The organism is Algorimicrobium algoritergicola (genome assembly GCF_008086165.1).
GTDB lineage: Bacteria > Bacteroidota > Bacteroidia > Flavobacteriales > Flavobacteriaceae > Algorimicrobium > Algorimicrobium algoritergicola.
On record NZ_VSKL01000005.1, the window covers coordinates 173,014 to 288,356 of the forward strand.

Consider the following 115,343-nt stretch of genomic DNA (forward strand, 5'->3'; position numbering starts at 1 on the left):
CAAATAATTTGCTGATATCCTTTTTTCTGGGCTAAACTGGTTGGATAAAACTGCGCTGCATAATTTCCAGCAGCTTTGGCAAAACCAACACCGCCATCCGCAGAACGACTATATTTCTCCGCAAAAAGTACACGAACTTTACTTGTGTAATATGCTTTTGCTGGTGAGCAAATTATCATAAAACGATAAGCTTGTGCAGGAGCAGCAGAAATAGCAGGCTCAAAAGCAAAAACAAATGGTCTAACATATAATGAATTTCCAACGCCTGGTTTAATCCATTCTTTATCCATATCCATTAAAGTGGTTAAACCTTTCATGAAGTATTCTTTTGGGAACTCTGGCATAGCTAATCGTGCTGCAGAGATATTTATCCGCTTGTGATTATCTTCTGGACGAAACAAAAAGGCATTTCCGTTATCATCTTTATAAGCTTTCATACCTTCAAAAACAGCTTGCCCATAATGAAACACACGAGCTGAAGGTTCAATTGTCATGGCTTGATAAGGAACTATTTTCGGTTGTTGCCAAGCACCATTTATAAAATCACAGTAGAACATGTGATCTGTGAACTTACGACCAAAATCGATATTATTAAAATCAACATCATTGATTTTTGTTTTTTCTATACGTACTATATCAATTTCGTTATATTTCTGATCCGTCATGTTTCTTAAAAGTTTGGTTTTGCGAAAGTACTCAATTTTGGGCTTATAAAAAACTTAAAATTTACTTAAAAAAAACGTATATTTGGCCTTGAAATTTTTAAAAATTCCGAATAATGAAGAATATAATTTTAGCACTATGCTTGATGTTTGTGGCATTTTCTTGTAAGAATAATGATAAATCTACAGAGATTGTTGAAACAGAAATTAACGAAGTAACTTATGTTTCTTTTGGAGATGTTATTGAAGCTGATAATACGTTAACGGCATCCGAAATTAGCGAAAAATACTTAAGCTTGAAACCTGGTGATACCCTTCAAACTAAAGTGAAAGCTAAAGTAAACAGTGTTTGCCAATCAAAAGGATGTTGGATGCGTTTAGATATAGAAAATGATCAAGAAGTGATGGTGAAATTTAAGGACTACGGTTTTTTTATGCCTAAAAATATTGCAGATAAGGAGGTTATTATAAATGGTAAAGCTTATGTAACTGAAGTTTCTGTTGATGAACAACGTCATTATGCGGAAGATGCAGGAAAAACGGAAGAAGAAATTGCTGCCATAACAGAAACTAAACGTACGTTATCTTTTGAAGCAGATGGTGTGTTGTTAATTGAAGAATAATGAAAACTTTTTTTAGCTGTTTAAGCCTACTTTTTTTAGTTGCTAGTTGCAATAATGCTGACGAAAAGGCAATCTCTGAAAAATCTAATAAACAGGAAATTGTTTATGATATGTATGAGCCGTCTGAAATGGCGAACCTCATGAATCAAATGTACGCTCATAATTTAGACGTTAAAAAATCTATAGTTTCAGGTGAAGATATTCAAGAATTCCCTTTAGATTTTTTGAAAATCCATACGGCCGAATTATCCGATTTTAAAAAACGCAATGACACGTTTGAGAGTTTTTCAAAATTATTTATTCAAGCCGAAAAAGAACTTTATAATCCGGAATCTGCTTTGTCAGAAACCGATAGGTTTAATAATGTGGTAAATCTTTGTATTTCTTGTCATCAAACCGAATGTACTGGGCCTATTCCACGTATTAAAAAACTACTCATTAAATAGTTTGAAACGCCATATTATAACCACTGCTGATGGTTCTAAAACCATCCAGATAGACGATTGGAATGAGCAATATCATTCTATACATGGTGCTATTCAAGAAGCGAATCATGTGTTTATCAAAACAGGTTTTGATGCTGTTATTTCTGAATTAAATTTGAATTCTTTATCTATATTAGAAATTGGTTTCGGTACAGGATTAAATGCCATTATTACCTTATTAAAGGCTGAAAAAGCACAGATCCATGTGGATTATGTTGGTGTTGAAGCTTATCCTGTTTTAACCGCTGAAATTAACCAATTAAACTACGCTGAACTTTTGGAAGGTAGTTTATCCGAAGTGCAGTTTAAATCCATTCATAATATTTCTTGGGAAATAAAATTACCTATTTCTGAATTTTTTCAATTAACAAAACAAGAAAAGAAGTTTCAAGATATTACCAATATCAATCAGTTTCATCTTATTTATTTTGATGCTTTTGGCGCACGTGTCCAACCTGAATTATGGACGGAACCTATTTTCGAGAAGATGTATAATGCGTTAAAACCAAATGGTGTTTTGGTTACTTATTCAGCAAAAGGCAGCGCACGTCGTGCCATGCAAGCTGTTGGATTTGTAGTTGAACGCTTACCAGGACCTCCCGGCAAACGTGAAATGTTAAGGGCTACAAAGCCAGAAACATTCAACGATACGAAGTGAGTTACATGTTTCCATTCAAAGCCAGAAACATTCAACGATACGAAGTGAGTTACATGTTTCCATTCAAAGCCAGAAACATTCAACGATACGAAGTGAGTTACATGTTTCCATACAAAGCCAGAAACATTCAACGATACGAAGTGAGTTACATGTTTCCAGTCAAAGTAGAACATTCAACGATACGAAGTGAGTTACATGTTTCCATTCAAAGCCAGAAACATTCAACGATACGAAGTGAGTTACATGTTCCATTGAAAGTAGAAACATTCAACGATACGAAGTGAGTTACATGTTTCCATTCAAATTGTTACATTACACTTTAATTTTCACTGATAAAGGCTTCTTTTTTTTGTTAGCGCATTCATAACTTCAACTTTTGAATATTACAAACTTAATCTTTCGTTAAATCTGTTAAACCTTCTTTAAAAGCAGTTATAATCAGTGCTCTTACACGTATCTTTATATAAAAATTGTACATGAAGGTATTAATTACAGGTGCTACTGGCTTAATTGGTAAGGCAATAGTTGAACAATGTTATAATCAAGATATCACAGTTCATTATTTAACAACTTCTAAAGAAAAAATTGAGCAACTAGATCATTATAAAGGATTTTATTGGAATCCTGAAAACAATGAAATTGATGTGGCTTGTTTGGAAGGCGTGGAAACCATTATTAATTTGGCAGGTTCTTCTATTGCTAATCGTTGGACAGCTGCTTATAAAAGTGTTATTATAAACAGTAGGTTGGATACACTTCAGTTAATAAAGGAAACATTAGCGCGTGAAAATCATACTGTAAAACACGTTATTTCAGCAAGTGCTATTGGCATTTATCGAGACTCATTAACCAACTATTACGATGAAGAAACGACTGAAATTTCCACTAGTTTTTTAGGACAAGTAGTCGAAAAGTGGGAAGCTATGACAGACACGTTTAACGAGCTTGATGTTTTAGTTTCTAAAGTTAGAATTGGTTTAGTTTTAGATGCCGAAGAAGGTGCATTGCCACAAATAGTGAAGCCCGTTAAATTTGGTGCTGGTACAGCTTTTGGAAGTGGTAATCAGTGGCAATCATGGATTCATATTAAGGATTTAGCAGGTGTTTTTGTATATGTATTAAACCATAAAATTGAAGGCGTTACAAATGGTGTAGCACCAAACCCAATTACAAATTCAGAACTCACAAAGGCGGTTGCTAGCGTTTTAAACAAACCGCTCTTTTTGCCAAATATTCCAAAAGTATTAATGAAATTGATTTTAGGAGATATGCACATATTATTATTTGAAAGTCAACGCGTAAGTAGTAAAAAAATAGAGGAGGAAGGGTATCAATTTGAATTTGTAAACATAAAACCAGCCTTGGAAAACTTATTAACGTAAAAGTCACGCATAAAAAAATCCGCTACAAATTTGTAGCGGATTTTTAAGGGTATTAACAAAAAACGAATTACGCTTTATTAGCAGTAATAGTTATTTGTAATTCCATATCATCATTGATGAATTTATCGCCTAAATCATCAAAGAAAGATTTTGAACCATATTTCACATTCCATTTAGAACGGTCAACAGTAAATGTTTCACTAGTAATAGTTATAGAATCATTGTTTTCTGTTACAGTTACAGGAATTGAAATGTTGTTTTCAGTATCTTTCATTTTAAGATTTCCTGATAACATCATTTTTCCATTTTCATTTGTAAAACCAGTTACTTCAAAAGCTGATGCTGGAAACGCTTCAACGTCAAAAAAGTCTGGGCTTTTTAAATGACCAGTTAATTTTCCGTGGTTTTCATCATCTTCAGGAAGATCTGTTACATAAAGTGAATTCATGTCAATTAAAAAGCTTCCGCTTTCAATAGCATCACCATTCATTGTAAATACACCACTTTCAACCTTAATGGTTCCTGTATGTGTTCCTGTTGGCTTAAAGCCTTTCCACATAATGTTAGAGGCTTCTGTGTTAACTAAGTATTTTGTAGAAACTTCAGTAACTTCAGTAGCTACTTCAGCTTCTGTAGTTTCAACTTCTTGTGCTTTATCTTTACAACTTGCAAACGTTACAACTAATGCTAATGTTAAGATTGTTAAAAAACGATTTTTCATTGTTTTAATATATTTTAGTGTTAAGCTGCAAAAATAGCTGTTTAAGATTTAAAAATGTTTAAAAAAATATTAAATTATTTTTAATGACATTTTGACATTTTAAGGATAATGGCAGTACTTTTGCCATCCATTTAACGTATTTTAAAAATAGAGATACACAATGAGCAAGAAAGATAAAAATAATACTACTGCAAATGAGCAAGTAGACGAGCAAATACTAGATAACAACGAAGAATCTTCTGAAGATACACGAACCGTTGAAGAGCAATTGAATGAATCTTTAGCTTTAGAGAAAGATAAATTTTTACGACTATTCGCTGAATTTGAAAATTATAAGAGACGAACTGCCAAAGAACGTAGTGAATTGTTTAAAACTGCAAGTCAAGACGTAGTTGTTGCATTGTTACCAATTTTGGATGATTTTGATCGTGCTTATAATGAAATATCTAAAACAAAAGAAAAAGATTTATTGAAAGGTGTGGAGCTCATTAAAAATAAGCTTAAAAACACACTAGAAAGTAAAGGTTTAGAGCTAATGGATTTGCGAGCTGGTGACGATTTCAACGCAGATAATCACGAAGCAATTACACAAATACCAGCACCTAACGACGCTTTAAAAGGTAAGATTATCGATGTTATTGAAAACGGGTATAAGTTGGGTGATAAAATAATAAGATTTCCAAAAGTAGTTATAGGACAATAATATGGCAAAACAAGATTATTACGAGGTTTTAGGAATTGATAAAAATGCGGATGCAGCTGGAGTTAAAAAGGCGTATCGTAAAATGGCATTGAAATATCATCCAGATAAGAATCCTGATAATAGCGAAGCAGAAACGAAGTTTAAAGAAGCAGCTGAAGCTTATGAAGTATTAAGTAATGCTGATAAAAAAGCACGTTATGACCAATTTGGTCACCAAGCCTTTGAAGGTAATGGTGGTTTTAATGGTGGTAATATGAATATGGATGACATATTCAGTCAGTTTGGCGATATATTCGGTGGTGCCTTTGGTGGTGGTGGCGGATTTTCGGGCTTCAGTGGTGGTGGCTTTGGAGGAGGCGGACAACGTCGTATTAAAGGAACCAACATGCGCATTCGCGTGAAATTAACACTGGAAGAAATTGCTAATGGTGTTGAGAAAAAGGTAAAAGTTAGACGTAAAGTTCAAGCGCCTGGAACGACGTATAAAACCTGTTCTACTTGTAATGGAGCTGGACAAGTTATGCGTGTTACCAATACTATTTTAGGTCGTATGCAAACGGCTACAACATGTACAACATGTGGTGGTGCAGGACAAATTATAGATAAAAAACCGAATGAAGCGGATGCACAAGGGATGCTTGTAAAGGAGGAAACGGTATCTATAAAAATTCCTGCAGGTGTGGTTGATGGTATGCAGCTAAAAGTTACTGGAAAAGGTAATGAAGCACCAGGAAATGGTATTTCGGGTGATTTATTAGTGGCAATTGAAGAAGAAACACATGCAACACTTCAACGTGAAGGAGATAATTTACATTATGATTTGTATGTGAGTTTGCCTGATGCCGTTTTAGGAACTTCAAAAGAAATTGATACCGTAACAGGAAAAGTGCGTATTAAAATTGATGCTGGAGTTCAATCTGGTAAAATTTTAAGACTTCGTGGTAAAGGTATTCCATCTATTAATGGTTATGGTAAAGGCGATTTATTAGTGCATGTTAATGTATGGACGCCTAAAACGTTAAGCAAGCAGCAAAAAGACTTTTTTGAATCTATGCGTGAAGACGAACATTTTGAACCGAAACCAGAAGTAGGTGACAAATCGTTTTTTGAAAAGGTAAAAGATATGTTTTCATAAAAAAAATATCAATGTAGTATAAATCCGCCTTTTGGGCGGATTTGTTGTTTATAGCCAAAGTTAATTACAGTCTTTCTTTAATTGTTTAAGAAAAATTACTATATTTGGTTTATTACTATAAATTATAGTAATAATTTTTCTTTTTCATAGCAATTTTTTCCCATCCTTAAGCGTAAGTTTTAGGATGGGTTTTGTTTTTAATGAACAAGCTCAATTTCTTTTTTATTAATTTCGGATGGCAGTATTACATTTAATATATTTACAATCATTTCAATTAAGTAACAATCACGTATGGGTAACTTATTAGAAGCGCACAACGTTTCTAAAAAATTTGGAGATTTTACAGCTTTAAACAATGTGTCTATTGCTGTGCCACAAGGGAGTATCTTCGGGCTTTTAGGGCCAAATGGCGCTGGAAAAACAACATTAATTAGGGTTATTAATCAAATAACCATGCCAGATTCAGGACACGTTATTTTAGATAATGAACCTTTACAAAATCATCATGTAAGAGATATTGGTTACCTGCCAGAAGAGCGCGGTCTTTACAAATCTATGAAAGTAGGTGAACAAGCTTTATACCTTGCGCAACTTAAAGGTTTAAGTAAAGCGGAAGCAAAAAAACGCTTGCATTATTGGTTTGATAGGTTAGATATTGGCGATTGGTGGAATAAAAAAATACAAGAGCTCTCCAAAGGAATGGCTCAAAAAGTACAATTTATTGTTACTGTTTTACACGAACCGAAATTGTTGATTTTTGATGAGCCGTTTTCGGGATTCGATCCAATCAATGCCATCGTTATTAAGGATGAAATTTTGAGACTTCGTGAAAATGGCGCTACGGTTATATTTTCCACACACCGTATGGAATCTGTCGAGGAGTTGTGTGATCATATTGCTTTAATTCATGAATCCAATAAAATTTTAGATGGTAAATTACATGATATTAAAAAGCAGTTTAAAACCAATACATTCGAAATTGGTATACGTGCTACTAATGAAGCAGCTTTAGATAAAGAGTTAACCGAAAAATTCACAGTAACGCCAACCAGTTTTAAAACACTTGGGAATGAGTTAAAACGGAATATCAAACTGTCCGAACAGCAATCACCTAATGATTTGTTGAGTTTTTTAACAAGTAGAGGTGAAGTTTCACATTTTGTGGAATTAATTCCAAGTGCTAATGATATTTTTATTCAAGCCGTAAAGAATAGTTAATTATGAACCATTTACCACTCATCATAAAACGCGAATACTTTACGAAAGTGAAGAATAAATCTTTTATAATCATGACGTTTTTAAGTCCAATGATTATGATAGGCTTGGTAGCCGTTGTAGCTTATTTAACACAACTAAATAACAATTCTGAACGCACCATTTCCATTTTAGACGAATCTGGTCAAATGGCACCAGTTTTTGAAAATACCAAAACCACAAAGTATGTCGTACTAGATCAATTGTCTTTAGATGAAGCTAAAACACTGACACAAGTTCAAGAAAACTATGGCTTGCTATATATTGGTAAGTTTGATAACATAAATTCCACGAATAATATTATAAAATTCTATTCAGAAGAATCACCTTCTATATCCGTAATCGGAGGATTAGAAAGCAAATTAGAAAAACAATTAACCGATTTAAAACTGGAAAGTCAAGGTGTTGATATTGAAAAAATTAAAACATCAAAAATTGATATCGCCATTGCTCAAGAAAGTTTTACAGGCGAAAAAACTTCAAAAATTGATAGTATTGTAAAGTTAATATTTGGTGGAGCAGCTGGCTACTTATTGTTTATGTTTATCATTATTTATGGTAACATGATTATGCGAAGTGTCATTGAAGAAAAAACAAGTCGGATTATAGAAATTATTATATCATCCGTTAAACCCATGCAGCTAATGCTTGGAAAAATTATTGGAACATCACTTGCTGGCGTTACACAATTTGTAATCTGGCTTATTTTAGGCGGAATATTATTAACCATTGTTTCCGCAATTTTTGGAATCGATTTAATGCAGGCATCGCCTTCAGGGCAATTATTAAGTCAAGCCGGAAACGAGTCAGGCATGCCAGATTTAGTACAAAGCGGATTTCAAGCCTTTTATAATTTACCGCTAACCAATTTAGTTATTGCGTTTTTAATGTTTTTTATTGGAGGCTATTTACTTTATAGTTCTCTATATGCTGCAATTGGTGCAGCTGTAGATAATGAAACAGACACACAGCAGTTTCTGTTTCCTATTTTAATGCCTTTAATTTTGGCTGTTTATATTGGTTTCTTCACCGTTATTGAAGATCCACATGGAACTATATCTACCATTTTTTCGTTTATACCATTTACATCACCGGTCGTTATGCTCATGCGGATCCCGTTTGGCGTTCCAATTTGGCAACAAATTGTGTCACTTCTTATTTTAATAGGTACTTTTATGTTCACGGTTTGGTTTGCTGCCAAAATTTACCGCGTAGGCATATTAATGTATGGGAAAAAGCCGAGTTATAAAGAAATTTTAAAATGGATTAAATACTAAATTAAACCATGCAAAATAAATTTGAAGATATTGAAGATGCAGTAACCGAAAGTGGTGCTTGGGAAACCTTTGTCGAGTTTTTAAATTTAGGGTTTCAATTCGGATCCGAAGCTAGTCCAATTAATATTTCGGTAGGTCTTCTGGTATTAATAATCATTATATACCTTTTAACAACTATTGTATTAAATTTTCTTCACCGATTGTATGCCAAGCGTCTACCTCAAGCAGATAAAGCTAAATTCAATACAGTCTTTTCATTTGCTAGATGGTTAATTTATTTGGTTGTAATTCTAGTTGTTTTCGATTCGGTAGGTGTTAATGTTACCGCAATTTTTGCGGCATCTGCAGCGTTATTGATAGGTGTTGGATTAGCATTGCAAACATTTTTCCAGGATATACTTTCTGGTGTATTTATTTTAGTTGATCAAAGTTTACATGTTGGAGATATTATTGAAATAGAAGGCAAAGTTGGACGTGTTGAAGAAATTAAACTGCGCACTACACGTGCCGTTACCATTGATAATAGAGTGTTAGTAATTCCAAATCATTTATATTTAACGAATAGCTTATATAACTGGACTCAAAATGACATTTCCACGCGCGAAAATATAACAGTAGGTGTCGCTTATGGTAGTGACACACAATTGGTAAAACGCCTATTGTTGGAAGCGGCTAATTCCCATCCAGAGGTTTTAGATGATACATCAACAGTTGTATTATTTACGGATTTTGGAGATAGTTCCTTGATTTTCAAGGTTGTTTTCACAGTCAGAGATAGTTTTAAATCGCAATTTCCTAAAAGTGATATTCGATTTGAAATAGATAGGTTATTTAGGGAAAACAATGTTTCCATTCCATTTCCACAAAGAGATATTCATATTATTGAAAAAAAGAGTAAATAGTTATGCCAAAAATATTAGTAATTGAAGATGAAGCAGCCATTAGGCGTGTACTTGTAAAAATCCTATCAGAAGAAAATGATACGTATCAAGTAGAAGAAGCTGAAGACGGTTTAGAAGGTTTAGAGAAAATTAAAAATGAAGATTATGATCTCGTTTTTTGCGATATTAAAATGCCAAAAATGGATGGTGTTGATGTATTGATAGCGGCAAAAAAAATAAAACCCGAAATCTCCATTGTCATGATTTCAGGTCATGGCGATTTAGACACAGCGGTTAATACAATGCGTTTGGGTGCCTTTGATTATATCTCCAAGCCACCAGATTTAAACCGTTTGTTGAATACGGTAAGAATAGCTTTGGACACCAAAGTATTGGTGGTTGAAAATAAAATGCTGAAAAAGAAAGTCAGCAAAAACTATGAAATGATTGGCGAAAGTGCTGCTATTTCTCATATTAAAGAAATGATTGAAAAGGTGGCGCAAACAGATGCACGTGTTTTAATTACAGGACCAAACGGAACAGGTAAAGAATTGGTAGCACATTGGTTGCATCAAAAGAGTGACCGTTCTAAAGGGAATTTAGTTGAAGTAAATTGTGCTGCTATTCCATCAGAGTTAATAGAAAGTGAGTTGTTTGGTCATGTAAAAGGTGCCTTTACAAGTGCTGTTAAAGATCGATCAGGGAAATTTGAAACCGCCAATGGAGGTACTATTTTTCTAGATGAAATTGGTGATATGAGTCTTTCTGCTCAAGCTAAAGTACTTCGTGCACTTCAAGAAAATAAAATTCAACGCGTTGGGAACGATAAAGATATTAAAGTAGATGTTCGTGTTATAGCAGCCACCAATAAGGATTTAAAAAAAGAAATAGCTGAAGGTCGTTTTCGTGAGGATTTATATCACAGATTAGCCGTTATTCTTATTCAAGTACCTTCATTAAATGATAGACGCGAAGATATTCCGTTACTAATCGATTATTTTTCTGAAAAAATATCCAATGAACACGGAACCGTTATAAAATCATTCTCTAGTAAAGCCATTAAGCAACTTCAGGAATATGATTGGACCGGAAACATTCGTGAGCTCCGCAACGTTGTAGAGCGTTTAATTATTCTTGGCGAAAAAGAAATTAGCGAAGATGATGTGAAAATGTTCGCTTCCAAATAATCTTAAAATGTCTGAATGTATTCAGGCATTTTTTTTGAAATGTATCCAAAATACAATCCCGCTATTACAACGTTTTATAATTATGTATATTTATAAATCAATTCTAATTCGAATACTATTCTATGAAATCAATTAAGCCAGAAGACTTTAAAGTACAAGCAACGGTAAACTTAAAAGAGATTCAAACAACCTTTGACTTAAAGGAAGATGAAGACAAAATTGAAGACGAATTACAAGATGTTTGTAAAAAACTCGCGAAAATACAAAACGCCATGTATGCACATGGAAAATATGCCGTACTAATTTGTATTCAAGGGATGGATACAGCAGGAAAAGACAGTCTGATACGGGAAGTTTTTAAGGAGCTTAATGCTAGAGGTGTTGTTGTGCATAGTTTTAAAACACCAACGGATTTGGAATTAAAACACGATTATTTATGGCGTCATTATATAGCATTACCAGCACGCGGTAAGTTTGGCGTTTTTAATAGAACGCATTATGAAAACGTATTGGTAACACGTGTGCATCCAGAATATATTTTAAATGAGCATTTACCAGATGTATTATCATTAAATGATGTTAATGATGAGTTTTGGGATAAACGCTTTGAGCAAATCAATAATTTTGAAAAGACAATTGCAGAAAATGGAACGATTATCTTTAAATTTTTCTTGAATATTTCAAAAGAAGAACAAAAAGATAGATTGTTACGGCGATTAGATAAGCCAAATAAAAATTGGAAATTTTCTCCTGGTGATTTGGAAGAGCGTAAACTGTGGAATCATTATCAAGACTGTTACCAAGATGCTATTTCTAGAACAACAAAACCGCATGCACCATGGTATGTGGTTCCTTCAGATGATAAACCAACCGCACGTTATATTGTGGCTAAAATTTTATTAGATACGCTGAAAAAATATGATGATATTCGCGAACCAGAATTGAATGATGACATCAAAGCCAATATAGACGACTACCGAAAGCAATTGGAAAACGAGTAATTTTAAGATTCCTTTTGGAAGTAAACTTTTAAATAAAACCTATTTTAGTTTTTTAACGACATTTATACTATTTATGAAACATGTACTGCCTATTTTATTTTTTCTATTAACCATTAATATAACAGCTCAAACAGATGAAGAAACGTTAAAAACCATTTACTCTACATCCTTAACTAATGGGAAAAGTTACGAGTGGCTTGATTATTTGTCCAACCAAATTGGTGGAAGGCTATCAGGTTCGTTGAATGCCGAAAAAGCAGTTGTTTATACCAAAGAAGAACTGGAAAAATTAGGTTTAGATAAAGTTTGGTTGCAACCCGTAATGGTGCCAAAATGGGTGAGAGGAATTAAAGAGTATGCCTTTATAGAGTCATCTTCTGGAATTACAACTACTGTAAATATTTGTGCGCTAGGTGGCTCTATTGCTACACCAATTGGTGGTGTCAAAGCAGCGGTTTTAGAAGTAAAAGGTATTGATGAATTAATAGCGTTAGGTAAAGACAAGGTGTCAGGGAAAATCATTTTTTTCAATAGACCTATGCAAGCCGATTTAATACAAACCTTTGAAGCCTATGGAGGTTGTGTAGATCAGCGATATGCTGGAGCTATGGAAGCAGGAAAACTTGGGGCTGTTGGTGTTATTGTGCGTTCCATGAATTTACGTCTGGACGATTTACCACATACTGGAAGTATGACCTATGGTAATTTACCAAACTCACAACGGATTCCGTCTGCAGCTATTAGTACAAATGATGCTGAAAAATTGAGTGGTATGTTAGCACTTGATAAAAACATTAAATTATTTTTCAATCAAACTTGTCAGCAATTACAAGACGTTCAGTCGCATAACGTGATTGGTGAAATTACGGGAAGTGAATTTCCAAATGAATACATTATTGTTGGAGGCCATTTAGATTCTTGGGATTTGGGTGATGGTTCTCATGATGATGGTGCAGGTTGCGTACAATCTATGGACGTGTTACGTTTATTAAAGGAAAGTGGTATTAAACCAAAACGTACCATTCGTGTGGTATTATTTATGAACGAAGAAAACGGTTTGCGTGGTGCTACAAAATATGCCGAAATAGCAAAACAGAAAGGTGAAAACCATATTTTTTCATTAGAAAGTGATGCAGGTGGATTTACACCTCGTGGTTTTCAATTTGATTGCGACGATGAAGTTTTTGCTAAAATAGAAAGCTGGAAGGCCTTATTTAAACCCTATTTAATTCATTATTTTGAAAAGGGTGGAAGTGGAGCAGATGTAGCGCCTTTAAAAACAGATACTAATGTTGTTGCAGGACTACGTCCAGATTCCCAACGCTATTTTGATCATCATCATGCAGCCAATGATGTTTTTGAACATGTAAATAAGCGTGAACTGGAATTAGGTGCGGCAACCATGACAAGCTTGGTATATTTAATTGATAAATATGGTATTTAGCCAATATCAAATCAAGAACAACTAAAAGATTAAAATCATGAAAAAAATACTACTTATAGGTTTTATAATTTCTGGGTTTATAGGATTCTGCCAACAGCCAGATCTATTGGCGAATACTTGGTATCTACAAAATGTTATTATTAATGGTGCCAATAATTCTGTTCCTGATAATGGTGAAATTGGTGATAATGGTGATGTTTATTTAAACTTTTTAACACCACCTTATGACTTCCAAACATTTGCTTGTAATGGACTAAGTGGTTCATTAAGTTTTAATGATGTTAATTCAAGTTTTATAGTTTCCGATTTGGGGCAAACGCTGGCTTCCTGTGCCATTTCTGCAAATAATGATTTTGAAGTCTTGTATTTTGGTTTATATTGGGATAATTATAGTAATCCTTTTACTTACAATATCACTTCGGAATCAAATATAAGTACACTAATTGTTACAGCCGTAAATGGAGATCAGGCCATCTATGGAAGTGCTAGACTTCATGTTGAGGCGTTTAAAATGACAGATATAAAAACATATCCTAATCCCGTAATTAACGAGCTCATTGTTGAAAAACAAAATACAACTGAAAGTTTGAATCTTCATGTTTTTAATATGAATGGTCAATTAATAATGTCACAATCAATTCATAGAAAACAAATGGCTATTAATGTCTCCAGTCTAAAATCGGGTGTATATTTTTTTGTTTTTGAAGACACACATTCTAGAAAAGAAATTAGAAAAATAATAAAATAGTAATGAAGCACTTATTAATGTTAAGTTTGGTACTAGTTTTTTCAAAATCTTACAGTCAGTCAGATTCTGAAAAATTACCCTATTATGAAATACCTAAAGCTTCAGAAACTTTTACGGCAGGAACCGTTGCCGCAAGAGCTATTGATGGATTAGGATTTCGATTTTATTGGGCAACTGAAGGTTTGCGAGAGGATGATTTGAATTTTCGCCCAAATGATGATGCACGTTCAACTTTGGAAACGATAGATCATATTTACGACTTGTCTAGAATGATAGCCAATTGCGCTTTAAAAAAAGATAATGCTAAAAAAGATACAGATAAACCCGAAGATTTTGAAGGTTTGCGAAAAGCCACACTTTTAAATTTACAATTAGCGTCAAACATTTTTAAAAAAACCGAAGATGTTGGTGAGTTTAAACTAATTTTTGAAAAATATGAAGTCGAATTTTGGACACTCATTCATGGTCCAATTGAAGATGCCGTTTGGCATTGCGGACAGGTTGCATTATTAAGAAGATCATCTGGAAACCCCTTTAATTCTAAAGTGAGTGTTTTTAGTGGAAGATTACAAGACTAATGGAAAAAGCATATTTACATCAAATTCATCCCGTTTTACCAGTTCAAAATCTTTTGGCTGCTTTATTTTTTTATGTACATAAACTCGGTTTTGAAATTGCGTTTGCAGACGATCCTAAAGTACCTACTTATGCAGGATTAAGACGAGGTGATGTAGAAATTCACTTGCGCTTTCAGAACACAACGAAACCATTACAAACTGCTATTAAACCCGATTTACGTATTGTAACGCAAAACATAGAAAGTTTATATATAGAGTTTGAAGCGAAAGAAATTTTAAAAGAGCAAATTCAGATAATCAATACCGATTGGGGAACTAAAGAATTTACCATTTATGATTTAGATAAAAATGCATTGACATTTTATAGTAATTTATAAGAGTAGAAATCTACTTGGGTATTATTTCTTAAATGCCTAAAAGCGCCTGCTATTTCATGTTTATATAAAGATATCTCGCTTTTACAAGCATAAACAAACCGTAGCAGGACATTCCAACAGCAACAATGGACAAAACAAATGCACCAAAATTTTGGTCTATAAACTGGAATGCATCGGTTAATTTGCTCATTTTTTCATTTCTGAAAGTCAGCCCTGTTCGAATCGTTAAAAAGGACATGATACCAAATATAATACCTCTTGCCGAATGACCAATAATCCCCAAATTGAGGAGTAATTTTTGAATTTCAGGTTTTATTTTTGAGGATTGTACATTTTTCTTAAATTGATTGGATAGTATAAAGTAAATTTCAAATAGTGCTTTACTACCAAAAATTAATCCAATGATTACCGCACTTATACTGCCAAATGATGAATTTAAAAGTTTGATAACAGATTCTTGCTGTGTGTCATAACCAGCTCCAAATAAAAGTTTAAGAGCTATAAAGCCTAGTGATCCATAAAATAATCCACCGGTAAAAAAACCAGCTCTTACAAATAAGGCATTTAATTTGGTTCCTAAATTCCGAGAATCTGTAAAGGTTTGGTAGAAACGCCAAAACGTATAGCTAAATAAACCAATCGCCACAGCAGCCAATAGCACTTTTGCAACAGGCTGTCCAGAAAGAAATCCAATTACCCCTTTGGTTCCCACTTCGCGACCGCCCAAATTGAAGGTTTTTAAAGCTGTTAAAACGCCAACAAGAATGTAAACGAATCCAATAGCGCTTAAACCAACGCGAGCAATGTTTTCTTTTTTAGTAGCCATAAATACGTGTACTTTTCTTTTTATAGAAATGTAAAGTAATTAAAATGATTTCAGAATAATTATCTGAACCCATATTAAATTGAACGCTTTTACGCGAATTGGACTATAATGTTGTAATACTAAACGTTGAAGTTTGGCAACATTTTGATTTAGCTATTTGTGCAATGCGCACAATTGATGTTGCTTGATATGGAGAAGGTTTTATCGGATGACCGCCTGAGAGGCAGGAAGGCGAGAATATTATTGGTTCATGGTTCATTTTAAATAGTGTTGTGCCTACCTGGCGGCAGGCCGGCTTTCGTTATTTTTCAATTTAATTTATTTACTGACTCTTTTTCTATACTATCTAAAATTGAATTTACTTGTTCCAACATCTGTCTTTGTCGTTTTAACCTATTAAGCTCGTCGATAGATTTCATAAACAAGTTCCCAAAGTAAGAATCATTTGCGAAGAAAGTTTCAGCGATATTAAGACTGTCAATTTTCCTCGATTTATACTTTAATCTTTTTCTAATTTTATTATCGGCTATTTTAAACACAAAAGAACTTGTTGCATTTTTTAGCTTTTCTAAAAATTGCATCGAAGATTCTTGGTCTTCAAAGCCAGATTCAAAGTCTGCAACAAACTGTGCTAACAAGCTTCTTAAGTTTTCATTTTGTATGAGGTCAACTTTTCCAGCACTTATCAACGAATTGTAAGCTCCTATAACTGGTTCTGCGCGATACCACGAAGTGCCCCACTAATAAGAAGGCTCAAAGCGTCTAAATGTGTATTAAAATAGTGCTGCTCTTTTTTATTTTGCCTTTCATAAATTTCTGCTAGAACTTTACTGTGGTTTATTACTTTGGATTGATATTTAATAGTTTTTTCAATTCTTTCTTAAGAGACTTTGAAATCGGCTTTTAACGCAATTAGAATCTTTGCTTCTTCGTTTCTAGATTTTCTATTTTCATTCCAATTATTAATAGAAAGCGCAATCAAAATACCAAGAACCACAAGAATTATTTCACCAATGGCATACTTTAGATATTTTGAGTTTTTTCCTGTTTCTAATGATGTATATCCTAATTTTTTGAACAATTTTATCATATCTATGTCTCTTCCTGTTATAATTTCCGTCCACAAAACATTTCGTAAAACTCAATCTAAATTTTCCTCTATATTCTGGAGATTATCATCAGGAATCCGATCTATCATTTTATTGTAAGGATCTATTCCTGCTTTTATGGGAAGTTTTGAAGTGATATAAGTAAACGTGGATTTTCCTGGTTTTACCCATACTTTTTCTATAACTAAAGGCGATTTTATTGTCATGCCTTGTGTGTTTTCAATATCAGTATCAAAAACCGCAATTTCAAGGAGGTTTGGTTTGTCTCCTGTAGCTAGTAGTTTACCATTACCATCAAAATATTTTTTTGAGCTTTCAACTTCCATGGTCACTTTGTATTTGTTTTCTGCAAGTTTTACATAAGTAGCTTCTGTAACTTTGTTGGAGTAGAGGGTAATCTTTTCAAAACTATCTTTTAAATAATATTGTAGTGAATCTGGAGTGACAGATTTCATATAATCATACCATTCTATTGTTGTAGTAAAAGGCGCTTCTGGTCTGAATCGTGCAGCTTCCGTATAGGCTTTAAAAGCGCTGTTTAACGTGTTTTCACCAATTAAATCTTGAAGTCCAAAAAGAATGAGACCTCCTTTTTGATACCAAACATAGGCTTGATTGTCATTATCTAAAAGTGTCTTTTCAAATTTACTTTCATTGGCTCTGCCTCTTAAATAGCGATCTAATTCATCTTTAAGAAATCGTTGCATGGCATCTGCTCCATATTCTTCTTTCATTACCATAAGTGCAGCATATTCTGCCATAGATTCTGAAATTTGATTTGCACCTCGGGTTGCCGATGGTGTAATTTGATGTCCCCACCATTGATGCGCCATCTCGTGTGAAGTAACAAAATAAAGGTAGTCTACATCATTCGGATCACTAAAATCACCAACCCAAGCGAAACTCTCTGAAAAAGGAACGGTATTAGGAAATGATTGTGCAAAACCTTGATATCTTGGAAACTCTAGAATACGCATTTGTCTATATTGGTAAGCTCCAAAATTTTCAGAAAAGTAATCCATTGAGTGTTTTACACTTTTTACAAATCGATCTATATTATACGTATGAGTTGGATGATGAAATATTTCAATATTTACTTTTTCGCCTGATTTCCCTGTCCAAACCTCTCTATGAACATCATATTCTGCAGAAGAAATATTATAGAAGAAATCTAATTCTCCTGACATTTTATAGTGGTAATATTTACGGCCATTTTCTTCCCATTCTTTTTGCAATTGGCCAGGCATTATTGCAATTTGATTAGGAGCTGTGCTTACAACACCTTCAAAAGTAATATAATCTGCATCATCATTAAAGAGTAAATTACGCGTTCCCCAAGGGTCTGTTTGTTCTGGTAGTTGATACTCTTTTATAGGTAAATCATACTTTTTACGGTCTTGGTCACTGGTTAATTCTCCTTGAGCACTATAACCAAATGTTGGGAAAAAATTGTTATTTAAAAACGTGCCATTATAAACAATATCAGATCCCGAACCTTCATTAGGGAATCCTTCATAATTAGCTGCAATCTCCAACTCTAACGTGATGGTGTCTTTAGGTTGTAACGGTTTTTCAAAAGCATAAATTTCGTAACCAAAATCATCAAAACGTTTACCCAATTTTGGTGATTTACCATCTAAAGTTAAGAGTTTTACTTCTTTCTTAAGCAGTCCTTCTGGTCCCCAATTAAGATGTAACGAATCTATTACTTCATCTGTTTTGTTAACCATTACATATTTAGTTCTAATTGTAGCAGCACGTTCTTCGGGTACTAAATCTGCAAAGACTTTTACATCAATAACTTTTGGTTGCGCAATTTTATCGTATTTACTTAATTGCTTTTCATATTCCGCAGATCCAATGGTTCCTTGTTCTACGGTTCGGTAGTTGTTTAACGTTTTGGTGTTGTAATTAATAAATGCACCCGAACCTATAAAAATAGCGAACAGAATAACAAAAGCTGAAATCGTTCTGATATTCAATCGTTCTTTAGCTACTTGCCAACGGGCTTTTCTACCGGAATCTGTTCCGCGTTTCCAAAAAAGATATCCAATAACTAATAATACACCTCCACAGGCCAACCAATAGGTTCTAAACCAGAATAACGCTTCGGCAAAATGCCCGAATCCATTCATATCAGAAACCGTATAACCAGGAGCATAGCTATATAAGTATAAATTATTGTTCACATCGCCTATGCTGTTTAGTCCAAAAAGCAATACCCAAAAAGCAATAGCAATAACGTGGCCTACGAATTTTTTGTTTACTAATGAGTGAACGAAAAAGGCTAATAATACGAAGATGATATATTTAGGAAATTCAATTAAATACAAGTCTGTAAAGTACTTATCAAATTCAAAATTAAAATACCCTTTCAGAATTTGATTTATAACACCACTAACTAAAATCATGTTGACTAAAACAAAACTGATCAAGACTAATGCTAAAAATTTAGAACCATATACTAAACGATTTGGTAATGGAAGGGATCCAAATATTTGATCGTAATTTACATTCCGTTCTCTATGCAATACTTCACCTGTCATAAATACAATAAGAATAAAAATGAGAATGACATAGGTAGCATTTTTCATTTCTAGCATATAATAGGTGAGTGGCAAGGAAGGTGTTCCATAAATAGGCGAACCAAACCATCCGTCGAAAAACAGAAATAACACAGCAGCAATTAATATGGCTATAAAAAACTTATCTCTAATAATATTTTTGAATTCCATTAAGGCTAACCCAAACAATAATTTAATATTTAAACCATTTGAGAAAACTTGTGAAACATTAGGGATTTTAGTTTGTGCAGTTGTTGCAAGCGTTTTATCTGCATGATCTTTTTTCTTTTTCGACGTATAGTTTTTATTTAAAAACTTCTGAAAATCAAAACGAAATAAGGTAAAAAGAAATACCAATACACCCAATCCAACCCAAATAATCCGATTCCAAATTAACATACCTGTAAACGGAACCGTTAAACTATTTTGTTCTTCGGGTGTCCAGTATTGAATCATATTTTGATACGCACCTAAACCAAAAGGATCCAATAAGCTTACTAAATCTTTATTTTCAATATCTTGAGTTAAAGTCAAAGTGATTAAATACGTAATAAAAAGGATGGCACCACCTGCATAAGCCAACATGACCTTTTTAGTTAAACCTACCAAAGCAAAGAAAATACAACCTGCAAAGAAAAAATTAGTCCAATACAAAAATAAGGTAGGTTGTATGTAATGCCAAAGGTTAAATGTGGTAAAGCGTTCTGGTTCCTCATAACCTGCTAAAGGACCTACAGCAAAACCTATAATTAATCCTAATTGTAATCCTAAACTTACCATGAATAACACGGACATTGAACCGAAAAAACGCCCTAATAAATAGCCTTTTTCACTAATTGGATATGAGAAATAGTAATTTTCTGTTTTGTGCTCTATATCTCTATAAACTGGAACACCCATTATGGCGCTAGAAAGCATAATACCAAAAATGCTAATGGTTGTTAACATGGTAGCAATAGCAACCGGCGAGTTTACAAAAACCTTTTCTGAAGCAGGACCATTTCCGCCAATGGCGACTATTAATCCAAATACCATTAGAATTCCAAAATATGCCCAAGTTGCTGGACGTTTTAATCTGTACTTAATTTCGAATATGAAAATTTCTTTAAACATAATTGAACGATTTTAAAATGAATTTATGAAACAATTAAACTAAAGTAGCATCCATACGCGATGTGATTTCAGCAAAATAAACATCTTCCAAATCTGCAGCAGTAGCTTGAAAAGAAGCATCGGGTTGGTTATCACTTAATACGTGAATTATGGTTTTTCCTGCTTTTAAATGTGTGGAAATAACTTGTAGATCAGATTGGTAGTTTGCCAATTCGCCTTTTTCTATCGCTTTTGTCCAAACCTTGTCTTTAATACCTTGAGTTAAATCATTTGGAATGCCTTTTACCACGACTTCGCCTAAACAAATTATAGCCATATTGTTACATAAATTCGAAATATCATCCACAATATGTGTCGATAAAATGACGATGGTATTTTCGCCAATTTCGCATAATAAATTATGAAAACGATTTCGTTCAGCAGGATCTAAACCAGCAGTTGGTTCATCAACAATTATTAATTTTGGATCGCCTATTAAGGCTTGTGCAATACCAAAACGTTGTTTCATTCCACCAGAATACGTTCCTAAACTTTTATTCCGAACATGCCATAAATTGGTTTTATTTAGTAGTGATTCAACCAAATCTTTACGTTCGCCTTTGTTGGCTATTCCTTTTAGTGAAGCAATATGATTCAGCATATTATAGGAACTAACTTTAGGATATACACCAAACTCCTGTGGTAAGTAGCCTAGAATTTTTCTGACTTCGGCTTTGTCTTTTAAAATATCTAAATCGCCTAACGTGACAGAGCCAGAATCGGCTTGTTGTAATGTTGCTAAGGTTCTCATTAACGATGATTTCCCAGCGCCATTTGGCCCTAAAAGTCCGAACATGCCTTGAGGAATGTTAAGCGTAATATTGTTTAAAGCTTTGACACCGTTTGAATAGGTTTTATTAAGATTTTCGATTTTTAATTCCATAATTTATTGTGTTTGGTTGGTTTTATATTGCTAATTATCAATCAGATAATCAATTTAGTTTTTAGATAAAGGAATTCCTTTAAAATGATCCATTATCCACATCTTTTATAAATTGTATCAATCCAGAGAAATAAGCTTCAGGATCGTCATATTGAGATATATGTCCTGATTCTGTGGTTAAACTTCTGCCGTTTTGTACTTGGGTACTCATCCATTCTATGTATTTAGGATCCATGGTGTCATACGTACCACCAATCATTAAAGTGGGAATTTTCAGTTCAGGTAAGCGATTAGAAATATCCCAACCTTTTAACGAGGCATTTCCAGTGACTCCAAATTCGCTATAGCCTTGCATGTATATGTAAATGTTTGGATTGAGATGTGAAAAACTACGATTGATAAATTCTGGCCATTCATCTAAAGGCATATGTAAGACGTGTTTGGTGTAGTAATGCTGTGTGACCAATTCTGTATATCGTGGATTGCCAAAATCTTTCTTGGCTTCCATAGCTTTGATTTCTTTATAAATTTCTGGAGGTAATTGCGGTCCTAAAACATCTGCCGCATATTTTTCATATTCAGGAAAGCTTGCCATCATATTTGAAATGATTAAACCTTTTAAATTATCTTGATGTTTCAATGCGTATTCCATCGCTAACATTCCACCCCAAGATTGTCCAAGTAAGTAAAAATTATCTTTGTCAAGACTCAAGGCTTTTCGAACCTGTTCAACTTCATCCACAAAATGCTCAATCGTCCAAAGAGTTGAATCGTTTGGTTTATCGCTATGATAACTATCCAATTGATCATAATAGATGTATTCAATTTCTTCGTTTGGTAAGTAGCCATCAAAATTTTCAAAAAATTCGTGAGTGCCACCTGGTCCTCCATGAAGTAATAACACTTTCATTTTCGGGTTATTTCCCACGCGTTTTGTCCAAACGTTAAAAGTGCCTTTAGGGGTTTTAATAGGAATCATTTTAATGCCTCCCGTTTTTTGATCGTCACTATTGGAATAATCGAAATATGAAGATTTAATTTCGGTTTTGGTGGTTGTTGTGCTCGTTTTTTCGGCTTGTTTTTCACCACAGCTTAAAATAAATGTTGCTGAAAGAATGAGAAGATAAATTGATTTTTTCATTTTGGTTGGTTTATTACTTTCTTGAAAGTTAATCAGTTATTGGCTTATTTATGCTTTTTTAAATTATTTTCTTTAAATAAAACGAATGAACAGATGGAGCAAACCACACATCCGATTTAAATAGGCTTTTAGTGTTCTACTTGTATGGAAACTGTAATTGGGTCTATTACGGTATGCTTTTTTTTAAAAACTTCAGTAGCTGGATCATTTAAAATAGCTTGAAACTTAACCATATCTGTGACTTCGATTGTCATAGCTACAGAATTGGGATCATCAGTATCTTGGAACGTTTTAATGCCTGATATGGCAGGTTTAAATATATCAAGTCTGTCTTGATGGCCTTTAAGCCATGTGTCAAAACTTCCTACTTTGTGTCTGGTTACGATTGTTGTTTTCATATTTTTCATATTTAAATAGTTTTGCCTACTCTCATCGGTTTCCTGCCTGCCGTCAGGTAGGTAGGTAGGTAGGTAGGCTTACCTGGTTTTTATTTTACTTCATCTCCGCATCAGCTAATTTTTTGGTGTCTACATACTGTTGAAATGCAATTACTTTCCCATCCTTTAATGTCCACAAATGTGCGGCTTGCGCATTATATGCTTTACTGGTTTCTTTATTTTTAGCATCATACCTTAACGTAGCTAGAACCTGATTGTTACTCATGTCGTGAAGCTTGATGTTAGCTAGGTTGAAATAGTCATGATTAGCTCCAAGACGTGCAAAAACCCCATTTAAAATAGCATCTGGACCAATGTATGGATTGCCATCTGCCATAGAGTTACTTTCAGCTTCATTCCATTCTATTTTAGGATTCATAGAACCCAATACCGTTGGCATATCGCCTGTGGCGAATGCATTATACATAGTGTCAATGATTTGGGTGTTTTGATTATTTTTCATGTGTTTATTTTTATTGTTTTTTTAATGGTCACATGCTGTTCGCTTTTAATCATTCCTACAGATGATAACGCTTTTAGCATGCTCGTTTCATAATTCTTGATTTTAGTTTATGTTTTTTTTAATTGTAATTTATTTTAGATTACTCTTCTCTCGGTAAGCGTAAATCTCTTTGTGCAATTTGATATACCAACGCTGCAATGACTGTCGCGTTAATCATCATATCGCGTTCTGGAACATATTCTAATGCATCTAAATTTGTGTGATGCGTTACTGTACTATAGTTTAAAGGGTCTTGAATGATTTGAAATCCTGGAATTTTGTAATAATCAAATACATCATGATCTGTAAAATTGGTGTTTTGAATGGTTAAATTATTAACATCTAAATACGAATAAGTTTCTAACATGTTTTCAAAAATGGGTCTGACTGCTTCGTTTCCTTGTAAATAAATACCTCGCATCTGTCCAGCGCCATTATCCATATTTAAGTATGCAGAGATTTTTTCAACCTCCTTTTTCCGAGTCGTTTCTTTTGCTTTTCCATAGTGATTTTCAGCATACGACATAGAACCTAAATACCCTTGTTCTTCGCCTCCCCAAAGTGCAATTCTAATCGTGCGTTTTGGTTTTAATCCAGATGCTTTAATAATTCGCATCACTTCCATCATAACAGCAGAGCCTGCGCCATTATCTGTTGCTCCAGAAGCTGGATGCCAAGAATCAAAATGTGCTCCAATCATGACCACTTCATCTTTTAATTTTAAATCTGACCCTGTAATTTCTGCGATAATATTGACATTGTTTTTAGGGTTTAGATATAATTCAGAATCTAAATGGAATTTAATTTTTGGCGTAATTCCTCTAGCGTTTAAGCGTTTTAATTTTCCGAAACTTTCTGGCGAAATGGCAAAATAGGGTACAGGCTTTTCATGGCTTTCTCTAAAATTGTACGTGCCACTTGGATGAATAACACCAGGAAAAAATGGCGTTGTTCCTAAAATACTTAAAGCGCCTTCTGCTTTTAAAAAGGCGAAAAAAGCATCGTCTTTCCTCATAAAAGTCTCAAAAACAACCTCTAAATCTTCAATTAAATTTAGATCTCCTGCTGATGAGCCTAATGGATTATTCGGTACAGGTAAAATCGATTTTTCGGCTGTCTCGATTTGGTTTTCCGTAAATCGTGTTGCAAGGGCATTAAATAGCATGTTTTGTTCTGGTGCTGACCCTATCAATATGGTTTTTCCATTTAGTTTTCCATGCCATTGTTTTTTAATTTGTTCTAAATTAGACCAGTTTTCAATCCATATCATATCGCCAATTTGTACACCATTGGAACTTTCTGTCCAAGCATACGGATAAGCTTGTATTTTCATATAAGCAGGTTCTGTCATTTCTACATTGAAAGATTTGACTTCCCAACCCATACAATCATCACAATAGTTTTCGAAGTAAACTTTATCAACTCCCCAGCTTTCTATGGTTTTCTTTGCCCATTCTGCAGCTGTGTAATATTGATTTGTTCCAGTTAAACGAGGGCCATAAACATCAGACAGATCTGAAATAAGACTCATGACTTGCGATTTCTGAAAACCTTCGGTATTAATTTTAGAAAGTGCTTGCGGCAGTGTTTGGCTGGTAGCAACGTATCCTATGAAAAGGAATGTTGCGATAAGAGTTTTTGATGTGATTTTCATGGTTTTATATTTAATGTTTTTCATTTGCATTAATCATTATTGCGTCTTGTGTACTTCCAATTCTATCTCAATCATAAATTCTGGAATTGCCAACTCTTTAACACCAAGCCAAGAACCCGTAGGAAATTGTTTTTTATAGATTTCTGTTCTGTAACCTGCAAATTCTAAAAACTTGGCCATATCAGTTGTGAATACGTTTTCCACGACTACATCGTCAAATGTGCAGCCATAATGTTTTAATATTTTATATAGATCAGCATAACAGTTTTTCATTTGTTGTTCTAAATCGCCAATGGCAGTAGGGTTTCCTTCGTCATCCATACTAACAGCACCAGAGACTTTAATAGAATTTCCAATTTTTACAGCATGCGTGTAACCATAAGCCTTTTCTACTTCTGGACGCAGTAGAAAATAGTCTGGTGTTTCATTTGCAACAACGGTTTCAGTGGATACTGGTTTTTCTACGGTTGTTTCCGTTTTGGTTTTCTTGTTACAGCTTGATATTGAAATAGCAGTCACTAAAGCAATTACCAATAGTGTAAATTTTGTTGTTCTCATATTTATTCGATTTAATGATTATATGAATTTTATAGTTTATAAGCAATTGCAGCACTGGATGGTCCTGCCAAAGGCATTAATTCTGTAGTTGAGAAACCTGCTTTTTTTGCCCATTTATTGAAATCGGAGAACGTGTAATTAAAACCATCGCCTGTTTCTATAAGCATATTTAGGCTCATCATTAAGCCAAAGACATTTTCTTTTCGCTGGTCATCAATAACATGTTCAATGGCAATAAAAACGCCTCCTTTTGGTAAAGCATCATAGGCCGTTTTCATGAGTTTAATTTTTGTTTCTTCATCCCAATCATGTAGTATATTTCCCATGGTTACAATGTCTGATTTTGGTAATGCATCTTTAAAAAAGTCACCATTCGTCACTTTTACTTGTTCTGTCATTTTAAATTTTTGTACCGTCTCTTTCGCCATAAATTCCAACGCAGGTAAATCAAACGTTGTACATTTTATGTGTGGATTGTGTTTGGCAATCATAACAGAGAGCACACCTGCTGAACCTCCAGCATCTACAAGCGTTTTGTAGTTTGAAAAGTCGAATTTTTCTGCCAAGGCTATAAAGTTGCCCATTTGCACACCTGTCATACCATCGACGAATTTTTTGAACATTTCAGGATCTTTACTTATAAAATCGAAAATGTTCTCGCCATTATCTTTTATTTCATGTTGAATCAAACCGGTTTTTAATCCATTATCGAGTTTTGCCCAAACATTCCAGCCTTGTTCATTCTGCATTTCAAGAATGCCTCCAATGTAGGATGGTTTGTCTTTGTCTAAAAAAATAGCTGTATCCACAGTATTAGAATAGTGTGCAGTTTCTAAAAGACCTTCACGTTCTAAAAAGCTCAAACCGGTTAGGCAATCTAAAAAATCATACAGGTTTCTGTCGCTGCATTTTAATTCTAAAATATTTTTGATGGCTTTTGCAGACATCGATCCGTGTTTCGCTAAATGGGTGAATAATTGAAAATTTACGGCAGTCAATAAAACTTTTGATGCCCAAAATCCTGTTCCCATTTGTAGGATTGCGGCTGGTGTTGGTTGTATTGTTGTGGTTTCCATTATTTTTAATTATTTAGTATTTAAAATTTTAATTCTGCTTTTGTTCAATTGATTAATGCATTTTTAACAGCAGTTTATTAAGAATTATATTCCTTTAAAGTTGACATTACAGAATTAAACGGTAATCCCAAATCATGTTCAGCAAGTTGGTTTTGATAAATTATTTTTGGTAGGTTTTCAGGTGCTTGATTGTTTAGCATCAAGTTGATATCTGAAACAGGATACGTTTCGCTGCTCAATAAATAGTTTTTGCCATGTAACCCAGAAATAGTGGCTGCTTTATACGCGGCAATTGCTACATCTGTTACATTAACAACTGCCATTTCCGCATTGGTATCATAAAGCATTTGGATAAACGGATTGGGAGCTAAATTGTTTTTTATTAAATACTGTAAACCTGTTGAGGTAGAATCTTCTCGTTGTGACATGGATTTTCCAAAAACGGCAACTGGAGACAGACTTGTAATTTCTACGTTGGCGTTTGGATGGGCTTTTATAAAACTATTTACGGTTTGATTGGCCAGAAATTTTGCCTGTGCGTAAGGATGACTTTCTTCACTAAAAAAAGGCGTGTCTTTTTCATTAAAAGTATCTGATGCCATTTTGTTACCAGGCGGTAAGGGAAAGTTTGTATTATATGCAGCAACTGATGCCATGATGACCACTTTTTTAATGGTAGAAACTTTATTAATAACTTCTAGAAAATTTTCGGTGCCTTTAATGGTTGGATCAAATAATTCCGTTTTGGCATCTTTAAAGTCCAATTGAAATGGTGTGCCACCATGAATGACAATATCACAGTTTGAAACAAACTGTTTTAATTGATTTTTGTCTCTTACATCCAATTCGCTAATATGTAAGTTTTCAGCATTTTTTAAATTCATTAAATGCTGATATTTACTTTCATTGGAAATATCTGTTGTAGAAGCTTTTACCTCAAAACCATTTTCTAAAAATGTTTTGGTAATGTGGCTTCCTATAAACCCTGAACCGCCGATGATGCCTACTTTTTTCATGTCCTATTGTTTTGCTAATTTGTTGTCTATTTTGTCATTTTTTCTCCATAAATGCCGGAATTTAGTTGTTATAAACTCACATTCCGTTGGTTGTCTTCCTGATAATTCTCTAGTAACTTGAATGATATGATCTTGAATTACCTCCATTTTTAAATTACGCACTTCTACTTGTGTCCACTAGTTTTCAATGACCTCATTTAATGTAATCGTGTTTCTTTTCTATTTTTCAGGAACTGAACTATTAGTAAGTAATTTTTAATTTGGTATTAATATTTTAAGTGTTTCAGCTGTTGGCATGTTATGAGATAAGGCATCATAAAAAGCCCTTAATTGCGTTTTGTCAGATTTGGTAATAGCTGATTGCGCATAAGAGCTATAAAAGCCCAATGGCATAAACAGAAATATTATTGTTTTATAGTATTTCATAATTAATAGCTTTTTAATGTTGAATAAAAGCAGGTAGAAAAGAATGCATTCGCCACATAAGGGTAATAATAACTTCACTAAAACTAATTTTGACGAGCCTCTATAAATTCCCTCTAAAAATTTTATCTACCTGTTTGTTTTTATTGTGAGATTTACTCCAAGACTTTTTAAGTCTATTTCTTTTTTCTACTTTTAAATGCCCAGCTTGTATTTTTCATAACATTGGACATGTCATAATAATACCGAATCATGGAAACCATGGCTTTATCTTTTTTAACCACATCATCTTCTTTGGCGTTGCTTATTTCAGAAGAATCTGCAAGTAGGTTTCTTTCATGAGATTTATTTCTATAGTTTTTAATTAAAGTTTCACACGTTTTAACTTTTACCAATTTTTGATGAACTGGTTTTTCCAACTTATCACAACTGATACTTAAAATAAAAACTAGCCCGAATAGAAAACTATATTTCATAATATTTAGCTTTTTGTAAATTATTATCTTGTTAGAATTCAATAAGTTTGACACGTTATACCAACATTCAAAAATTAGAAAAACCTCCTGTGTTTTTAATAAATCTTGTTAAACTATAAAACATGTCGGTTGAGAAAAAAGCTCACTTGTTAGTAGGCAACGAAAATGCCTTGTAAATAATAGACAAACAAATACATTGGTTTAAATTCCCTACTTTATTCCCCACGCTAATGTTTAATTTACTTGAATTCTCATGATTCACTTATGAGTTATGCCGGTGATTTATAGGTCATTATTCACTTGGAACTGGCTTGTTTTTAGCTATTTCCATTTGTTGTAAATCCAGAGCTAATTTTGATATATCCCAATAGCCTACCTCTCTGACTATTTTGCCATTTAGAAAACGGGCTGTAATATGTGCTGGAATTGTATATTCCTTATTATTTTCTTTTAAACGCGCTTTCCAATCTCCCCAGAAATTCACCCAAGTTTCACCTTCATCTGTAATTACCATTTCATATTCGACATCTTCAGGGTTATATTTCCAGGAATGAAACAGGCTCGCATCTTTTTTATTTTGTGCAATTTCTTGATCAATAGTTTTGGCAAATTCTAGAGTTGTATTGCTCATAATTTTGGCCGTATCTGCATAATGCGATTTGTATGTTGCCCAATCTTGCTTTTGATATGCATCTATTACTTGTTTGAACGAGTCTATTTCTGGAGATTGCATGGTATATCGCTTTTCTGTTTGCTCACATGCTGTACATAGGATTATTGCAAACCCTATTAAGAATAGTTTTTTCATATTATTTAATTTATAATTGAAACCTACTGGATTGTTTCCGGTAGGTTTCAGTTTGGTTGTTATTTTTTAGCTGTATAGCCTAAATCTGGTCTCATACGTCCTGTTTTTACTTCATATTTTTCTAGAAGCACATAGATATCAGCAAATAGTTTTGCACCTTCATTTCCTAAAAGTGAGTTGTTTTCGGTGGATGTTTTGGAATAGGTCTGCTCATCTTTTGCAGAAATACTAGCTATGTAATACTCTCCCATAGTACCAAATCCACTTCTATAAATTCTATAGTATTCTTTCGAATTCTTTTTTTCATAGAGAGCTTTTATTTCCTTAATTTTTTCATACAGTGCTTGCTCGTTTGCAGGCGTTACATGAAAATAATGCCATTTCCGGTAATTTTGTTCGGGCGTATTGGTTGTTAAACCATTTGGCATATAGGATAAATCCTTCATTAGATAAAGAATATAATCGCCATGTTTATCATAGCACGTATCGAAGTTTTCAAAAATGGCTTGGAAATTTTTTTCTCCCATTTTTTCCATTAAAGGAGCCAAAGGGTTCTTGTCTAAATCTGCCATGTTTGCTATTGGCATGATATTTAAATACATGCCATCATCTGTGCGAGCAGTTACCCAATCTGAATTTTTCAAATCATGCTTTTTACAAGCTGCTATAAAATCTTGTGTTATTTGCTCATAATTTGTCTGTTTGCTGGGTTTTACCTGATCAGCATGAATCCAATAAGCTTGGTTTTGAGCCGTTAATACTACAGGAGTCAGCATGCATATGATTAATAGCAACGTAATTGTTTTAATTGTTTTCATAATTGTAAGTTTTAAGTTAGTTGATTATTATTCCATGCTTAATTCCTTTTCTAGCATAAAAGTGTAGCTCCAAATATCTTTTACGGATTCTCTAAATTTCTCTCGCGTTTCTAAAGTTTTTTTCTCACCATGAACACTTTCATAAACCTTCCATACATTGTCTTCATTCATATCCATTGCAGCAAAATCTTTATAGGGTGTTGAAACAAAATAATTAGCTCCCTCGCCTCCCATTACTCGGTACCAATAGCCTCTTTTGTCTCCTTCTTTAGATGATATGGCAGAAGTGACCTCTTTTATAATTTTATTAAATGTAAAGTCGTCCTCAACCTCAAAGTTTGTTACCCAAACAATAGTCGCATCGCCAAAAGGGGCTTTTCGGCTCATTTGTGGCCAAGATCTCGTTGTATTAAATTCTGAACTTTCAATGAAAGGCATTATCGACTCTAGGGCAACGTTACGACATGTATTTCCTGCTGCGTCTACCTTGCTCATTTCAGCCCAGTTTGCCATGTTATCTGTAAGTACATACACATTTCCTTTACCTTGCAAACGGTGCCATACATTCCATTTCTCGGTTCCGTTATTGTCTTGATAGCATTTATTCCATTTTTTGACACCATCGGTAAAATTGTTGTCTTGCCCAAACTTAACCGTGAATTCGGTTAGGTTCATAATAAAGCTTTCTTGTTCTTGAGCGTTTGTAGAACAAGGGATTAGTAATAGCAAAGTGGCTAATACCATAATTGATTTAATAGTTTTCATGATTACTAGTTTTAAAAGATTAATTAATAGCGTAACACATTTCGTGTTGCTCTAAATAACTGATAATCAAAGAAAATGGCAAGTGTGTTAGGATGAGGATATCCTGTGTCTGTCCGAAAGTAGTATTTTATTTATCCGCACTTTAAATAGTATGTAACCTATTGAGTAGTTCTTCTTTTAAGCTCTTGCTCAATGGAATAGCCTTTTTTGAAATAACAACGTGACTGGTTGCTATTTCATCAATATGAGAGATATTTACAATAAAGGATCTGTGAATTCGTAAGAAGAGATTGGTTGGTAATTTTTCGTCCAAATCTTTTAAAGTCATTACCAGTAGGTATTCTTTTGTCTTGGAATAGATGCGGCAATAATTACGTTCTGCTTCAATATATAGTATATTACAAATTGCGACTTTTACCATTTTATCATGGTGTCTTACAAATATGCAGTCGCTTAATACAAATGGAGCCAGATCATTTTTAGGGTCGCTTTTTACTAATAATTCATCCTTTTGTATGTTGTTTATGGTAAGTTCAATAGCGTGTTGTAAATCTAATTTTTTAAATGGTTTAGAAATAAAAGCATGCGGATTAGTAGTTTTAGCTTTTGCAAAATGTGCATCGTCTGTATTGGCAGTCAAGTAAATGATGGGGATGTTATAATCTTGTTGCATGATTTGAGCCATTTCAATGCCATCAATACTACCTTTTAATTGAATGTCTAATAATAATATATCTGGTTTGTTTTCTTTTATGTGAATAAGTGCTTCTTCGCCTCGCGGTATAATTCCCGTTACTTCATAACCTAAATTGGTGAGTTGTAATGAAATATTAGCAGCAATAATCATTTCATCTTCAACAATTAATATTTTTATAGGTTGTTCCATTAAGCTGCTTTTTGGTGTTTAAATTGAAATGAAACGGAGGTCCCTTTTTCTCCATCTTCCTGCATGGTTCCGTTTAATTGTTGGGTTAATAGTTGAATAAGTTGCGACCCAAAACCGGTGCCTTTTGGTGCAAGGCCTAATACTTTTCCAATGCCATTATCGGTGACTTTTAAATGCAGAATTTCATTTGTTTTTTGTTCTAACTGAATGGATATTTTTCCAGTTTCGGTATTCGGAAACGCATATTTTATGGCATTGGTTAATAGCTCATTCACAATTAATCCAATAGGAACTGCTGTGTCCACATCCAATTCCAATTGCTCCATGGCACATTCTATTTTAATTTTGTTTTCAGCGTTAAATGAATCTAAAATACCATCACTCAAATTCAAGAAATAGTCCTTCATTTCTATAGAACCTAAATTGGTGCCTTGATAGAGCTTCTGATGAATAATTCCCATGGATTGCACCCGATTTTGACTCGCAATCATAGCGTCCTTTGTGGCAGAATCTTCCAATTGAGCCGATTGTAAAGCAATCAGGCTTTTTACCATTTCTAGGTTGTTTTTTACCCGATGATGAATTTCTTTTAGTAGCAATTCATTCTGATTGTTTTTGGTATCCAATTCGGCATTTAAGACTTGTAAAGCCTGCCGTTTTTTCCGAATGTTTCTAAAACTTAAAACCATACCTAATAAACTTAATGCTAGAATAGTTCCAATAGTAATGTAAAGGATTTGTGTTCTTTCTTGTTGGGCAATTTGAGTATTTTGAGCGGTAATGGTTTGATCTTTCTTTTCGGTTTCAAACTGCGTCATTAATTCGGACATGGTTTTATCACTCTCTATTTTTGCCGTACTATCACGCATAACAAGTGCCTTTTTTTGGAATTCTAATGCCAACGGATAATTTTTCAACTGTTCATAAATAGAACTTAAATGGTGATAGCCTTCTGTTAAATTGGATGCATCACCTTCAGATTCTTGTGTGGCTACTGTTTGTAATTGATATTTTAAAGCATCTTCATAGTTGCCTAATAGTAGATTAATTTCGCCAAGATTGGCTGTAATCACATAAATAGCATTTCCATAATTAACGGATTCTGCTTTGGTTAATGCCTGCTCATAAGCCATTTTAGCTTCTTCGTAATTCCCCATGCGCTTCAAGGCATTTGCGCGATTATTTGAGAAATTTAAAACATCATAAATTGAAAAATCAAGGGATTTCGCCAAAATAAGGGCTTCATCATAATAACCAAATGATGCTTCACTATTACCCATAGCTATTTGTGTATCTCCAGCTGCAGTGTAAGCATAAGCCAGTTCAACTTCCAAATTGTTTTCTTTACACAGGGCAATTGTTTTTAATGCATATTCGTAGGCTTCTTCATGCCTGCCTTGTTTGGTTAAATCTTCTGAAATCCGGTTATAAGCACCAGCAATTCCCAATTTATCATCTATAGACTCCATGAGTTTTAGAGCTTTCAGGTCAACCTTTAAAGCGTCTTCAATATTGCCTTGCCGCTTATGAACCCAACCAATTTTAAAATAGGTGGTAGCTTGGCCTTTTTTATCATCAATATCTGTATAACCTTTTAAAGCTTTATCAAAATTGATGGATGCTGAATCTAATTCCAATAGATTCGCATGCATGCGACCTTGCATTTCATAAAATTTTGGCTGCCAGTTTTTATTGTTAAATTCTTCTGATAATTGAACACCTTTTCTAGCATAAGTTTTAGCTAGATTTAAATCTGATTGGAAAGCAACAGCAACAATGTTGTCAAGTATTTCTAACTTTTTTTCTTGATTTTTCTCAAGATTAAGTACCACAGAAAGACTATCTATAGTTTTATTCGAATTGTTTTGGGCTGAAATATTTTGGACGTAGCAAAGCATAACTACCAGAAAGAGCGTAGCAATGGATGGTGTTTTTTTAATCATAAGTCTTTTTTTTATGCTATTATTAAAGACTTGAAGGTTTATAAATGTAGTAAAAAATAATTTAGTTGGGTGTTTATGTTCTTCTAATCTTAAAAAAAAGCTCTGTATGTTTTCGGTAGATAATCAATAAAATTTGTTTTTGATCAGATTAATAAGCGCGTTTTTGTACATTTAACCCGCTATTAATTAATAAATCATAAAATGAAAAAAACATTACTTTTAATATCAACAGTCGTAACTTCTATTGGTTTCGCACAATCACCAATTAATGATTTCTTTAGTATTCCGATGTCTTCATATGCTCTTGTAGAATCTACACCAGCATTAGATCAAAGTGCTTCAGGTGCTGGATTGACGTGGGATTTTACAAATTTAACTTCAGTAGGTACAAATACAGATACCTATGCTGCACCAGATGCTGCACAATTAGCAACTTATCCAGGAACAACCAATATTTCAACCATTACAACATCGGGTTCAGCGGACGAAAATAATATTTATGCTAAAGAAGAAATGTCTGGCGCTTTTTCTTTTACAGGTGTTTCAGCTGCAGGGTTTGAATTAAATTATGATGATAATAATGCGCTTTTGGGAACATTTCCCTTAAGCTATACTAATACAACATCCGATGCTGTAGCTGGTAGCTTTTCAAGCGATGCTGCTTCAGGAGATTTTACAGGAACCATAACAACTACGGTTGATGCGCATGGAACTTTAAACATGAATGATGTTGGTGAAGGTGCTTACAGTGGTAATGTTACTAGACTTAAAGTTGTTCAAAATTTAACCTTAACAGTTGTTATTTTTAATGGAACAGTTAATCAAACATCCTATTACTATTATGATAATAGTAACGGGAATCTTGTTTTTAGATCTAATACCGCGGAAATAGTGTTTGCTTTTGCAGGTATTAATGAAACGGTTACGCTTATGGAAAGTTTCTTAACCAATCCATTATCTACACCAACAAATGCTTTGGTTGCTAATGAATTTCGAGTGGTTCCAAACCCGGTGAATAATGTTTTAAACATTTCTTATAATGCACCAAATGCAATTCAATCTATTCGTGTTTCAGATATAAATGGACGCGTTATTTTAAGTTCTGTTGGGGCTTCGAAATCTATGGATGTATCTGGTTTACATAGCGGACTTTATATTGTAGCTGTTCAAACGAAAGGAGGACTTATGACGAAGAAGTTTCTGAAGAAATAAATTTTTAATCAATCTGAAAACAACTTTTAAAAATTATTGGTTAAAAGCGTTAGGTTGATTACTTTTGTGCAACTAAAAATTTAATGATTTTCTCTTGGTGAGAAAACTACAAACGAATTTATAAGATGAATTTACACGAATATCAAGGAAAAGAAATGTTAAGTAGTTTTGGTGTACGTATCCAGCGTGGTATTGTAGCTCAAAATGCTCAAGAAGCTGTTGCAGCTGCCAAAAAACTAACAGAAGATACTGGTACTGGCTGGCACGTTATTAAAGCCCAAGTTCATGCTGGTGGACGTGGTAAAGGTGGTGGTGTGAAAATTGCAAAAAGCCTTGAAGAGGTTGAAAGAATTGCAGGTGAAATCATCGGAATGGATTTAGTAACCCCGCAAACGTCTGCTGAAGGTAAGCGTGTTCATCAAGTATTGGTTGCCGAAGATGTTTATTATCCTGGTGATAATGAACCTGAAGAATATTATATGTCTGTTTTATTAAATCGTGCTACTGGTCGTAACATGATTATGTATTCTACGGAAGGTGGAATGGATATTGAAACAGTTGCCGAAGAAACGCCACATTTAATTTTTACTGAAGAAATTGATCCTTCTGTTGGAATTATGCCTTTTCAAGCTCGTAAAATTGCTTTTAATTTAGGACTGTCTGGTTTAGCTTTTAAAGAAATGACCAAATTCGTAACGGCATTATATACGGCTTATGATAAGTCTGATTCTTCATTATTTGAAATTAACCCAGTGTTAAAAACAAGTGATGACAAAATTATGGCTGTTGATGCGAAGGTAACAATGGATGAAAATGCATTATACCGTCATAAAGACTATGCCGCTTTACGCGATTTACGTGAAGAAAATGCTATTGAAGTAGAAGCTAAAGAAGCTGGACTAAACTATGTGGATCTTGACGGAAACGTTGGTTGTATGGTAAATGGTGCAGGACTTGCTATGGCAACTATGGATTTAATTAAGCAAGCAGGTGGTGAGCCAGCTAACTTTTTAGATGTTGGTGGTACAGCTGATGCTGCTCGTGTAGAAATGGCTTTCGAGTTAATTTTAAGAGATCCAAACGTAAAAGCAATCTTGATTAACATCTTTGGTGGTATTGTACGTTGTGATCGTGTTGCTCAAGGTGTTATTGATGCATACAAAAGCATGGGTAATATTGAAGTGCCAATTATTGTGCGCCTTCAAGGTACCAATGCGGATATTGCAAAAGAGTTGATTGATAATTCAGGGTTAGCCGTTATGAGTGCTACAGAATTTCAAGAAGCTGCAGATAAAGTACATGAAGTATTATCAAAATAATATAGATGATATTCTAATCATAAAAAAAGCTCTCAAATTATTTGGGAGCTTTTTTAGTTTATAGATGTAAACCACATTCGGTTTTCGGATTGTTATTCCATCGGCCGTTTCTGTCGTCTCCAGGAACTGTACAATGTTCGCATCCAATGGAGTTATAGCCTTTTGCTACTAACGGATGAAATGGTAATTGGTTTTCTTTAATATAGGCATCCCGAGCTTCTTTAGATATATCTAATAAGGGATAGAATTTTAAAATGCTTCCGCGTTGTTCAAAAATATCTAAACTCGCACGATGATCACTTTGCCATTCCATTAAACCAGAAACCCAAATATTAAAATGTTTCTTAATAGATTCTAATGGTTGTACCTTATTAATAGAGCAACAAAAATCAGGATTCTTTTTCCATGTTTCGTCTTGCGTTGTAAAAGCATGTTCCTCTTTTAATGCTCTAATAGATGTTACGTTTAGTCCATATAAATCTGTTAGCTTTTTCTTATATTTTATCGTGTCATCAAAGTGATAACCTGTATCAATGAAAAATACATGTTGCTCTTTATTAACATCAGAAACTAATTTTAGAAGAAACGCAGATGTCGCCGCAAAAGAACTGGTTAGCATAATTTCTTCTACATTAAAGTCAGTATATAAAGTTTCAATCCTCTGGCAAGGTGTTAAAAGCTTATATTTTTTATTGAGACGTGCAATGTCTTTCTTCGATAACTGTAAATTGGGAAGCGTAGTAGGTGGTTGAAACATGTAATTAAGATAAATTAGTCTTATATAGCAATATTAAGACGAACTTATCAGAGCACAAAGAAAATACCTACTTTTTTTCTGTTTTTTTTATCGGATTCCTTTTAGGCGCTGTAGCTTTTACTTTTCCTGCCAATTTAGGTTTCTTATCAGGTTTTGGGCCGCGTAAATGAATAACCAAACCATTTAAGAAATTTCGAAGAATTTGATCACCACATTCCACATAATTTGGGTGGTCTTCTTTTCTGAAAAATGCACCTAATTCACTCTTAGTAATTCTAAAATCAACGAGTTCTAAAATTTTTACAATTTCGTCATCACGTAATTGTAAGGCAACGCGTAATTTTTTAAAAATATCGTTGTTTGTCATGTTGTCCTTTTGTGTACTCATATAAGTCTGTTTCTAGTGTCAAATTATAAAAAATCGATGAAATGCACTTTTTATATAATTCTTTGATTGTCAGTTGATTAATTCGTTAATTTTGAGTAAATGTAAGAAAATAACGATAAAATGCATCCAATTTTTCGACAAGTTACAATTAATCATGGATTATCAAATAATCATTGTACGTATCTTTATACTGAAATAATTAATCTATTCCTCATGCTAATAAACAGGGTTGAAAAGTTAAGTCTCCTATCTGAAATGATTTCATTTGCTAAAAATGAAAGCGACCTAAAACCTATAGAATATAATTTTCTTTTGGCAATTGCTAGGCAACTTGATATTTCAAGAGAGGACTTCGATTACTTAATTGAAAATCCCATTAATTATATTCACTTAAAATCGCATAGTGAACGTATTGTACAATTTCATCGTTTAGTTTTACTCATGAATATTGATGAAGAAAGTTCACCTAAAGATAAAATTAAACTTCATAACTACGGGTTACGCATGGGTTTGAGCCATGAATCTATTAATAAAGTGTTATATCTAATGGAAAGTTTCCCTAATAAAGTGGTTCCACCGGATGTGCTTATTGATATTTTTAAAGTGCAGTATAATTAGTTATACTTTCAGTTTTTCTTAATATTTTTTTTATCAAATTGAGTAACCTAGAATAGGTAGATAGTTTTTAAATTATTGATGCTTTATCTTCTAAATCTTCTTTGGTAGGAACGTTTAATTCCTATCTGCAATCAATGCGCTTTCAAAATCCAATTCATTTTGAATTTTCCGATTACCATTAAACTTACTAATTATTGCTGTTCCACGGCATCTTTTTATTAATGTTCCTTGTTGGCTTTTTCTTTACCATATCAATGGGTGCGAAATACAACACAATGGCTAAAGACGCAGAGAATGGTTTTGATTTATAATTATTGTTGTTATAACCGTTTTGGCATTGAATTCAAGAGGAGCATTCACACCAGTAATTGGTGAGTATGAATATTATTCGTAATAATATTTAAAAGTGATATTAGTCATATTTCAACTCAAACACCTATCGTATATTTACGATAAACTATACCATACCAAAAAGATGTCAGAATTTGAAGATGATTATTTAGACAATCACTATATACACCGTAGCAATTGGTTAAGAGCTGCTGTCCTTGGGGCAAATGATGGTATTTTATCAACAGCAAGTTTGGCAATAGGTGTTGCCGCTGCAAGTAATTTTAGAGAACCAGTTATATTGGCAACTGTAGCTGGATTAGTTGCTGGTGCTTTATCAATGGCAGCAGGAGAATATGTTTCTGTAAGTTCTCAAACAGATATTGAGCAAGCTGACATTGAAAGAGAAAAGCAAGAACTAAAAGAAATGCCTGAAATTGAATTACTTCGATTGGCTGAAATTTATGAAAATAGAGGTTTAAATAAGCAAACAGCATTAACCGTGGCTAAACAGCTAACGGAAAAAGATGCTTTGGCAGCTCATGTAAGAGATGAGTTAGGTATTAATGATTTGAGTAAAGCAAATCCTATTCAGGCAGCCTTTGCTTCGGGAGCAGCCTTTACAGTTGGAGGTATACTTCCACTTTTAGTTGCACTGTTTCTACCTTTAAAAAGTATGGAATATTACCTCTACGGTTCGGCCATTTTATTCCTAATCATTTTAGGAGGTTTAGCGGCTAAAACAGGAGGTTCTAGTATTGGAAGAGCAATAATTAGAATTACTTTTTGGGGAACAGTTGCAATGGGACTCACGGCATTGGTCGGCTATTTATTTGGCGTTAGTTTAAGATAGAAAATGAATGCGTGATTTTATTTTAAAAAAACAGTGTTTAATAGTTGCACATTATTATGATATCAAAAAAATAAAGCAGACACATTAAAAATGAACATTATGAAAAAAACAGAGTATTCTAAAATATATCGAATTATTCATTGGGCTATTGCTGTTTCATTTCTGCTATTGTTAATTACAATTTTTTTGCGATTAACGTGGATGAACAAGTATAATGTAGCAGCTATTATACAAGATTATTTGAGTAGTAATGGCCAGCCTTTATCTCAAGACCAACTCCTTACTTTAGCAAAAAAGATAAGACAACCCATGTGGAATTGGCATATTTATATTGGGTATGTATTAACGGGATTATTTAGCATTCGTTTAATGCTTCCTTTTTTTGGACACATGAAGTTTCAAAATCCTTTTGGTAAAAATCTATCCCTAAAAGAGAAATTTCAAAAATGGACATATATTATTTTTTATATCTGTGTTGTTATTTCTTTAGTTACTGGACTTATAATAGAATTTGGTCCAAAAGAATTTAAAAAACCAATGGAAGAAATCCATGTACTTGGTATTTATTACTTGATCGGATTTATTATAATTCATGTTGTTGGGATACTTATAGCAGAATTTACAGACCAAAAAGGAATTATTTCTAGGATAATAAGTGGCTCGAAACCAGAACATAGATAAGAAAAAAGAAAAGAAACTTAGAACATACAGAGTATACTAAAACTTCAGTAAATTTTGCAATAGCGGTAGGACATCCGACACGTGTTACCATTTAAAGCATCTGGAAAATCAATCGTGTTGTTTCACAGGCGATTTGGTAGAAGTTTTTCCTTTGGCTCAATCTACCGTTTCTCAACATCTTAAATAATTAAAAAATGCAGGTCTTATTTAAGGAGAATTAAAACCACCCAAAATAAAGTACTGTATTAATCAAGAAAACTGGAACATGGCAAAAACATTGTGTCAAATTTTTTTTGATTGATATTTTTTTCAATAATTATATCACCTTTTGGTGATAAATAAATATAAATAGTTATGACCAAAGTAATTAAAATATTAGGAACGGGTTGTCCAAAATGCCAATCAATGATTGGTGTTGTTAAAGATGTAGTTTCAGAAAACAACATTGATGCAACCATTGAAAAAGTTGAGGATATGATGGAAATTATGAAATTCAACGTAATGACAACACCAGCATTGGTGATAGATGATGTCATTTCAATAAAAGGTAGAGTACCTTCAAAAAATGAAGTATTGGCACTTTTAAACTAAATCAATATAACGCTATGAATTATCATATCAAAGCTTCATCCACTTCAAATCAGGATGCTATTATTCATATAAAGCAATCGGATATAGATTTTGGAACGACTTCAAAAACTTCTGAAACTTTGCCAAATCCTGCGGAGTTATTCTTGGGTGCTTTCTCTGCTTGTATGCTGAAAAATGTAGAGCGATTTTCAGGTATGATGAAATTTACCTATTCAAAAGCCACTCTTGAAGTCAAAGCAACACGTCTTGAAAATCCACCAAGAATGGATAATATCATTTATGATTTAACCATTTACAGCGACGATAAAAAACTGAATACAAACTTGTTAAAAAAGAACATTGAAAAGTTTGGCACTATCTACAATACCGTAAAATTGTCCTGTACCATTTCAGGCACTATTAGCACGGAAATTAATGTTTGATTGGGTTCAAAATATAGCAGATTGGTTCGTCTATGATGTTTTGAATTTAAGCAAAGGGCAACATTTAGCTGAAGCCCTGAACTTCTTTATTTATGACACCACAAAGATTTTAATACTTCTTTTTATCGTTATCTTTTTTATGGGAATCGTCAATAGTTACTTTCCCATAGACAAGGTTAAAAACTATCTATCAAGGAATAAATTATACGGATTGGAATACTTAATGGCGAGTCTTTTTGGTGTGGTAACACCTTTCTGTTCCTGTTCGTCAGTTCCATTATTTATAGGTTTTGTGAGAGGAGGTATTCCTTTAGGTGTAACCTTCTCATTTCTAATCACTTCGCCTTTGGTCAATGAGGTTGCAATCGGTCTTTTTGTTGGCTTATTTGGAATTAAGACAACCATTATTTATGTTATTAGTGGTGTTCTGTTAGGAACAGTTTCTGGCGTTATCCTTCAAAAATTAAAATTGGAATCCTATTTAACACCTTGGGTAAAAGAAGTTTTGGAAACTGCACAAAAAGATCAAGATGCCTTTATTGCCGAAAAACAAACCTTAAAGCAAAGATTGCCCATAATTTGGAATGAAGTGATTAAAATCCTTAAAGGAATTATTCCTTATGTTATAGTAGGAATCGCAATTGGTGGACTCATGCATGGTTATATTCCTGAAGGATTTTTTGAAAAATATATGGACAAAGACAATCTTTTTGCTGTGCCTATTGCTACCATTTTAGCTGTCCCAATGTACTCGAACGCTTCAGGTATTCTTCCAGTAGTTCAAGTATTGGTAGCAAAAGGCATTCCATTAGGTACCGCAATTGCATTTATGATGGGAGTTGTTGGCTTGTCATTACCAGAAGCTATGCTTTTAAAGAAAGTAATGACCTTAAAGCTAATCGCTATCTTTTTTGGTGTCGTTACGCTCTGTATCATTATATCAGGATATTTATTCAACATTTTATTATAAAGAATAAATCTATAAATAATGAAATTGAAGCTTCACAAAAACAAAAATAAAATTACACCTTCAATTTCTCCAGCTTTTCCTGATACCCTTTTATCAAATCCCTGAATTGAGCCGCTTCCAAGAAATCTAAAGCTTTGGCAGCTTGTTCCATCATTTTTCGGTTTTCACGAATTTTCTTTTCCAAGGCACCTTTAGTCAAATATTGACTTTCTGGTTCGGCAGCTTTGGCAGCCTCCAATGCGTAGCTGTATGTACTAACGGAGTTTTTAGTTAAGGCGTTGTCCAAACTTTTATTCAATGCTGTTGGTACTAAATTATGTTTGGTGTTGTAGGCTATTTGTTTTTCGCGTCTGTATTCGGTTTCATCAATCGTTTTTTGCATACTTTTGGTTATTCTATCGGCATACATAATGGCTTTTCCGTTGAGGTTTCGTGCTGCACGACCAACCGTTTGTGTTAATGAGCGCGCTGAACGTAAAAAACCTTCCTTATCGGCATCCAAAATAGCGACTAATGATACTTCGGGTAAATCCAATCCTTCGCGAAGCAAATTGACACCAACCAATACATCAAACAAGCCTTTTCGTAAATCTTGCATAATTTCAACACGTTCCAACGTATCCACATCACTATGAATATAGCGACACCGAATTTGAATCCGATCTAGATATTTGGTCAATTCTTCAGCCATACGTTTGGTTAATGTGGTGACTAAAGTTCGTTCGTCTTTTTCAATTCGCAGATGGATTTCTTCAATTAAATCATCAATTTGATTTAGGCTTGGTCGCACTTCAATGACGGGATCTAATAATCCTGTTGGTCGAATAATTTGCTCGACAAAAACGCCATCAGATTTTTCCAATTCATAATCAGCAGGTGTGGCACTCACATAAATAACCTGATTTTGAAGGGCTTCAAATTCTTCAAATTTCAATGGTCGGTTATCCATAGCAGCTGGCAAACGGAAACCGTAATCTACTAAATTTACTTTTCTACTAAAGTCGCCTCCATACATGGCATGCACTTGCGAAATGGTTACGTGACTTTCATCTACGACCATTAAAAAATCGTCTGGAAAATAATCCAATAAACAGAAGGGTCTGGTGCCTGGTTGTCTGCCATCCAAATAGCGTGAATAGTTTTCAATACCTGAACAGTAACCCAATTCCCGAATCATTTCCAAGTCGAATTCCGTGCGTTCCTTTAAGCGTTTGGCTTCAAGATGCTTGCCAATTTCTTTAAAATAATCATATTGTTTTACCAAGTCGTCCTGAATACTTTTTATAGCACCTTGCAACACATCTGGAGATGTTACAAACATATTGGCTGGATAAATATTGAGTCTGTCGTATTTTTCTAAAACTTCATTGGTTTGGACGTTGAAGGCTTCAATCTCTTCAATTTCATCACCAAAAAAGTGAATTCTAAAGGCATGATCGTCATAACTTGGGAACACATCAACCGTATCACCTTTTATTCGGAAATTTCCATGATTAAATTCGCCTTCTGTTCTAGAATATAAACTCTGTACTAAACGGTGTAATAATTTGGTACGTGAAATAACCTGATCACGTTCAATAGAAATGACATTCTTCTGAAATTCCACAGGATTTCCAATACCATATAAACAGGAAACGGACGCGATAACAATCACATCACGACGACCTGAAAGTAGGGAAGAGGTGGTGCTTAATCGCATTTTTTCGATTTCCTCGTTTATAGATAAATCCTTTTCTATATAAACACCCGAAACAGGAATATAGGCTTCCGGTTGGTAATAATCATAGTAAGAAACGAAGTATTCTACAGCATTTTCAGGGAAAAATTGTTTGAATTCCGAGTACAATTGTGCAGCCAAGGTTTTGTTATGCGCTAAAACCAAGGTTGGCTTTTGAACCTCTTCAATAACATTGGCAACGGTAAATGTTTTTCCTGAACCTGTAACCCCTAAAAGGGTCTGATATTTTTCTTGTGAATCAATACCTGCAACCAACTTTTTAATCGCTTGAGGTTGATCACCTGTTGGTTTAAATTCGGATTTTATTTTGAATTTCATACGTTCCTTTATATTGATTTTCGAGGGTCATTCCTATATGTATCGGAACTAGTCACAACTAATAACACTCTAAAAATAAATTTCAGTCATGCTCGTATCAAAGTACAAAAATACGTAAATTCTAGCGTTTAAGCGTAAAGTGACCGTTCAGTTGTTCGCCAGTTCGTAAGGTTATAACATACCAATAATCGTTGCTTTCTTTTGGGTAGCCTCTGTATAAACCATCCCAACTTTTAGATTGCAATGGAATCTGTTTTAAAAGCTTGCCATATCTGTCATAAACATAAATCTCTTTAATGGTGTTTTGCGTGTCCGTTATTTGCCAAACATCATTTTCGCCATCATTATTTGGTGTGAAAAATAATGGAATGTGAATAGATACTGCTGTTTCTATTTCAAACTGAATCGATTTTAGAACACAGCCATTTATATCTTGAACGTATAATGTATGTGTCCCATTTGAAAGACCGGAAAATACAGGACTAGACTGGAAGCTACCGTTGTCTATCGCGTATTCATATGAAATACTGGAGTCTGTCATGTTTACCGTTATAGTGTTGTCAACGATTGTAATATTTGAAAGTGTTAAATCGAAATCAATGAATGTTCCAGATATTTCCCATGTACATGTTGTATTATTGAAAGTGGCAATTTCCCAACATTCTAAACTTGGTTGTATTGGTTGTGTTCCAGAAATTTCCCAAGCACAAGTTGTGGTATTGAAAGTTGCATTTTCCCAACATTCTAAACTTGGTTGTATTGGTTGCGTTCCATTTACTTCCCAAGTACAAGTTGTGGTATTGAAAGTTGCAATTTCCCAGCATTCTAACCCAGTCGGCATCGGGTCTTGTGTTCCCGTTATTTCCCAAGTACATGTTGCGTTATTGAATGATGCATTTTCCCAGCATTCTAAACTTGGTTGTATTGGTTGTGTTCCATTTACTTCCCATGTACAAGTTGTGTTATTGAAAGTTGCAATTTCCCAACACTCTAAACCCGTTGGCATCGGGTCTTGAGTTCCAGTAACTTCCCAAGCACAAGTTGCACTATTGAAAGTTGCAATTTCCCAACATTCTAAATTTGGTTGAGTTGGTTGTGTTCCATTTACTTCCCAAGCACAAGTTGTGGTATTGAAAGTTGCATTTTCCCAACATTCTAAACTTGGTTGTATTGGTTGCGTTCCATTTACTTCCCAAGTACAAGTTGTGGTATTGAAAGTTGCAATTTCCCAGCATTCTAACCCAGTCGGCATCGGGTCTTGTGTTCCCGTTATTTCCCAAGTACATGTTGCGTTATTGAATGATGCATTTTCCCAGCATTCTAAACTTGGTTGTATTGGTTGTGTTCCATTTACTTCCCATGTACAAGTTGTGTTATTGAAAGTTGCAATTTCCCAACACTCTAAACCCGTTGGCATCGGGTCTTGAGTTCCCGTTATTTCCCATGTACATGTTGTATTATTGAATGATGCATTTTCCCAGCATTCTAGACTTGGTTGAGCTGGTTGTGTCCCAGTTATTTCCCAAGCACAAGTTGCGTTATTAAATGTTGCCGTTTCCCAACACTCCACTGATGGGGCCGTAGTTATATTGTTAATTATTAAATGCGTGGCATCTGTAACAAGATTACAAGTAGTAGATGTTATTTCGCAATAATATTGGTTGTTATCAAAACTAATGGGCACATTGTTTAAGCTTAATGTATTGGTAGTTGCACCAGAATATGTCGCATTATCAACAACATTTACCCAAACACCAGAATTATTTAATATTTTCCATTGATATGTGTACGTTCCTGTAGCAACAGAAACCGTAAATAATGCATTTCCATTTTCACAAATGGTTTGCCAATCTGGTTGTGTAATAACTGGAATAGTAGTTGTCGTAATAGGATCAGCTGTATGAGAACCTAAATCAGAACACGTTTCATTAAGATCTGTAACCCAATCTGAAGGAACAAATGTGTTATTTGGAACAACAGCATCTGGATTTCTAATAATGCTGTAACCACGTTCGTTTGGTGCCTCAACCACATCTATTACAGTACCATTTTTTAATAGTTTAAATTCATCGTTATCATTTATTCCGGTTCCAACAGTAAAATCGGCAACTAAAGTTGGACAATCGGAACCACCTCCTAATAAAATAATAAATGTATCTAAAGGCGCTATCGTACCTAACATAGCATAGGTATGACTTGGTGTTGGATTTCCAATATCACCATAACGATCAATGACATAAACACCATCTAAAACAATAGGCGTGCTTGTTGGGTTATAAAGTTCTATAACTGCGTAACTTCCAGAAAACGCATCATAAATTTCTGATATATAAATATCGCCTGTATCTGTACAACTTGGTTGAATAAACGCAAAATCGGTTGTCGAGTTTCCTACGCATCCGCCAGAACTCGAAATGGAAATTGTAGCACTGGTATTTAATGCAGATGCGGCATATGCTGTTATTTGATTATCATTAATTATTGTGAAAGCAGCAGTTACGCCATTAAAGGATACATCTACCGCATTGTTGAAATTACTACCATTAATAGTTATTAAAGTGTTTTCTGGGCCACTTGTTGGCGAGAAAGCTGAAATTACCGGTGCAGGGCACGGATTATTATGAGTGCTTTCAGTGTTTGAATGATTTACGTTTATAAATGCAAAACTAAATTTGCTAATAAATAATAAACAGAAAAAGAAAGGGATAAGTTTTGGTTGTTTCATGGGAAAAAATAGTAGCAACCAAAAGTAAGAAATTTTTATATACTGAAAGATTAAATGTATGTTACGATTATCTTACCAATGAAAAATGACCTAGATATTCTTTGCCATTGGGAAGTACAGCGCGATACCAATAATCATCCGAACCTAATTGTTGACCTTTATACGTGCCATTCCAACCTGAATTAGAAGCATTTATTTGTTTGATAAGTTTTCCATACCGATCAAAAATACTGATTTGTAATTTGTTGGTTTTCGTGTTTACGCCAAGTGGTTTCCAGACATCATTCATGCCATCGCCATTTGGTGTGAAAAATTTAGGAAAACCAAGAACCGAAACATCTTGTGAAACTGATCCACATTCATTGATATCATTTACGGTTATTGTATGAACTCCAGCCGAAACATTTGTGAAGGTTGGGCTATTTTGGAATGTTCCAGAATCTAAAGCATATTCATAAGTGCCTTCTCCAGAAACAAAAACGGTAATGGTATTGTTTGATGATGCATCCACAACTACAATGTCATCTATTGTCGGGATGTTAGATGGTAGAACTTCAATGTTTCTAATTGAAGTACATTGGTTCGTGTTTGTAACAAATACGGTATAAACCCCAGTTTCATTAATCGCTATTTGATTTGTGTTCAAATTCAAGTCCAAGCCATTTAAATCCCAGCTGTATGTAAAATTACTAGGATTCTGCTGAACACCGGAATTTATAAAAACTGTATTTGGAAACTCATTTAAACAGTAAAAGATGCTTTCATCAGGAATTAATTCTGGTGCATCAAAAACTTGCAACGCTAAAGTTGTAAACGCATAACAATTTCCGTTATCTCTTATTTGAACAAAAAGTGTGACGGAATTAGGGCTGTTCGTGTTTTCATAAGTTCCAGAAACTTCATTGGTTTGATTTTCCATATCTGTTTGCGTTTCAAAAAACGAAACAGAAGCGGTGTTTGGAACATCCGGTTGCGAAATAACATAAGATTCTAATTCAGAAATATCAAAATTAATAATACCATCAAAATCGGTATCACAACTTGTAAAAGGTGCTAAATTAACTGGGTTATTTGCAATATCTAGAATAATTTCGGCAACTGAAATGCAACCATTAGAATTGGTAATACGTGCGTAAACTGTTTCTAATATACTGGTGTTGTTGTAATTAGATGGGTTTGTAATAAGTCCGTTTCCAGTTTGTTCTGCACCTATAAAAGTGTTGTAAAAACTATCTGCTGACAATTGAGTGTCACCATTGGTAATGGTGGTTTCAGCATCAAATAAATTATATGTTGTAAAGCCATTTAAATCCAAATCACAAGCAATTAAAGTGGTATTTGAAACGATAGGATCTGGCGCATATTCAATCGTAACCTTACCAGTACTGAAGCACGTTCCATCAATATTTACTTCCACCGCATAATTGCCTGGTTGTGTTACGGTAAATGTAGCGTTGGTTTCAGTTAGGAGTTCTGTGCCGTTTCTGAACCATTTATACATATTGTTTCCTGGTTGAAAGGCATCTAATTGAACACTTTCATCAGCACAAAGCGCTGTATTTTGGGCAATTAATAAATCTGGACCTAAATTAGAACTTAATTGAAAACTGCCAGCTTCTAAATATACAGCAGAATCATACCGGTAATTTTGCTCATCTGAAATAACCAGCTTTACATGATACGTTGTATTCGGAATCACATCGGCAACAGCTGTTAATACTTCTGTTTGACCATTAAAATTTATGGGAGCTGTTGGGCCGTTCCAACCGCCAAAATATTGTTCGTTAATAGGATTACAACTGCCTGGAATTCCTGAATGTACGGTTGTTACTTTTATAGGTGTTCTGGTATTTGGAACAACAGCAATATTGGTGTAACGCGTTTCATTTACTGGTCGGATTAGGAAACCGAATAAATCAGAATAACGACACGTATTTGGATCCCCTTGCTGATATTCCTCCGAAGCAAAAATATAACGAAAGCTAATTTGATCTGCAATGGCTTCAAATTCAAACTCTAAAATGGTGGCATTGATTGTATTGGATTCGTTTAAAGCACTTTCTAAATCAGTATCACCTATCCAATTAGGTGCAGTATCATCACTTAAGGACGTATTGGGACCTGCAGTGTTTTGTAAACGCCCTGTCGACATAACAATACCACTTTGAAATGGAAAACTGGAACCATTGGCTTCAAAATAGCCGTAGCTTAAATCCGATCCATTAAAATTTCCGCTCACAGCATTGGTTACAACCACATTGGAAATACAATCGCTATCAATTAACACATCTTCAATAAGTTCTTGAGGTGTATACGCGAAAGCATCAGCAGTCACATTTTGAGACCATGACATGAGTGACCATAAACAGGCCATTATAAAAAGGGCATTTTTCATTCCTAGCAATTGGATTGCAAAGATACGTAATAAGAATTTTTATAAAGCAAAAGCATGGGTTGCTTTTTATAGAGAATTATAATAATTTATGAATTAGCGTTTTAGGGTGAAATGGCGTTTTACTTCAAAAGAAATAGCGCCTTTTTTGACTTTTGCTAAAAACCAGTAATCGCTTGAAGGCATATTTTGCCCATTATAAGTACCATCCCAACCAGAAGATGTATGTCCTAAAGTTTTAAGAAGTTTTCCATAGCGATCAAAAATGTAAACAATTGTTCCGGGAATTTGATTAATTCCTGTAATATGCCAGGTGTCATTTTGTCCATCCTGATTGGGTGTAAAAAAGAGTGGTGCATCAATGATTACAATTTCTTTAATTGCCGATGCGCACCCATTTAAATCATACACTTCAATAGTATGTGGGCCCAAGGTTACATTATAAAATACATTAGAAGATTGAGGAACGCCATTGTCTAAAATATACATGTAATTACCAATTCCACTTATGGTGACCGTAATATTGTTAGGGTTTGAAAAATCGATTGTTTCTGTAAAATCTATAGTAGCTTGTTCAGATTCTATAACATTGAATGTTACTGATGTGGTACAACCATAATCCGACCTAACGGTTACAGAATAGCTTCCTATTTGGGTGATTTCAATTTCGGGAGTTGCTGCATTGGTAGACCATAAATACGTATCGGTATCAAATCCTGTTTCAGCTGAAACAACTAAAGGTAAATTATCTAAACAAACCGTCTGGTCTGGAATTTCAACAAAAGGTTTTCTTTGAACCAAAGTTAAAAAACTAGTTGCCGCAAAACACCCTGTGGTATTGTTTTGAACACGTACATAAATAGTTTGATCATGAAACGCATTGTAATTTAAATCTGTAATGGGATTTTCATTTTCTAATGCTTCAATTTCTAGTTCAAAATAGGTCACGGTAAAATTAGCTGGATTTTGACCACCTAAAATTGTGTTTGTTTGTTGTGATAAATCGAAAATACGCATCCCATCAAAATCATCATCACAAGCCTCTAAATTTGTAGGTGTGACTGCTGTAGGGTTTGGATTTACCAATAGCGTGAATGAACTTATTGCAAAACAATTTGTAAGTGTATTTTCAGCACGCACATGAATGGTGTCGTTATTAGAACCATAATTGTAATTACTATCTAATGGGTTTTGTCCTGATTCAGCATCGGTTTGAGAGGCATAAAACGTAACAGCTACATTGGGTTGTGTATCAATTAAACTCGTGATGGTTTCATTTAAATCAAACATATTATCAACAGCATCACAGGTGTTATAATCCGTTATTGGGTTTATGGTTGGTGGTAAATTCACTTCCAAGTCCAATGGTACCATTACATAACATTCTGAAACGGTATTGGTTACACGAATATACACGGTTTGTGGATTTTCAATATTTTCATAAGCATCTGGATTAGGAATGTTATTAATATTCGCTTCCAAATCGGCTAAATTTTCATGATAGGTCACTAAAATATCGTTTTGTCTGATTTCCAATACTTCAAGTTCTGCAACTGTTAAGTCGAATGTTGTAGATCCATCATAATCGGTATCACATGCGGTCATAAGCGAAGCCTGGTTTACATTTGGAACCTGGATAACATTCAAGCCAAATTCAGCAATACCATGGCAATAGGTGCCATTTTCTATCCGTGAATAAATCTGTTGTGGATTACTTTGGTTGGTGTAATTTAAAGCGATTGGATTTTCAGCGCTTTCAGCATCTTCTAGACTTTCATAAAACGTGATGGTTAAATTATCTGTACTACCCAGACTCATGGCAGCTTGAATTTCGGCTAAATCAAAAGATTCCTGTGCATCATTAGAAATATCATCACATAAAAAGGTGTCTAAAGGTGGATTAAAAATTGGAACAGAACCGACTTCAATAAAAAAGGTGCTTACACCAAAGCAACTGGTGTCACTGATATTTTCAACACGAATATGAATACGTTGCGGATTAGTCAGGTTTTCATAAACAGTTGTTTTATCAATTATATTGGTTCTGTTAATGGCATCATTTGGATCTTCAAAATATAAAACCCGTTTTCCAGTTTGTCCATTTAAGATATCCGCATCCTTTTCTTGGAATATAAATTCTGCAATTTGATTACCATCGGTTTCACAGTTATTGAAGTCGGCAATTGTAGTAAAAACAGGTAAGGTATTAACGACAATGTCGAAATTTTCAATAGCAAAACATCCGGTGGTTATACGCTCCACTCTAGAAAACACGGTTTGTGTATCTGCGTTATAAGCATCGGTATTTGTAATTCGGTTTGTATTGGATTCGGCATCCATTAATGATGTATGAAACGTGATATTTAAACCTTCGGTAGCTGCTACAATTTCTGGAATTTTAGCATCTAAATTAATAAGCGTAAAGGCATCCTGATCATCATCACAAATAATTTCATTACTAGGCTGTGTGGTTGTTGGTGCTGGTAACACTTCAATTTCTAAAGTGGCAATATCATAACAACCCGTATTACCATTTCTAACACGAACAAATACTTCAAAAGGATTGCTGGTATTGTTATAAAAAGGCGGTAATGCATTCACATTATCCGTGGCATCATCTTCCGTTTGAAAATAGCTAACCTCTGCATTTGGAATTCCTGAACTTACATAGGTATTGAAACTAAATAAATCTACCGATGTCATGGCGTCATCATCCGTATCGCAATAGGTTACGGGAACTAAAGTTGGCAATATGGTTGCTGGATGAATAATAAGTTCTATTTCCGAATCAACCGAACAACTAGTACCTATAATTGTAATGAACAATGTGAAAGGTGTTTCTGTAACTTCATACGGAACGGCTTGGTCAATGGCATTATTTCCAGCAGTTTGATCAGCTTCTGTTTCATAAAAAGCAACGGTAACATCTAATAGCCCATTAATAATGGTTGTTGCAATATTCTCTAGGTTAAAATTGACTATACCATCATTAGATGCATCATCACAGCGCGAAAAATTTCTAATATTACTTTCATTAAGGAGTAAATTAGCGTGTAATTCTATAGTAGCAATAGAGGGGCAACCTGTAATATTATCTACTACTCGAATATAAATGACTTGAAATTCAGGCGTTGTGTTTGTGTAATTATTGATATCTGCAATGGGATTATCACCCGTTTGAGCATCTTCATAGGTTGTATGAAATGTGGTTGTTACGTTGGTTACTCCATTTAAAACATCGTCAATAATTGTTGTTAAGTCAAAATCTTCAAACCCATCATCGTCTTGTTCACAAGCGTCTATGGTGTGTGAGGCATTATCAATAGCAGGACTATCAAGAACCGTAACATCTAAAGTTGTTGTGCTTCTACATCCAGTAGCCGTATCCAAAACACTCACGAAAAGCTGATCGTTCAGAGTGGTGTTTGAGTAGGGTTCAGGTACAGGATTTGCACCGGATTCCGCATCTGTTTGATTGTAATGATATGTTACCGCATAGCCTGGATTTCCTCCAGTAATTTCAGTGTCTTTTACGGTTAGGTCTATTAGTGTAAATCCATCTCCATTACCATCGTCACATACTTCTAAAAGCGTTGGAGGTGTAATGGTTGGTACAGGATTAACAATAAGATTAAAGGTACCGAAAGCCAAACAACCATTATCAGTATCTAAAATCCGTACATAAATAGTTTGCGGATTTGCTGAATTTTGAAACGGTGCTACAATTGGAAAACTACCATCTTGAGCGCTGTTAGAATTAAAATGATAAGTAATGTTGTAATTTCCTATCGGAACTGCCGCAAGTACATCAGCATCTTTTATAGAAACATCAAACAGATAAAAACCATCATTACTTGGATCATCACAAACTACAAAATCTGAAATAGCATCAGCAGACTGTTCAGAGCTTAATGTAATTGTTACGGTATCTTCAATTTCGCAAATGGTGCTATTGATAGGAATAGAAATAGAGACCGTATAGATTCCAGAATTGTTAACGGTTAATGTTGGATCTGTTTCACCAGGTATTGGTGTTCCATTTTCCAACCAAACATAGGTTGCTAGTGGATTTTGAATATCCCCATTTAAAATGACACTATCCGCACAGGTTGTAATGTCTGTACCTAAATTAACGGTTGAATTAAAACTATTTCCTTGAATAAAAACAGCCGAATCAAAATTTTCATCTTCTTGATCGGCAATCACTAATTTAATATGATACTGGACGTTGGGTTCAATGTTAGCAGATGCTGTAAGAATAGTTGTGCGACCATTAAAATTAGTGTCGCCTAAATTATAACCTTCAAAATATTGTTCGTTTTCAGCAGGGCAAAATCCAACAACTTCCTCATGAATAGTACTCGTATTTACAGCTGTATCTGTTCCCGGAATTAAAGCAACATTTATATAAGGATTTGTTGTGCCGGCTTCTTTAATTAGGAACGCAAAGCCATCAGAATACTCGCAAGGATAATTAGCAAAATATTCTTCGGAAGCTAGAATGTAATTGAACTGAACTTGGTTTGAAACAGAAATAAAATCGAATTCTATAGATGTGGCATTTAGCGTATTCGTAATTCCTAGGGCAGTTTCTAAATCAGAATCTGTAAGCCAATCTACTTCACCGTCATTTAAAGGGTTTGCATTAATAGTATTTCCAGCTGAAACGGCCGCTCCAGTTGATAATACAATTCCGTTCTCAAAAGGAAAAGTGGAATTTGCACGCTCAAAATAACCAAAACTATTTATACTATTTACGGAGCCGTTTATAACGGATTGCACATTAGAAATCTCTACACAACCATCAATTAAACGGTCCTCTATAAGTTGCTGTGCTGTAAACGTATCATTTATAGATATTTGTTGTGCATAGCTATTATTGATTAAAGCTACTAATAGTGAGGTGAATAAGAAGATTTTCTTCATTTTTTTATTTCAGGTTGTCACTAACAGATTTGGGGCTAGCAAAACAAATGTAACAAAATAATCAGATGAAGCGCTAATTTTATCGTTTAAATGCAAATATAAATATATTTAGTAGTTGACATAGACCCAACCTGTCATATTCTCATAACTGGAATCATTTAAATAGAGTACATAAAAATAGGTGCCAACCGGCACTAAATTTCCTTGATTTGTTATGCCTTTATTGGATTTTCCATCCCATGGCAAATCATTATTTCCTTCAAAAATTAGCGTTCCCCAACGGTTATAGATTAACAGTTTGTGATTCTCAAAAATAGTGTAAAGCCCTTGAATATTAAACCAATCGTTAAATCCATCATGGTTTGGTGTAAAGACTTGGGGAATATAAGGCGGACAATTTTTTACACTAACAATAAATTTATAAAAATTAAAGCAGAAATCCGTATTTACACGAATAAAAATTTCTTGAGGAGACGTGTCGTTGTCAAAATATTCAGGAATTAATATTTGGTTTTCCTGATTAAACAAGTCATTTTCCGCTTCATAATAACTTACATCTTCAAGAGAGTCATAATCAACAAATTGAAGTTGTTCGGTTAAATTGAAGGTTGCTTTATTAAATCCAATATCGCAAGCTTCTAAAGGTTGTAGTTGTGTAACTTCAGGAATAGGTAATAATGTAACACCTTCTGTTGTCGTGTTATTTAATTCGTTTAATTCGGTAACAATGCCAGTTCCATTTCCTACATCATCAATTACAATTTGAAGCGTAAAACTATCAGGAATAATGTCGGGAATGTTAATGGTTATTGATTGTGTTTCAAAACCATCTATGGGGATTATGTCTAGTGTTTCACTTTGAGCCACTAAAAAACCATCTGCGTAAAAGGCAATAGGCGTGGCAGCTGGTAAAATTTCGGTAGAATTACTATTGTAAGCAGTAAAATCTATAGTAACATTTCTGGTGGCACATTCTAAAAGATACGTGTTTAAAACAACCGTAGCATCTGGCAGCTGACTGTTTAATACCGTAATCATGTTATTCAAAATTATGAGATCAGCTTGTAGATTACCAAATTCATCAAGATCACCCGTTGTTAATTTAATTTCAACGGAATTATCGCCAATGGCAATATTATTTTCAATGTTGTACACATCTAAATCACCATTGTAAAACGTGTTACTTCCCGTAAAGGAGTTTGTACCGTTAAAGGCATTGTTCGCTGGATTTAAAGGTGGGTTTGAAAGGACATTGTTATTAATTAAAAGCGATTCGCCATAATTTAAATTCGCATCGCCTTCCCAAGCTAAAAAGCCAATTTTTGCGCCTTCATTATCTAATACATTAATGTTGTCCAATAAAATGGTTTTTTCTTGAACATTTCTGCTAATAATCTCCAACCCTTGGAACAGGTTTATTTGATTAAGCGGTAGGTTTGTGTTTTCATAAATAATGTAAATACTCCAACCAGCAAAATTAGTCCGGTTGTTACAGTAGCCATCATTGGTGGTTAAAATGTCTGAAATATCAAGATCTGAAAACGTGTACATACTATTTCCAGCTGTAAGAATATAATCTGTAATGTCTGTATAGCTGGAAAAATAGGTGAGGAGGCCGTAATTTGGATCGTTATAATCTACCAAATAGGTGTTGTCCGCAATAAACGGATTTCCATTTAAACTGACTTCGGTATCGCCACTTCCGGACCCAGCCCAATATAAATAGGCTGCTATAATATTCCAGTCGGGATTTAGCGTTAACTCGGCTTCGGATGCTGGTAAAATTTCACAAAAACTTCGGTCTAAATTATTTTCAGACGGATTGAGCGTATTACCTATTGCTAAATAATCATACCGACCATTAAATTGCTGAAATAGTGATATTTCTTGACTGCATGCCACAGAGGTAGCAATACAGCAAATGAATACTATAATTTTCTTTAACTGAAACATAGAAAGGTGTTACAGTTTTAAATGTACGATTTTTTACTGTTAACGCTTTAAGGTAAAATGACTTTTAAAAATACGACCATCTTGTAGTTTTACTGAAAACCAATAATCGTCATTTGGCATAAATTGACCATTATAAGTTCCGTCCCAGCCACCATTTAATGGGCTTAACTCTTTTAATAATTTTCCATAGCGGTTAAAAATCTGAACACGTGTACTTGGTTGAAACATGGCCGTAACACCTTGAACATTCCAAGTATCATTGGTGCCATCGCCATTTGGTGTAAACACATTAGGAAAACCTATAACGGAAACCATATCCTCAATAATACCACAATTGTTTTTAACGTCGCGAATGCTAACGGTATAAATTCCTGGATCAACATTGGTGAATTCATTGCTTGTTTGATAAAATGAATAAAGTGCTCCAGTGGCATCAAAAAGAGCGAATTCGTATTCACCTTCACCTGAAACAATAACCGTTATGGTATTGTTACTATGAAGTGCATCTTGAATAGTAATGGTTTCAATTGTTGCAATATTGGAAGGTTCAACAGTAATAGAACGCATTTTTGTACAACCAAATGCATTGGTAGCTGTAACTGTATAGGTGCCAACTTCATTTACAGCAATACTATTTGTGGTTTGACCAGAAGTCCACGAATAGGTATAATTGTTAGCCGAATCATTTAAAATACCTGCATCCAAAGTAATTGTATCGGGAAAGGTGTTTAAACAATATAATACGGTTTCATCTGCCTCCAATTGAGGTCTTGGGTTAATGGTAAGTGAAACTTCACCAATACCATAACACGCATTGTTATTTTCTACACGTGAATATAGTGTTTGGTTATAAGGTATGGTGTTATTAAATGGTGTTGATAACGCATTTTGCTCTAATAAAGCATCATTATAATTTTCATAATAAGTTACTGGAAATGTAATGGTATTGTCTTGCTGAATAGCTGTAGTTATAGCGTTTAAATCGAAGGTGTTAATACCATCTTCAGAATCTAATTCATCACAAACATCAGGCACTTGATAATTACTTATTTGGGTGGTGCTAACTTCTAGTGATACATCAGCCAAACTGTAACAAAGGGTTGTATTATCAATAATTTTCGCGATAACTATTTCTGGATTGGCCGTATTAATATAACCTAAAGGGTCTAACATGTCTGTGGCAGAATCTGCATCTATTTCATTGTCATAATATTCTATAGAAACCGTTGTGGAATTTCCTGATAAGGCATCAAAAGCTTCATCTAGATTAAAGCTGGTTCTACCATCGTTATTGCCATCTACATCACATTGAATCAAGCTACTATTGAAAGCAGGTGGTAACGGGTTTATAATTACAACAAAGGATGTTGTACTATAACAATCTGTGTTTAACACATTTTCCACGCGCACAAAAATTTCTTCTTGAAAGGCTGTTTGGTTGTAATAACTGTTAGGAAGTGGACTCATTCCAGATTCCGCGTTTGCCAGCGAGGCATGATAACTAACGGCGAAATCTGCAGGATTTTGAGTGTCTAATACCAAAGCGTTAAAATCTAACAAATCAATTTCTGATTGACCGTTGGATGGGTTTCCGTCCGTGGCATCATCACACCAAGTTTGATTATCAATTACGTTAGCAGTTGGTGTTATAAACACTTCCGCTAAAAATGATGTGGTATCATAACAATTCGGATTGTTTTTATTTTGAATTCGAGCAAATATAGGTGTTGGATTTATTGTGTTGGTAAACAAACCAGTTATCTCATTTTCGTTATTATCAGCATCTATTTGCGATTCAAAATAGTAAATAGCAAAAACACTAGCGTCTTGAGTTCCTAAAATAGCTGCATCACGATCGGTTAAATCAAAGTCTGTAGTTAAATCATCACTGCAGGCATTTAATTTTAGTGCTGTATTGGCGACAGGAATATCATAAAATGTTACAATGGCTTGGCCTTCTTTCGACTCACAATCATTGCTAGGGATTTCTATAAAAACCGAGTAATCACCTCCCGTATTTAAAAACAATTCATTTGGAGGAGTTGGTGTTGGAATTGGGTTGTTGTCCAATGTCCACGTGTATGTTGCTCCTGGAATATCTTCTGCAATTAATGTAAAAGTATCGCCTGTACACAGTAATAAATTATTGGCTTCAGCAACACCATTAGTAATATCAATTTTTTCTGTAAAAAACGATGCAATAAAAGGCGGTAAACCTTGAGTTGAATTATTAGTGCCTAATGAAACGGCATTGTGTTGGTAATTAGCATCAGTACCAAGCATATTTGGATTATTAATGACACTTAAAAAAGGCAGACCACGAGAATAAGTTTCTGCCATAGATCTATATATTTTACCATCTGGACCCAATTGCAACGCACTTCGGTAAGCGTTTCGGTTGTCCAAAACAAGTGCCGAACCACCAATATCAGCAGCTGTTAAGTCAAATTGTATAAGTTTGGATTGATGAGAATTGGGATTATTGTCACCTCCACCAAAAAAATCATTAGAAGCGGTTACGTATAAAATTTGGCTGTTTGGTGAAAATTCAGCACCATAAGGCTGATTATTATTTCCAGAAATTGGTATAAGTTCATTGTTACTCATTGTACCCGTTGAAACATCAAAATCGAAAAGGTATAAACCATCATCTACATTAGCCAAAGCTACTTTTGTACCATCTGGTGATAATTTAAGATAGCCTCGTGCATCACCAAGATTCATCGGACTAAAAGTGGATGTTACAGCCGTTGTATTGACGCCAGCGTCTGTAATTTCGAACGCATGAAAGGTATCTAAATCTGCAGTAGCGGGATTATTGAATGCGCCTTGAAGGTTCGAAAAAGTAATAACCCAAATGGCACCCGTTTGACAATCTTTTAAAACTGCGGCAATTTTTTCAGCACATTGTGCTAGGAGATTAACGTTTTTTAAGGTTATTGCTCCACGACCAGAATCCAAAGTTATATCAACAATGGAATACTTTAATCCAGTAAAAGACTGATTGGAACCAACAGTAAAAATATAGTATATATTTGTGTCGTCTGGTTTTGGTACAACAATAGCCGATTGGGAACTTGATAAATCACCTAATAATCCGGTACCATTTACCATAATATTATGTTCACTATTATAAACTAGTGAGCCATCCGTATAGAATAATAAATTTCCGTCGCCATCTGATATGGAGGAGCAACCTTCAACCGTGTTAAGTTGACCATCATCTAAAGCGGTAATAGTACCATCTTCTGCAAATTGAATTCCAGCATTTTCGCCAAAATACCAATTGGCAGCTTCCCGTTGACTATAAGCACCAACAAAACACAGTAAAAACGTATAAAAGAGTAATTTTTTCATTTAGATAGCAATATGATCCAAATATATTACAAATCTCGCTTCTTTAATAATCTTAAGGACAAAAACACGAATATAGCAGTCCATCCTAATACGATAGCAATTTCATACCAATGCACGGCATAGTCATAAGCTAAATCGGCCTTTTCAGGAAATTTGGTCATCATAATACGCTGAATTGGTTGATCTATTAATTTGTACATAGACTCCAATGGCATAAAGTTTTTAACCTTGAAAGCCGTTTCTGCACTTCCAAAAATTTCATAAGCTCCCCAAAACACAAGCCATTCAACTATATAAAGCACGAATAAAAATGCTAAAGCAAATGCGGATCGCCTTAATAGCATGGCAAAAAATAAACAGAGTGTGAAGAATCCAACAAGCTTTACAAAATAGGCTAATAAGAACTCGGTTTCTCTAAAAATGATGCTCGCTTCCGTATAACTGGAATAGTACATGCCGATTATAAATGAAGCGACTGTAATTAAAACCGTTGCAAATAATGAGAAAAATACAATGGTATAAAATTTAGAGAGTATAAATTCTTTTTTACTTAAACCGTCAATTAAATTTTGCTTGATGGTTTTGTTGCTGTATTCATTTCCAATCATGCTCACGACAACAATAGCAAAGAAAAATTTGAAATACGATGCAAAAAAGGTCGTAATATGCCAGATTAATGGAAAATTAAAAATGCCTAATTCGCCTAATTCTAGAGTAAAAAATCCGAAGAAATTTATTTTTATGGAAGACAATACCAAAACCGTAAAAGGCAAAATGAATGAAATAAATATTAATATTTTATTCGTTCTGCTTAACAGTAATTTTTGCAATTCTAAATTTACTAGTCGTAACATGAGGTTGGTTTTGATAGGTTAGTTGTCTGTTAATTGTAAGAATTGTTCTTCAAGACTCTCTTTTCGTTTTACTAAATGCGTTAAAACAATACCGTTATCAAACAACAATTTGTTAACGCTTTTGGCATCCATAGGTTCATCTAGAAACGCTGTAATTAAACCGTCTTCAACTTTAATTTTTCCAAACATTTTTTTACTTTCCAAGAACGCCATTAAGTTATTGGTATCTTCTGCTTTAAGTTCCAGAAAACCATGACTAGATATCATTTCATCTACAGGGCCAGAATATAATTTTTCGCCTTTACGAAGAATGACCACGTGTGTACATACTTTTTCCACTTCGTCTAATAAATGAGACGCTAATAAAATAGTGGTGCCTTGGCTGGCAATTAATTGAATTAAACTTCTAATTTGATGAATTCCTTGCGGATCTAAACCATTTGTAGGTTCATCTAAAATCAGAATTTCTGGATCGTTTAATAAAGCTGATGCAATGGCTAAACGTTGCTTCATACCCAAAGAAAAGGTTTGAAACTTGCTATCTTTTCTATCTAAAAGTTTAACGAGTTCTAGCTTTTCATCTATTTTACTAAAATCGACACCTTTAATTTTACATACCAATTTCAGGTTTTGATAAGCCGTCATGTATGGATAAAAATTTGGTCGCTCAATAATAGCACCTACTTTTTTTAAGGCATCATGTGTTGTGGTGTTACCATCAAACCAATGAAAGTCACCTGATGTTTTATTTACAACATTTAAAACGATGCCTAACGTGGTGGATTTTCCGCTACCATTAGGTCCTAGAATTCCGTAAACATTCCCTTTATTGATGGTGAATGATAAATCTTTAACAGCCGTAAGGAAGCCAAATTTTTTAGTCAGATTATTAATTGTCAGTATGGTTTCCAAAATAGTCTTGTTTTTGGTTAATGGTTACTTGTAGGACGAGCAAGTTATTAATTTGTTACATGCTACAATAAAAAAAGCTGGTTAAAAAATGATAAACTCTTGTCTAACTGAGCGCAGTCCAAGTTTTAGTGTTCTGGAAATCAAAACATTTCGACTGCGCTCAATGTGACATTTAGAATTATAATCACTTTTTAACCAGCTTCTATTATATAAGCTGTTTTTTATTTATCTACTTATCAGGAAATTTAGTTCCAGTTTTCGTCAAAATCTAAATTGTCATAATCGTCCACATCTAAATCGTCTTCAAATTCATTATAGTCGTCAAAACTTTCAGCTTCAAAGTTTTTTTCTGGCGCTTCATCAGGAATTTGACCATGAACAAACATGAGGTTTGGGTAATCTGTACCTTCTGTTTCTTCTACAATTTCAGCAAGTTCAACATAAAATGTCCACATGCTTAAAAAATCATAAACATAAATAAGTTTGTTCAATCCTTCATGAACGGTTTCTTTTAAAACCGTTCTACTCATCAGTTTTACTGGATTTAAGCCGTCGCTCATATCAAATAATGAAATTTCTTCACCTTGATTCCATTCATCATCAGACAAATAGAACGATGCCATTTCTGTACCATCAAATCCAAAGGATTGTGTAATGGTATTATGCAGGTCTTCCATGGTATCCGTTTCACGAATTTCTATATCGCGAAAAACGTCTTGATCCGTGTCGTTATCTAGTACTATTCGAAATCTGTATATCATAATTTTATTTATGCCGCAAAGGTAGTTATTTTAAAATTATTTGCTAAATCGATGCAGCGTAAATGTCATAGCTGAAAGCAAGAAAAATGCACCAACTTGATGTGCCACACCTAACCACAATGGAACTGCATAAATAATGGTTAATACGCCTAATAAAAATTGAAAACCGACTAAAATCAGCAAAGCATTTATACTTTTTTGTTGCACGTTTGTAAGGGTCATTTCACGAGCTTTAAACCATAATATAAATATGGATGCTACAACCAAATAAGCCAACGTTCTGTGAATAAATTGAATTCCACTTGGGTTTTCAATGAGGTTTTTATAAAACGGTTCTAAAATATAAACCGTGTGATGCATGAATTTGTCTTCATTCATAAAAGGCCAATGGTTATGCAGTAAACCAGCTTTTAAACCTGCCACAAATCCACCATAAATAATTTGAACAATGAGGATGAGGTAGCTAACAATAATAAGGTTTCTAAACTTTTTGTCAATGACTTTTTTATTTGGATACATTAAATCTAAAGCTACCCAAAGTGTTGCAGCAAAGGTTAAGAATGCCGTTGTTAAATGGGCTGCTAATCTGTAATGACTTACATCTGGCATGTCTACCAAACCACTTTTTACCATATACCAACCTAAAAAACCTTGAAAACCACCTAGTCCTAATAAAACCAAACATTTTTTGATCGTACTTTTTGTAAGTTGCTTGCGAAATAGAAAATATAAAAAAGGAATAATAAAGACTAATCCTATTACTCTGCCAATTAACCTATGAAACCATTCCCAAAAATATATACCCTTAAAATCTTCTAACGTAAAGTGTGAATGCAACTTTTGAAATTCCGGATATTGCTGATACAATGCAAAAGCATCTTGCCATTCCGCATCATTTAATGGCGGGATAGTTCCTGTTATAAGTTTGTAGTCGGACATAGATAAACCGGAATCTGTTAATCGGGTAATACCACCAACGACGACCATAATAAAAATAAGAACGCAACCTGTAAGGAGCCAGTAGATTACTTTTTTATTGTCTTTTTTCATTTTTTTTAAGTTTTCAGAGTTACAGAGTTTGAGAGTTTCAGAGTTTTGAAAAGGTTAGTTTTTTATTTTACGAATAAAACTGGAAAGCATCCGTTCAATTTCTCTACTGTCATTCTATAATTTATTAAAATTATCTTGTTTCAAAAACTTTAAATTGTAAGCTATTTCAAGTTGTGTTTGTAATTCAAACAGCGAACTTAAAGCAATGTTCAAAAAACGCAAATAATCTTTCTTTCCTTCTCTACCGTAACCTTCTGCGATATTACTCGGAATAGAGGTTGCAGATCTTTTTATTTGAGACGTTAACGCATACAATTCATCAGGCGGAAAAACCATTACTTCACTATAAATTAAAGTCACCAATGCCATAGACTTTTGCCAGACTAATAATTTTCTGAAGGTGCTATTTTTTGAACTTTCCATTTGTGAATTATGTTTTTTAGTGTCAAATTATTTTACCGCTTTACCGCTTTACCGCTTTACCGCTTTACCGCTTTGCCACTTTTCAACTTTGCCTCTTTGCAACTTATACTCGCGTCAACCCCAAACGTTCCCCTTCTTTCAACATGAGTTGAAAAGCCGCTTCATGTTCATTAGGAATATCACCTTCTAAAATGGCTTCTTTAATTTTTTCTTTAATGGTGCCGATTTCTCGTGAAGGTTTAATACCAAACGTTTCCATAATTTCTTCACCCGAAACCGGTGGTTGAAAATTTCGTACCTGATCACGTTCTTCAACTTCTACAATTTTATCACGTACAAGCTTAAAGTTATTGTGGTATTTCTGGAATTTCTTCGGATTTTTCGTGGTAATATCGGCTTCGCAAAGCGTCATTAAATCGTCCACATAATCACCTGCATCAAAAACCAAACGTCTCACAGCAGAATCTGAAACCATATCATCCGCAAGTGCAATAGGTCTAGAACTCATAAACACCATTTTTTGCACAAATTTCATTTTATCATTCAAAGGCATTTTCAAGCGTTTGAATAAATGGTAAACCATTTTGGAGCCTTCAAATTCATGTGCATGAAAGGTCCAGCCATTTTTTTTATGAAAGCGTTTTGTGGGCGCTTTTCCAATATCATGTAATAAAGCAGCCCAACGGAGCCAAAGGTTATCCGTGTTTTCTGAAATATTATCAACGACTTCTAATGTGTGATAAAAATTATCTTTATGACGTTGCCCTTCAATTTCATCAATACCTTTTAAAGCAGTTAGTTCAGGTAGTATTTGTTTTAATAACCCCGTTTCTTCTAACAATAAAAAACCAATGGACGGTTTTGGCGATTCTAAAATTTTATTCAGTTCAACAACTATGCGTTCGTTTGTAATAATCTCTAATCGGTGATTGTTTTTTGTAATGGCATGTAACGAATCTGGTTCAATAGTAAAGTGTAACTGTGTTGCAAAACGGATGGCACGCATCATACGTAACGGATCGTCACTATATGTAATATCTGGATCTAGAGGTGTGCGGATTATTTTGTTTTCCAAATCTTGAACACCTTTAAAAGGATCTGACAAATCGCTAAAATTAGATTTGTTCAAACTCAACGCTAAAGCATTTATGGTAAAGTCACGACGATTTTGATCATCTTCCAGCGTGCCATTTTCTACAACAGGATTTCGGCTGTCTTCATGGTAACTTTCTTTACGAGCGCCTACAAATTCTATTTCTATATCTTCAAAACGCAACATGGCAGTTCCGTACGTTTTAAATACTTGAACTTTAGGTTTATTTGGAAGGTTTTTAGCCACTTGTCGGGCCAATTCAATGCCACTTCCAACGGCTACAATATCAATATCCTTTGGATTTCCACGTTTCAGAAGAAAATCGCGAACAAAACCACCAATCACATAACAGTCAACCTGTAATTCTTCAGCAGATTTTGAAATGGTTTCAAATATAGAATGCTCTAATGCGTTTTTATAATTCATAAGTTTCAAATTCCCTGTCTGATTGATTAACAGACACTCTTCGCATTCAAAATCCCAAATTGAATTTCAGGAATTTACTACTTGAATATTGAAGGTTTATGGCCTAACTACTTCAACTTTTCCGTCCTTATTTAATTTAATAATTGTGGAAGGCTGTGTGTTGATTTTTTCGTTTTGCAAATTTACAACATAGTCCACATCTTTTAAAATGTCTGCATGTATTTCTTTGAATGATTTTGGCGATGGATAATCACTCATATTTGCTGAAGTTGAAACAATGGGTTTTTGGAATAATTCAACTAATTCGTAAGCAAAACCTTTATGTACAATCCGGATGGCCAACGTATTATCTTGGGCTACTAAATTTGGTGCCACTAAACGTGGTTTATTATAAATTATAGTCGTTGGTTTTGATGCCGTTTCTAAAAACTTTAAAGCTGCTTCTGGTACATCTTCAATATAGGTTTTAAGCATTTCCAAACTAGATACTAAACAGATTAAGGCTTTACTTTCTACACGTTTTTTTAGCGCGTAAATTTCTGAAACGGCTTTGGTGTCTGTAGCATCACAGCCCAATCCCCAAATGGTATCTGTAGGGTAGAGGATGGTTTTACCTTGTTGCAGATTCTCTAAAGCTGTATACAATTCTGACATGCGGTTATGATTTGTTTTTAATTGTAAAAGTCCGTCATGGTTCTAATAAAAGCATCTCGGCCACTTTTTTCAATAATATAATTCCTGATGGTTTCTGGGGAAAAAACTAATTCTTTATTTTTTATTTTCAGCAGATTTTCGGCAATAGCTTCTGCATCTTTCAAATTGACCAAAACACCAGTTTCTTCTGTTATGGAGTCTTCTACACCGCCACTTTTTGTTGCTATAACGGGTTTGCCACATAGCATGGCTTCCCTAACGGCAACACCATAAGTTTCAGCTACACTTGTGGAAACAAAAACATGACACGATTGCAATTTGGTATTTATTTCCGCTCGTGTGAGTTGCGGATAGAATGTGCATTTATCAAACACCTGATATTTTTTAGCCAAGGTTTCAAAATGTGAACTGTTGGCTTTGCTGCTATCACTAAAGGAGTCGTTACCAATAATAATGGCTTCAAAATCATCTTCACAAATAGTTTGAAAAGCTTCTAAACTCCTAAAAAACGTTTCAGTATCTTTTATTAAATGTGGATAGCTTATGGTTAAAATGGTGAATTTAGTATTTGTCTGTTTTGTATTTATTTCAAATTTATTTTCATCCATTAGATTCCAAATAATTGTTGGATTGCAATCCATGCTATTCATCAAAATACAACGTTGTTGGTGGTAACTAACAGTTCCAATTTTAGAGGCATTTTCAACAGCTTCACGAATGCCTTTTTGAACGTACTTCTTATAGTAATTGAGAAGAAATATTTGATGTTCAATAATTACAAAAGGAATGCCATTTGTTTTCGATAAATAGTGTGCATAAATACCACCATTAGCACTGCATTGTGCATGAATAAGTTCAGGCTGCCAAAGTGTTGTAATGGTTTTAAAAGCCTGCTGATACTTCTCTTTGCTAGACTTAAGTTTCCGTTTTTCTGGCCATTTTTTATAATGATAAATAGGAAAGGAGAATGCTTCAGGCTCTTGTTTTAAGTATGTTTTATTTAAGCCGTTTTTTTTACTAAAAAGTTGCGTAAAACGAATAGATAGATATTTAAAAAGTCCCACCTCATGCGCTACACCAAAAAGGATTTTTATGTCGAATCCATTTGTATTCAAAAGATGTGCCTGCTCCCGAAAAAATGTCCCAACCAATTCATTATCAGAGTTTGGATACCAAGAAGGGATAATTAGGATTTTTTTAGGCATATTTTTTGAACTTTATAACCGTAAAATTATACATTTAGGAAGCAAATCTTTCAATTATAAAAAAAAATATTTTTATAGCTATTAGAACGCGAAGTTTGTTAATTTTGTTTTGATGATAAACGTTACACAATCCTTTCTACCACCAATCCAAGAGTTTGAAGCCATTTTAAAACGTGCTTGGGATAAAAAATGGATGACTAATAGAGGTGAATTACTTCTAGAATTAGAATCTAAATTATCTACATATTTAGGTGTTTCCAACTTTTTTATAACCACTAATGGAACCTTGCCGTTACAAATTGCATTGAAAACATTAGGCATTACAAAGGAAGTGATCACCACGCCATTTAGTTACGTGGCAACAACATCGGCTATTATTTGGGAAAACTGCACGCCTGTTTTTGTGGATATTGAACGCGATATGCTGACCATAGATCCAGTAAAAATAGAAGCAGCAATTACCGAAAACACCGAAGCTATTTTAGCAACACATGTGTTTGGAAATCCTTGTGATGTGGAAGCTATTCAGGCAATTGCTGAAAAATACAATTTGAAAGTTATTTATGATGCAGCACATTGTTTTGCTGTAACCTATAAAGGTAAATCCATTTTTGAGTATGGTGATATAATTTCCACCAGTTTTCATTCAACCAAATTATTTCATACAGGTGAAGGTGGTGCCATATTTGTTCCTAATGATGCGCTTTATAAAAAATGTTATTATCATCATAATTTTGGACATAATGGACCATTAGAATATCATGGTTTGGGAATAAATGCCAAAGCTTCAGAAATGCAAGCTGCTATGGGTTTAAGCGTACTTCCTTATATTGATACTATTATTGCCAAGCGCAAACTTTTAACTGAAACGTATGAGTCTTTACTAAAAGACAATGCGAATGTGTCGCTTTTTGGCTTTAGAGAATTTGCAGAGAAAAATTACTCGTATATGCCTGTTATTTTTAAAGATGAAGCCTTTATGCAACTGGTTTTAGAAAAATTAGCAGCTCTAAAAATATATCCTCGACGCTATTTTTATCCGTCATTAAATAAGTTGCCTTATTTAGAAAAATCGGTGAGCATGCCGATTTCTGAAGATATTTGCAGTAAAATTCTTTGTTTACCCTTATATTTCGAATTAGAAAAACAGCAAGTTGCAGAAATCTGTAACGTTATTAATTCTCTGTAAATGATTGTACTTGGTGCAAAAGGTCACGCAAAAGATGTTTTAGTTGTTTTAAATGAAACGATAACAGTAGAATCTGCTTTATCCTTTTTTGATGATTATACAAAACCTGAAGAAGCACTTTTTTTAGGAAAATATCCTATTATACATTCTTTAAATAAAATTGATTTTAGTGCAAATCCACATTTTGTTTCGGCTATTGGAACACCGCATTTACGCAAACAAGTGGTAGAAAAATTTAAAAAAGCAGGAGGTATTTATCAAACGGTTATTTCAAAGCATGCCATTATTGGTGCTTTGGATGTTCAAATTGGTCAAGGATCCAATATTATGCCTTTTGTATTTATTAGTAATAGCGTTCAAATGGGTGAAGGTTGCTTGATTAATACATCGGCGCAAATTCATCATGATGTTAAAATTGGTAATTATTGTGATGTATCTCCAGGTGCCAAAATTTTAGGTCGTGTAACCATTGGGAACAATTGCAATATTGGTTCAGGTGCTATAATTTTGCCAAATATTATTTTAGGCGATAATGTAACCGTAGGAGCTGGAAGTGTGGTTGTAGAAAACTGCTTAACAGAAAATACCATTGTTGGAATTCCTGGAAAGCTAAAAAATAAATAAGCATGAAACCAGTATTAACTATATGTTGCACCACATTTAATCAGGAGAAATATATAGAACAAACGTTGGAAGGTTTCTATCTTCAGAAAACTAATTTTCCTATAGAAATTCAGATTCACGATGATGCATCAACCGATGGTACGCAAGCTATTTTAAAAAAGCACGCTGAAAAGGATCCACGAATTAAACTCATTCTTCAAACCGAAAATAAATATTCCCAACATATTATGCCTTGGTGGCATTACAGTTTTCCGCAAGCTGAAGGAAAATATATAGCTTTATGTGAAGGTGATGATTATTGGACAGATCCATTAAAAATTCAAAAGCAAGTCGATTTTTTAGAAGCAAATTCAGGTTATGTAATCTCTTGGACTAATTATCAAATATTTAATGGTAGTAGCTTTTCATCCAATGCATGGAATCACCAAACTGAAAACACAACCATTGATTATAACAATATATTCTCACCATATTGCACGTTAACTTTAACAGCTGTTTTTAAAAAAGAAGCTTTGGACTTAGCGCTTTTAAAATCCTTCAAATATTCAAAAGATAATTCACTTTATTTAGTATTACTACAAAAGGGGAAAGGTGTTTTTATGGATTTCGAAGCTGCTGTTTATCGCGTTCATCAAGGTGGTGTTTATTCTTTACAATCGGAATTCTTTAAAAATTATTCGTCTTATTTAAATGTAAAAGAAGTTACAGATGCCATTCCAGAATCGAAAACCGCTAACCTTAAGAAGGTAGTGAAATCGCTAGGAAATGCTACAGCTTTTGAAGTCTTGAAGTTGAAAAATGCTGGCCAAGATTTATCGGAAATCCAATTAAATTTCATGAAAAGCTATTTTCTGGAAGCCGATTTTAAAACGAAATTCAAATATTACAAACGCTTACTAAAATATCGACTTTCAAAATAAACATTTAAAGTAGAAATTTAGTTTGTCCATAGGTTTAAGCGCATTAAAAAAACCGGAATCATGTTTCACAAACTTATAAAACGTTTTGTCATAACTACCAGCATTTCTAATCGTGCGTACGATTGTTCTCTTAATATGATTTTCAAATAACGCTATATTATAAATCTGTAAATTTTTATTGTGTTCCAATAAATCTTTAGCAGCTTTAATGGTTTTTATAACGTGCTCTGATGCTTGATCCCGTTGCAATGAAACGGCATAAACATAAAATAAAATATCGGGATTTGAGGCTTGAATTCTCAACTGCTCTAATTGTTTCGTTTTAATGAGAATTTCAGACTTCCGAAGGTTAGCTTCTTTCGTCTGACTAATATTAGCATCATGCCAACGATATTTTAAAAGCGATTCTGGAATATTATGAAATTGGGTTCTAAAAATTAGTTGACTCCATAAGCCATAATCTTCAGCAGGAACATATTGATGTTCAAACCGTAAACCATTTAAAACAGATTTCCGGAACATAACCGTAGGGTTTCCAATACCACAACTGTGTAAAAATTGAACTTTTAGCGCGTCGTGTGAGACTTCGTGCTTGACAGTCTTCTCTTTTTTGTCGCCAAAAAATGTAAACCACGTGCCACAAACACCAACTTCAGAATGATTTTTCAAAAAGTCTAATTGTTTTTCAAATCGGGAAGGTAAGGCAATATCATCAGCATCAAGCAAGGCTATAAATTCTGTGGTGGCGCGTTCAATACCTTCATTTCGTAGGTTTGCTGGACCTTCATTTTTGGTTTTTGTAATAACGGTAATACGCGAATCTTGCTTTATATAAGTGTCTAGAATTTCTGACGTTTTATCAGTAGAATTATCATTTAAAACCAATATTGTAAAATCGGTAAATGTTTGATTCAGTAAACTGTCAATAGATTCTTTTAAGAATTTTTCGCCATTATAAACAGGCATAATTACAGTTAATGCAGACATTTATGGAGATTTTAGTACATTTTAGTAACAAAAGTAGTTATTTCTATGGCTTAAACTATATTTGTAAAAAATAATCCGCAATTATCCATGAAAAAAATTCACGTTGGTTTTTTACTTTCTTATGATTACGATAAACTAAAAAAATCCATTCCACCTGTTTATAAGGAATCGGATGCTATTTTTATTGCTATGGATCATAAGAGCAGAACGTGGTCTGGGGAAACCTTTGAAGTAGATCCAGCTTTTTTTGAATGGTTGGAAGCTTTTGATGTGGATAATAAGATTCAATTGTATAAAGATGATTTCTACGATGCGAATTTAATTGCCATTGAAAATGATAATCGCGAAAGGCACATGTTATCGCTTAAAATGGGTATTGGAAATTGGCTAGTACAAATTGATAGCGATGAGTATTTTGTAGATTTTGCAAACTATGTAAAAGACTTAAGACGCTTTGATAGTTATTTGGACAATCCTGAAAAAAAGAACATTCAAATTGCTGCCTATTTAATTAATTTATACAAGTATACCGATAATGGTGTGTTGTTTATTAAAGAGCCAACACGCGGGATTATTGCCACCAATTACCCGAATTATAAGGTTGCCAGAAATACCCGGAAGCGTATTGTTTACACACAAAATATTTTACTGCATGAAAGCATTGCTAGAGATGAAGCGGAACTGGTATTAAAATTGGATAATTGGGGACATAACATTGAAGTTCAGGATAAAGACGCTTTTTTAGAAAAATGGCGAACCACCAATAAATCCAACTATAAGGAACGTGAAAACTTCTTCTATATTGAACCCGAAAAATGGAAACATTTGGAGTTTTGTGAAGGGAATACGATTGAAGAAATTAGAAAAAATATTAATTTAGAAGGGATTATGCCGTCCAAATTTTTTATAGCGAAAAAGAATTTTGGTCAATATTTCAAACACTTATTTAAGTAGACTTTCGTAAACTTTTAAATACTGTTTAGCGGTTTCATCCCAAGAATACGAATTGGCATGCAGCTGCAGTTTCTCCTTGTATTCTGTTGGGTTTTCATTGTAGGTGGACATACCATGTTTGAGTATATCAGCCATATATTTAGGTTCAAAATGTGCCCAGTAAAATGCGTGTTTACCACCAACTTCTGGAAGCGAACTTTTATCAGATAAAAACACAGGTTTACCATATTGCATAGCTTCAATTGGGGGAATACCAAAGCCTTCTCGCAGAGACGGAAAGCAAAACGCATAACAGTTTTTTAAATAATAGGCTTTGTCTTCTTCACTAATTTTTCCTGTTAGAAATACGCGATTTTCAAGTTTTAAATCATCAACTAATTTCATGATTTCTTTGGCGTAATCGGTGGTATTTTTCCCTGAAATTATCAAACTCAATTCGGGAAGATGGGCAAGCATATCTACTAATGTGTGAAAGTTCTTTTTTTCTAAAAGTTCACCAATTGTAAATAGAAAATGGCCTTTTGGAAGCAATTCGGGTTTATGGTTTTTAGCTAACTCAAAAGGTTTTGAGCTGCCATTGTAAATAACATATTCAGGAACATTTGGTACTTTAAAATACCTATGGGTCATGCTTTTAGCATATTCTGAAATGTATGTAATAGCATGACTTCGCTTTAGTTTAGCATTGAAAAGTGCTACGCGTTTGTTTAAATCCTTTCCTGATAATTCTTCCATGAAATTGACATCATGAACCGTTAATACATACGGTATGTTTTTATAAGGTTCTACTTTGGTATTTTGATTTAAGGAATGCCATAAATCGTAAGGTTTTTTAATTCGGAATAATTTTTTTCGCTGTAAGGAATTGTATTTTTTATACGAAAACGTGCTACCAAATTCAGCTTCCAGCTTTTCAGGATGTTTACTAATTAACGTGATGTGGAAATCCAAGGCTTTTAAAATAGCCTGATTCTCATAAAAACCTTTAATAAGCTGATAGTTAAACTGACCAAACCCAAAGAAGAGATTATCAATATTATGAGATTCCAAACAAATTGTAGGCATACGAAAAGCTTTTGTGCAAATTATTAAAAATGAAATCGAACTGCTAATTTAATTCCGAATAAAAATAAAATAAATATTGTAATATTGTAGCATGAATTATACAGTGCATAAGGCGTTCTTAAAGGATAAGCAACAGCTTACATCTTACATTGAAAATTATGAAACGGCTGGTGAAAATTTTGGTAATCAGGATCGGAATTCGCTTAAATTATACGACTTAAACGGTTTAACTATTAATGTGAAATCTTTTAAAATCCCGAATTTGGTGAATCAGATTGCCTACCGGTTTTTTAGAAAAAGTAAAGCACAACGCTCTTTTGAATATGCTAATCGGCTCCTGCATTTAGGCATTGGAACACCGCAACCTATTGCTTTTTACGAGTATAAAACACCATTTTTATTTAAGAAAAGTTATTATATCAGTGAGCATTTACCCTATGATTTAACCTATCGTGAATTGACTTTCGACTTTAATATGCCGAATCACGAAGCTATTTTACGCGGCTTTACACGTTTCACATTTGGATTGCATAAAGCAGGTGTGAATTTTTTAGATCATTCGCCAGGAAATACGTTGATTCAATTAAACGATGGAGCGTATAAATTTTATTTAGTGGATTTAAACCGGATGGAATTTGGCGATATGGATTTTGAAACTCGTATAAAAAACTTTGCACGCTTAACGACTCACAGATCTATGGTGGAAGTCATGAGTGATGAATATGCAAAATTAGGAGGTTATGATTATAATCGCGTCTTTAATTTAATGTGGGAAGAAACCGAAGCATTTCAAAATCGGTTTCATAGAAAAAGACGTATTAAAAATAAGGTGTTCTTCTGGCGAAAAAAATAATACTATTTCAAGTTTCTTCGTAAAAGCCACAATTTCACATAGCGCATATAAACTACATAACCTTGAATAAAACCAATGGTTAAACCTACAACACCATCGCGAAATCCGCTTTGAACAATATAATGTTTGAAAAATCCCCAAAAGGGTTTAATCACGAAGTGATACGGATTTAGTTTTCCGGTTTTTTTATCGTAATCTTCGGCTTGTTTGGTTGCATATCGATTCATTTTTTCGATATAAGCATCCATAGTTGTGTATGTGTTGTGTGATAGTTTGGATTTTAAATGGCCAACAGATCCTTGAGCAACTATTTCTTCATGCACCAATTTATCTTCATATAAACAAAAATCACGTTTAAACAAACGGATAACTTTGTCATTTCGCCAACCGCTATAATTGACGCGTTTACCCATAAAATGGTTGATGCGGCCAATCCAAAAAGCAACATCTTGTTGTTCGGTACTTAAAACTTTAAGTATCTCTGTTTGTAATTCAGGTGTTATACGTTCGTCAGCATCAACAATTAAAACCCAATCATGTTTTGCTTGTGGAATTATCCAGTTTTTCTGTTCCGCATGATAGGAAAATTTTCGCTGAATAGCGGTAACATCCAATTCTAAAGCTTTTTCAAACGTGCCATCAGTACTTAAGCTATCAACCACAATAATTTCATCTGCAAAACGTACAGAATTTATAACGGATTCTATATTGAGAATCTCATCTTTGGTTATAATAATAGCTGTTAGTTTTTCCATATTACGAACGGAACATTTTTAGAAACCGATTTAACTTTCCATCAAATAAATCTGGTGTAAATTTATGATATAATTCCATGGCGTGTGGTTTCATATCTTTTTCAGTTTTCCCTTTGTATAATTCTGGTTTGTAATCCTTTAAATGTACGGATTCATTTACGGTTTTTTCCTCAAAAATATTCCAAGTTTCCTTATCAATCCAGGTTGAAAAAATGGTAAATGTCTTTATATTTAATGCTTTTGCCATATTTACAGCACCACCTTCATTGCCAATTAAAGCATGACAGTGTGCTGTGAGTGCTAAAAATTCTCGCAGACTTTTCCCAAATAAATTTAGATAAATATGGTTTTGTGTTTCCGGTTTACAGAGGTTAAAAATGGCTTGAGCATCGGCTTCCTGTTTTGGAATATAATTAAATAAAATCTGACCATCCGTTGTAGCTACAATTTGGTCAATTACTTGTGCCATGTATTCAAACGGATAGGTTTTATTGGAGCCACTTCCCAGCACACTAATCATAATAAGTGGTTTACCAAAGCTTATCCCGTTTGAAATTAAAAACTGTTTACTTGTTTCAAGCTCTTCAGAAGTTAAATAAATTTTAGGCTTAGCAGATGTGATAAAAACATCCAAAGGTTCCAACAACTGCAAACGATTCACTATTGCCAAACCACAAACTTCATGCGTTTGATTTGTGCGTTTTATATTATGATCATATATGAATGTTGAATAATGCTTGTAATATGAAATTTTAGTTTTAGAACCAGATAAAGCTGAAATTAGGTTACTAGATATTTTTGAATACACATCAACTACCACATTGTATTGTTCCTTTTTTACAGATTTAGTCAATGACCAAAGTGCCCTTTTGCTTTTTTCGGCTTCAGGTGTAAAGAAGATGAAATTATCAATAAAAGGATTGTTTTCAACAACAGGAAATGTGTGGGAATTGATTAAATAATCTAATTGCGCATTTGGATAACGTTCACGTAAAGCCTCAAATAAGACGCTAGATGTGAGTACATCACCAATCATTTTTTGTTGTATAATTAATACTTTCAAATGAATTTCTTTTACTAAAGTTAAAATGCGTTATTAGATTATTGGGTTAGTCAGTTGTTATGGCATTCCTACATAATAACCCAAAAACGCCTTATCATTAAAGACAAAAAGTAATAAACGTCAAGTTATTATATTTAAATTTTTAGCTGAACACTGAACACTGAACACTGAACACTGAACACTGAACATTGCTGCTGCAAACTACATTAAACCGCTACATCATATTCACGCAAAGCATCATTTAAAGATGTTTTTTTATTCGTGCTTTCTTTACGTTTTCCAATGATTAAAGCACAAGGTACTTGAAATTCACCAGCTTTAAATTTTTTGGTATAACTACCAGGAATTACAACAGAACGTGCAGGAACAACGCCTTTCATTTCAACAGGTTCATCACCCGTTACATCAATAATTTTAGTACTCATGGTTAAAACAACATTCGCGCCTAAAACGGCTTCTTTCTCTACTTTAACACCTTCAACAACTATACAGCGTGAACCAATAAAAGCGCCATCCTCTATAATAACTGGGGAAGCTTGAAGCGGTTCTAAAACACCACCAATACCAACACCTCCAGAAAGATGCACATTTTTACCTATTTGCGCACAACTACCTACTGTTGCCCAAGTGTCCACCATGGTTCCTTCATCTACATAAGCGCCAATGTTTACATAACTAGGCATTAAAATAACGCCTTTAGAAATATAAGCACCATGTCTTGCAACCGCATGCGGAACAACACGAATACCTTTATCTTTATAACCTGTTTTTAATGGGATTTTATCATGATATTCAAAAATACCGACTTCAAATGTTTCCATTTTCTGAATAGGGAAATAAAGCACCACGGCTTTTTTAACCCATTCATTTACTTTCCAACCTTTATCCGTTGGTTCGGCAACACGCAAGGTACCTTCATCCAATAAGTCAATAACACTTCGAATGCTATCTATGGTAATTGTATCGGTTAGTAATTCGCGATTATCCCACGCATTTTCTATAATTTGTTGTAGTTGCTTCATAATAATTTTACTAAAAAATTGAGCGTCTAAATGTATAATTCTTGCTCTTTTCACAAAGATAAAGTTATAATTGAATTCTTTATTACTGATTGCTTTTAAAAAATAGGTTTTCTGATTAAGTTTTAGTTTTAAATGGTAACTTTGCCACTATATGGGACGTATACTTGCAATAGATTTCGGAAAAGTTAGAACAGGAATAGCTGTTACAGATGAGATGCAAATAATAGCATCTGGCTTAACAACGGTAGATACCAAGAAGCTGATTAGCTTTTTAATGGACTATGTTAAAACGGAATCGGTTGAGTTATTTGTGGTTGGCGAACCCAAACAAATGAATAATCAGGCATCTGAAAGTGAAGCGCTTATTTTACCATTTTTAGAAAAGTTGCAAAAATCAATTCCTCAAATCCCTATTACACGTGTTGATGAGCGATTTACATCTAAAATGGCTTTTCAGACAATGATAGACAGTGGTTTATCTAAAAAGAAACGCCAAAATAAAGCATTGGTTGATGAAATTAGTGCTACATTAATTCTTCAAAGCTATTTGAGTTCTAAATAGCTTTCTTTTCTATAATTATATTGTAATTACGTTTATCTGGTATATTTGATAGATATACAGGATAGACTAGTTGGAATGTCGTTTTTATAAGTCGTTTGGCTAATATTTTTGATTGTCAGCTTTAGTAAGAATTATCTTTGTTGGAAACCTAATTAATTATATTATGAAAAAAAATTACATGTTAATGATGTTATTTGCATCGTTTTTCTTTTTTAATCAAGTACAAGCTCAGGTTTGTCCTGATAACGGATTTTCAAACTCAACTTCTTTATTTTTCTTTTACGATGCCGGAGCTCCACCATGTGTAGATAGACCAACGACTATCACTGTAGCTGGAAGCGTTTTTAACTTAATTACTTGTGATAGCTCGTCAGCAGTTTATGATATTGAGCCAGGCGATACGCCAATTATGGACACCACATCATTTACGGCAGACTTTGGAGCCGCAACTTGCGAGTACACCAATGGAAACTTGACAAATGAAACCTTATCTATAGAATCTATTGACAAAGCTTTAAATAATTTTGTTGTTTTTCCAAATCCTGTCGTTCAAGGAAATTCAGTTCATGTTGTTTTTGGTAGCAATCTGAATGCTCAAATCAATTTGTTTTCAGTAACAGGAAAGCGCGTTCTAACCAATACCGTTTCTAATTTAGCGAGAAAACAATTAGAAATTTCTAATTTACCGAATGGCGTTTACTTATTACAAGTTAAAAGTGGATCTTCTACCGTTTCAAAAAAGGTTGTAATTATGAAGTAGATATTCAAATTTTACAATGATATTTAAAAAGGCCTCTTGCAATTTGTAGGAGGCTTTTTTTATTACCCGTTCTTTAAAACTTTGTAGATGACTGAATCAAATATACGCATTAAGCTTCTTGATACACGAAATGGCATTGAGATGGCTAAACTATCATAACTATGCTAATAGGTCTATTAGGTTGTATTATTTCATATTAAGTTCTAGCTAATAAAGCATAGGAACTGTTACTCAATCGTTTCGTTTGAAAATCCAATTTACCGTTTATCGAACAGTGATGTTTTTGGTCTGTTTTTATAAGAATTTGAATATAATTATAACCTGCTACATCCCAATTTTGTTAGGGTTATCGATACTTTTTTTTATTGATATATCGATTAAATGTCATTTGTTAAGGTCTATCAACAGTGCGTTTATCGGTGAAATACACGGCTTTGTCTTGTTAACGATTATATCTCGTGTTTCAACAAATTAATTATATTCTTACCGTTTATCGATGTTATATTTGTCCTGTTCAATTAAAGCAACATAACAATGAAACAGTTTTTATTAATCGGAATTTTTACAGTATTAAGTTTAACAAGTATGCAAGCTCAGTCTTCAAATAAAACAGAAGATATTAAGAAAACAGAGCCGACTACCCAAGTTACTACAGATGTAAAAACGGATTCTATTGAGCTAGCTGCTAAAAAGAAGGATATCTTAACCAATAAGATTGAATCTAAATTAAACGGAAAAATAAATTTATTTGTTTTAAAAGAAACGCGACTTATTTGCTAAAAACATTGAATTTTATAAACATACACTACTAAACTCCTTTTTTAAAGGAGTTTTTTTATGGGTATAATTAAGAAGAATTGTATTTTTGCAGAGAATTATTAGATAAGAAAATCCATGATATTACCCGTTATAGCCTATGGCGATCCTGTATTAAAAAAAGTAGGAAAAGAAATAGCAAAAGATTATCCCAAACTAGACCAGTTATTAGATAACATGTATGAAACCATGTACAATGCGTTTGGTGTTGGTCTTGCTGCGCCACAAATAGGTTTAGATATTCGTTTGTTTTTAGTGGACACATCTCCTTTTGCGGAAGATGACGTGTTTACTGAAGAAGAACAAGCCTTCTTAAAAGATTTTAAGCAGACCTTTATTAATGCTAAAATACTGGAAGAAACTGGAGATGAATGGGCTTTTAATGAAGGTTGTTTAAGTATTCCAGATGTTCGGGAAGACGTGTTTAGAAAGCCAACAATAACTATTGAGTTTTACGATGAAAATTTTGAAAAGCATACCAAAACCTATGATGGGTTAGTAGCACGTGTTATTCAGCATGAATACGACCATATTGAAGGTGTTTTGTTTACAGATAAGCTATCATCATTAAAAAAACGATTAATAAAAAGTAAACTTTCAAACATTTCTAAAGGAAAAATTACTGTGGATTATCGCATGCGTTTCCCAAGTCAAAAAAAGAAACGATAATATTTGTTTAACATCAGTAAACGTTTGATATTTGCCCTCTTTAAAATGAAAATATGAGTCTAGAAAAAATATTATCAATAGCAGGAAAACCAGGATTGTATAAAATGATTGCCCAAACGCGAGGTGGCTTTGTTGCCGAGTCGCTGTTAGATGGTAAAAAAATGTCTGTTGGCATTCATCATAATGTAAGCATCTTGAGTGAAATTGCTATTTATACACTTACCGAAGAAAAACCGTTACGTGAGGTTTTTAAATTGATTAAAGAAAAAGAATCAGGTAACGAAACATCTGTTAGTCATAAAGAAAGTAAAGACAAATTAGAAGAATATTTCTTTGAAGTTTTATCAGATTATGATGAAGATCGTGTGTACGCTAGTGATATTAAAAAAATTATTCAGTGGTATAACTTACTTCAAAAAAATGACTTGTTAGATTTGGAGGCTGAAGCTGAAACCGAAGCTGTAACAGCTGACGAAGAAGAATAAGACCATTCATTATTTTGAATATAAAAAATCCAGTAATGCTTATGCGTTACTGGATTTTTTAGTTTGTTATAACTATAAAGACACTAAATTTAATTGTAATTTTATCAAAAACCAATTATGAATACCAGAGAAGATCAACTAAAAGCTTTCGATAGATTATTAACCATTATGGACGAGTTGCGTGCGCAATGTCCTTGGGATAAAAAGCAAACTATGGAAACTTTAAGGCACTTAACCATAGAAGAAACCTATGAATTAGGCGATGCTATTTTGGATAAAGATTTAGAGGAAGTCAAAAAGGAATTGGGTGATGTACTCTTGCATATTGTTTTTTATTCAAAAATTGGAAGCGAAACTAACGATTTTGATATAGCTGATGTTTGTAATGGCATTTGCGAGAAACTTATTCATAGACATCCACATATTTATGGTGATGTTAAAGTTGAAAATGAAGCGGATGTAAAACGAAACTGGGAAAATTTAAAACTTAAGGAAGGCAAAACGAGTGTCTTGGAAGGTGTGCCAAAAAGTTTGCCAGCATTGGTTAAGGCAAGCAGGATCCAGGAAAAAGTTGCAGGTGTTGGATTTGATTGGGAAGAACCAAATCAAGTTTGGGAAAAAGTGGAGGAGGAGCTTCAGGAATTTAAGGATGAAATTAACGCTGGCAACCAAGAAGCTATGGAAAGTGAGTTTGGCGATGTCATTTTTTCATTGGTAAACTACGCACGATTTTTAAAAATCAACCCTGAAAACGCTTTAGAGCGCACCAATAAAAAGTTTACCAAACGTTTTCAATACTTGGAAGCAAAAGCGAAATCTTTAAACAAAAACCTCAAAGACATGACATTGGATGAAATGGACGTCTTTTGGGAAGAAGCTAAAAAGCGGTAATTGAAAACCGTTTTTTTTTAGGTTTTCAAATATCTTAATTTTGGGAAGAAGCTAAAAGGAGGTAATTGAAAATCGTTTTTTTAGGTTTTCAAATATCTTAATTTTGGGAAGAAGCTAAAAAGCGGTAATTGAAAACCGTTTTTCAGGTTTGCAAATATTTTATTTCAGCTCCAGAGGAGCGAAATATTAATAGAAGAATAATATACAGATGAAACAAGCTCCAGAGGAGCGAAATATAATACGCATCGGATGTACATTATGTTTATGTCTCATCAGTTCGAGCGGAATCGAAAACTCTAAATGATCCATACTATTTTAAGCGAAAAGCGATTTTTAAAAAACTTTCAATCCAAAACATCCAAATCAATTTTCTGTGCGTATATATTATAATTGTACGTTGAAAAAGTAGATTAATAGCATAATCAAAAATATCTTTCCTTAAAACGTACATGTAGGTAGAATTAGTTGTTTAGGTTGGGACAAAACAACTATTAGTTAGTTTAGTTAGAAAAAATCCTGCTTGACGTTCTTATACGACAAGCAGGATTTTGTATTTAAGACTTTTATGTATGGAGCCGCTTTTCTAATATAATTCTTTAATTTTGCTCAACTTCGTTTTCCACAATTTCAAGTCTTGTTTGTGTTTTTCAATGTTTTTATGAACGTCTTGAACTAATGGATTTTCATCATTAACATTCTGAAAAAATTGCAAATTGTTTTCCAACTGATTTATTTCTGCTTTAACTTCAGTAATACGCTTTCTAATAAAAATGCGCTCATTGTCTAAATGTCTAGAATCTTGTGCATTATTAAGCGATTCTAACTTGGTTTCAAACTTGATTAGTTCGGCTTCATTTTTATTTAGATTCAATTTTTTAAATACACCATCCAATGCTTTATTTAGTTTTCCTTCAATATAACGCTTGTTTGAGGGAACATTACCAATCGACTTCCAGTTCTCAATAAAGGATTTTACAGTTGCCAAATCTGTTTCTTTTTCACCAGATAATTCCAAGGTTTTCAATTCCTCAAGCAATTGTACTTTTTTTGTAAATGCTTCATTACCTTCAGCGTTTACGGCATCTTTTGCTTTGTGTAAACGGTCAAAATAATAATTACAAGCTGTTTTAAATTGCTTCCAGATTTTATCACTATTCTTCCGTGGTACATGACCAATTTTCTTCCAATCGCTTTGAATTTTCTTCATTAACGCTGTAGTGGCTTCAAAATCGTCACTATTTTTATTGTCTTCAGCTTTTTGAATTAAATCCATTTTCATCTGAAGATTATCAAACTGCGACTTCTTTAAATTTTTATAAAAGGCATTTTTCTTGCGATTAAAGTTTCTTACCGCATCTTTAAATTTTGCCCAAGTTTCTTCATTTACTTTAATGGGCACTTTTCCAGCACTGAAAAACAAATTGCGAAATTGTTCCACAACTTTAATGCTATTTTGCCAACCATTATGTGAATCAGCTCCTTTTTCACTGATTTTATTGATCTGAACAATTATTTCATTTTTAACGTCTAAATTCTTCTCATAAACCTGATCTAATTCAGCAAAATGAACTTGGCGTCTGTCGTGAATGGTTTTGGTGGCAGCTTTGAAACGGTCCCAAACAGCTTCACGATGTTCTTTATCTACTGGACCCAATTCTTCCTTCCACATTTTATGCAGCACCTGTAATTCTCTGAATGCACGATTTAAATCTTCGTCTTGTGCTAACTCTTCTGCACGATCAATAATTTTTAATTTCTGATCTAAATTATGTTTGAAATCTAAATCGCGTAAATCCCGATTTAAATGTAGAAAATCGTAAAATACTTCAACATGATGATGGTAACTATTCCAAGCATTATTGTATTTGTCGCGTGGAATTGGACCAGCCGTTTTCCAACGATCTTGGAGGTCCTTAAAGTGTTTGTAGGTGGTATTTATATTTTCTTCATCATTAAACAACCCTTTAATTTCTTCAATAATCTGAAGCCTATTTGCTAGATTATCTTTTAGGTTATTTTCAATATTTTTATGATGCGTATGTAATTTACCCTTATAATCTTTATAAATATCCTTGAAATTCTTTTGAAGTGGACTGGAAAAAAAGAAATCGATTTCATTTCCGCCTTCGTTCAAAAATTCTTCTTTTTTCTCGTCAAGTAAGGTGTTAAATTGTGATTTAAATTCTGTACGAATTTCCTCTACTTGCTTTTTAATGGCTTGCACTTTTTGGTTTGTAACCAAATGTTCCAACTCGGTCACCAAAGCTTCCATAGACATTTTATCATAGTCTTTTTCTTCTATATGATGTCTGTCTGCATTGCCTTCATCTTCCGCATCTTCAGCGTTAGATTCTTCAATTTCATTAATTACTTCATCATGATCTTCGGTAACAGCTTCTTCTGTTTTTTCAGTTTCAACGGGTGTTTCAGCTTCTACAGGTGTTTCTATTTCTGTTTTTTCTAATGATTCTGAAGGTGAAGACTCGCTAGAAACTTCCTGATTTTCTTGAATGTTTTCAGTAGTTTCTGGTTGTAATTCCTCTGGTTTTCCATCTGCTTTTGGCAGGTTATCGTGCTCTGACATTTTGTAAATGTGTTAGTTTTTTGAAATAACTCTAGCGTTAAAGATAACAACAACTGCAATAACTACAAAAGGTTAACTCGTATTAATATTACAAATAGTGCAATTAGTATGTGTTCCAAATACGCCATGCTTTTTCAGCTTGGAATTTTAGCATTTGTAAACCGTTAATGGTTGTCGTATTTTTAAGGGTACCATGTTTTAAAAACTGGGTTTCTTCAGGATTGTAAATTAAATCGTAAAGAATATGGTCTTTGGTGAGAAATTCATAAGGTAGGTTAGGTGCATCAGTAATATTTGGGAATGTTCCCAAAGGTGTGCAATTTATAATAATTAAATGCTCGGAAATGGTTGATTCCATTAAATCATTGTAAGTTAAATACTCGGGATTTTTAGGTACTCTAGACACAAATTTGTAGGATATTCCTAATTCATCCAGTGTAAAAGCAATGGCTTTACTGGCACCTCCAGTTCCTAAAATCAAGGCATGCTTATGAATAGGTTTTAAATGTGGTTTTAATGATTTTTTAAAACCATAGCAATCCGTATTATAACCTACTAATTCACCCTTTTTATTACGTTTTATGGTGTTTACAGCACCAATTTTATGTGCTTTTTTGTGGAGTTTATCTAAATAGGGAATGATGGTTTCTTTATACGGAATCGTCACATTTAAACCGACTATTTCTGTGTTTCCAAAAACGGTTGGAACATCTTCAATATTTGGAATATCAAAATTTTCATAAGAAGCATCTGTAATAGCTTCCGAAGAAAATTTATTGGTAAAGTAATTTTGAGAAAATGAATACGAAATATTTTTACCTATTAATCCGAATTTACGCATGGTGTTTCTGTGTTTTTTGTCCGTAAAATTCCAAGGCTAAAACAATGGCAATTCCAAGAATTATATAGGCTAAAGCTAAATAGGTTTCCGTGTTCAATTCAGGGAAATAGCGTTCGTAATTTTCAATAATTTTCTTTCCCGAAGAATCTAATAAAGCGGTTCCATCTGTTTGTAATTTGAAAAGCGTTTTTTTCCAAGGCCAAACCACGCCTAATGATCCTACTATGAATCCAATAATAGTTGCCAATGTAATACTTTTATAATGTTTCAGGATGTAACTTAAAACATGCGAAAAGGTAACGAGACCCACTACAGAACCTAGCGTAAAGACCGTTAATATTTTGAGCATACGAATACGAACTGCATTTTCTATAAAACTGAAATCACCTTGAATAACTTCTGCAAAGGTGTCAAATAAAGCATTTACGGAATCCACTAATAATAACACGTAGTTACCCAATAAAATAAGAATGAACGAGCCCGAAAATCCTGGAAGTGTCATGCCTGATACACTAATAATACCACAGAAAAACACGAACCATAAATTATCGTTTTCCATTGCTGGATCTAAAAAGCTGATGCTGACACCTAAAATAATTCCGATAGAAAGTGCTAAATAGGTTTTGAAATTCCAATCTTTAAAATCCTTACTGATGTAATAAATAGAACCGATAATCATTCCGAAAAACACACTCCATATATAGAGTTCATAATGTTTTATGAGGTAATCCAGTACTTTAGAAATACTAAAATAACTGATAATCATTCCTAAAAAAAGTAAGCTTAAAAACCGACCATTTATATATTGATAGAAACTTTTAAACCGACCGTTGATTAATAGTTTAAAAGCCTTCCGGTTTATCTTTTGAAGCGAATAAATAAACTCTTCATAAAAACCAGCTACAAAAGCAACTACACCTCCAGAAACACCAGGGACCTTATTGGCGGCTCCCATTCCTAATCCTTTTAAGATTAAGAAAATTTTATCGGTGAAGGTTCGTGTGCTTTGCATTACTTGACTTTTTTACCGATGCGTTCTAGAATAAAAATAGTTAAGAATCCCGTAATCATAAGTATAACGGCTGGCACTAATTGAGGATCCAATCCGTTGTTTTGAACCGAATACATATTGGGTAAAATACTGGTTTCTGAAATCACTTTAAACGAATCAAAGTCGGCTAATTGTTGCTGATAAATGGTTAAATTCCCTAATGTTGTAATATCAGACAATGGTGTAACCAGTCCAGATGTTTTTTCCATAACCAAATCGGTTAATTTCCAAGGCCAAACCTTATTCAAAGAACCAAAAATGAAACCTGTTAATAGGGCTAAAGTGATGTTATGATAATTTTTAAACAACCATTTTAGTACGTGACTAAAACTTAATAACCCAACTAAAGCACCACCAGCAAAAAGGGCAATACGTTTTAAATCGAAATCATGAAAGGCATCACTCAATGTTTTATAAGCGCCTAATATTAGAAGTATAAACGAACCTGAAATACCTGGTAAAATCATAGCACAAATAGCAATAGCGCCTGCAATAAATAAAAAGTAAGGCGATTCATTATTTGCCGAAGACGGCAATGTTGTAATGTAAAACGCTAGAACGGTTCCAATAATTAGTGCTAAAACAGTTGGTAAATGCCACTTATTTATTTGTTTTCCCACAAAATAAATACTGGCAATAATGAGTCCAAAGAAAAACGACCAAATTAAAACCGGATGATATTCTATCAGGTATTTTGCCAAACGCATGAATGATACAAAGCTGACAATAATTCCGAGTAGTAATGCGACTAAAAAATTACCATTAAATGCTTTCCAAAAAGCAGAAAAGCCCGACGTTTTAAGTGTTTTAAACAGACTTAAATTAACATTACTAATGGTTGTAATTAATTCTTCATAAATACCAGAAATAAAAGCAATGGTTCCACCGGAAACACCTGGAACAGCATCAGCTGCTCCCATGGCTATTCCTTTAAGCGTAATTAATAAATAGTCGGATAAACGTCTTTGCATGATTTAATTTTAAGTACAAGAAATCAAAGGTAAATAAATAAAATCAGACGTGTAACTTATAGTTTTGCTTTTAGCAGCGATTTTACGGGTTGCGATTTGTAAATGCTTGGAAAAAGTTCTTCAATAATAAAGGCGAATTCAGCATTAAAACGCAAACCATTTTTTAAATGATATGAACCTTTTTCAGTTTCTAAAAGCATGTAATATAATCCAGCTAAACGGAATTCAATCTCCGCATTTTCTGGATAGAATTCAGAGGCTTGAATAAAATTATATACAGCCGCATCCGTTTCACCTAATTTGTGTAAAATGTCACCTCGTGTTAACCACGTGTTTAGTTCATGATTACCTAATTCCAAGGCTTTTTTATAGCCGCGTTCTGCTTCTTCTAAAAGATGTAAACGTTCATTAATTTGCGCGTATAACTTCCAATAGTGTACATTTTCGCTATCAATATTGATGGCTTTATTAATGTAGTAAAGCGATTTTTGAAAATTTTTCTGACGGTTATAAAATTTAGTAATCGCAATCCAACCTTTATCTAAAAGCGGATCTTCTTCAACTGTTTTATAGAAATATTGAACAGCTAAATCGTTATTCCCTAATTTTTGATGACATAAACCAATGCGCAACAAGGCAAAGGAAGTCGGGTCATCTAAAGTTAGTGTGATGCTGTAATTTTCAATAGCTTCAGGAAAGCGTTTTAATTTTTCGAGAACTTTTCCTTTCTCTAGGTAAGCGCCAATAAAACGATCGTCTGAAATAATAGCGAAATCGAAAGCTGTTAACGCTTTTTCGTATTCTTTCAAATCGAAATATTGTTTACCAAGTTGATGCCAAGCGACTTCACTATATGGATTCTTTTCTAAAAACATATTCAGATACGTGATGGCTTCTTCGTGTTGCTCTAAAAAGTCAAAACAATAAATCATGTTATGCATAGCTGAATAATCCTCTAAATCAGATTCCAAACACTTCATGAAATTGGTTTTAGCTTCTTCAAACTGATCTAAAAACAAATGTTCCATGCCAATCAACGAATAAATATCAATTGGGTCCTCGGTGAGTTTTAAGGCTTTTTCTAGAACTTCAATTGCCTTTTTATGATCGTCACGTTTGGATAGAATATTAGCTTTTTGGATATAGATTTCCTCATTTAATGGTTCTAATAAATAGAGCTCATTAATTAGTGCATCGGCTTTTTCTAAATCGTTTTCAAAGACGAATATTTCGACTTTAAACAATTTTAAATTCGTAGATGTTGGATGTTGCTGTAAACCCAGCTTTATAGCTTTTTTGGCCAAAGCAATTTTACCATGATTCAGATAATGATGAATGATATTCTCAAATTCTTCGGAATCGAAAAACAAAACATGGTTCGTTTTTAACATCGATTCGAATCGGGTAAGGGATATTTTATTGTTGTCGTTTGGACGTAACTCCATAAGCTGATTTATATAGTTTTTCCTTGAATAAATGTAAGGCTCTAATTGGCGTTGCAGCCCAAAAGGTTTAAATGTTTTTAACAAAGTAATCAACAATTAAGCCACAATTCAGGCTTAAATACTGTGAAACAGGTTTTTATCCTGCTTGATTTCTTTGAATATCATCCAGAATAGTCGTAATAATTTGACAACCTTTCATGATTTCTTCGTTACTGATGGTTAAAGGCGGTGTGATTCGAATAGCTTTTGTTTCGAATAATAACCAGAATAGTATAAGTCCGGCTTCCTGCGCTTTTAAAACGACTTGGTTTGTAATGTCTGCAGAAGGTGTTAATGCAGCTAGCATTAAGCCTCTCCCGCGAATTTCGGTTATCAGTGGATGTTTGAGATGTTTTTTAATCAGTGCTTCTTTTTCTAAAGTTGCTTCCATTAAATTGGATGATACGACTTCAAGTACGGTAGCGTGTGCTGCTGCGGCAATTACAGGATGTCCACCAAATGTGGTAATGTGTCCTAATTTCGGATTGTCTTGCAGTAGTTGCATCAATTTTTGAGACGCTGTAAAAGCACCAATTGGCATACCACCTCCTAAACCTTTTCCGGTAACTAAAATATCCGGAATACAGTTATAATGTTCAAAGGCAAATAATTTTCCTGTTCTCCCAATTCCTGGTTGAATTTCATCTAAAATCAATAAAGCGCCAACATCTTGACAGCGTTTTTTTACTTTTGCGAGATAGCCGTTTTCTGGTTCAATAAAACCTGCGCCGCCTTGAATGGTTTCTAGAATAACACCTGCCGTTTTCGTGGTGATGTTTTGAATATCAGCTTCATTATTAAATGAGATAAAACGGACATCAGGAACTAATGGACGGAATGCTTTTTTGCGTTCTTCAAAACCCATTACACTTAAGGAACCCATAGTATTTCCATGATACGCGTGGTGAGCCGAAATAATTTCGCTTCTACCAGTTGCGCGTTTGGCTAGTTTTAATGCACCTTCTACAGCTTCGGTGCCAGAATTTGTTAAATAGGTGGTTTGTAAGGATTCTGGTAAGTGTTCAGCCAATAATTTAGTAAGTGCCACAGCCGATTCTTGAATGTATTCACCATAAACCATGACGTGTAAATACTTATCCAATTGTGTTTTGATGGCTGCTATAACTTTGGGATGTTTATGTCCTAAAGTACAGGCAGAAACACCTGCAACAAAATCTAAAAAAGCTTTATTGTCTGTATTATAAATGTAGGAACCTTCCGCATGAGATACTTCCATAGCTAAAGGATGTGACGATGTTTGCGCCTGGTATGTATAGAAATCTGTTTTCACAATTAATTATCATCAGAATTTATAGACTCGCCAATACTCAGTTTTTTCTTTGGGTTTTCTTTCATTTCCTTTTTCTCGTCTTTATCAGGATTTAAAGCTTCTTCTGGAATATTTCGAGATACCTTTGATTTTTTAACTTCTTGTCCATCAGTTGGAACTGGTGTCTTTTTTAAATTTTTATCGGCATTTTCAACACGCTCCAATAAGGCATCATCAAAAAATTCTTCTTGAGGTACGTAATCTTCAATACCTTTAATGATTGGTAAATTAAGTGGTGGATCATCACTAAATAAATCTTCTACACTTTTTGGTCGTTCGTCGTCACGCCAAACAAACCCTCTTAATAATCGCCCATTTTTAGGGAATTGTGTTTCGGGTGTTGTTACAGCATCTGGTTGTTTGTAGCGAATAAATTTCTCAATATCACCTTCGGAAAAGAAAATAGATATACTTCCGGATTTGGCTTTATCAATACCTATTAATTCTTGCTCATCATTACGTGCGTAAAAGAGGGATTCGGCATTTTTATCAATATCTACTTGCCGCAAATTATTCTGATCATCAAATAAACCCACTAATGACTTGCCTTTAACTTGATTATAGCCATCTTCACTAATGGTATCTTTACTAACAACAAAGGCATTTTCAAACACAAAAAGGGAATCTATTTTTTCGGTTTCCGGATTGGATTTTATGTGAATGGTATCACCTGTCATTTGGTTTTGAAGATTCCAAAGTACCGGATCTCGACGTTTGGCAAATGCATCTTGTGACGCTAATCGTCTTAAATTAATTAATTGGGTTAAACCTGAAGCGTGATTTACATGTACCGAATCCGCTTTACCACTCATATCCGATTTATAGAACTTCGCATTTCTAAATCCACGTGTGATTCGTTTTTCTGGCACGCCTGTTACCATCAAGGTATCAGCGTGCATATAAATAGAATCGTTTTCTTGAACCGTTATAGCTAATGCACGTTTGGTGATAAACACCGAATCTTTCGCCTTGTAAATTTCGGCATAATGGCCTTTTATGATACTTTTATTCAGCGTGTCTGTGACTGTAATATTGTTGGTAGCCGATGCGAAATTTCGGTTATTATCAAAATACATACTATCACCTTCAAAAATACGGTTGTCATAATCTATGCGCGTTTTCTTGATACCATAACCAACTTTATTTTCGGTGTCATAAAATCCTTTTTCGCAATAGGTTTTACTTTCATCAGTTACAATGGTAGATGGTCCATATAAATAAGCATGACCGGTTTCCGAATAGAAATCGAGTTGATTGGTATTAATAACGTAATCTGGATTATCCAAAACCACATTATTTACAAATTGGTATTTTTTGGCGTTCATATAATAGCGGCCAATTTGGCTGGTAATTGTTCCCGAAGAATCACGCACCACACGACCACCACTTTTGTAATACGATTCCTGTTTAACACGATCAAAATAGAGTGTGTCTGTTGTTAAAATGGAGTTTGGTTCTTCCAATTCTACTTTGCCACTTGCAAATGCTAGTTGGGTTTTTCCGCTATATTCTACATATTCGGATTTCATGTTTATGGTGTCGCCTTGTTTCATGGTGACGTTTCCGTACGCTTCCACGAAATTTTCATTACTATACAAATTGGCTTGATCGCACCACATGTCTATACCTTCGTGAATAACATGCACTTGACCGGAATCATCACGTGTCATGACTTTTAAACCAGGTTCTACAGCATCATCAAAGTTTAAAAAACCACTGTAAACAATTTGAATTTGCTTTTGCTCTTGGGCTGTTACTGATGTGAAAACCAACAGAAAACAGAGGAATGATATATATGTAAGGATTGATTGTTTCAAATTATAAAATTTGTTCCAAAAATAATCATAAAAATGGAGTGATGGGTTTGTTTGTGAAATTTTTAATAGAAATTGAGAACTAATGAAAAAACCTGCCAAGATATTTATCCTGACAGGTTTTGTTTTTTATGAGATGCTTCGCTTTATTCTAATTGACACTTCAAGCGTAAAAATAGAACTTACATGAAAATTGTTTGTTTTCTATCTGGTCCAACAGAAACTACGGTAATGGGGATTTCTAATTCTTTTTCCAAGAAAGCGATATAATCGTTTAATTCTTTTGGGAATTGCGATTTTTCAGTCATTTTGGTTAAATCGTCTTTCCAACCAGCGAAATCTGAATAGATAGGTTTAATATTTTCAGGTTCTATATTATAAGGTAAGTGTGTAATGGTTTCACCTTTATATTCGTAAGCTGTACAAATTTTAAGTGTTTTAAACCCGGAAAGGACATCGCCTTTCATCATCATTAATTTGGTAACACCATTTACTTGACACGCATATTTTAAAGCCACTAAATCCAACCAGCCACAACGTCTTGCACGACCTGTAACGGCTCCGAATTCACGACCTATTCTAGCCATATCTTCGCCAACAGTATCAAACAATTCTGTTGGAAATGGTCCCGAACCTACACGTGTTGTATAGGCTTTAAAAATACCATATACATCGCCAATTTGGTTTGGCGCCACGCCTAAACCAGTACAAGCACCAGCAGCAGTTGTGTTACTAGAGGTTACAAAAGGATAGGTTCCAAAATCGATATCTAAAAGAGATCCTTGAGCACCTTCGGCTAAAATAGTTTTACCTGCTTTTTGAGCTTGGTATAAATATTCTTCTGAATCAATAAATGTTAATTCCTTTAAACGCTCTACGGCTTCAAAAAATTCAGTTTCTAATTCTTCTAAATCATATTCAATTTTAACGTTGTAAAAGTCAATCATGGCTTCATGCTTATTAGCAAGCGCACGATATTTATCTTTCCAATCAACTAGTTCTAAATCGCCAACACGAATACCATTTCTACCCGTTTTATCCATATATGTTGGCCCAATACCTTTTAAAGTAGAGCCAATTTTAGCTTTCCCTTTGGAGGTTTCGCTAGCTGCATCCAACATACGATGCGTTGGTAAAATAATATGTGCTTTTCTAGAAATGATTAATTTCTTTTTATAATCAATGTTAAATTGATCAAGTCCTTCTAATTCTTTTACAAAAACGACGGGATCAATCACCACACCATTACCAATGACATTTATGGAGTCGTCGTGAAATATACCTGAAGGAATAGTTCGTAAAACGTGTTTAATACCATCAAATTCCAAGGTGTGTCCGGCATTTGGTCCGCCTTGAAAACGGGCAATAATGTTGTAGTTGGAGGTTAGTACATCAACAATTTTTCCTTTGCCTTCGTCTCCCCATTGTAATCCTAGTAGTAAGTCTACTGCCATGTTGTAAAATATTATTTAGTTGATTTTTTGTTGCCGTAAAAGTAGAGTGAATGATTTGTGATTTCAATATCAAAAACCTCTTCAATTGTTTGCTTGATAGATTGAATTCGCGGATCGCAGAACTCGATTACTTCACCTGTATCCGTTAAAATAACATGGTCATGTTGCCTATCAAAATACGATTTTTCGTAATGTGCCTGATTTTGCCCAAACTGATGTTTGCGTACCAAACCACATTCTAAAAGGAGCTCAATAGTATTGTATAAGGTTGCGCGACTAACACGATACTTTTTGTTTTTCATGTTTAAGTACAACGATTCAATATCAAAGTGTTCTTCGCTATTATAAATTTCTTGTAAAATAGCATAGCGTTCTGGTGTTTTACGGTGCCCTTTATCACTTAAAAAGGCTGTAAACACATTCTTAACTATCTCCTGGTTTTTTGTATCGGTTTTAACGCTCATAATCGGCTGCAAATTTACACATATTTTTAAACTCTTTGTACTTTATCAATACCATTAATTTTTTTTAGGTTATCCATCAGCTTTTTCAGTATGTTATTGTTTTGAACAACCACATTTATTTTGCCTGAAAAAATTCCGCCATCACTTTCAAAACTGATACTTTTCATGTTAACGTGCATATTGGACGAAATGACTTTGGTAATATCATTTACCAATCCTAAATTATCAATTCCAGATAAAATTATTTGTGCCGAAAATTCTTGTTGTGACGAATCTATCCATTTAGCCGTCATAATTCGGTAGGCGTAATTGGATTGTAAACTCACGGCATTCGGACAATTCTTTTTATGAATTTTTAAACCATCATTAATTGTTAAGAATCCAAACACCGGATCGCCAGGAATTGGATTGCAACAATTGGCGAATTTATAGTCTAACTTTTCTTCTTCTTTACCAAAAACTAATAAATCATATTTAGATGTAATTTCATCTTTTTCAAGTTCTTCTTTTGGAATGTTAGGCTTTCTAGAGATTTTATTTTTAATATAACTCATAAAAGCATTGCTTCGGGATGACGCAAATTCCTTAAGCATGGTATTATCAATAGATCCTGTGCCAATGCGATAAAACAAATCTAAACTCGTTTTAAGTTTGAAGAAATTTACCAATTCATTGACAGATTTTTCATCCAACGCAATTTTTAACTGTTTTAATTTCCGGCGAAGAATTTCCTTGCCATCTTCGGCAATTACTTTCTTGTCTTCTTTTAAAGCCGATTTTATTTTACTTCGTGCTTTTGCTGTTGTAGCATAATCCAGCCAGTTAGGGTTTGGTTTGGCGTTTTCGGCAGTTAATATATCCAAACGATCACCACTTTTTAATTCATGACTTAATGGAACCAATTTACCATTTACTTTGGCGCCACGTGTTTTCATGCCAACTTCAGTGTGGATACTAAATGCAAAATCTAAAGGTGTGGCACCTTTTGGAAGCGACTTTAAATCGCCTTTTGGTGTAAAAACAAAAATTTCTTTGGAGTAGAGGTTTAGTTTAAATTGCTCTACAAAATCAATAGCATTCGTTTCCGGATTTTCTAATGTTTCCTGTAATTTGGAAATCCAGCTATCAATACTATCATCTTCGGTTTCGCTTCCTTCTTTATATTTATAGTGCGCTGCATAGCCTTTTTCAGCTATTTCATTCATACGTTCACTTCGGATTTGCACTTCTACCCAACGACTTTTTGGGCCAACAACCGTAATGTGCAACGCCTCGTAACCCGTGGATTTTGGTGACGAAATCCAATCTCGTAAACGGATAGGGTTTGGACGAAAATGATCGGTAACGATGGAGTAAATTTTCCACGCTAGAAATTTTTCGTTATCAGGATCACTTTTATAAATAATTCTTACAGCAAATTTGTCATAAATCTCATCGAAAGAAACACCTTGATTTAAAATTTTCTTACGAATAGAAAAGATAGATTTCGGTCTCCCTTTTATTTCATAATTTAATTGTTCCTTGTCTAAAGAAGTCGAAATCACTTTACTAAACTCCTTAATATATAGGTCTTGATCTTCTTTGCTTTCTTTAATTTTATTTAGAATATCAAAATACACTTCGGGTTCGGTGTATTTTAATCCTAAATCTTCTAATTCGGTTTTAATATTATACAACCCAATTCGGTGCGCTAAAGGTGCGTAAATGTATAGTGTTTCAGATGCAATTTTAATCTGCTTATCTGCGCGCATGGAATCCATGGTTTGCATATTGTGCAAACGATCGGCTATTTTAATAATAATAACCCGAACGTCATCATTTAAAGTCAGTAGCATTTTTCTGAAATTCTCCGCCTGCATGGATACATCCATATCTGTGTCCTTATTCAGCGATGATATTTTAGTTAAACCATCTACAATTTTGGCAACGGTTTCGCCAAATTGATCTTCAATATCTTTAATGGTGTAACGATCGCTATCTTCAACAACATCGTGTAGTAGTGCAGCCGTAATGGATGTGGCATCAAGGCCAATTTCTTTAGCAACTATTTTAGCAACCGCAATAGGATGAAAAATATAAGCTTCACCAGATTTTCTGCGCTGATCTTTATGTGCATCCATAGCCACGTCAAAAGCTTTTCTAATTAGGGTTTTATCCTCTTTAGAAAGTGTTTGGTAACTCACACGCAATAGCTCGCGATACGCTTTGGCAATAGTGGCATTTTCCTTCTCGATGTCAATTTCTGTCATAAAAATAAAAATAGTATAAAGAATATTAGTTTACAATTATTGGCTGCTTATTTTTTGTGGTTTACAGAAATTCCGTTTTCAGCAAAATTTTTAAAATTTTGCAAATAGGTTTTCGTCTGATTTTTAAAGGTTCTGGGCATAATTAATAACATCATGCGCATTTTGAAATTGGTTGGAATATATTCATTCTTTGAAGTCCATACTATTTCTGAATCTGAAATGGCATTAAAATAATTTTCTTGAATGCTGTAAAGACCATTGCTTTCATATGTAAAATGTAACTTATGTGGTAATTTGCTTTCTGAAATAGTTTGTATTAAAAAAAAGGGCTTTTTATCTAATACATAATGAAGCCTTATTTTAGATGCTGTTTCACCTGGTGTGCCATAAACATGATCATAATTGGTAAGTCCCTGTTGCCAATATTTTAAGTTTTCCACATTATTAAATTTACAGATAAATGCTTTTAAATTTAAATTAATGCGTATTTCGGATGTGTATGTCATGCACAATAGGAGTTTGTATAAATAAAGATACAATTATTATTGGTTTCGTTATCCATAAATTCCACATACTAAAAAACTTTATTATCCGTTTGTAATGCCTCTTGTATTATGGGTTAATATTCCTATTTTTGCAGGAATTCAAAAAACAAATTTCTGATGTTTAGATCTATATATGTTTTAATATGCTTTGTGGTTTTTGTTACTACACAAGGGCAAACTACGGATAAATCTGTATTGTTTACGGTGGCAGATACACCAGTTTATTCGGAAGAATTTATTCGAATATTTAATAAAAATCTAGATTTAGTAAAAGATGAATCACAGAAAGATGTGGATTCGTACTTGGAGTTATTCATAAATTATAAATTGAAAATTAAAGAAGCACAAGCAAAAGGTTTGGATACGATGCCAACTTACGTTCGTGAATTGAGTAACTACAAATCGCAATTAGCTAAAAATTATTTAACAAATACGAAAGTTACGGATGCGCTTGTAGAAGAGGCATATTATCGTACTGCAAATGAGGTTAAGGCGAGTCATGTGTTGATTCGTTTGGATGAAAACGTTACACCGCAAGATACACTAAAAGCCTATAATGATTTATTGAAATTGCGCGATCGAATTTTAAAAGAAGGTTTTAAACCAGTTCAGAAGGAAATTCATAATGGAAAAACAGTATACGCTGAAAGGTTAGGGTATTTTTCTGCTTTTAAAATGGTTTACGATTTTGAGAACGCCGCATATACTACCAAAGTGGACGACATTTCTATGCCATTTAAAACACGCTTTGGATACCATATTGTATTAGTGGAAGATGCAAGACCATCTAGAGGTGAACGCACAGTTGCACATATTATGATTAATAATAAGCGTGATGATAAGTTGGAAGACGCCGAAACACGTATTAATGAAATTTATAAAAAAATACAACAAGGTGAATCGTTTGAATCGTTAGCAAAACAATTCTCTGAAGATCGAAGTTCATCAGAAAATGGTGGAAAATTAGCCACTTTTGGAGGTGGACAATTAAGCTCTACAGAATTTGAAGATGTTGCATTTAGCCTAAAAAATAAAGGTGATATTTCAGCGCCTTTTGAAAGTGGTTTTGGATGGCATATTATCAAATTGATAGATAAATCAGAAGTAGCAGATTTTAATACTATGAAATCTGAATTGGAAGCACGTGTAAAGCGCGATTCACGTTCACAATTAATTAATACGTCCATTGTTAATACCTTAAAAGAACGCTATAATGTGAAGGATAACCCAGAAGCATTAGCGTATTTCGAGTCCATTATGAATGAAGGTTATTTTTTAGGTTCTTGGAAATTACCTGCAGATTTTACAGGAACAAAAACGCTGGTTGTTATTGATGAAAAAACGTTAACCTATACTGATTTTGGTCAGTTTCTTTTCAAAAATCAACGCAAAGCAACATCAAGAAAAACCTTTGATATTCTCGTGAGAGAAAGTTATGATGCTTTTTTAAATGCGAATTTAATGCAGTATCAAGAAGAGAATTTAGAAAACGAGAGTGAAGATTTTGCAAACATCGTTACAGAATATCGTGATGGTTTATTGTTGTTTGATTTAATGGAGAATGAAATCTGGAATGCATCAAAAACAGATTCTGTGGCATTACAAGCCTATTACAAGGCAAATAAAAATAAGTACAATTGGCGTAAGCGTATAGATGCTGATGTAGCTTCGTCCTCAAATAAAAAGGTTATAAAAAACGCTCAAAAAATGTTGGAAGCTGGCCAATCACCTGAAGCCATTAAAGAAGCTTTAAATACAAATGGCGTTGTTGACGTAATATTTACGTCTGGAATTATGGATAAAGAACATCAAGCAGTAACAGCTGATATGAGTTTTGAGAAAGGTATCTCTAAAATTTATCGTCATGATGCAGCTTATGTTGTTGCAAACATTAAGGATGTTTTACCGGAATCGCCAAAAACCTATGAGGAAGCCAAAGGCCAAATTATAAGCGATTACCAAGTTGTTAAGGAAAAACAATGGTTAGAATCATTAGAGCAGAAATATCCTGTTCAAGTTAATGAATCGGTTTTAAAAGAAGTAAAAGCTGAATTAAAAAGCAATTAATTGAAACACACCTATTTTAGCATATTAATGAGTGCCTTTTTGCTCGTGTCTTGTGATTATTTTTACAAACATGAAGATGAGCAAACAGCCGTTGCACGTGTTAATGATGTTTTTTTATATGCTGATGATTTGCAACATCTGTACACCGAAAACATGAGTACGGAAGACAGTCTACTTCGTGTAAATGATTTTATTACACGTTGGGCTACCAAACAATTGTTGGTTGCGGGAGCTGAACTGAATCTCAATGAAAAGAAACTTCAAGATTTTAATAGGCTAGCCAAACAATATAAAAACGATTTGTATGCAACTTCTTATTTAGAGGCTTTAGTGCGCAGAAATATTGATACGGTTGTTACAGAAAGTGAAGCGGAAACATATTATACTAATAATACTGATATTTTCACACTTAAAGAGAATCTCATCAAATTTAGATATATTCATGTGGATGAAAATCGATTAGATATAAATGATTTAAAAACGAAATTTCAACGTTTTGATGCGGATGATAAAAGGGAATTGGACTCCATAGCCATTCAGTTTAAATCCTATTCATTAAACGATTCTATTTGGATTAAGGTAACACAAGCCATCAAAAAAATTCCAGTAGTTACAACCGGAAATAAAAATGAATTGTTAAAAAAATCTAATTTTATACAACTCAAAGATTCATTAGGCCTATATTTGATGCAAATTGAAGACGTTTTGGAACGCAACAGTGCGGCACCATTGGAATATATTAAACCAACAATAGACCAAATTGTTATCAATAAACGAAAATTAGAACTCATTAAAGAATTAGAAAAAGATATTACAAAAGATGCTATTAAAAATAAACAATTTGAAATCTACAATTAGCCGTATGCGCTATATATTTACTGTGTTAGCCGTACTTTTTTCTGTTGCTATTCAAGCCCAAGAAATTATTGAAGATGAAGCACCTGTTGCTGAAAAGAAAGTAGATACAACCCTGTCCTCTGGAGCATTAAAAATTGATGGTGTAGCTGCAGTTGTTGGAGAATACGTGATATTAGATTCCGATGTGGATGCTAATATTATTCAACTAAAAGCACAAGGCGCTTCTTTGGATGGCGTAACACGTTGTCAACTATTTGGAAAATTAATGGAAGATAAGCTTTACGCGCATCACGCTGTGCAAGATAGTATTGTCGTGTCAGATGCTGAAATTCGCTCCAATGTAGATTACCAATTACAACAGTTCTTGGCACAATCAGGCAAAACCATGCAGGAGCTTTTGGAATTGTATAATCATCCAAATGAAAAAGCATTCAGAGATGAAATGTATGAAATTAATAAGAGTCAGAAATTAGCAAGTGAAATGCAAAAGAAGATTCTTGATGGTATTGAAATTACACCAGAAGAAACACGCCAATTTTTTAATCAGATTCCAAAGGATGAACGTCCAACATTTGGTACGGAATTAAAAGTGTCTCAAATTGTTATAGAGCCGAAAATTGCGGAAGAAGAAAACCAACGTGTTATCAATCAGTTAAAGCAATTTAAAGCAGATGTTGTTGAAAATGGCGCAAACTTTCGCTCGAAAGTCGTTTTATATTCAGATGATGTAGCTTCAAGACCTACAGGAGGTTTGTACACATTAAACAGGAAGCAACCACGAATGGTTAAGGAATTTCGTGAAGTAGCCTTTTCATTACAAGAAGGTGAAATCTCCGATCCGGTAAAAACCGAATATGGTTACCATATTATATTTTTAGAAAAAGTTAGAGGTCAAGAGTTTGACGTTCGACATATTTTATTAATTCCAAAAGTGTCCGATGCAGCAGTTGCGGAAGCACGTGAGAAATTAATGAAAATCAGACAGCGTATAGTGGATGGTGATATTAGTTTTGCCGATGCAGCTAGAGAATCAAGTGATGAAAAGGAAACTCGTAGTGAAGGTGGATTTTTAATCAACCCAGAAACACAAGATTATAATTTTGAGTTAACGAAGATTGATCCAGAAGTATATGGACAAATTCAAGATTTAAAGGAAGGTGATGTCAGTTTGGTGCTTACCGATCAAGGACGCTCTGGAAATGTGAAATTTAAGATTATGATGGTAAGCGATCGTGTTGAGGAGCATGTAGCTGATTATGCACGGGATTACTTGAAAATTAAAGAATTAGCACTTAACGAAAAACGCATTAGAGCTATTGATAAATGGCAAAATGAGAAAATCATGGATACCTATATTAAAATTAATAATGAATATAGAGATTGTGAATTTTCTAGTAACTGGTTAAAACAATAAATATGTCTGATGTTGTTGCAATTGAAAGCTTCGTAAAAAAATATAAACTATTAAAAACCGAAATAGCCAAAGTTATCATTGGGCAAGAGGCGGTTGTTGATCAAATTCTAATCTCCATTTTCTCTGGTGGTCATGCCTTATTAATTGGTGTGCCTGGTTTAGCAAAAACGTTGATGGTTAATACCATTTCGCAAGCATTAGGACTTAATTTTAAACGTATTCAATTTACACCAGATTTAATGCCTAGTGATATACTAGGGAGTGAAATATTAGATGAAAACAGAAATTTTAAATTTATAAAAGGCCCTGTTTTCGCCAATATTATTCTTGCAGATGAAATTAACAGAACACCACCAAAAACGCAAGCAGCTTTATTAGAAGCTATGCAAGAGCGCTCGGTAACGGTTTCTGGACATCATTATAAATTAGATTTACCTTATTTTGTTTTAGCAACTCAAAACCCCATTGAGCAGGAGGGAACGTATCCGTTACCAGAAGCGCAATTGGATCGTTTTATGTTTGCAATTAATTTGGACTATCCAACCTTTGAAGAAGAAGTTGCTGTTGTAAAAGCAACCACTTCAGATGTTCAGAATACAGTGAATCCGTTGTTTACAGCACAAGAAATTGTAGATATCCAACAATTACTACGTCGTATTCCTGTGGCTGACAATGTCGTGGAATATGCGGTGAAAATGACAGGTAAAACGAGACCAAATAGTCCGCAAGCCGCCGATTTAGTTAAAAACTACATTGATTGGGGTGCAGGACCAAGAGCATCACAAAATTTAATTCTAGCTGCCAAAACGCATGCGGCAATTCACGGTAAGTTTTCGCCAGATATGGAAAACGTTCAAGCTGTGGCATTCTCTATTTTTAAGCACCGAATTATTAAGAATTACAAGGCAGAAGCCGAAGGTATTACCGAAGAACAGATTATTACCAGTTTATTTTAAATCGTTCTAAATTAATTCATTTATAATATTTTTACCATTAATTGTTAAATTAATATTTTTTATATAAAAATTTTGATTTTAATATGGCTATTTTTGTTATAAATGATATTTTGTTAAATATCCTTCAATGATAAGACGTTTTCGTTACATATTTTTTAATCTTCTTTAAAATTTGTATTTTTGCAGTCCCATTAGCTTGGAGATAAATAAGTTTATTCACTATTAAATATATAATATGGCATTCGATATTGACATGATCAAAAAGGTTTATGCAAATATGGCTGAACGTGTAGATAAAGCACGCGAAGTTGTTGGTAAACCATTAACACTTTCAGAAAAGATTTTATACGCACATCTTTGGGATGGTAATCCTACCAAAGCGTTTGTAAGAGGAAAAGATTATGTGGATTTTGCTCCAGACCGTATTGCATTGCAAGATGCTACAGCGCAAATGGCATTATTACAATTTATGCAAGCAGGAAAAGCTAAAGTGGCTGTTCCTACTACAACGCATTGTGATCACTTAATCCAAGCAAAACAAGGTGCTGTACCAGATTTGAAACGTGCAAACGAAACCAGTAATGAGGTTTTTGAATTTTTAGCATCTGTTTCTAAAAAATATGGTCTTGGTTTTTGGAAACCAGGAGCAGGTATTATTCACCAAGTGGTATTAGAAAATTACGCATTTCCAGGAGGAATGATGATTGGAACCGATTCACATACTGTAAATGCAGGTGGATTAGGTATGGTTGCCATTGGAGTAGGTGGTGCTGATGCTGTAGATGTTATGGCTGGAATGGCTTGGGAATTAAAATTCCCGAAGTTAATTGGTGTTAAATTAACAGGTAGCTTAAATGGGTGGACATCTGCAAAAGATGTAATTCTTAAAGTAGCTGGTATTCTTACTGTAAAAGGTGGAACAGGTGCTATTGTTGAATATTTTGGCCCTGGTGCTAAAAATTTATCATGTACAGGTAAAGGAACTATTTGTAATATGGGTGCCGAAATTGGTGCTACAACATCTACATTTGGTTATGACGATTCTATGGAACGTTATTTACGTGCTACTGATAGAAACGATATTGCTGATGAAGCAAATAAAATTCGTGAGTATTTAACCGGTGATGACGAAGTTTATGCATCTCCAGAACAATATTTCGATCAAGTTATTGAAATTGATTTAAATACGTTACGTCCGCATTTAAACGGACCTTTTACACCAGATTTAGCAACTCCTGTTGGTGAGCTGGGTGAAAAAGCTAGAAAAAATGACTGGCCTTTAAAAGTTGATTGGGGATTAATTGGATCATGTACCAATTCATCTTATGAAGATTTAACTAGAGCAGCTTCTATTGCAAAACAAGCCGTAGATAAAAACATTAAACCGAAATCTGATTTTGGTATTAATCCAGGTTCAGAGCAAATTCGATTTACAGCAGCACGCGATGGTGTTTTAAAAATATTTGAAGATTTAAACGCCACTATCTTTACAAATGCTTGTGGTCCTTGTATTGGACAATGGGATAGAAGTGACAGAAAAGGTGATGAAAAGAATACCATTGTACATTCTTTCAATCGAAACTTCTCAAAACGTGCCGATGGTAACCCAAACACACATGCGTTTGTAGGCTCTCCAGAAATGGTTGCAGCAATCGCTATTTCGGGTCGTTTGGATTTTGATCCTATGAATGACACGTTATTAAATGAAGATGGTCAAGAAATTAAATTAGACGAACCAAAAGGTTTAGAGTTACCACCATTAGGATTTGACGTTAAAGAATCTGGTTATGTAGAGCCTGTTGAAGATGGAAGTGATGTTGATGTTTCTGTAAGTCCAACTTCTGAACGTTTACAATTGTTAACACCTTTTACACCTATTGGAAATAAAATCACCGGTGCTAAATTATTAATTAAAGCTTTCGGAAAATGTACAACCGACCATATTTCTATGGCTGGACCTTGGTTACGTTTTAGAGGACATTTAGATAATATTTCTAACAACATGCTTATTGGAGCGGTTAATGCTTTTGGTAAGAAAACAAACTTTGTTAAAAATCAATTAACAGGTGAGTATGGTGGTGTTCCAGATGTAGCAAGAGATTATAAAGCTAATGGCGTTTATTCAATTGTTGTAGGAGATCATAACTATGGTGAAGGATCGTCTCGTGAGCATGCCGCAATGGAACCTCGTTTTTTAGGTGTTGCAGCTGTTTTAGTAAAATCGTTTGCACGTATTCATGAAACAAACTTGAAGAAGCAAGGTATGTTAGGTTTAACATTTGCTAATGAAAGTGATTACGATTTAATTCAAGAAGATGATACCATCAACTTCCTAGATTTAGATGGTTTTGCACCAGATAAGCCATTAACATTAGAATTTGTCCATGCAGATGGATCTAAAGATGTTATTGTAACGAATCATACATATAACCAAGCACAAATTGATTGGTATAATGAAGGTTCAGCTTTAAACTTAATTAAGAAAGAAAACAACGCTTAATAATTAAGCTTGTTTTAAATATTTAAACTCCTGATAATTTATTTTTTCAGGAGTTTTTTATTGTTAGGAATCCGCTATGTTGGCGACAAATGAATTTTACTTGATACTATGAAGAAACCGAAGTTTACAACCAGTAATATTATTTTTGTTATCGTGATTGCCTTGCTAATTATTCCACAAACACGACAGCCTATTCAAATTTTTTTACAGAAAGGTTTGGCAATGATTAGCCCTTCCGAAATTAGCGCAGATAAGCGCGAGATATTAGAATCCTATGAGAATTGGAAGTTAGTAGACTCAAAAGGAAATCAATTCAATTTTAAACAAGCCGAAGGAAAGGTGGTGTTTATTAATTTCTGGGCAACCTGGTGTCCGCCTTGTATTGCCGAAATGCCAAGTATTGATAACTTGTATGCAGATTATAAAGATCAGGTGGTATTTCTATTAGTTTCAAATGAGAAGTCTAAAATTATCAATGATTTTAAAAGTAAAAACGACTATAATTTCGAGTTTTATCAATCGGTAACCAATACACCCAAGCAGTTTCAAACTACAAGTATTCCACAAACGTATCTTATTGATAAATCAGGAGCCATTGTGATGGATAAATCAGGAGCTGCAAATTGGAATAGTGATTCTGTGAGAAAGTTATTAGATGATTTGTTAGCGTCTGAATAAAACGCTTAAAAATGCGCTAATAAAATTCCAAGAAAACAAAGAGCGCATAATTTTCACATCTTCAGTAAAAGATGATTCTTCATCTAAAAATCGGAACATAGTGGAGATGGCGTTTTTTGCATAAAATTGCTCGAAAATCCAAACACCTTTCTCGTTATTTGTTTTTAAAACATTGAGAAAAATTTTATCGTAGAATTTATATTTCTTTTTAAAGAGCTTATGTGAAGGTTGTTGCCCGTTTTTAATGTTGGAAATAATGGTCGCTACATTTTTTTCTGTATGCTTAAACGAATAACCCGTTGAGCCTTTTACCCAACCGCCTCCGGTACCAATTTTAGTTATATGCTTGGTATTGTAGTTCCAAAAAGGATAATCCGTCATGGGAATATTACCCATTTCGGTTTCAACAATTTTGTATTTCTCAATTTCTAAATGACTTTCAATATAGTCTTTTATAGCATCATCATAAACGGATTCTGAAACAGTTTCCGGTGTAAAAAAGGTGTATTCAATTAGTGCGCGATTTTCTGAAAAAGGTAGCACATAAACAAAACTTGTGGAATTTTGATGTTGAAACCGATAATCCATCATCGTGATAGCATTAGGATTAAAATGAGGCGTTTCGGTTTCAATAATCCAACCTTTAAAATGTTGTTGAACTAATGTGAATTTAGATATTTCGGAGTAATAGTCCTTTGGAATTCTACTATCAAAAACGTGATCTGCTGTGTAAGTTTCCATTTTACCTTGGACCAAAACGTTATTCGTTTCGGTTGTAGAAATAATAGAATCTTTTATAAAATGAATATTTGAAGATTTTTGTAAAATTTCCTTCGCCCAATTATAAAAATCAATAGACCGAATACTTTTATACGTATATGGTTCTAAAGGCAGGGTGATTGATTTATTTTTGGAATAAAAAAGTGCCGTTTCCCAAGATTTTTCAGTTATGGCATCCCATTTGCTCACGCCAATTTCCCAAAAACTCCATGTTTTATCATTGGTTGATTTATCAGAAGGGTCAATTAAAGCAACTTTCTTTTGTTTTAGTATATTATCCTTGGTAAAACCCAAAGCAAGCTGTAAACCAGCGAGACCACGTCCTATAATGATATAATCGAAATGATTTTCGTGAGACATGAAAAAACTGATTAATGTGAATTATTTTTTGAAGTATTTAAATGGAACAAATAACATTCCAAAACATTCGCCATCACCTTTACCCAAATGTTTATGGTGCATTTTGTGCGCACGACGAACACCTTTTGCATACCAATTATTAGCATTTCGTAATAATTTGAAACGTTGGTGAATAAAAATATCATGAACAAAAAAGTAAGCCAGTCCGTAGGCAAAAATTCCGAGTCCCATTGGGAGTCCAATCCATAAGCCATCATACCTCCAAAGCAGAAATAAAGTAATACTTACTATGGCATAAAAAATAAAAAACAAATCGTTGCGTTCAAACCAACTGTCATGTTCCTTGTGGTGGTGGTCTTTATGAACACTCCATAAAAATCCATGCATAATGTATTTATGGGTAAACCAAGCCATGAATTCCATAAAGAGGAATGTGCCAATAAAAACTAATATCCATAAAATTATATCCATCATATTTTTACAATAAATTTAGTTGATATTTCACATAACTACGCGTTAATAACTCAATTTTTTTATAGTTAGCTACGCGAATTCTCGTGTTCTTAATTTGTAATGCGGGTGTTTTCTTTAATTTTTTTAATAGCTGACTATAATATCTATAAGCGGTAAAAACACCAAATTTTGCTTCAATAGGTAGTTCTTTAATGCCTTGAAGACCAATAGCGAAATCGAGCTCTATTTCTTCTATAATCAAAATTTTTGAGGCTTCATCTAATTTAGATAAATCCGTATTCGGAAAATATGTTCGACTTAAATCTTCATAGTCACTTTTTAAATCTCTTAAAAAATTCACTTTCTGGAATGCAGAACCTAAATGCATAGCCGAATTTTTAAGGTGATTATACTTTTCATTATCACCTTTTACAAATACTTTTAAACACATGAGCCCAACCACGTCCGCAGAACCGTAAATATAGGTGTTATATTCATCTTGGGTTAAATAGGTGGTTTTATGTAAGTCGGTACGCATACTTCTCATAAAGGCTTCAACCATGTGCTTTTCAATACCGTATTTGTGATAGGTTTCTTGGAACGAATTTAAAATAGGATTTAAACTTATTTTACGTTCTAAAGCTACATACAAATCGCTTTCGAATTCATTAAGCAGCGCTTCTTTATCATAGTCATGGAAACTATCTACAATTTCATCCGCAAATCTAACAAAACCATAAATATTATAAATATCCTGACGGATGGCGCTAGATAACATTTTGGTTGCCAAAGAAAAAGAAGTGCTATAGGTTTTAGTAACCGTTTGGCTGCACGCATGAGAAACATGGTCGAAAATTGATTTCATCTTTTAGTGTTTAATTGTTGCAATGCTTTTTAAATACATCCTTTAAATATAATGTGTGGTTTTAGGTTGTATGATGTTTAATTATAAGCTCGGCAACCAGTTTTCCAGAGATTAATGATGGTGGTACTCCAGGACCTGGAACTGTTAACTGTCCTGTAAAATACAAATTATTTACCTTCTTACTTTTTAATTTAGGCCTTAAAAAGGCAGTTTGCAATAAAGTATTAGCCATTCCGTATGCATTTCCTTTGTAGGAGTTATAATCCTTAACAAAGTCATTTACGCAAAAGGATTCCTTAAATAATATATGTTCTCTAACTTTTTGAGAGGTTAATGCCTCAAAACGATCCATTATTTTTGTAAAATAGGTCATCCGTAATTTGGTGTTATCTTTCAATCCAGGTGCTAAAGGAATTAAAAAGATACCAGCTTCTTTTCCTTCAGGAGCCGCATGCGTATCAGTAATAGACGGAAAGCTTGCATAGAATAATGGGTTTTCCGGCCATTCGGGTTTGTCGTAAATAGATTCGGCATGTTTTTCAAAATCGACGTCAAAAAATAAGGTATGGTGATTGACGTTTTTTATCTTCTTATCGAAACCTACGTAAAATAGGAGTGATGAAGGAGCAAATGTTTTAGAACTCCAATACGCTTCCGAATATTGCTTATATTCTGAATCTAGAAGTGTTTCTGTGTGGTGATAATCGGCTCCACTTAAAACCACATCGCTCAAATGGGTTTCGCCATTTGAAATGACGCCCGAAGCAACTTTATGTGCAACAAGTATCTTCTCAATAGGTGCATTTGTTTTAATGGTAACACCTAAACTTTTTGCCAATGTTTCCATGGCCAAAATAACTTGATACATGCCTTTTTTAGGGTGAAATGTTCCTAATCCAAAATCAGCATAATTCATAAAACTATAAAACGAAGGCGTATCACCAGGCTTTGCGCCGAGGAATAATACGGGAAATTCTAAAATGGTAACTAAACGCTCGTTTTTAAATTCTTTACGAACATCTTTTTTAATCGTACTAAAAAACTGTCCAATTTTTTTGAATGTTTCGGTTGTAACCAATTCAAAAGGAGAAACACCTGGGTTGTAAACCAAATCTTTAATGGCTACATTGTAATTGTCCTGCGCTCTATCAATAAATTTCTGTAGTGTTTTTGAACTGCCAGGTTCCTCTTTTTCAAAAGCGATCGAGATTTTTTCTAACGTGTCTTCTATTGTTATATAATCATCCTTGCCATAATAAACAGAATACGCTGGATTTAATTTTTCTAATTGATAAAAATCGGAAGGTTTTTTATTGAAATCGGCAAAGAATCGTTCAAATACATCAGGCATCCAATACCAGGTTGGCCCAATATCAAACGTAAACCCATCTTTTGTTAGTTGTCTTGCGCGACCGCCAATAGTATTATTTTTTTCAAAAATAGTCACATCATGCCCTGATTTTGCTAAATAGCAAGCTGCAGATAATGATGAGAACCCTGAACCTATAATTATAATTTTCTTTTTCATGTGTTTAACAAATGTACGAAAATGTTAAACAAAAACCTCTTTTTTTAAAGATATTTTTCCAAATCTGCAATAGAATGAAAAGGTTTAATGGACTTATGTAGTTTGCTTGTATCCAAAGTGTCAAGCATTTTACCAAATATCCATAATTCGTTGTTGTTTATGAGTAATTCCGTTTGAAATTCATTTAAGTAATCCTCAATGTTTTCAGCAGCTGGTTTCACTGTAAAGTATGAAATAAAGACCACATTATTATAGTGTTTTAAAATGTCTTTTAAGCTAACAATGGGAACGCTCGGACCTAAATAAATAGTGTGATATTCAGATTTTGTTAGTTTGTAATTAATAAAATGTAGGCCTAAATCGTGAATTTCGTTATTGGGTAAGAAAAGAACAAATGTTTTGTCATTGTTTTTTGGTGTTTCATATTGATGCTTTTCAATATTAATCAATAACTTTTGCTTAATCAATTCTGAAATAAAATGTTCTTGAGCAGGTGTAATGGTATTTGTTTGCCAAAGCAAGCCTATTTCACTCATAAGCGGAATAAATACTTCCAAGAATATTTCAGAAAAGCTTTTATGATTTTTTAAGGAATCATAGGTTTTTAGAAAAAGCGCCTTGTCAAAATTGAGCATGGCTAATTTAAACATATTGGTGGCGTGATCATCAGCATAATCTTTAGCTGATAAATTACGAACGGTATCAGCTATATCTAAGGCATCAATTTTAGCGATTTTAGATATTTTATAACCATTATTATAGAGAAACGTAATATTGAGAAGCTTCTGTAGGCTTTCTAAACTATAGAATCTAATATTAGTCTCCGTACGGTTTGGTTCTAAAAGGTTGTAACGTTTTTCCCAGATTCTAATAGTATGTGCTTTAACACCTGAAAGGTTTTCTAGGTCCTTGATGCTAAAGTTATTCTTAATATTGTTCATATTTTAATCAAAAATCTTAAACAAAAGTAATAAATTATTTGGATATACAACCAGAAAGCGATTATTTTATAAGAGAGGTTTAAGGTGATATATACATTTCTAGATTTGGAATCACTTAGAAGATGGCGATGTATATGCTGTGAAATTGAGGAGAAGTAATTTAGTGCGCACGAGAAGACTCGAACTTCCACGGACTAATGTCCACCAACCCCTCAAGCTGGCGCGTCTACCAATTCCGCCACGTGCGCATTAAATAATGACTAAAAATAAAAAAAGTTAAGCAGATTGCTTAACTTTTTTTTAGTGACCAGGCTGGGGCTCGAACCCAGGACCATCTCCTTAAAAGGGAGATGCTCTACCAACTGAGCTACCTAGTCATTTTGTTTCTCTGTAACGAGGGTGCAAATATAAAATGTTTAATTAATAAAACAAGGCTTTTTTTTAATTTTTTTTTGTTTTTTTGTTGAGCAAGATCGTATCTTTTTAATAATCAATTTTTAAGCTAATTATGAATATTATTTTATTGGGTTATATGACGTCCGGAAAATCGCTAATTGGCGAAAAATTAAGCGGAATTTTGAAGAAATCGTTTCAGGATTTAGATGATTATATTGAAAATAAAGAAGGTTTGTCTATTTCTGACATATTTAAAACCAAAGGAGAAATATATTTTCGTAAAATAGAAGCAAAGCATTTAGAGACTTTCTTACAGCAAAAGGACATGATATTATCATTAGGAGGAGGAACGCCTTGCTATGGTGGTAATATGGCGCTTATTAAGCAGCAGCCGAACAACAAAAGTATTTACTTGAATGTTTCAGTTGCAGAATTGGGAAATCGTCTTTTTTTAAATAAAGCAAACAGACCGTTGGTAGCACATTTAAAAACCCAAGAGGAAACGACCGAGTTTGTAGGGAAACATATTTTTGAACGTCTTAACTTTTATAATCAAGCTGATTTAAGTATCAATGCTAATAAATCGCTAGATGATATTATTGAAGATATTTTATTAAAACTAATCTAAAGACGCTTCAAAAACTTTCCCTTCTAAAATAACATTTACATGTTCATGCAGTGAGGTGGATAAGGAAATACCTTTAAAATCTGCTTTTACGGGATATTTTTTATGATTCCGATTAACTAAAACAGCCGTTTTAAATTGTTTTAGTGGCACATCTAGAAAGTGTTTAACACCATAAATAAGTGTGGTGCCAGAATTTAATACATCATCAATTAAAATTACCGACTTATTTGTGTAATCTGAAACCGCTAACGATGTAGTAATAGGATTTAAGGGATTTTTCTTATCAATTTTTACACGGCATAAAACAGGATTTATGGTCGAAATTTTACTTAACACGGTTTTCAGTTTCTTTGCAAGAAGATACCCATTGGAATCAATACCAGCCAAAACAACTTCTTCCTCATCAACATTACTTTCGTAAATTTGATAGGCAATACGTCTTATTTTATGAACTATCTCATCGTGATTTAGAATCGTATTTTTTTCTGTTGGTTTCATAAAAACTGTTTTTTCAAAGGTAATAGAGATAATTATAAATTCTTTTAAATATCGGATTCAATTTCATTCTCATCACGATATTCTTCAATATCACGACGGTCTTTTTTTGTAGGCCGTCCTGTACCTTTTTTACGGTAGTACTCTTTGGAGTACTTTAATAAATCATTAGCAGCAAAGGCTTCTTTTGGTGTTGTGTCTGTTCTGTAAATATCAACCAATTTAGCACCAACACGGTTGGGAGGCAAATCATTAATAGTTAATGTATAGTTGATTTGATCTTTTCTAACTTCAATTTTATCAGTAGCATACACATCACGACTAGGTTTTACAGAATCACCATTTACTTTTACATGCCCTTTTTTGCAAGCTGTAGTTGCTATGGTTCTTGTTTTGAAATATCTAACACACCATAAAAATTTATCTATTCGCATACAAAAGGTCTAAAAACTACGTTAATGTTGTTGTACAAAATTATATAAAAATTGTATCTTGCCAACAAAAATAAGCAATAATGAAATTAAGAAAAATATTAGTTCTTCTTTTAATTGTTTCAGCGGTATTTACTGCCTGTGAAAAGGATGATGGAGGACCAGAGGTTACACCACTTAGGGATGCTACTGAAGTTTACGAAGAAGATCTTATAGATATTGAAGCATATCTGCAAACACATTTTTATAACTACGAAGAATTTCAAGAAAACAGCCCTTACAGTTTAGAGAATGATGCATTTCGAATAGTTTTTGACACCATTGCAGGTGATAATGCTGATAAAACACCATTAAAGGATATGGTGGATTTTAAAATTGTCCCTTTTGATGGTATTGATTATAAACTTTATTACTTAAAGGTTCGTGAAGGACTTGGTAAAGAAATCCACTTTACAGATCAAGCGACTTTAATTTATGAAGGGAGTAGTACAATAGATAATTTTGTTTTTGATAGTGCTGTAAACGAGTCTCAATTTAACCTATTAACAGTTGGTTCCTCTTCAGGTGTTGTGCCAGGTTTTCAACAGGGAATTATTGAATTCAAAACCAGTGATAACTTTACTATTGAGGATGATGGACCTGTGTTTTACCATAATCACGGAATTGGTGCTGTTTTCATTCCTTCGCGTTTAGGTTATTTTAATCAACCACTTGTTGGTGTTCCAGGTTATACGCCGTTAATATTTAAATTTAATTTGTACAAACGTGCTATTTTAGATCATGATATTGATGGAATTCCGTCATGGATGGAAGATATAGATGGAAATGGCGATGTGTATGATGATGATACAAATGGCAACTTTACACCAGATTTTTTAGATACTGATGATGATGGTGATGGCTATTTTACCAAAGATGAATTAGATTATGGTGAGTATACCATTATGGTAGGTGATGCCGAACCTGTATTTGCTGAAAATGAGTTTGAAGGTTCACGTACAGAAAGAAATGGTGTTATAACCATCAAAACTGTTATTGTGACAGATAGGGATGGAGATGGTATTCCAGACTATTTAGATATAGATACTATTCCAGAATTATAAGTTCTGCTTTTAGTAAAAAACAAAAAAACCGCAATTCGCGGTTTTTTTGTTTTCTATAATGTAGCTTCAACTCTAAAGCAAAAGTGAAATACTTAAAATTAGTTGATCAGGACGTGTGTCTATTCTTCCAATACTTAATCCGTTATCCGTGGCAAATACGGCTTCATTATCACTGAAACCACGTTCGTAGCGTAAATCAAATCCAATCTTCTTTAGGCTAAACCCTACACCAAAATTGAGTCCAACTGTAAAGTCGTTTTCTATGGAGTCAATATTAATCCCATCAAATTCTGAATCGATAATATATTGTAGTGAAGGACCAGCAAAAACATTAAGAACTTTTAAAATTCGAACGCCAACTAATAGTGGTGCATCAATTTTTTGCATTTTAAAATCACCAGTATTATATTTACTCTTCGTGGCTGTATAAACCAATTCTGGTTTGGCAAAAATCTTACCACCAGCTTTATAGAATAAACCAAAGTGGTAGCCTACATTCCGGTCTGGTTTTTCAGCAGCGCTAACAGCTGACTCATAATAATTACCATTCGCATTGTAGTTTAAACCACCTTTAAAACCAAAACCACTTGCGGTTTGAGCTGTTGCTGTGCCTATAAATAAAAAAAAGGCAACCAGACTTAAAACAAGATATTTCATAATTATTTGTTTTTTTTGATTACCTCCTTTAAACGAAAAAATGATTCGTTTATTTTCTATTCACGACAGTTTCTGCCGCTTTTACAATAGCTTCTGCATTTAAACCATACTTTTCCATAAGTTGAGCAGGCGTTCCAGACTCTCCAAATGTGTCATTCGTTGCTACAAACTCTTGCGGTGTTGGATAGTTTGTTGCTAATACGCGGGAAACACTTTCCCCTAAACCACCTAAATGGTTGTGCTCTTCAGCCGTAACTATACAACCTGTTTTTTTAACTGATTTTAAAATAGCGGCATCATCTAGAGGTTTTATTGTGTGAATGTTTATCACTTCAGCAGAAATACCTTTCTCATTTAATGTTTTAGCAGCTTCAAGAGCTTCCCAAACTAAATGACCCGTTGCAACAATCGTTACATCAGTACCATCTAATAAATGTAGGGCTTTGCCAATTTCAAATTTTTGGTCAGCAGCCGTAAAGTTGGCCACACTCGGTCTTCCAAAACGTAAGTAAACAGGACCTTCATGATCTGCAATGGCTATAGTTGCTGCTTTAGTTTGGTTATAATCACATGGATTAATAACCGTCATGCCTGGCAACATTTTCATTAAACCAATGTCCTCTAAAATTTGGTGAGTTGCACCATCTTCACCTAAAGTTAAACCGGCATGCGATGCACAAATTTTCACATTTTTACCTGAATAGGCAACACTCTGACGAATTTGATCGTAAACACGACCTGTTGAAAAGTTAGCAAAGGTTCCTGTAAATGGAATTTTTCCACCAATGGTTAAACCAGCTGCTAAACCAATCATATTGGCTTCCGCAATACCGACTTGAAAAAAACGTTCGGGATGGTTCTTCTTAAAATCATCCATTTTTAAAGAACCAATTAAATCCGCACAAAGAGCCACAACATTTTCATTTGTTTTTCCTAATTCGGTTAATCCAGCTCCAAAACCTGAACGTGTATCTTTATTTCCTGTGTTTGTATATGTTTTCATATGTATGTCCACCAAAGTGGAAGTCTTTTTAATTAATAATCGCCTAAAGTTTCCGGGTTTTGCTCTAAACCTATTGCTAATTGCTCGTCATTAGGTGCTTTTCCGTGCCATGCATGTGTATGCATCATAAAATCGACTCCATTACCCATAACGGTTTTTAGTAAAACACAAACCGGTTTGCCTTGTCCTGTTTTCGATTTTGCTTCAGCCATACCTTTTAGTATAGCGTCTATATTATTGCCTTCTTCAATCTCTACAACCGTCCAATCAAACGCTTCAAACTTGGCTTTTAAACTTCCCATTGGTAACACATCATCCGTGGAACCATCAATTTGTTGGCTGTTTAAATCGATAGTCGAAATAATATTATCAACTTTATTACCTGCAGCATACATAATAGCTTCCCAGTTTTGCCCTTCTTGAAGTTCGCCATCACCATGTAAGCTATAAATTAAGTGCTTATCATTATTTAATTTCTTTGCTTGAGCGGCTCCTAAAGCAACTGACATACCTTGACCTAAAGATCCTGATGCAATACGAATACCAGGTAAGCCTTCATGCGTAGTTGGGTGTCCTTGTAAACGGGTGTTAATTAATCGGAATGTGCTTAATTCTTCTACTGGAAAATAGCCTGATCGCGCTAAAACACTGTAATATACTGGTGAAATATGACCGTTTGATAAAAAGAATAAATCTTCACCAATACCATCCATATCAAAACCGTCTTTACGGTCCATGATATCTTGGTAAAGTGCTACAAAAAATTCGGCACAACCTAATGAACCTCCTGGGTGTCCAGAGTTAACCTTGTGTACCATACGTAAAATATCTCTACGTACTTGGGTTGTTAAATTTTCTAATTGTTGTGTGTTTGACATGTGTGTGTTGTTATTTTTATGCTGCAAAAATAACGCTTTATCTAGATTTATTATAAGAGTTTAAGTGCATTTATTAACGATTTCAATGCATTTGCTAACAATTTTGATTTTATTAAGAAGTACATCGTAATATCTTATTTATATTTGCCCTCTCATGATAATTTGAATATGACATTTGACTTAAAAGCAACCGACCCTAAAACAAAAGCAAGGGCTGGAAAATTAACAACTGACCATGGTGTAATTGAAACACCAATTTTTATGCCTGTAGGAACCGTTGGAACCGTAAAAGGCGTGCATCAGCGTGAACTAAAGGATGAAATTAATCCCGATATTATTTTAGGAAACACCTACCATTTATACTTGCGTCCACAAACAGATGTATTGGAAAAAGCGGGTGGAATCCATAAATTTATGAATTGGGATCGGAATATTTTAACCGATTCTGGAGGTTACCAAGTGTATTCACTTTCTGCAAATAGAAAAATTAAGGAAGAAGGCGTTAAGTTTAAAAGTCACATTGATGGAAGTTACCATTTCTTTACACCTGAAAATGTCATGGAAATTCAACGTACCATTGGTGCTGATATTATCATGGCTTTTGATGAATGTACACCATATCCATGCGATTATAGATATGCCAAACGTTCCATGCACATGACACATAGATGGTTGGATAGATGTATTAATCATTTGGAAAAAACCCCACTAAAATATGGTTATGATCAAGCTTTTTTCCCAATTGTTCAAGGAAGCACGTATAAGGATTTACGACAACAATCGGCAGAATATATTGCCAATGCTGGCGCGGTAGGAAATGCAATTGGTGGATTATCTGTTGGTGAGCCTGCTGAAGAAATGTACGGCAT

The 115,343-nt window shown here is 33.9% G+C and carries 108 protein-coding genes, 2 tRNA genes and 1 pseudogene (2 of these 111 only partly in view); 45 read left to right on the forward strand and 66 right to left on the reverse strand.

Annotation, left to right across the window (positions count from 1 at the left end; all coding sequences use genetic code 11):
- A protein-coding gene (locus ES675_RS12745) for a branched-chain amino acid aminotransferase (protein ID WP_066253233.1) crosses the window boundary here: on the reverse strand, positions 1 to 665 show its 5' portion. 403 nt of this gene lie to the left of the window's left edge; only the first 665 of its 1,068 coding nucleotides appear in the window; the start codon lies at positions 663 to 665; its stop codon lies beyond the left edge, outside the window.
- 113 nt (positions 666 to 778) lie between these two features.
- Here ES675_RS12745 and ES675_RS12750 point away from each other — a divergent pair, with 113 nt between their 5' ends.
- The 5 genes from ES675_RS12750 (at position 779) to ES675_RS12770 (ending at position 3,810) form a co-directional block, all read left to right on the forward strand.
- Positions 779 to 1,285: a DUF4920 domain-containing protein gene (locus tag ES675_RS12750; RefSeq protein WP_066253238.1), complete on the forward strand. Its 507-nt coding sequence runs from the start codon at positions 779 to 781 to the stop codon at positions 1,283 to 1,285.
- Positions 1,285 to 1,731 carry a hypothetical protein gene (locus ES675_RS12755; protein ID WP_066253241.1) on the forward strand — a complete coding sequence of 149 codons (447 nt, stop codon included), beginning with the start codon at positions 1,285 to 1,287 and terminating at the stop codon, positions 1,729 to 1,731. The genes ES675_RS12750 and ES675_RS12755 overlap by 1 nt, the downstream gene beginning before the upstream one ends.
- Before the next feature lies 1 nt (position 1,732).
- Positions 1,733 to 2,428 carry a tRNA (5-methylaminomethyl-2-thiouridine)(34)-methyltransferase MnmD gene (gene mnmD / locus ES675_RS12760; protein ID WP_066253244.1) on the forward strand — a complete coding sequence of 232 codons (696 nt, stop codon included), beginning with the start codon at positions 1,733 to 1,735 and terminating at the stop codon, positions 2,426 to 2,428.
- A 5-nt stretch (positions 2,429 to 2,433) separates the two neighbouring features.
- Positions 2,434 to 2,712: a hypothetical protein gene (locus ES675_RS12765; RefSeq protein ID WP_148367485.1), complete on the forward strand. Its 279-nt coding sequence runs from the start codon at positions 2,434 to 2,436 to the stop codon at positions 2,710 to 2,712.
- Positions 2,713 to 2,904: 192 nt separating this feature from the next.
- Positions 2,905 to 3,810 carry a TIGR01777 family oxidoreductase gene (locus ES675_RS12770; RefSeq protein WP_066254244.1) on the forward strand — a complete coding sequence of 302 codons (906 nt, stop codon included), beginning with the start codon at positions 2,905 to 2,907 and terminating at the stop codon, positions 3,808 to 3,810.
- A gap of 67 nt (positions 3,811 to 3,877) precedes the next feature.
- On the opposite strand, the gene ES675_RS12775 is transcribed toward ES675_RS12770, so the two are convergent.
- The gene (locus ES675_RS12775) at positions 3,878 to 4,531 is read right to left on the reverse strand and encodes a YceI family protein (protein ID WP_066254247.1); all 654 of its coding nucleotides are present in this window, start codon (positions 4,529 to 4,531) and stop codon (positions 3,878 to 3,880) included.
- A gap of 160 nt (positions 4,532 to 4,691) precedes the next feature.
- Between ES675_RS12775 and ES675_RS12780 the strand changes: the two genes are divergently transcribed.
- From ES675_RS12780 to ES675_RS12830, 11 genes are all read left to right on the forward strand, one after another.
- Complete coding sequence (locus tag ES675_RS12780) at positions 4,692 to 5,234, forward strand: nucleotide exchange factor GrpE (RefSeq protein WP_066254254.1); 543 nt, start codon at positions 4,692 to 4,694, stop codon at positions 5,232 to 5,234.
- A 1-nt stretch (position 5,235) separates the two neighbouring features.
- Entirely contained in the window at positions 5,236 to 6,369 is a 1,134-nt protein-coding gene (dnaJ, locus tag ES675_RS12785) for a molecular chaperone DnaJ (RefSeq protein ID WP_066254256.1), read from the forward strand.
- Positions 6,370 to 6,660: 291 nt separating this feature from the next.
- Positions 6,661 to 7,587 carry an ABC transporter ATP-binding protein gene (locus ES675_RS12790; RefSeq protein ID WP_066254259.1) on the forward strand — a complete coding sequence of 309 codons (927 nt, stop codon included), beginning with the start codon at positions 6,661 to 6,663 and terminating at the stop codon, positions 7,585 to 7,587.
- A 2-nt stretch (positions 7,588 to 7,589) separates the two neighbouring features.
- A complete protein-coding gene (locus ES675_RS12795; protein WP_066254263.1) occupies positions 7,590 to 8,900 on the forward strand; it encodes an ABC transporter permease in 1,311 nt (436 codons plus the stop codon).
- Positions 8,901 to 8,908: 8 nt separating this feature from the next.
- The gene (locus ES675_RS12800) at positions 8,909 to 9,802 is read left to right on the forward strand and encodes a mechanosensitive ion channel family protein (RefSeq protein WP_066254264.1); all 894 of its coding nucleotides are present in this window, start codon (positions 8,909 to 8,911) and stop codon (positions 9,800 to 9,802) included.
- A 2-nt stretch (positions 9,803 to 9,804) separates the two neighbouring features.
- Entirely contained in the window at positions 9,805 to 10,968 is a 1,164-nt protein-coding gene (locus ES675_RS12805; RefSeq protein WP_066254269.1) for a sigma-54-dependent transcriptional regulator, read from the forward strand.
- Between the two features lie 122 nt (positions 10,969 to 11,090).
- The gene (locus ES675_RS12810; protein ID WP_066254273.1) at positions 11,091 to 11,969 is read left to right on the forward strand and encodes a PPK2 family polyphosphate kinase; all 879 of its coding nucleotides are present in this window, start codon (positions 11,091 to 11,093) and stop codon (positions 11,967 to 11,969) included.
- A 73-nt stretch (positions 11,970 to 12,042) separates the two neighbouring features.
- Positions 12,043 to 13,413, forward strand: a complete 1,371-nt coding sequence (locus tag ES675_RS12815) for a M20/M25/M40 family metallo-hydrolase (RefSeq protein ID WP_066254277.1) — start codon at positions 12,043 to 12,045, stop codon at positions 13,411 to 13,413.
- Positions 13,414 to 13,450: 37 nt separating this feature from the next.
- Positions 13,451 to 14,161, forward strand: coding sequence for a T9SS type A sorting domain-containing protein (locus tag ES675_RS12820; protein WP_066254280.1), 711 nt, complete (start codon positions 13,451 to 13,453; stop codon positions 14,159 to 14,161).
- A gap of 2 nt (positions 14,162 to 14,163) precedes the next feature.
- The gene (locus ES675_RS12825; RefSeq protein WP_066254284.1) at positions 14,164 to 14,739 is read left to right on the forward strand and encodes a hypothetical protein; all 576 of its coding nucleotides are present in this window, start codon (positions 14,164 to 14,166) and stop codon (positions 14,737 to 14,739) included.
- A complete protein-coding gene (locus ES675_RS12830; protein WP_066254287.1) occupies positions 14,739 to 15,116 on the forward strand; it encodes a glyoxalase/bleomycin resistance/extradiol dioxygenase family protein in 378 nt (125 codons plus the stop codon). Before ES675_RS12825 ends, ES675_RS12830 begins: the two co-directional genes overlap by 1 nt.
- A gap of 49 nt (positions 15,117 to 15,165) precedes the next feature.
- Here the strand turns inward: ES675_RS12830 and ES675_RS12835 are convergent, their stop codons facing one another.
- From ES675_RS12835 to ES675_RS12920, 20 genes are all read right to left on the reverse strand, one after another.
- The gene (locus tag ES675_RS12835) at positions 15,166 to 15,942 is read right to left on the reverse strand and encodes a DUF1206 domain-containing protein (RefSeq protein ID WP_066254291.1); all 777 of its coding nucleotides are present in this window, start codon (positions 15,940 to 15,942) and stop codon (positions 15,166 to 15,168) included.
- Between the two features lie 308 nt (positions 15,943 to 16,250).
- Positions 16,251 to 16,580: a hypothetical protein gene (locus ES675_RS12840; protein ID WP_148367487.1), complete on the reverse strand. Its 330-nt coding sequence runs from the start codon at positions 16,578 to 16,580 to the stop codon at positions 16,251 to 16,253.
- Positions 16,581 to 16,822: 242 nt separating this feature from the next.
- The gene (locus ES675_RS12845) at positions 16,823 to 17,032 is read right to left on the reverse strand and encodes a DUF6090 family protein (RefSeq protein WP_066254300.1); all 210 of its coding nucleotides are present in this window, start codon (positions 17,030 to 17,032) and stop codon (positions 16,823 to 16,825) included.
- A 51-nt stretch (positions 17,033 to 17,083) separates the two neighbouring features.
- Positions 17,084 to 20,728 carry an ABC transporter permease/M1 family aminopeptidase gene (locus ES675_RS12850; protein WP_066254302.1) on the reverse strand — a complete coding sequence of 1,215 codons (3,645 nt, stop codon included), beginning with the start codon at positions 20,726 to 20,728 and terminating at the stop codon, positions 17,084 to 17,086.
- A 34-nt stretch (positions 20,729 to 20,762) separates the two neighbouring features.
- Complete coding sequence (locus ES675_RS12855; protein ID WP_066254306.1) at positions 20,763 to 21,650, reverse strand: ABC transporter ATP-binding protein; 888 nt, start codon at positions 21,648 to 21,650, stop codon at positions 20,763 to 20,765.
- A 79-nt stretch (positions 21,651 to 21,729) separates the two neighbouring features.
- Positions 21,730 to 22,791, reverse strand: a complete 1,062-nt coding sequence (locus ES675_RS12860; RefSeq protein ID WP_066254310.1) for a proline iminopeptidase-family hydrolase — start codon at positions 22,789 to 22,791, stop codon at positions 21,730 to 21,732.
- A gap of 128 nt (positions 22,792 to 22,919) precedes the next feature.
- Positions 22,920 to 23,189 carry a hypothetical protein gene (locus ES675_RS12865; RefSeq protein WP_066254375.1) on the reverse strand — a complete coding sequence of 90 codons (270 nt, stop codon included), beginning with the start codon at positions 23,187 to 23,189 and terminating at the stop codon, positions 22,920 to 22,922.
- A 94-nt stretch (positions 23,190 to 23,283) separates the two neighbouring features.
- Complete coding sequence (locus ES675_RS12870) at positions 23,284 to 23,691, reverse strand: nuclear transport factor 2 family protein (RefSeq protein WP_066254313.1); 408 nt, start codon at positions 23,689 to 23,691, stop codon at positions 23,284 to 23,286.
- A gap of 139 nt (positions 23,692 to 23,830) precedes the next feature.
- Complete coding sequence (locus ES675_RS12875) at positions 23,831 to 25,384, reverse strand: M20/M25/M40 family metallo-hydrolase (RefSeq protein ID WP_066254377.1); 1,554 nt, start codon at positions 25,382 to 25,384, stop codon at positions 23,831 to 23,833.
- 36 nt (positions 25,385 to 25,420) lie between these two features.
- Positions 25,421 to 25,942, reverse strand: a complete 522-nt coding sequence (locus tag ES675_RS12880; RefSeq protein ID WP_066254317.1) for a RidA family protein — start codon at positions 25,940 to 25,942, stop codon at positions 25,421 to 25,423.
- 29 nt (positions 25,943 to 25,971) lie between these two features.
- A complete protein-coding gene (locus tag ES675_RS12885; protein ID WP_066254321.1) occupies positions 25,972 to 27,018 on the reverse strand; it encodes a methyltransferase in 1,047 nt (348 codons plus the stop codon).
- Between the two features lie 77 nt (positions 27,019 to 27,095).
- Positions 27,096 to 28,034 carry an NAD-dependent epimerase/dehydratase family protein gene (locus ES675_RS12890; protein ID WP_066254325.1) on the reverse strand — a complete coding sequence of 313 codons (939 nt, stop codon included), beginning with the start codon at positions 28,032 to 28,034 and terminating at the stop codon, positions 27,096 to 27,098.
- 3 nt (positions 28,035 to 28,037) lie between these two features.
- Entirely contained in the window at positions 28,038 to 28,181 is a 144-nt protein-coding gene (locus tag ES675_RS16460) for a hypothetical protein (protein WP_170244090.1), read from the reverse strand.
- A 108-nt stretch (positions 28,182 to 28,289) separates the two neighbouring features.
- The gene (locus ES675_RS16465) at positions 28,290 to 28,460 is read right to left on the reverse strand and encodes a hypothetical protein (protein WP_157448689.1); all 171 of its coding nucleotides are present in this window, start codon (positions 28,458 to 28,460) and stop codon (positions 28,290 to 28,292) included.
- Positions 28,461 to 28,633: 173 nt separating this feature from the next.
- Positions 28,634 to 28,933, reverse strand: coding sequence for a hypothetical protein (locus ES675_RS12895; protein ID WP_066254329.1), 300 nt, complete (start codon positions 28,931 to 28,933; stop codon positions 28,634 to 28,636).
- Between the two features lie 292 nt (positions 28,934 to 29,225).
- On the reverse strand, positions 29,226 to 29,741 hold the full coding sequence (locus tag ES675_RS12900) for a nuclear transport factor 2-like protein (protein ID WP_066254332.1): 516 nt from the start codon (positions 29,739 to 29,741) through the stop codon (positions 29,226 to 29,228).
- A 59-nt stretch (positions 29,742 to 29,800) separates the two neighbouring features.
- Entirely contained in the window at positions 29,801 to 30,559 is a 759-nt protein-coding gene (locus ES675_RS12905) for a hypothetical protein (RefSeq protein ID WP_066254337.1), read from the reverse strand.
- A gap of 27 nt (positions 30,560 to 30,586) precedes the next feature.
- Positions 30,587 to 31,324, reverse strand: a complete 738-nt coding sequence (locus ES675_RS12910) for a hypothetical protein (protein WP_082985971.1) — start codon at positions 31,322 to 31,324, stop codon at positions 30,587 to 30,589.
- Positions 31,325 to 31,466: 142 nt separating this feature from the next.
- Complete coding sequence (locus tag ES675_RS12915; protein WP_066254340.1) at positions 31,467 to 32,210, reverse strand: LytR/AlgR family response regulator transcription factor; 744 nt, start codon at positions 32,208 to 32,210, stop codon at positions 31,467 to 31,469.
- Positions 32,210 to 34,153: a tetratricopeptide repeat-containing sensor histidine kinase gene (locus tag ES675_RS12920; RefSeq protein ID WP_066254343.1), complete on the reverse strand. Its 1,944-nt coding sequence runs from the start codon at positions 34,151 to 34,153 to the stop codon at positions 32,210 to 32,212. Before ES675_RS12920 ends, ES675_RS12915 begins: the two co-directional genes overlap by 1 nt.
- Positions 34,154 to 34,354: 201 nt before the next feature.
- Between ES675_RS12920 and ES675_RS12925 the strand changes: the two genes are divergently transcribed.
- Both ES675_RS12925 and sucC read left to right on the forward strand, forming a co-directional pair.
- Positions 34,355 to 35,365, forward strand: coding sequence for a T9SS type A sorting domain-containing protein (locus ES675_RS12925; protein WP_066254349.1), 1,011 nt, complete (start codon positions 34,355 to 34,357; stop codon positions 35,363 to 35,365).
- Between the two features lie 125 nt (positions 35,366 to 35,490).
- A complete protein-coding gene (gene sucC, locus ES675_RS12930) occupies positions 35,491 to 36,684 on the forward strand; it encodes an ADP-forming succinate--CoA ligase subunit beta (protein ID WP_066254353.1) in 1,194 nt (397 codons plus the stop codon).
- Positions 36,685 to 36,742: 58 nt separating this feature from the next.
- On the opposite strand, the gene ES675_RS12935 is transcribed toward sucC, so the two are convergent.
- Both ES675_RS12935 and ES675_RS12940 read right to left on the reverse strand, forming a co-directional pair.
- A complete protein-coding gene (locus ES675_RS12935; protein WP_066254359.1) occupies positions 36,743 to 37,441 on the reverse strand; it encodes a phosphoadenylyl-sulfate reductase in 699 nt (232 codons plus the stop codon).
- A gap of 70 nt (positions 37,442 to 37,511) precedes the next feature.
- Positions 37,512 to 37,808, reverse strand: a pseudogene (locus tag ES675_RS12940) (DUF1456 family protein); the annotation flags it as partial.
- Between the two features lie 234 nt (positions 37,809 to 38,042).
- On the opposite strand from ES675_RS12940, the gene ES675_RS12945 reads away from it, so the two are divergent.
- The 7 genes from ES675_RS12945 (at position 38,043) to ES675_RS12975 (ending at position 42,294) form a co-directional block, all read left to right on the forward strand.
- A complete protein-coding gene (locus ES675_RS12945; RefSeq protein ID WP_066254386.1) occupies positions 38,043 to 38,447 on the forward strand; it encodes a hypothetical protein in 405 nt (134 codons plus the stop codon).
- A 475-nt stretch (positions 38,448 to 38,922) separates the two neighbouring features.
- Complete coding sequence (locus ES675_RS12950; RefSeq protein WP_066254361.1) at positions 38,923 to 39,630, forward strand: VIT1/CCC1 transporter family protein; 708 nt, start codon at positions 38,923 to 38,925, stop codon at positions 39,628 to 39,630.
- 99 nt (positions 39,631 to 39,729) lie between these two features.
- Complete coding sequence (locus ES675_RS12955; protein WP_066254389.1) at positions 39,730 to 40,311, forward strand: cytochrome b/b6 domain-containing protein; 582 nt, start codon at positions 39,730 to 39,732, stop codon at positions 40,309 to 40,311.
- Positions 40,312 to 40,444: 133 nt separating this feature from the next.
- Positions 40,445 to 40,498, forward strand: coding sequence for a hypothetical protein (locus tag ES675_RS16645; RefSeq protein WP_231931314.1), 54 nt, complete (start codon positions 40,445 to 40,447; stop codon positions 40,496 to 40,498).
- 167 nt (positions 40,499 to 40,665) lie between these two features.
- Positions 40,666 to 40,902 carry a thioredoxin family protein gene (locus tag ES675_RS12965; protein ID WP_066254363.1) on the forward strand — a complete coding sequence of 79 codons (237 nt, stop codon included), beginning with the start codon at positions 40,666 to 40,668 and terminating at the stop codon, positions 40,900 to 40,902.
- Positions 40,903 to 40,916: 14 nt separating this feature from the next.
- Positions 40,917 to 41,324 carry an OsmC family protein gene (locus tag ES675_RS12970; protein ID WP_066254366.1) on the forward strand — a complete coding sequence of 136 codons (408 nt, stop codon included), beginning with the start codon at positions 40,917 to 40,919 and terminating at the stop codon, positions 41,322 to 41,324.
- Positions 41,317 to 42,294 (forward strand): permease, encoded by a 978-nt coding sequence (locus tag ES675_RS12975; RefSeq protein WP_066254369.1) that lies wholly within the window; start codon positions 41,317 to 41,319, stop codon positions 42,292 to 42,294. Before ES675_RS12970 ends, ES675_RS12975 begins: the two co-directional genes overlap by 8 nt.
- 52 nt (positions 42,295 to 42,346) lie before the next feature.
- Here ES675_RS12975 and uvrB read toward each other — a convergent pair whose 3' ends face one another.
- The 14 genes from uvrB to ES675_RS13045 all read right to left on the reverse strand — a co-directional run bounded on the left by uvrB (position 42,347) and on the right by ES675_RS13045 (position 67,081).
- Complete coding sequence (gene uvrB, locus ES675_RS12980) at positions 42,347 to 44,350, reverse strand: excinuclease ABC subunit UvrB (RefSeq protein WP_066254372.1); 2,004 nt, start codon at positions 44,348 to 44,350, stop codon at positions 42,347 to 42,349.
- A gap of 121 nt (positions 44,351 to 44,471) precedes the next feature.
- Positions 44,472 to 47,075, reverse strand: a complete 2,604-nt coding sequence (locus tag ES675_RS12985) for a T9SS type B sorting domain-containing protein (RefSeq protein ID WP_148367489.1) — start codon at positions 47,073 to 47,075, stop codon at positions 44,472 to 44,474.
- Between the two features lie 67 nt (positions 47,076 to 47,142).
- Positions 47,143 to 49,470, reverse strand: a complete 2,328-nt coding sequence (locus ES675_RS12990; protein WP_066254929.1) for a T9SS type B sorting domain-containing protein — start codon at positions 49,468 to 49,470, stop codon at positions 47,143 to 47,145.
- Positions 49,471 to 49,563: 93 nt separating this feature from the next.
- Positions 49,564 to 54,393 (reverse strand): T9SS type B sorting domain-containing protein, encoded by a 4,830-nt coding sequence (locus ES675_RS12995; RefSeq protein ID WP_066254932.1) that lies wholly within the window; start codon positions 54,391 to 54,393, stop codon positions 49,564 to 49,566.
- A 108-nt stretch (positions 54,394 to 54,501) separates the two neighbouring features.
- A complete protein-coding gene (locus ES675_RS13000; RefSeq protein WP_066254935.1) occupies positions 54,502 to 56,346 on the reverse strand; it encodes a T9SS type B sorting domain-containing protein in 1,845 nt (614 codons plus the stop codon).
- Positions 56,347 to 56,385: 39 nt separating this feature from the next.
- Positions 56,386 to 59,703: a T9SS type B sorting domain-containing protein gene (locus tag ES675_RS13005; protein ID WP_066254938.1), complete on the reverse strand. Its 3,318-nt coding sequence runs from the start codon at positions 59,701 to 59,703 to the stop codon at positions 56,386 to 56,388.
- A 26-nt stretch (positions 59,704 to 59,729) separates the two neighbouring features.
- Positions 59,730 to 60,557 carry an ABC transporter permease gene (locus ES675_RS13010; protein WP_066254941.1) on the reverse strand — a complete coding sequence of 276 codons (828 nt, stop codon included), beginning with the start codon at positions 60,555 to 60,557 and terminating at the stop codon, positions 59,730 to 59,732.
- Positions 60,558 to 60,575: 18 nt separating this feature from the next.
- A complete protein-coding gene (locus ES675_RS13015) occupies positions 60,576 to 61,469 on the reverse strand; it encodes an ABC transporter ATP-binding protein (RefSeq protein ID WP_066254944.1) in 894 nt (297 codons plus the stop codon).
- Between the two features lie 245 nt (positions 61,470 to 61,714).
- Positions 61,715 to 62,230, reverse strand: a complete 516-nt coding sequence (locus ES675_RS13020; RefSeq protein WP_066254950.1) for an IS1096 element passenger TnpR family protein — start codon at positions 62,228 to 62,230, stop codon at positions 61,715 to 61,717.
- Between the two features lie 36 nt (positions 62,231 to 62,266).
- Complete coding sequence (locus ES675_RS13025; protein WP_148367491.1) at positions 62,267 to 63,280, reverse strand: COX15/CtaA family protein; 1,014 nt, start codon at positions 63,278 to 63,280, stop codon at positions 62,267 to 62,269.
- 114 nt (positions 63,281 to 63,394) lie between these two features.
- Positions 63,395 to 63,703 carry a four helix bundle protein gene (locus ES675_RS13030; protein ID WP_082985980.1) on the reverse strand — a complete coding sequence of 103 codons (309 nt, stop codon included), beginning with the start codon at positions 63,701 to 63,703 and terminating at the stop codon, positions 63,395 to 63,397.
- Between the two features lie 103 nt (positions 63,704 to 63,806).
- Complete coding sequence (locus ES675_RS13035; RefSeq protein WP_066254956.1) at positions 63,807 to 65,222, reverse strand: CCA tRNA nucleotidyltransferase; 1,416 nt, start codon at positions 65,220 to 65,222, stop codon at positions 63,807 to 63,809.
- Positions 65,223 to 65,318: 96 nt separating this feature from the next.
- Positions 65,319 to 65,876, reverse strand: coding sequence for an L-threonylcarbamoyladenylate synthase (locus ES675_RS13040; RefSeq protein ID WP_066254960.1), 558 nt, complete (start codon positions 65,874 to 65,876; stop codon positions 65,319 to 65,321).
- Positions 65,877 to 65,893: 17 nt separating this feature from the next.
- Complete coding sequence (locus tag ES675_RS13045) at positions 65,894 to 67,081, reverse strand: glycosyltransferase (RefSeq protein WP_066254966.1); 1,188 nt, start codon at positions 67,079 to 67,081, stop codon at positions 65,894 to 65,896.
- Between the two features lie 112 nt (positions 67,082 to 67,193).
- On the opposite strand from ES675_RS13045, the gene ES675_RS13050 reads away from it, so the two are divergent.
- Genes ES675_RS13050 through ES675_RS13060 form a run of 3 tightly spaced genes read left to right on the forward strand, consistent with a single transcriptional unit; the run spans position 67,194 to position 69,814 of the window.
- Positions 67,194 to 68,270: a DegT/DnrJ/EryC1/StrS family aminotransferase gene (locus tag ES675_RS13050; RefSeq protein WP_066254969.1), complete on the forward strand. Its 1,077-nt coding sequence runs from the start codon at positions 67,194 to 67,196 to the stop codon at positions 68,268 to 68,270.
- Positions 68,271 to 68,894 (forward strand): NeuD/PglB/VioB family sugar acetyltransferase, encoded by a 624-nt coding sequence (locus ES675_RS13055; protein WP_066254972.1) that lies wholly within the window; start codon positions 68,271 to 68,273, stop codon positions 68,892 to 68,894. It abuts the gene before it with no gap.
- 2 nt (positions 68,895 to 68,896) lie between these two features.
- On the forward strand, positions 68,897 to 69,814 hold the full coding sequence (locus tag ES675_RS13060) for a glycosyltransferase family 2 protein (RefSeq protein WP_066254974.1): 918 nt from the start codon (positions 68,897 to 68,899) through the stop codon (positions 69,812 to 69,814).
- On the opposite strand, the gene ES675_RS13065 is transcribed toward ES675_RS13060, so the two are convergent.
- Positions 69,806 to 70,801 (reverse strand): glycosyltransferase family 2 protein, encoded by a 996-nt coding sequence (locus tag ES675_RS13065; RefSeq protein WP_066254977.1) that lies wholly within the window; start codon positions 70,799 to 70,801, stop codon positions 69,806 to 69,808. The genes ES675_RS13060 and ES675_RS13065 overlap by 9 nt on opposite strands.
- A gap of 87 nt (positions 70,802 to 70,888) precedes the next feature.
- On the opposite strand from ES675_RS13065, the gene ES675_RS13070 reads away from it, so the two are divergent.
- The gene (locus tag ES675_RS13070; protein ID WP_066254980.1) at positions 70,889 to 71,755 is read left to right on the forward strand and encodes a hypothetical protein; all 867 of its coding nucleotides are present in this window, start codon (positions 70,889 to 70,891) and stop codon (positions 71,753 to 71,755) included.
- Here ES675_RS13070 and ES675_RS13075 read toward each other — a convergent pair.
- Entirely contained in the window at positions 71,744 to 72,820 is a 1,077-nt protein-coding gene (locus tag ES675_RS13075; protein ID WP_066254985.1) for a glycosyltransferase family 4 protein, read from the reverse strand. The genes ES675_RS13070 and ES675_RS13075 overlap by 12 nt on opposite strands.
- Before the next feature lie 91 nt (positions 72,821 to 72,911).
- Here ES675_RS13075 and ES675_RS13080 point away from each other — a divergent pair, with 91 nt between their 5' ends.
- Entirely contained in the window at positions 72,912 to 73,673 is a 762-nt protein-coding gene (locus tag ES675_RS13080; protein WP_066254987.1) for a lipopolysaccharide kinase InaA family protein, read from the forward strand.
- A gap of 2 nt (positions 73,674 to 73,675) precedes the next feature.
- Here the strand turns inward: ES675_RS13080 and ES675_RS13085 are convergent, their stop codons facing one another.
- From ES675_RS13085 to ES675_RS13095, 3 genes are all read right to left on the reverse strand, one after another.
- Complete coding sequence (locus ES675_RS13085) at positions 73,676 to 74,428, reverse strand: glycosyltransferase family 2 protein (RefSeq protein ID WP_066254991.1); 753 nt, start codon at positions 74,426 to 74,428, stop codon at positions 73,676 to 73,678.
- A 1-nt stretch (position 74,429) separates the two neighbouring features.
- The gene (locus ES675_RS13090; RefSeq protein WP_066254994.1) at positions 74,430 to 75,491 is read right to left on the reverse strand and encodes a glycosyltransferase family 9 protein; all 1,062 of its coding nucleotides are present in this window, start codon (positions 75,489 to 75,491) and stop codon (positions 74,430 to 74,432) included.
- A 206-nt stretch (positions 75,492 to 75,697) separates the two neighbouring features.
- Complete coding sequence (locus ES675_RS13095; RefSeq protein WP_066254997.1) at positions 75,698 to 76,513, reverse strand: 2,3,4,5-tetrahydropyridine-2,6-dicarboxylate N-succinyltransferase; 816 nt, start codon at positions 76,511 to 76,513, stop codon at positions 75,698 to 75,700.
- Between the two features lie 151 nt (positions 76,514 to 76,664).
- Here ES675_RS13095 and ruvX point away from each other — a divergent pair, with 151 nt between their 5' ends.
- The 6 genes from ruvX to mazG all read left to right on the forward strand — a co-directional run bounded on the left by ruvX (position 76,665) and on the right by mazG (position 80,696).
- Positions 76,665 to 77,075: a Holliday junction resolvase RuvX gene (gene ruvX, locus ES675_RS13100; RefSeq protein ID WP_066255004.1), complete on the forward strand. Its 411-nt coding sequence runs from the start codon at positions 76,665 to 76,667 to the stop codon at positions 77,073 to 77,075.
- A gap of 163 nt (positions 77,076 to 77,238) precedes the next feature.
- Positions 77,239 to 77,835 (forward strand): T9SS type A sorting domain-containing protein, encoded by a 597-nt coding sequence (locus ES675_RS13105; protein ID WP_066255006.1) that lies wholly within the window; start codon positions 77,239 to 77,241, stop codon positions 77,833 to 77,835.
- Positions 77,836 to 78,369: 534 nt separating this feature from the next.
- A complete protein-coding gene (locus ES675_RS13110) occupies positions 78,370 to 78,615 on the forward strand; it encodes a hypothetical protein (RefSeq protein ID WP_066255008.1) in 246 nt (81 codons plus the stop codon).
- A gap of 114 nt (positions 78,616 to 78,729) precedes the next feature.
- Positions 78,730 to 79,320 (forward strand): peptide deformylase, encoded by a 591-nt coding sequence (gene def / locus ES675_RS13115; protein ID WP_066255011.1) that lies wholly within the window; start codon positions 78,730 to 78,732, stop codon positions 79,318 to 79,320.
- A 53-nt stretch (positions 79,321 to 79,373) separates the two neighbouring features.
- Entirely contained in the window at positions 79,374 to 79,805 is a 432-nt protein-coding gene (locus ES675_RS13120) for a DUF5606 family protein (RefSeq protein WP_066255014.1), read from the forward strand.
- Between the two features lie 117 nt (positions 79,806 to 79,922).
- Positions 79,923 to 80,696 (forward strand): nucleoside triphosphate pyrophosphohydrolase, encoded by a 774-nt coding sequence (mazG, locus tag ES675_RS13125; protein ID WP_066255505.1) that lies wholly within the window; start codon positions 79,923 to 79,925, stop codon positions 80,694 to 80,696.
- A 583-nt stretch (positions 80,697 to 81,279) separates the two neighbouring features.
- On the opposite strand, the gene ES675_RS13130 is transcribed toward mazG, so the two are convergent.
- The 11 genes from ES675_RS13130 to ES675_RS13180 all read right to left on the reverse strand — a co-directional run bounded on the left by ES675_RS13130 (position 81,280) and on the right by ES675_RS13180 (position 95,444).
- Complete coding sequence (locus ES675_RS13130) at positions 81,280 to 83,280, reverse strand: DUF349 domain-containing protein (RefSeq protein WP_066255509.1); 2,001 nt, start codon at positions 83,278 to 83,280, stop codon at positions 81,280 to 81,282.
- Positions 83,281 to 83,383: 103 nt separating this feature from the next.
- Complete coding sequence (locus tag ES675_RS13135) at positions 83,384 to 84,121, reverse strand: shikimate dehydrogenase family protein (RefSeq protein WP_066255510.1); 738 nt, start codon at positions 84,119 to 84,121, stop codon at positions 83,384 to 83,386.
- Positions 84,114 to 85,133: a DUF368 domain-containing protein gene (locus ES675_RS13140; RefSeq protein ID WP_066255514.1), complete on the reverse strand. Its 1,020-nt coding sequence runs from the start codon at positions 85,131 to 85,133 to the stop codon at positions 84,114 to 84,116. The genes ES675_RS13135 and ES675_RS13140 overlap by 8 nt, the downstream gene beginning before the upstream one ends.
- Entirely contained in the window at positions 85,133 to 86,143 is a 1,011-nt protein-coding gene (locus tag ES675_RS13145) for a DUF368 domain-containing protein (RefSeq protein ID WP_066255517.1), read from the reverse strand. Before ES675_RS13145 ends, ES675_RS13140 begins: the two co-directional genes overlap by 1 nt.
- A 56-nt stretch (positions 86,144 to 86,199) precedes the next feature.
- Positions 86,200 to 87,588 (reverse strand): tetratricopeptide repeat protein, encoded by a 1,389-nt coding sequence (locus ES675_RS13150; RefSeq protein WP_066255572.1) that lies wholly within the window; start codon positions 87,586 to 87,588, stop codon positions 86,200 to 86,202.
- A gap of 136 nt (positions 87,589 to 87,724) precedes the next feature.
- Entirely contained in the window at positions 87,725 to 88,918 is a 1,194-nt protein-coding gene (locus tag ES675_RS13155) for an aspartate aminotransferase family protein (protein ID WP_066255522.1), read from the reverse strand.
- A 2-nt stretch (positions 88,919 to 88,920) separates the two neighbouring features.
- On the reverse strand, positions 88,921 to 90,774 hold the full coding sequence (locus ES675_RS13160) for an OstA-like protein (protein WP_066255575.1): 1,854 nt from the start codon (positions 90,772 to 90,774) through the stop codon (positions 88,921 to 88,923).
- Positions 90,775 to 90,953: 179 nt separating this feature from the next.
- A complete protein-coding gene (locus ES675_RS13165) occupies positions 90,954 to 92,225 on the reverse strand; it encodes an adenylosuccinate synthase (protein ID WP_066255525.1) in 1,272 nt (423 codons plus the stop codon).
- Positions 92,226 to 92,236: 11 nt separating this feature from the next.
- Complete coding sequence (locus ES675_RS13170; RefSeq protein WP_008634142.1) at positions 92,237 to 92,689, reverse strand: Fur family transcriptional regulator; 453 nt, start codon at positions 92,687 to 92,689, stop codon at positions 92,237 to 92,239.
- Between the two features lie 26 nt (positions 92,690 to 92,715).
- Positions 92,716 to 94,938, reverse strand: coding sequence for a RelA/SpoT family protein (locus ES675_RS13175; RefSeq protein ID WP_066255528.1), 2,223 nt, complete (start codon positions 94,936 to 94,938; stop codon positions 92,716 to 92,718).
- 47 nt (positions 94,939 to 94,985) lie between these two features.
- Positions 94,986 to 95,444 carry a hypothetical protein gene (locus ES675_RS13180; RefSeq protein ID WP_066255533.1) on the reverse strand — a complete coding sequence of 153 codons (459 nt, stop codon included), beginning with the start codon at positions 95,442 to 95,444 and terminating at the stop codon, positions 94,986 to 94,988.
- Positions 95,445 to 95,600: 156 nt separating this feature from the next.
- Between ES675_RS13180 and ES675_RS13185 the strand changes: the two genes are divergently transcribed.
- From ES675_RS13185 to ES675_RS13210, 6 genes are all read left to right on the forward strand, one after another.
- Positions 95,601 to 97,550 carry a peptidylprolyl isomerase gene (locus ES675_RS13185; protein WP_066255536.1) on the forward strand — a complete coding sequence of 650 codons (1,950 nt, stop codon included), beginning with the start codon at positions 95,601 to 95,603 and terminating at the stop codon, positions 97,548 to 97,550.
- Positions 97,551 to 98,408, forward strand: coding sequence for a peptidylprolyl isomerase (locus tag ES675_RS13190; RefSeq protein ID WP_082985990.1), 858 nt, complete (start codon positions 97,551 to 97,553; stop codon positions 98,406 to 98,408).
- Positions 98,371 to 99,822: a peptidylprolyl isomerase gene (locus ES675_RS13195; RefSeq protein ID WP_066255543.1), complete on the forward strand. Its 1,452-nt coding sequence runs from the start codon at positions 98,371 to 98,373 to the stop codon at positions 99,820 to 99,822. The genes ES675_RS13190 and ES675_RS13195 overlap by 38 nt, the downstream gene beginning before the upstream one ends.
- A gap of 2 nt (positions 99,823 to 99,824) precedes the next feature.
- Positions 99,825 to 100,778, forward strand: a complete 954-nt coding sequence (locus ES675_RS13200; protein ID WP_066255546.1) for an AAA family ATPase — start codon at positions 99,825 to 99,827, stop codon at positions 100,776 to 100,778.
- Positions 100,779 to 101,013: 235 nt separating this feature from the next.
- The gene (locus ES675_RS13205; protein WP_066255549.1) at positions 101,014 to 103,278 is read left to right on the forward strand and encodes an aconitate hydratase; all 2,265 of its coding nucleotides are present in this window, start codon (positions 101,014 to 101,016) and stop codon (positions 103,276 to 103,278) included.
- A 108-nt stretch (positions 103,279 to 103,386) separates the two neighbouring features.
- The gene (locus ES675_RS13210; protein ID WP_066255551.1) at positions 103,387 to 103,956 is read left to right on the forward strand and encodes a TlpA family protein disulfide reductase; all 570 of its coding nucleotides are present in this window, start codon (positions 103,387 to 103,389) and stop codon (positions 103,954 to 103,956) included.
- Here the strand turns inward: ES675_RS13210 and ES675_RS13215 are convergent.
- From ES675_RS13215 to ES675_RS13245, 7 genes are all read right to left on the reverse strand, one after another.
- Complete coding sequence (locus ES675_RS13215; protein WP_066255554.1) at positions 103,942 to 105,096, reverse strand: lycopene cyclase family protein; 1,155 nt, start codon at positions 105,094 to 105,096, stop codon at positions 103,942 to 103,944. The two genes, ES675_RS13210 and ES675_RS13215, sit on opposite strands and share 15 nt — an antisense overlap.
- Positions 105,097 to 105,117: 21 nt before the next feature.
- Positions 105,118 to 105,567 carry a sterol desaturase family protein gene (locus ES675_RS13220; protein WP_066255578.1) on the reverse strand — a complete coding sequence of 150 codons (450 nt, stop codon included), beginning with the start codon at positions 105,565 to 105,567 and terminating at the stop codon, positions 105,118 to 105,120.
- A gap of 7 nt (positions 105,568 to 105,574) precedes the next feature.
- Positions 105,575 to 106,414, reverse strand: coding sequence for a phytoene/squalene synthase family protein (locus ES675_RS13225; protein ID WP_066255559.1), 840 nt, complete (start codon positions 106,412 to 106,414; stop codon positions 105,575 to 105,577).
- 61 nt (positions 106,415 to 106,475) lie between these two features.
- Positions 106,476 to 107,942 carry a phytoene desaturase family protein gene (locus ES675_RS13230; RefSeq protein WP_066255562.1) on the reverse strand — a complete coding sequence of 489 codons (1,467 nt, stop codon included), beginning with the start codon at positions 107,940 to 107,942 and terminating at the stop codon, positions 106,476 to 106,478.
- Positions 107,943 to 107,986: 44 nt separating this feature from the next.
- Positions 107,987 to 108,883 (reverse strand): MerR family transcriptional regulator, encoded by an 897-nt coding sequence (locus ES675_RS13235; RefSeq protein WP_066255568.1) that lies wholly within the window; start codon positions 108,881 to 108,883, stop codon positions 107,987 to 107,989.
- Between the two features lie 164 nt (positions 108,884 to 109,047).
- Positions 109,048 to 109,131: transfer RNA gene (locus tag ES675_RS13240), tRNA-Leu, on the reverse strand.
- 56 nt (positions 109,132 to 109,187) lie between these two features.
- A tRNA-Lys gene (locus ES675_RS13245) sits at positions 109,188 to 109,260 on the reverse strand.
- 131 nt (positions 109,261 to 109,391) lie between these two features.
- Here ES675_RS13245 and ES675_RS13250 point away from each other — a divergent pair.
- Positions 109,392 to 109,907: a shikimate kinase gene (locus ES675_RS13250; protein WP_066257322.1), complete on the forward strand. Its 516-nt coding sequence runs from the start codon at positions 109,392 to 109,394 to the stop codon at positions 109,905 to 109,907.
- On the opposite strand, the gene ES675_RS13255 is transcribed toward ES675_RS13250, so the two are convergent.
- On the reverse strand, positions 109,899 to 110,405 hold the full coding sequence (locus ES675_RS13255) for a phosphoribosyltransferase family protein (protein WP_066257325.1): 507 nt from the start codon (positions 110,403 to 110,405) through the stop codon (positions 109,899 to 109,901). The two genes, ES675_RS13250 and ES675_RS13255, sit on opposite strands and share 9 nt — an antisense overlap.
- Before the next feature lie 44 nt (positions 110,406 to 110,449).
- Positions 110,450 to 110,836, reverse strand: a complete 387-nt coding sequence (locus ES675_RS13260; RefSeq protein WP_066257328.1) for an RNA-binding S4 domain-containing protein — start codon at positions 110,834 to 110,836, stop codon at positions 110,450 to 110,452.
- Between the two features lie 80 nt (positions 110,837 to 110,916).
- Between ES675_RS13260 and ES675_RS13265 the strand changes: the two genes are divergently transcribed.
- On the forward strand, positions 110,917 to 111,936 hold the full coding sequence (locus ES675_RS13265; protein ID WP_066257332.1) for an FKBP-type peptidyl-prolyl cis-trans isomerase: 1,020 nt from the start codon (positions 110,917 to 110,919) through the stop codon (positions 111,934 to 111,936).
- A gap of 72 nt (positions 111,937 to 112,008) precedes the next feature.
- On the opposite strand, the gene ES675_RS13270 is transcribed toward ES675_RS13265, so the two are convergent.
- From ES675_RS13270 to ES675_RS13280, 3 genes are read right to left on the reverse strand one after another with little or no spacing between them, the layout of a single operon-like run.
- The gene (locus ES675_RS13270) at positions 112,009 to 112,593 is read right to left on the reverse strand and encodes an outer membrane beta-barrel protein (protein WP_066256716.1); all 585 of its coding nucleotides are present in this window, start codon (positions 112,591 to 112,593) and stop codon (positions 112,009 to 112,011) included.
- 49 nt (positions 112,594 to 112,642) lie between these two features.
- Positions 112,643 to 113,596 carry a transketolase family protein gene (locus tag ES675_RS13275; RefSeq protein ID WP_066256710.1) on the reverse strand — a complete coding sequence of 318 codons (954 nt, stop codon included), beginning with the start codon at positions 113,594 to 113,596 and terminating at the stop codon, positions 112,643 to 112,645.
- A 32-nt stretch (positions 113,597 to 113,628) separates the two neighbouring features.
- A complete protein-coding gene (locus tag ES675_RS13280; RefSeq protein WP_066256708.1) occupies positions 113,629 to 114,474 on the reverse strand; it encodes a transketolase in 846 nt (281 codons plus the stop codon).
- Positions 114,475 to 114,642: 168 nt separating this feature from the next.
- On the opposite strand from ES675_RS13280, the gene tgt reads away from it, so the two are divergent.
- A protein-coding gene (tgt, locus tag ES675_RS13285; RefSeq protein WP_066256705.1) for a tRNA guanosine(34) transglycosylase Tgt crosses the window boundary here: on the forward strand, positions 114,643 to 115,343 show its 5' portion. 430 nt of this gene lie beyond the right edge of the window; the window shows 701 of its 1,131 coding nt (coding positions 1–701); it begins with the start codon at positions 114,643 to 114,645; its stop codon lies beyond the right edge, outside the window.

What these genes read in the sequence shown, in the direction of transcription:
- ES675_RS12750 (WP_066253238.1), top strand. Translation starts at nt 779, where the DNA reads ATGAAGAATATAATTTTAGCACTATGCTTGATGTTTGTGGCATTTTCT.
- ES675_RS12755 (WP_066253241.1), top strand. Translation starts at nt 1,285, where the DNA reads ATGAAAACTTTTTTTAGCTGTTTAAGCCTACTTTTTTTAGTTGCTAGT.
- ES675_RS12765 (WP_148367485.1), top strand. Translation starts at nt 2,434, where the DNA reads ATGTTTCCATTCAAAGCCAGAAACATTCAACGATACGAAGTGAGTTAC.
- ES675_RS12770 (WP_066254244.1), top strand. Translation starts at nt 2,905, where the DNA reads ATGAAGGTATTAATTACAGGTGCTACTGGCTTAATTGGTAAGGCAATA.
- ES675_RS12775 (WP_066254247.1), bottom strand. Translation starts at nt 4,531, where the DNA reads ATGAAAAATCGTTTTTTAACAATCTTAACATTAGCATTAGTTGTAACG.
- ES675_RS12780 (WP_066254254.1), top strand. Translation starts at nt 4,692, where the DNA reads ATGAGCAAGAAAGATAAAAATAATACTACTGCAAATGAGCAAGTAGAC.
- dnaJ (WP_066254256.1), top strand. Translation starts at nt 5,236, where the DNA reads ATGGCAAAACAAGATTATTACGAGGTTTTAGGAATTGATAAAAATGCG.
- ES675_RS12790 (WP_066254259.1), top strand. Translation starts at nt 6,661, where the DNA reads ATGGGTAACTTATTAGAAGCGCACAACGTTTCTAAAAAATTTGGAGAT.
- ES675_RS12795 (WP_066254263.1), top strand. Translation starts at nt 7,590, where the DNA reads ATGAACCATTTACCACTCATCATAAAACGCGAATACTTTACGAAAGTG.
- ES675_RS12800 (WP_066254264.1), top strand. Translation starts at nt 8,909, where the DNA reads ATGCAAAATAAATTTGAAGATATTGAAGATGCAGTAACCGAAAGTGGT.
- ES675_RS12805 (WP_066254269.1), top strand. Translation starts at nt 9,805, where the DNA reads ATGCCAAAAATATTAGTAATTGAAGATGAAGCAGCCATTAGGCGTGTA.
- ES675_RS12810 (WP_066254273.1), top strand. Translation starts at nt 11,091, where the DNA reads ATGAAATCAATTAAGCCAGAAGACTTTAAAGTACAAGCAACGGTAAAC.
- ES675_RS12815 (WP_066254277.1), top strand. Translation starts at nt 12,043, where the DNA reads ATGAAACATGTACTGCCTATTTTATTTTTTCTATTAACCATTAATATA.
- ES675_RS12820 (WP_066254280.1), top strand. Translation starts at nt 13,451, where the DNA reads ATGAAAAAAATACTACTTATAGGTTTTATAATTTCTGGGTTTATAGGA.
- ES675_RS12825 (WP_066254284.1), top strand. Translation starts at nt 14,164, where the DNA reads ATGAAGCACTTATTAATGTTAAGTTTGGTACTAGTTTTTTCAAAATCT.
- ES675_RS12830 (WP_066254287.1), top strand. Translation starts at nt 14,739, where the DNA reads ATGGAAAAAGCATATTTACATCAAATTCATCCCGTTTTACCAGTTCAA.
- ES675_RS12835 (WP_066254291.1), bottom strand. Translation starts at nt 15,942, where the DNA reads ATGGCTACTAAAAAAGAAAACATTGCTCGCGTTGGTTTAAGCGCTATT.
- ES675_RS12845 (WP_066254300.1), bottom strand. Translation starts at nt 17,032, where the DNA reads ATGATAAAATTGTTCAAAAAATTAGGATATACATCATTAGAAACAGGA.
- ES675_RS12850 (WP_066254302.1), bottom strand. Translation starts at nt 20,728, where the DNA reads ATGTTTAAAGAAATTTTCATATTCGAAATTAAGTACAGATTAAAACGT.
- ES675_RS12855 (WP_066254306.1), bottom strand. Translation starts at nt 21,650, where the DNA reads ATGGAATTAAAAATCGAAAATCTTAATAAAACCTATTCAAACGGTGTC.
- ES675_RS12860 (WP_066254310.1), bottom strand. Translation starts at nt 22,791, where the DNA reads ATGAAAAAATCAATTTATCTTCTCATTCTTTCAGCAACATTTATTTTA.
- ES675_RS12865 (WP_066254375.1), bottom strand. Translation starts at nt 23,189, where the DNA reads ATGAAAACAACAATCGTAACCAGACACAAAGTAGGAAGTTTTGACACA.
- ES675_RS12870 (WP_066254313.1), bottom strand. Translation starts at nt 23,691, where the DNA reads ATGAAAAATAATCAAAACACCCAAATCATTGACACTATGTATAATGCA.
- ES675_RS12875 (WP_066254377.1), bottom strand. Translation starts at nt 25,384, where the DNA reads ATGAAAATCACATCAAAAACTCTTATCGCAACATTCCTTTTCATAGGA.
- ES675_RS12880 (WP_066254317.1), bottom strand. Translation starts at nt 25,942, where the DNA reads ATGAGAACAACAAAATTTACACTATTGGTAATTGCTTTAGTGACTGCT.
- ES675_RS12885 (WP_066254321.1), bottom strand. Translation starts at nt 27,018, where the DNA reads ATGGAAACCACAACAATACAACCAACACCAGCCGCAATCCTACAAATG.
- ES675_RS12890 (WP_066254325.1), bottom strand. Translation starts at nt 28,034, where the DNA reads ATGAAAAAAGTAGGCATCATCGGCGGTTCAGGGTTTATAGGAAGCCAC.
- ES675_RS16460 (WP_170244090.1), bottom strand. Translation starts at nt 28,181, where the DNA reads ATGGAGGTAATTCAAGATCATATCATTCAAGTTACTAGAGAATTATCA.
- ES675_RS16465 (WP_157448689.1), bottom strand. Translation starts at nt 28,460, where the DNA reads ATGAAATACTATAAAACAATAATATTTCTGTTTATGCCATTGGGCTTT.
- ES675_RS12895 (WP_066254329.1), bottom strand. Translation starts at nt 28,933, where the DNA reads ATGAAATATAGTTTTCTATTCGGGCTAGTTTTTATTTTAAGTATCAGT.
- ES675_RS12900 (WP_066254332.1), bottom strand. Translation starts at nt 29,741, where the DNA reads ATGAAAAAACTATTCTTAATAGGGTTTGCAATAATCCTATGTACAGCA.
- ES675_RS12905 (WP_066254337.1), bottom strand. Translation starts at nt 30,559, where the DNA reads ATGAAAACAATTAAAACAATTACGTTGCTATTAATCATATGCATGCTG.
- ES675_RS12910 (WP_082985971.1), bottom strand. Translation starts at nt 31,324, where the DNA reads ATGAAAACTATTAAATCAATTATGGTATTAGCCACTTTGCTATTACTA.
- ES675_RS12915 (WP_066254340.1), bottom strand. Translation starts at nt 32,210, where the DNA reads ATGGAACAACCTATAAAAATATTAATTGTTGAAGATGAAATGATTATT.
- ES675_RS12920 (WP_066254343.1), bottom strand. Translation starts at nt 34,153, where the DNA reads ATGATTAAAAAAACACCATCCATTGCTACGCTCTTTCTGGTAGTTATG.
- ES675_RS12925 (WP_066254349.1), top strand. Translation starts at nt 34,355, where the DNA reads ATGAAAAAAACATTACTTTTAATATCAACAGTCGTAACTTCTATTGGT.
- sucC (WP_066254353.1), top strand. Translation starts at nt 35,491, where the DNA reads ATGAATTTACACGAATATCAAGGAAAAGAAATGTTAAGTAGTTTTGGT.
- ES675_RS12935 (WP_066254359.1), bottom strand. Translation starts at nt 37,441, where the DNA reads ATGTTTCAACCACCTACTACGCTTCCCAATTTACAGTTATCGAAGAAA.
- ES675_RS12945 (WP_066254386.1), top strand. Translation starts at nt 38,043, where the DNA reads ATGCTAATAAACAGGGTTGAAAAGTTAAGTCTCCTATCTGAAATGATT.
- ES675_RS12950 (WP_066254361.1), top strand. Translation starts at nt 38,923, where the DNA reads ATGTCAGAATTTGAAGATGATTATTTAGACAATCACTATATACACCGT.
- ES675_RS12955 (WP_066254389.1), top strand. Translation starts at nt 39,730, where the DNA reads ATGAAAAAAACAGAGTATTCTAAAATATATCGAATTATTCATTGGGCT.
- ES675_RS12965 (WP_066254363.1), top strand. Translation starts at nt 40,666, where the DNA reads ATGACCAAAGTAATTAAAATATTAGGAACGGGTTGTCCAAAATGCCAA.
- ES675_RS12970 (WP_066254366.1), top strand. Translation starts at nt 40,917, where the DNA reads ATGAATTATCATATCAAAGCTTCATCCACTTCAAATCAGGATGCTATT.
- ES675_RS12975 (WP_066254369.1), top strand. Translation starts at nt 41,317, where the DNA reads ATGTTTGATTGGGTTCAAAATATAGCAGATTGGTTCGTCTATGATGTT.
- uvrB (WP_066254372.1), bottom strand. Translation starts at nt 44,350, where the DNA reads ATGAAATTCAAAATAAAATCCGAATTTAAACCAACAGGTGATCAACCT.
- ES675_RS12985 (WP_148367489.1), bottom strand. Translation starts at nt 47,075, where the DNA reads ATGAAACAACCAAAACTTATCCCTTTCTTTTTCTGTTTATTATTTATT.
- ES675_RS12990 (WP_066254929.1), bottom strand. Translation starts at nt 49,470, where the DNA reads ATGAAAAATGCCCTTTTTATAATGGCCTGTTTATGGTCACTCATGTCA.
- ES675_RS12995 (WP_066254932.1), bottom strand. Translation starts at nt 54,393, where the DNA reads ATGAAGAAAATCTTCTTATTCACCTCACTATTAGTAGCTTTAATCAAT.
- ES675_RS13000 (WP_066254935.1), bottom strand. Translation starts at nt 56,346, where the DNA reads ATGTTTCAGTTAAAGAAAATTATAGTATTCATTTGCTGTATTGCTACC.
- ES675_RS13005 (WP_066254938.1), bottom strand. Translation starts at nt 59,703, where the DNA reads ATGAAAAAATTACTCTTTTATACGTTTTTACTGTGTTTTGTTGGTGCT.
- ES675_RS13010 (WP_066254941.1), bottom strand. Translation starts at nt 60,557, where the DNA reads ATGTTACGACTAGTAAATTTAGAATTGCAAAAATTACTGTTAAGCAGA.
- ES675_RS13020 (WP_066254950.1), bottom strand. Translation starts at nt 62,230, where the DNA reads ATGATATACAGATTTCGAATAGTACTAGATAACGACACGGATCAAGAC.
- ES675_RS13025 (WP_148367491.1), bottom strand. Translation starts at nt 63,280, where the DNA reads ATGAAAAAAGACAATAAAAAAGTAATCTACTGGCTCCTTACAGGTTGC.
- ES675_RS13030 (WP_082985980.1), bottom strand. Translation starts at nt 63,703, where the DNA reads ATGGAAAGTTCAAAAAATAGCACCTTCAGAAAATTATTAGTCTGGCAA.
- ES675_RS13035 (WP_066254956.1), bottom strand. Translation starts at nt 65,222, where the DNA reads ATGAATTATAAAAACGCATTAGAGCATTCTATATTTGAAACCATTTCA.
- ES675_RS13040 (WP_066254960.1), bottom strand. Translation starts at nt 65,876, where the DNA reads ATGTCAGAATTGTATACAGCTTTAGAGAATCTGCAACAAGGTAAAACC.
- ES675_RS13045 (WP_066254966.1), bottom strand. Translation starts at nt 67,081, where the DNA reads ATGCCTAAAAAAATCCTAATTATCCCTTCTTGGTATCCAAACTCTGAT.
- ES675_RS13050 (WP_066254969.1), top strand. Translation starts at nt 67,194, where the DNA reads ATGATAAACGTTACACAATCCTTTCTACCACCAATCCAAGAGTTTGAA.
- ES675_RS13055 (WP_066254972.1), top strand. Translation starts at nt 68,271, where the DNA reads ATGATTGTACTTGGTGCAAAAGGTCACGCAAAAGATGTTTTAGTTGTT.
- ES675_RS13060 (WP_066254974.1), top strand. Translation starts at nt 68,897, where the DNA reads ATGAAACCAGTATTAACTATATGTTGCACCACATTTAATCAGGAGAAA.
- ES675_RS13065 (WP_066254977.1), bottom strand. Translation starts at nt 70,801, where the DNA reads ATGTCTGCATTAACTGTAATTATGCCTGTTTATAATGGCGAAAAATTC.
- ES675_RS13070 (WP_066254980.1), top strand. Translation starts at nt 70,889, where the DNA reads ATGAAAAAAATTCACGTTGGTTTTTTACTTTCTTATGATTACGATAAA.
- ES675_RS13075 (WP_066254985.1), bottom strand. Translation starts at nt 72,820, where the DNA reads ATGCCTACAATTTGTTTGGAATCTCATAATATTGATAATCTCTTCTTT.
- ES675_RS13080 (WP_066254987.1), top strand. Translation starts at nt 72,912, where the DNA reads ATGAATTATACAGTGCATAAGGCGTTCTTAAAGGATAAGCAACAGCTT.
- ES675_RS13085 (WP_066254991.1), bottom strand. Translation starts at nt 74,428, where the DNA reads ATGGAAAAACTAACAGCTATTATTATAACCAAAGATGAGATTCTCAAT.
- ES675_RS13095 (WP_066254997.1), bottom strand. Translation starts at nt 76,513, where the DNA reads ATGAAGCAACTACAACAAATTATAGAAAATGCGTGGGATAATCGCGAA.
- ruvX (WP_066255004.1), top strand. Translation starts at nt 76,665, where the DNA reads ATGGGACGTATACTTGCAATAGATTTCGGAAAAGTTAGAACAGGAATA.
- ES675_RS13105 (WP_066255006.1), top strand. Translation starts at nt 77,239, where the DNA reads ATGAAAAAAAATTACATGTTAATGATGTTATTTGCATCGTTTTTCTTT.
- ES675_RS13110 (WP_066255008.1), top strand. Translation starts at nt 78,370, where the DNA reads ATGAAACAGTTTTTATTAATCGGAATTTTTACAGTATTAAGTTTAACA.
- def (WP_066255011.1), top strand. Translation starts at nt 78,730, where the DNA reads ATGATATTACCCGTTATAGCCTATGGCGATCCTGTATTAAAAAAAGTA.
- ES675_RS13120 (WP_066255014.1), top strand. Translation starts at nt 79,374, where the DNA reads ATGAGTCTAGAAAAAATATTATCAATAGCAGGAAAACCAGGATTGTAT.
- mazG (WP_066255505.1), top strand. Translation starts at nt 79,923, where the DNA reads ATGAATACCAGAGAAGATCAACTAAAAGCTTTCGATAGATTATTAACC.
- ES675_RS13130 (WP_066255509.1), bottom strand. Translation starts at nt 83,280, where the DNA reads ATGTCAGAGCACGATAACCTGCCAAAAGCAGATGGAAAACCAGAGGAA.
- ES675_RS13135 (WP_066255510.1), bottom strand. Translation starts at nt 84,121, where the DNA reads ATGCGTAAATTCGGATTAATAGGTAAAAATATTTCGTATTCATTTTCT.
- ES675_RS13140 (WP_066255514.1), bottom strand. Translation starts at nt 85,133, where the DNA reads ATGCAAAGCACACGAACCTTCACCGATAAAATTTTCTTAATCTTAAAA.
- ES675_RS13145 (WP_066255517.1), bottom strand. Translation starts at nt 86,143, where the DNA reads ATGCAAAGACGTTTATCCGACTATTTATTAATTACGCTTAAAGGAATA.
- ES675_RS13150 (WP_066255572.1), bottom strand. Translation starts at nt 87,588, where the DNA reads ATGGAGTTACGTCCAAACGACAACAATAAAATATCCCTTACCCGATTC.
- ES675_RS13165 (WP_066255525.1), bottom strand. Translation starts at nt 92,225, where the DNA reads ATGGCAGTAGACTTACTACTAGGATTACAATGGGGAGACGAAGGCAAA.
- ES675_RS13170 (WP_008634142.1), bottom strand. Translation starts at nt 92,689, where the DNA reads ATGAGCGTTAAAACCGATACAAAAAACCAGGAGATAGTTAAGAATGTG.
- ES675_RS13175 (WP_066255528.1), bottom strand. Translation starts at nt 94,938, where the DNA reads ATGACAGAAATTGACATCGAGAAGGAAAATGCCACTATTGCCAAAGCG.
- ES675_RS13180 (WP_066255533.1), bottom strand. Translation starts at nt 95,444, where the DNA reads ATGACATACACATCCGAAATACGCATTAATTTAAATTTAAAAGCATTT.
- ES675_RS13185 (WP_066255536.1), top strand. Translation starts at nt 95,601, where the DNA reads ATGTTTAGATCTATATATGTTTTAATATGCTTTGTGGTTTTTGTTACT.
- ES675_RS13195 (WP_066255543.1), top strand. Translation starts at nt 98,371, where the DNA reads ATGCTATTAAAAATAAACAATTTGAAATCTACAATTAGCCGTATGCGC.
- ES675_RS13200 (WP_066255546.1), top strand. Translation starts at nt 99,825, where the DNA reads ATGTCTGATGTTGTTGCAATTGAAAGCTTCGTAAAAAAATATAAACTA.
- ES675_RS13205 (WP_066255549.1), top strand. Translation starts at nt 101,014, where the DNA reads ATGGCATTCGATATTGACATGATCAAAAAGGTTTATGCAAATATGGCT.
- ES675_RS13210 (WP_066255551.1), top strand. Translation starts at nt 103,387, where the DNA reads ATGAAGAAACCGAAGTTTACAACCAGTAATATTATTTTTGTTATCGTG.
- ES675_RS13215 (WP_066255554.1), bottom strand. Translation starts at nt 105,096, where the DNA reads ATGTCTCACGAAAATCATTTCGATTATATCATTATAGGACGTGGTCTC.
- ES675_RS13220 (WP_066255578.1), bottom strand. Translation starts at nt 105,567, where the DNA reads ATGGATATAATTTTATGGATATTAGTTTTTATTGGCACATTCCTCTTT.
- ES675_RS13225 (WP_066255559.1), bottom strand. Translation starts at nt 106,414, where the DNA reads ATGAAATCAATTTTCGACCATGTTTCTCATGCGTGCAGCCAAACGGTT.
- ES675_RS13230 (WP_066255562.1), bottom strand. Translation starts at nt 107,942, where the DNA reads ATGAAAAAGAAAATTATAATTATAGGTTCAGGGTTCTCATCATTATCT.
- ES675_RS13235 (WP_066255568.1), bottom strand. Translation starts at nt 108,883, where the DNA reads ATGAACAATATTAAGAATAACTTTAGCATCAAGGACCTAGAAAACCTT.
- ES675_RS13250 (WP_066257322.1), top strand. Translation starts at nt 109,392, where the DNA reads ATGAATATTATTTTATTGGGTTATATGACGTCCGGAAAATCGCTAATT.
- ES675_RS13255 (WP_066257325.1), bottom strand. Translation starts at nt 110,405, where the DNA reads ATGAAACCAACAGAAAAAAATACGATTCTAAATCACGATGAGATAGTT.
- ES675_RS13260 (WP_066257328.1), bottom strand. Translation starts at nt 110,836, where the DNA reads ATGCGAATAGATAAATTTTTATGGTGTGTTAGATATTTCAAAACAAGA.
- ES675_RS13265 (WP_066257332.1), top strand. Translation starts at nt 110,917, where the DNA reads ATGAAATTAAGAAAAATATTAGTTCTTCTTTTAATTGTTTCAGCGGTA.
- ES675_RS13270 (WP_066256716.1), bottom strand. Translation starts at nt 112,593, where the DNA reads ATGAAATATCTTGTTTTAAGTCTGGTTGCCTTTTTTTTATTTATAGGC.
- ES675_RS13275 (WP_066256710.1), bottom strand. Translation starts at nt 113,596, where the DNA reads ATGAAAACATATACAAACACAGGAAATAAAGATACACGTTCAGGTTTT.
- ES675_RS13280 (WP_066256708.1), bottom strand. Translation starts at nt 114,474, where the DNA reads ATGTCAAACACACAACAATTAGAAAATTTAACAACCCAAGTACGTAGA.